This window comes from uncultured Porphyromonas sp. (assembly GCF_938039215.1).
Taxonomy (GTDB): Bacteria; Bacteroidota; Bacteroidia; order Bacteroidales; family Porphyromonadaceae; genus Porphyromonas.
The window spans coordinates 57,672-173,014 of the sequence record NZ_CALHVI010000056.1; the positions used below are offsets into that span (position 1 = coordinate 57,672).

A 115,343-nucleotide genomic window follows, 5' to 3' on the forward strand; every position below is an offset into this window, starting at 1 on the left:
TCCATCTTCCAGTCAAGGCCGAAGGCCGTGATAAGCTCTTGGGCGACTGCCTCATCATAGGTGGGGTAGAAAGGGGCAGAGATATCGAAGTAGCGACGGATCGTCATCTGAGGGACGTGTATCTCTTCGGGAAGCATATAGACCTGCTGCAGGAAGGCTACCTTACGTTCTCTGGGGGTAAAGCCAAGGACATTCACCTCCCCTTCCTTGGAGAAGAGCTGGCCATAGAGATTTTTTAGGAGCGTGGTCTTCCCTTCTCCATTACGTCCCAATAGCCCTACGATACTCCCCTTGGGGAGCGATAGCTCCAAGTTCTGGAAGACATACTTCCCAGACTTGTAGCCAAACGAAAGATGCTTTGTAGTAATCATATTATATCGGTTGGGTTTTGTGTATTACATATTGATTACACTGCAAATGTACTAAACTTTTCATACAATGAACACTTCTGCCAAAATTCATTTGTATTTACCTAGTGATCAATAGGATAGAAAAGAGTGATTACACACTATAGACTCCAAGAGACCTCTATATTCCCCCTGCCAAGGGTGTATCAGCTGTATTAGAGGGAGCATCTACATAGCCCTCCCAGCGTCCTACAGGAGGTCGCAGAAAAAACCTATAGTGGGTCGCAAGCACGACCCATTATAGGTGACGATGACGACCCATGATGGGTCGTCTTAGGGATGCATGAATGGGTGCTAGAGCAAGGGAGCGAAGAGGCGCATCACGGACTCCGAGAAGCGCACAAAGTGACCACGCTCTTCCCACTCCTCTCTGGTGAGTAGGTGGCAAGCGCTCTTGTCTTGATCAAAGAGGCTACGCAGACGCTTCGTGATCCCTGGATCATAGATAAAGCCCGAGATCTCGAAGTTATGCTCTAGGCTGCGGAAGTCCATGTTCGCCGACCCGATCGAGGCAATGCGGTCATCGACCATGAGGAGCTTAGAGTGCAGGAAGCCATCTCTGTACTGGTAGATCTTCACCCCAGCTTCGAGGAGCAGGGAGAGGTATGAATTGGCAGCGTAGGTCGTCAGACGTGAGTCGGTATGCTCTGGGAGCATGAGCTCCACTTCTACCCCAGCAAGGGCGGAAGTCACGATCGCATTATTGAGGTTCTCCGTGGGGAGGAAGTAAGGGGTCTGGATGCAGATACGCTCACTTGCTCGAGAGATCATATAGATGATGGCCTGCTCTAGGGTGCGCCAGTGGCTGATGGGACCACCCTGTACGAACTGCACCGAGGGGGAATACTCATTGGGCAAGACAGAAGGGTCGAAGTAGCGATCCATGTTCACGACCTTGCGGGAGACGGCATACCAGTCCACGAGGAAGGAGCCTTGCAAGCCAGCCACCGCTACCCCCGTCAAGCGGAAGTGGGTATCACGCCAGAGCCCGAGCTCTGTACCTGTGAGGTAGCGCTGAGCGAAGTTCATCCCCCCGACATAGCCCACAGAGCCATCGATGACGACGATCTTGCGGTGATTGCGGTAGTTCACCGTCGTAGAGAGAAGCGGGAAAGCTACCCGCATGAAGGCATAGACTTGTATCCCCGCCGAGCGCATACGCTTCCAGTAGGAGGCGGGGACATTGTAGGAGCCTAGGTGGTCGTAGATGATGCGTACCGTGACCCCTTCGTCGGCCTTGCGGATGAGGATCTCCGTCAGACGATCTAGGACTTCGTCAGCAGCGAAGATGTAGGCTTGTAGATGGATGTACTCCTCGGCTTGCTCTAGATCTTGGAAGAGCGCCTCATACATATCCTTCCCCCAAGCATAGATATCGAGGGTCTGGAGCTGTAGAAGGGGGCTCTCGGAATTATTTAGGAGGAGCTCGATGAGGCGTTGGTTCTCTTCGGTGGCTTGACGCTTCTTCTGCAGGTGCTTGGGCAGGGAGAGGAGTTGAGGCTTGCGCATCAGTCGCTGGTAGAAGCGCCTATTGATGCTATGCAAGCGCCTTTGATCCTGACCGAAGACGATATACACCATGATCCCAAAGACGGGGACAAGCCCGACGATGAGGATCCAAGCAGAGGCCTTGAGAGGATTGCGATTCTCACTAAGGACGGTCCCTATGACCCCTAGGACCGTGAGGACATAGGCTATGATAAGCCAAGAGGAGAATGCCATAGCAGGAGACCTTAGGAGGATGGAATGAAGGCAGGAGGGATGAGGGAAGAGAGTTGCTAGTTAGTGACTAGGAGCTTCGCCTGCCCCTTGAGTCGTACCGCTTGGTAGCGTCTAAGCGGACTGCGAGCGATACCCGAGGTAGGCCTACCCGTACCCGAGAGGATATCGAAGTGGCTAGCACACTTCGGACAGCGGAGCTCTAGCCCTGAAAGCTCTAGCCTGACCCAGGGATAGGGCTCCACGGGACAGGCTAGATCAAAGGCATAGTATTCCTCTCGCTCTAGGGCATGCACGAGGGCTAGACCTCGTACCCCAACACGCATCGCTTCGAACTCCGATCGTGGGATCAAGACGATCCCTCCTGGGCTCTGGAGCGGTCGGTACTGAGGGAGCTGAAGAGCTACCTCATAGTACACGGGAGCAGCGGGTATGGGTGTCTCCGTAGATGCTCCACAGGCCGAAAGCATGAGGAGCAAGAGGAGGCCCGAGAGAAGCCTTCGCATGAGCGACGAGGAGGACTAAGGGGTGAAGGGCTTCCTCAGCCTAGGCGAGGAGCCCCTAGTCGTTGTAGGGGATCATCGTAAGCATCTCTGCAAGCTTCTCAATGCCATCATTGAGCTTGCTCCCGATCATCTTACGCATGAAGAAGTTCAGATCCGCTCTTAGCGTCAAGCGAAGACGTGTATCACCATACGAAGGTTCAAGAAGCTGGATCCAAAGAGTGAGATCGATAGGCGACTGCTCCGTAGCTAGCTTGATCGTCCCCTCGGGCTCACGCTCGATGATGCGAAGGACGATACGTCCCGCACCTGGGATGACGAAGGCACAGCTATCTCGGTCAATAGGCTCGATCGTGATCTTCTCCCGAGCTTCTTCGGGGAGGCGCTCCTGCACGGAGGCTAGACCGCTGAGGTCAGAGAGACGGGTATAGACACGGGTACGAGGGGCGGCAATGGACTTGATCGAGCTGGTATAGTCACTCATTGAGTAGAAAAGGGATAAGAGAGGTGAAGGATGATGATCGGACGGCTTACTTCTTGCCCGTCCACGTAGCAGGAGACTTACGCCACTCCTTCAGCAGCGCTTCATCATCTGCAGAGATATAGCCCGTAGCGAGTGCCTGACGGATCACTGCATCGTAGTGGCTGAGGGTGACGAGACGAACCTGAGCCTCATCGAAGGCAGCCTCAGCTTGGGGGAACCCATGGGTATAGACTGCGACCATCCCGAGGACAGTGCATCCAGCTCGGCGGATCGCATCTACAGCCTTGAGACTGCTCCCCCCCGTAGAGATCAGATCTTCTACGACGAGGACACGACTTCCAGCAGGGAGCTCTCCTTCGATCTGGTTACCCATACCATGATCCTTAGCCACGGGACGGATGTAGACGAAGGGGAGACCAAGAAGATCTGCCACCAGTGCCCCCTGAGCAATAGCTCCAGTAGCGACTCCAGCGATGACATCGGGTGTGTCGAACTCACGACGGATAGCTTCCGCCAGCTCCGTCTTGATCAGAGTACGCACATCTGGATAAGAGAGCGTGACACGATTGTCACAATAGATGGGGGACTTCCATCCCGAAGCCCAAGTGAAGGGAGCTTCAGGCTGGAGCTTCACGGCCTTGACTTTAAGGAGGGCTTCAGCGACACGTTCTTGCGTGGAGATTGTGCTCATAGAGATGATTATTTAGTAGATGGGTGAGACTTAGAGATGTAGTGTGAAGGGATCGGCATCTACCCAGACGGGGAACTTCTCCCGAAGGTCATAGAGACTCTCGTAGTCTAGGGTAGCAGAGATCACCTCCTCGGCACCTTCGGCTGCTTCAGCTAGGGTCATCCCCCGAGCATTGACGATCGCCGAATCTCCCGTATAGACTAGGTGCTGGGGATCTTCTCCGACCCGATTGACCCCGATGGCATAGCTAAGGTTCTCCATAGCCCGAGCCCTGAGGAGGGTGCGGAAGACCTCCCTACGTGGGCGAGGCCAATTAGCTACAGCGATGAGGATATCGTACTCATTGGAGACATTGCGACACCAGACGGGGAAGCGCATGTCGTAGCAGATGACGGGTAGGATGCGCCAGCCTCTAAAGGTGAAGATACTGCGCAAACGAGCGGCGGACACAAACTCCTTCTCCCCTCCTGGAGCGAAGAGATGGCGCTTAGCTTGGAGCTGTACCCGACCATCGGGCTCGAAGAGGAAGAAGAGATTGTGCACCTCCTCACCTACCCGACTCAGATAGCTCCCAGATAGGGCTACCTTGTACTTCTCAGCTAGCCCCCGAAGGAAGTGATAGACCTCTCCCTGCTCTGTATCTGCTAGTAGAGCCGCCTCCGAAGAGAAGCCCGTAGTGATCGTCTCAGGGAAGATGATGAGATCGGCTTCTCTAGCGTGCGTCTGGACGATGTGCTCTATGCGCTGCATGTTCGTAGCGACATCATTCCATGCGATGCTACACTGCACGGCTCTGACACGTAGGGGCTCGGGATGGGTCATACTCATAGATCTTAGGGGGTGAACTTCTCAGGATACTTGGCCTGAGAGCTGTCGTAGCGACTACGGATGGTGGATAGATCCTGCTCCAGGTCTCCCGTAGGATGGAAGACCTCGAAGATCCCTAGCTCCTTCTTCTTGTAGTCGATGACGGCCAGCTCGATGGGAAGGCCTGCCGCCACGGCGATGTGATAGAAGCCGCTCTTCCACTTCTCCCCACGGGAGCGTGTTCCCTCAGGGGTGATAGCAATGTGCATCTGCCCCTTCTCGGTAAGCAGACGCTGGATGCGCTCTACGGTCTGACTACGCTCCTTACGATTGACGGGGATACCTCCCAGAGCTCGGAAGATCGAGCCGAGGGGGAAGAAGAACCACTCACTCTTCATCATGAAGCCCGAGTGAAAGCCCGAAGCCCACGAATAGAGTAGCCCGAGTGGGAAGTCATGATTGCTCGTATGTGGGGCGACACAGATGATGCTCCCCTGAGGCCGCTCTTCGGGACGAGGGATGATCTTCCAGCCCAAGAGACGAAGCAGGCACTGAGCTATTTTCCTACGCAATGCTTTACTTGATTAAATAGGTGAGATTAGAGATCCTCGACGAACTGGTCGAGACGCTCTGAGAAACTCATGAGGGCCGTAGCGATGTGGCTCCTCAGGCCTCGATAATAGGCCTTCACGAGCTTAGGATTGTCCTTGCCATCAGGGTGATCTACCCGACGCAGGGTGTCATCTGTGAAGACCATGAGGTCATCCATCAGATCCTCGATCTCCATCTCCATCGCTTCGCTACTGGAGACAGCACGAATGATCAAAGCTTCGTCGAAGAGGCGCATCACCTCTGCGATAATGATCTTCTTGAGATACCGTTGACTTGCCATACTTGATTATAAGTGAGGGATGAGACTCCCACAGGTATATACACAAAGATAATGGATTCGCTGTGACACTTACCTACCGCCCTTCTCTTCCTCACTTCGGAGGACGGACTGGGGGTTGAACGTAGGGAGCTGGATATGTAGGACGACAGCGAGCACTCGGGCGATAAAGACCGAGATGGCGGAGATGAACTGCACCCATTCGATGGCCATCCCTGTATAGCGTCCCAAGAGGACATAAACGACCGCCCCTAGGACACATGCCGAGGCATAGAAGTCGGTACGGAAGATCAGCGGAGTCTCATTGATCAGCACGTCACGAAGGAGCCCTCCGAAGGAGCCCGTGATCGTACCCATGATGATCGCTACCCACCAAGGGAAGTCCGCAGCATAGGATTTCGCCACCCCTACCACGACGAAGAGCCCGAGGCCGACGGCATCGAAGAAGAAGAGCGAGTGATTGAGCCGTACGACTTGACGGCGGAAGACGATCGTGAAGATCAGCCCCAGAGCCGTGATGATCAGATAGGAGGGCTGTACGAGCCAGAAGGGCTTGATGTCAAGGAGGATGTCACGGATCGTCCCTCCACCTACGGCGGTGACAAAGCCGATGACGTAGGCTCCGAACCAGTCGAAGCCCTTCCCCGCCGCTAGTCGGATACCACTGATCGCAAAGGCAAGGGTACCTAGGTAGTCACACCAGTTGACGAACTCACTGACGTTTACTATCTGTGAAAACTGCATGATGCTTGGCTCTCCTCGGATTAGTAGGATTCACTCTCTGAGGGGAAGCTACGCTCCTTCACGGCCGTAATGTAGTCACCGACGGCTCCCTTGATGAGGTCTCCTAGCTTGGCAAAGCGACGTAGGAACTTGGGAGAGAAGCTATCCTCCAGCCCGAGCATATCCTGCGAGACCAAGACCTGACCATCTACCCCACTGCCCGCTCCGATACCGATGACGGGGATATGAAGGGCTTGAGCTACACGAGCTGCCACCTCGGCAGGCACCTTCTCAAGGACGAGGGCACAGCAACCCGACTGCTCTAAGCCAAGGGCTTCTTCATAGAGTCGGTCAGCAGCCTCCCCTTCCTTAGCCTGCAGGCCGTAGCCTCCGAGCTGATGGACGGACTGAGGCGTTAGCCCCAGATGCCCCACTACGGGGATCCCAGAGGCTACGAGACGCTGGATGGTGGAGAAGAGGTGAGCTCCGCCTTCGAGCTTCACAGCATCAGCTCCCGTCTCCTTCATGATACGAACAGCCGAGGAGAGCGCTGTCTCCTCGCTGATCTGATAGCTCCCGAAGGGCATGTCGACGATGACGAAGGCTCTCTGGACACCACGCACGACACAGGAGCCGTGGTAGATCATCTGATCAAGGGTGATGGGGAGAGTCGTGGTGTGCCCTGCCATCACATTGGCGGCAGAGTCTCCGACGAGGAGGATATCTATACCTGCTGCGTCGAGTAGACGAGCCATCGTATAGTCATAGGCGGTAAGCATCGTGATCGGCTCACGCTGGGCCTTCATAGCTGCCAGACGAAGGGTCGTGACCTTCTTCGTCTCAGGCTGGTGTTGAGACACTTCTTTTAGTTATTGGTTGAGGATAAGCCACCACCTCGCACCCCGAGAGTGGGGCAGGAGGTGATGGCTTGGTGATGATTACTTACGGATAGTTGAGGCAGGTGATGTGTAGTCTTGGGTGCACAGAGAGCGACTTACTCCCATTCGATCGTGCTGGGTGGCTTGGAGGAGATATCGTAGACGACACGGTTCACCCCCTTGACCTTATTGATGATCTCGTTGGACACCTTCGCTAGGAACTCATAGGGGAGGTGTGCCCAGTCTGCACTCATCGCATCGGTGCTGGTGACAGCACGTAGGGCGATCGTATAGTCGTAGGTACGCTCATCGCCCATCACTCCGACAGAGCGAATAGGGAGGAGGATCGTACCTGCCTGCCATACATCGTCGTAGAGCCCCCATTCACGCATCATAGACATGTAGATATCATCGGCATTCTGGAGGATCTCGATCTTCTCAGCCGTGATCTCTCCGAGGATACGGATACCCAGACCTGGACCTGGGAAGGGCTGACGCTTGATGAGGTGGGGCTGCATACCCATCTCTAGACCTACACGGCGCACTTCGTCCTTGAAGAGCAGGCGCAGAGGCTCGACGAGACGGAGCTTCATACGCTCAGGTAGCCCACCTACATTGTGGTGGCTCTTAATGACCGTACCCGTGATGCTGAGCGACTCGATGACATCAGGGTAGATCGTACCCTGCCCGAGCCACTTGATATCGGTGAGCTTGTGTGCCTCCTCATCGAAGACTTCGATGAAGCCTCGACCGATGATCTTACGCTTCTCCTCAGGGTCAGTAATCCCCTTGAGTGCAGTGAGGAACTTCTCCCGAGCATTCACACCGATGACGTTGAGCCCTAGGTGCTCGTAGTCACGGAGGACATTCTCATACTCGTTCTTACGCAGTAGACCATGATCGACGAAGATACAAGTCAGGTTCTTACCGATCGCCTTGTGTAGGAGGACAGCCGTCACAGAGGAGTCTACCCCACCCGAGAGAGCGAGGATGACCTTGTCATCTCCTAGCTGCTCTCTGAGCTCAGCTACGGTACTCTCGACGAAGGAGGCAGGTGACCAATTGCCACGGATACCCGTCACCGTGAGGAAGTTGCCCAGGATCTTGAGCCCCTCCTCGGAATGATAAGCCTCGGGGTGGAACTGTACGCCCCACGTCTTCTCCCCATCGATACGGAAGGCAGCAGCCTCTACATCCTCCGTGCTAGCGACGATACGGAAGCCCTTGGGGAGCTCCGTAATCGTATCCCCATGCGACATCCATACCGTGCTACCGGTGCTAACCCCTTCCATCAGGGCATCATGCTCATGACGGATGGAGAGGTGAGCACGTCCATACTCCCGGCTATCGCTGGGCTCTACACGACCTCCCGCCTGATGAACTAGGCTCTGAGCTCCGTAGCAGATCCCCAGCAGAGGGAGCTTGCCTCTCAGGGAAGATAGATCGACCTTGAAGGCCTCCTGATCATAGACTGAGTACGGGCTACCCGAGAGGATCACCCCTGCCACACCCGAGAGATCCTCGGGGAGCTTGTTGTATGGGATGATCTCGCAGTAGGTATTTAGTTCGCGAAGTCGTCGCCCGATGAGCTGAGTCGTCTGCGAACCAAAGTCAAGGATGAGTATCTTCTCCTGCATAGTTATTTAGGACTTGTCATTATTTACGTAGTGGTTCAATCTGGGGCAAAGATACGAATAACCCTAGACTAAATACGGGTAGATACAGCATCACCTCCCCTTTCCTTGCTACGGAGTGAATCGGGGGAGGTGATGATCTCGAGTTACTTCTTCGGTGTATAGAGACGCATCCGCTTGATGATGACATTCTTCAGCGGACGATCATTATCGTCGGTCTCTACCCGCTGGATCTTGTCGATGGTGCCCCAGCCATCCAGAAGACGACCGAAGACCGTATAGCCCCCATCGAGGTGGGCAGCACCGCCCTTGAGCTTGTAGGCAGAGCGTTGCTCGGGGGTATAGCGCCAATCACGCCCCTGCTCCATCTGGTCGAGGTCCATATCTGTATAGTACTTCCCCGTGACGATATAGAATTGGCTGAAGGAAGAGCGCTTCTCGGGGTTTTCGTCATCCCCTTGACGGGCAGCACCGATGAAGCCTCGCTCGTGGATGAAGAGGCTCGGCATGGGCTCGGCCTGGAGCGTCTCTTCGTGAGCATCATCGGGGAGCTCTTGCTCCCGCTTGAGGTCCTTGGTCTGGAGGTTGCCCGTCTGGATCATGAAGTCCTTGATGACCCGATGGAACTGCACCCCGTCGAAGGCATGCTCACGGACGAGCTTCAGATAGCTATCTCGATGGATGGGTGTCTCATTGAAGAGCTCGATGATGAAATTCCCTTTCGTCGTCTCGACGAGGATCTGAGGGCGGTCGGTGCTCTGAGCCTGAGCAAAGGGAGCTAGTGCTACGAGGAGCAGGAGGGCAAAGAAATAGCGCTTCATAGGGCTAAGCTAGGTAAGAGGTGATTAGGGATGGATGGGCATGCTGTCGTTGGTCGCATCGGCCGTCGTGATGAAGGCCTTGGGGTCTACGTCTGTGACGAGCTTCTTGAGCGCCGCCGAGTGCTTACGTTCGATGATGATGAAGAGCACTTCACGCTGAGCACCCGAATACATACCTTGACCATGGAGGAAGGTACCACGCACTCCGATCTGCCCTACTAGGACAGCACGGAGCTCCTCCATCTTGTCCGAGATGATGAAGACAGACTTGTGAGGGTTCTGGGGCTGTAGGGCATCGACGACCTTGCTGTAGACGAAGATGGCGATCCAGGAGTAGAGAGGCACGCGCCAGTCTTGGAAGACCCAGAGCCCGAGGAGTACGATCAGCGAGTCGATGAGCATGATCAGCGTCCCTACCTTGGTATTGAAGGTACGGGAGAGCACCCGAGCCAGCGTGTCTGTCCCAGCACAAGTACTCTGAGCACTGAAGATCATCCAGACACTTACCCCGAGGAGTGCCCCACCGTAGAAGCTACAGAGGATAGCTTCTTCGACGAGGGGCTTCCCTCCCGACCAAGTCTCGATGAGGTCAGAGAAGAGGGCTACCAGAATGAAGGTGACGATCGTCTTGATCGCTGAGAGCTTCCCGAGCCCACGCACAGCGAGCAGGAAGAGCGGGATATTGAAGACGATGGCGATCGTCCCGAGCCCCAGCTCGAGGCCGAATAGCTGACGAGCCAGCTCCCGTATGACCAGAGCTAGCCCGTAGACACCCCCAGGGCTGATATGCGCTGGAGCTAAGAAGAGGCTATAGCCCGTAGCCAGAAGGAACGAGCCTAAGACGATGAGGAGGGCATCAAGGAAGAGTTGACGCCGTAGTTTGATGGTCGGCATAGCGTAGATGTAGAGATGTTTCTAGCACAAAGATAGCGTGTATTAGTCATCCCACAGCATGATCTCATGAAGAGTTTTTTCTCGTCATGAATACCCTCCCCTAGCTACCCATTCATGGGTCCCTCGACCGACCCATGAATGGGGTACCGAGACGACCCATGCATGGGTCACCCGAGGGAGGCATGTATGGGGGATGTCTGCTCCATCATACAGCGAGACTTCCCGCCCCGCTGTATCTCCTTAAGGCGAGTATCCCTACCCGCCCTCACCGCTGAGCCCTCCACGCCTTCAGGGGGAACAATGTACAACGAAGGTGAGGGCTAAAAGCCATCTCCCCATCACCTCTTGTCAAGTTGCGCTATACGGCTCAATAGCTCTTGAACCTTGGGATGCTCGGGGTATTTACCTAGGATCTCTTTCGCCTCCTCTAGATCCTCCTTCGGCTTACCCAACAAGTCAAAGCCCATCACTAGTATTTTAGCATAGTTGATTTCATAAGCTCTGGGATGACGACTAGCTAGGTCTTTGTAAATGTCGTGCGCCTCCTGGTAAGCCTTCTCGGCCTCCTCTATCTTCTTTAGCCCTACATAAAGGCTGACAAGGTTATTTAGGGTCGTTGCCACCTTGGGGTCGTATGCTTCTGGATTTTGATCTGCCAACTCTTTATATAATTTGAACGCAGTCATGTAGTAAGGTTGGGCTTGCTTGAGATCATTGGTCTGCTCGAGTAAGCGTCCTACGTTATTCAGGGTCATAGCCACATATGGCTTGTATGCCTCTGGATTTTTCTCCGACAACTCTCGATATATCTCTAGCGCCTCCTCGCAACAAGATTGGGCTTGCTTGAGATCGTTGGCGTCGCTGAGTAAGCATCCTAAGTTATTGAATGTTCCAGCTAGATATGGCTTGTATGCCTCTGGATGCTGATCTGACAAATCTTTATATAATTTGAGCGCATCCGTGTAGCAAGATTGGGCTTGCTTAAGATCCTTGGCGTCGCAGAGTAAGGTTCCTAAGTCATTCAGGGTCATTGCCACATCTGGCTTATACGCCTCTGGATTCTCCTCCGACAACTCTTTATATAATTTGAGCGCATCCGCATAGCAAGCTTGGGCTTGCTTGAGATCCTGGGTCTCCTGGCGTAAGCCCCCTAAGTTATTCAGAACCCCTGCTAAATATGGCTTGTATACCTCTGGATTCCGCTCGGACAACTCTCGATATAATGTGAGAGCATCCTCGTAGCAAGTTTCAGCTTGCTTGAGATCCTGAGTATTCTGACGTAAGCCTCCCAAGTTATTGAGAGCCCCAGCTAAATATGGCTTGTATCCCTCTGAATTATGCTCAGATAAGTCTCGGTATATTTTGAGCGCAGCCTCGTAGTAAGTTTGAGCATGCTTGAGATCTCTGGTTTTCACATGTAAATTTCCTAAGCCATTCAGGGTCATAGCCACATATGGCTTGTATGCCTCTGGATTCTCCTCCGACAACTCTTGACATAATTTGAGAGCATCCTCGTGGCAAGATTGGGCTTGCTTGAGATCGTTGGTTTTCTGGTGTAAGTCCCCTAAGTTATTCAAGACCATAGCCACATCTGGCTTGTATGCCTCTGGATTATGCTCGAACAACTTTCGGTAGATCTGTAGCGCCTCCTCGTAGCAAGATTGGGCTTGCTCTAGTTCATTGGTGTCTCTGAGTAGATTCCCTAAATTATTTAGGACTGCAGCTACATGTGGCTTGTATGACTCTGGATTCGTCTTTGACAGCTCTCGGAGTTCCTGTAGCACCTCCTCGTAGTGGCTTCTAGCTTTATCAAAGTCATTGAGGTCTTGGAGTAAGCATGCATACTTGAAATGATGGCCCATGGTTGGGGCGAGCTCAATCAGACGCTCATAGAAGTCTCGAGCCTCCCCAAAGGAGAACTTGATCTGGGCCGCCTCAATCAGCTCCTTAAGGACTCTAATTTCGTTCTGTCGGACCTGTTCCTGATACTTCTTGTGGACATCTGTTAGACTCTGCTCGCTCTCCCCTGTCAGTACTCTTTTGATCTCCTCCAAGGTCTCGGCAAGATAGCTATCTCCAGCCTCCCTTAGTAGCTTCGTTTCTTCGGAGATCTTGTCAGTATGCTCGAAGAGGAATCGTACAAATTCTAAGACGAGTCGCTTAGCACCTTCCGAGTGGATGCGTCCATTGGCTAGCATCTCCTCAAGTGCCACCTCTGTAGGCTCTAGTCCTTGCTTTAGCGGAAGCTCTTTGAGGAGTGCTCGGATATACTGAGGAGCCATATTGAGTTCCTCCATTCGACTCTTTAAGTCCAGCACAGACTCTTGAGTTCTGTGGTGCTCGAGCAGATTCTGTTCCTCGCTTATTGCCTGCATGTCTGATCGGAGCGTCATCAGGTAGCGGTGTGCGGCGGGTTGCTCACTCAGTCTTTTCTTAAAGCAGTCGATGAATGCTCGGGTATCCAGATCAAGAGCTTCGTAGCTCGTTGAGCTTTGGATATACCCCTCCAATGCCTTCGATAGGCGGAGTTTGTCGCTAGTGGTGGGGGTGTGCTTAGACCAATCAGCAAGAGCAAGTTGAAAGGCTTTATCAAGGCCATTATCGACCTCTGAGGTATAATGATTCTTGAGTCGGAGTATGACTTCTTTTAAGACTACTTTGAGAAGATCTTCTCCGAGTGTAGAGATATCCATAGTGTACTAGTACTATAGGGGTTAGATGACTCAAAGGTAATACGTTTAGCACCTAGTGAAGAGAAAGGGCAGTAAATCTGTCTCATGCACACTCTTGCCCCATCCTCCCTACCCTCCTTTATGTAGAGCGAGAAAGGATAGACAGCTCTGCCTAGTAGACGCATGGAGTAAGGGGAGCTGAGGGAGCTCCTTTGCGGAACTTTAGGGGACTACCTAGCCTCATCACTAGCCTCCGTCTAAGTGACAACCGCCGTAGCGATAAGGAGAAACGTTACCCCCTATCGACCTTGCTCCTCTTCCCCTTGGGTGCAAGCCTATCGAAGCTCGACTTTGGGTGTACCCTGCCGAGGATGATGATTCAGCACTGATAATAGCCTCAGCATGGCGCTCTTTGCGTATCTTTGTAGACAAATGAACCTATATATAAAGATCTATGGCTGAAGATAAGTGGCTCTTGGACTTCAAGGAGGTGCAGATAGCTCGCCACGAGCACATCCTCTTCGAGGAAGTAAACTTCAGGGTCGCCGCTGGTGAGTTTGTTTACCTCACGGGGCCCGTTGGCTCAGGGAAGAGTACCCTCCTGAAGACCATCTCCGCAGAAGTTCCCCTGACACAAGGCTCGGCGCACGTGCTGGGCTTCGATCTGACCCATATCAAAAGCAAAGACCTCCCGAAGCTCCGTCGCAGGCTGGGGATCGTCTTCCAGAACTTCCAGCTCCTACCCGACCTCACTGTCCAAGACAACCTAGATATCGTGCTCCGTGCCTTCGGTGTCAGCCGTAGCTCCGAGCGATCCAGCCGTATCGAAGAGGCACTACGTGATGTCGGGCTCGAGACCAAGAGCTACAAATATCCCCACGAACTCTCGGGCGGTGAGCAGCAGCGTGTAGCCATCGCACGAGCACTCATCGGTCAGCCCGAGCTCATCCTAGCCGACGAGCCCACGGGCAACCTTGATGCCGAGAACGGGCTCGCCATAGCCGAACTCCTACACCGCCTGACGAAGGAGCGAGGGACAGCCGTCATCATGGCTACCCACAATAGGCTCGTCCTCGAGCGCTACCCTGCACGGTGCGTCGAGATGACCGAGCTCTAAGCCCACCCGATCCTCTAGTCTTCACCTAGCTCCCCTACTCCATTGAAAGTAATGAAGTTTGGAGGCACCTCCGTAGCCTCCGCCGAACGCATCCGCCACGTCGCTGACCTCATCACCGCCACGGACGAGGTCAAGATCGTCGTCCTCTCTGCTATGGCAGGGACGACCAATGCCCTCGTAGAGATCGGGCACCAGCTCATGGCTCACCACCGCCATGAGGCCCTCACTATCCTCACCAAGCTCAAGAAGAAGTACGAGCAGGAGACCCTACTTCTCTTCCCCGACAAGCACAGCTACGACAAGGCTTGGACGCTGGTCAATGAGACCTTCTTCTTCCTAGAGCAGATCTGCTACGCTGAGAGCTTCACCCTCTTCGATGAGAAGAAGATCCTAGCCCGAGGCGAACTCCTGAGCACGGCGATGATGCTCCGTCATCTGGCCGACCGAGGGATCGAAGCCGTAGGCCTCCCCGCCCTCGAATACATGCGCACGGACAAGCAGGCAGAGCCCGACGAAGCCTATATCCAAGCCCATCTGAAGGAGCTCATCGACCGAGCTCCCGAGGGCACACGGCTCTTCATCACCGAGGGCTATATCTGTCGTAATGCCTTCGGCGACATCGACAACCTCCAGCGAGGCGGTAGCGACTATACCGCTACCCTCATCGGTGCTGCCCTCGAGGTCAATGAGATCCAGATCTGGACGGACATCGACGGCATGCACAACAATGACCCACGCTTCGTCGATGCCACATCGCCCGTGCGCCGTCTCCACTTCGAAGAAGCTTCGGAGCTAGCGTACTTCGGGGCGAAGATCCTTCACCCCACCTGCATCCAGCCAGCCAAGCGTAGACACATCCCCGTGCGCCTACTGAACACGATGGCTCCCGAAGCTCCAGGCACCTTGATCTCCCTCGATACGGACAAGGACATGATCAAGGCCGTGGCTGCCAAGGACAACATCACGATGATCCGCATCCGAAGCAATCACCAGCTCTCGCACTGGAGCTTCATGGGCAAGGTCTTCTCCCTCTTCGAGCACTACTGCATCCCTATAGATATGGTAGCTTCGACCGAAGCCTCCATCTCGCTGACCATCGAGCGAAGCACCCTCCCCGAAGATCTTAGGGCGAGCCTCCTCTCCCTAGGCTCCATCGACGTCGAGCACGATATGACGATCGTCTGCGTCGTAGGGGACATGGAGTGGGACAACGTAGGCTTCGAAGCGCAGATCCTCAATGCTCTGAGCGAGATCCCCGTGCACATGATCTCCTACGGGGGCAGTGACTACAACCTCACTGTCCTCGTCGAGGCCTCCGACAAGCGTCGCACGCTCCTTGCTCTGAGCGACCACCTCTTCTCCCGCACTAGCGGCAAGACGGCTAACTGATGGCACGCTCTTCCTCCCCCTCGCGGGCACAGCTATGGCTTGGCCTGACGCGTCCCCGCACTCTGCTCTCAGGGGTAAGTTCGGTCCTCGTAGCGCTCTTCTACGCCCTATCGCTGGGGAGCATTGATCCGCTGAAGACGGCACTCCTGCTTGTCGTAGCCATCAGTGCACAGATCGGGAGCAACATCGCCAACGACCTCATCGACTTCAAGAAAGGGGCGGACACCGACGAACGTACAGGCCCGCTCCGCCCCCTCTCCAAGGGGCTCCTCACCGAAGGCGAAGTGCGCCGAGCGCTCTACCTCTCCCTCGCCCTCTTCCTCGCAAGCGGGCTCACGCTCATCGCCCTCTCCTCATGGTGGCTACTCCTCGTGGGTCTAGCCGTTGGGCTGGGTATCTTCGCCTATTCGGGCGGGCCCTATCCGCTCTCCTACCACGGGCTCGGAGATGTAGCCGTGCTGGTCTTCTTCGGATGGGTACCGGTCGTGACGAGCTTCTTCATCCTCAGGGGGACGATCGCTGACCCCACGCTCTGGCAACTAGCCACCGCCATCGGGCTCTCCAGCGTGAATATCCTCGTCGTCAACAATTACCGAGACGCCGAGGAAGATCGCAAGGCAGGCAAGCGCACGCTCATCGTACGGATGGGTCGGGACTTTGCTCCTCGCTTCTACCTCACCTGCGGGCTGCTTTCGCTGGGATTGCTTTACCCGATCTACAGCTTCTGGGGGATGCTCCTGATGCTTCCCTACATCATCCTTTTCTCGGCTACGCACCGCCACCTCCAGTTCGCCGAAGGGGCGGAGCTGAATAAGACCCTCGGCAAGACGGCCCGCAATGTCTTCTTCCTCGCCCTCCTCATCGGGGCGATGCTCCTCCTCAAGGGATAGAACGAGCCTTTACCTCACCACAAACGACAAGCCCCAGAGAACGCTCGTTCTCTGGGGCTTCTTTATGTTTAAGCAAGGCCGAGGCGACTTACCTTCGATTGAGGCGGGCGACGTAGCGAAGGACAAAGGCCTTCGGAGCCAAGGGCGCAAGACAGAGCAAAAGTCGCTCCAGCCGAGGCACTCCAGCGATCAAGCTCCTTCGCCCTCGGAGCATGGCTTGGTATCCCCGCCCCGCCACCCGTCGGGCGCTGTGGGTAAGCTGACGTGCTAGAGCCGTTCCTTCGAGCTTCGCCGCTGCCTCGAAGCCCGTCTTCATGCCCCCGGGCAGCAGAACGGTCGCCGTCACGCCCGTTCCCCGCAGTTCCTCGCCGAGGGCAAGGCCGAGCGAGGTGACATAGGCCTTCGCTGCGAAGTAAGTCGCTTGATAAGGGCCAGGCACGAGCGAAGCGATGGATGAGATGAGGAGGATGCGTCCGCTTCCCCTCTGGACGAAGGTGGGGAGGAAGAGCTTCGTGAGCGTGGTCAAGGCAAGGAGGTCGACGGCAAGAAGTTGGCTGTCCGCTTCGAGGGATCGTTCGGCGAGCGTGCCCTGCCCTCCGAGCCCAGCATTGTTGATGAGGTAGTCCACGTTGAGGCCAAGGCGCTGCACTTCGTCGAAGACTTCCTTGGGTGCCGAAGGCTGGGCAAGGTCTTTGGCCAAGACGTACACCCGCACACCATGCCGAAGCTCCAGCTCTCCCTTCAGCGCCAAAAGCCGTTCCTCTCGGCGAGCCACCAAGATGAGGTCGCCACCGCCAGCGGCATGCAGGCGAGCAAATTCTTCTCCGAGGCCGCTCGAAGCGCCCGTGATGAGTGCGGTCTTTTTCTCTTCCATATCGATAGTCATTAGGTGCTCTTCCCTCCCCTTTCGGTAGGCAAGAGGCTTCTCCCTCGGCGAGCGATCTGGGAGAATGCTTCGTGAAGGTAGGCAGATTTCCCCGTCCACGAAAGCGTCCTTCTCCCCCTGTCGAAGGCCCTTGAGAAGGGGGCAAACTACCCCCTTCCTACGCCCCGCATTCCCAGCGGGTTTGGAAGGGGTCAAATTTCCGTATATAAGAAAATTTATTTCCGCATATACGGAAAAATATTTTCGCATATGCGGAAATTTATTTCTTTGCGGAAGGAAATTTTACGCCCTGCGGAAGGCGAAAAATTTCCGTGCGGAAAGCGCCTTTATTTCCTTCCGCAAGAAAATATTTTTTCTTCCGCAAGGAAATAAATTTTCTTGCGGAAGGAAATTTTCTTCTGTGCGGAAGGAAATTTCGTGCCTTCGGAAGAAGTAAAGCTTGCCTTGCTTGAGAGAGGGAACTTTCCCCCTAGAGAAAGGAAGAAGGGCCCCGACTGAAAGGATCAGTCGGGGCCCTTCTTTAAGGGAAAGCGTGGCGCTTACTTCGTGGCGGCACGCTCACGGCGACGCTTGGCGATCTGGTAAGCGATCGGCGTAGCGACGAAGAGCGTACAGTACGTACCGAAGACAACCCCCAAGAGGATCGCAAAGGTGAAGCTGCGCATCGTGGCCCCACCGAAGGCGAAGACGATGATCATCACAAGGAAGGTCGTGAAGGACGTATTCAGCGTACGCGAGAGCGTAGAGTTCAGAGCGCCGTTGATCACCTGGAAACGGTCGGCCTGAGGATGCTTGCCAATCTCTTCGCGGATACGGTCGAAGACGATCACCACGTCATTGATGGCGTAACCGATGATCGCCAGAAGCGCTGCGATGAAGTTCTGGTCTACTTCCATCGTGAAGGGCATGACCTTCCAGAGGAGGACATAGATCGCAATGATCATCAGCGTCGTCACCGTCACCGAAGCAAAGGCACCGATGGAGAAGGCGACGTTGCGGAAGCGGATCAAGATGTAGATCGCCATGAAGAGCAGCGAGAGACCGACGGCGATCAGAGCCTGCGTCTTGATGTCGTTGGACATGCTGGCGCTTACCTTCTGCGAGCTGACGATATAGCTGTCGAAGTCCGCCTTAGAAGGCTGCGTCTTGTAGAAGCTATTCAGACCCTGGTAGAGCTTATCCTTGAGCTGCTCTTCGACGCTTTCGCTGGAGTCGTCGATGAGGTAGTTCGTGGAGACGCGGATCTGATCCCCTTCCGTACCGATGGCGGTAAGGACGAGTTTATTGTCGAGGACAGGAGCGAGCTTCTCACGGATCTTCTGGTTGTCTACCTGCTGGTCGAACTTGATGATGTAGTTGCGACCGCCCGAGAACTCAATACCATTATTAAGGCCTACCGTGAAGAAGCCTACGAGGCCAGCTACGACGAGGGCAACGGGCAGAAGGTAACCCTTCACGCTTGCTCCGAGGAAGTTGTACGTAGGATTGACGAGGAGGTTCTTCGTCATAGCCGTCGTGTAGGTCACCTTGTCGAGCTTGTGGCGCTTGTCCAGAGCTTCGAAGACCATACGAGTGAGGAAGACAGCCGTGATGAACGAGGCAATAAGACCAATGATCAGCGTCGTAGCGAACCCACGGATAGGCCCTGCACCGAAGTAGAAGAGCACGATACCGGTGATGATCGTCGTCAGGTTCGAGTCGAAGATAGCGCTGAAGGCATTGCCATACCCGTCAGCGATAGCACGGGTCATGCCCTTGCCTTGGCGAAGCTCTTCCTTGATACGTTCGTTGATCAGGACGTTAGCGTCGACAGCCATACCCAGCGTCAGGACAAGCCCCGCAATACCCGACAGGGTAAGTACGGCATTGAACGAAGCTAGAATACCGAGCGTGAAGAAGCTATTGACGATGAGGGCGAGGTTAGCGATCATCCCTGGGATGAAGCCGTATGCCAGGCACATGTAGATCATCAGGAGGACCAAGGCGATGGCGAAGGAGATGATCCCAGCCTGAATAGATGCCTTCCCGAGGGTAGGCCCGACGACGTTCTCCTGTTCGATGACGACGCTCGTCTCCATCTTACCGGAGTTGAGGACGTTGGCAAGGTCGTTCGCTTCTTCGATGGTGAAGTTCCCCGTGATGGACGAATTACCGCCCGTGATCTCGTTGTTTACATTAGGAGCGGAGTAGACGACACCGTCGAGGACGATGGCGATAGAGCGGCCGATGCTCTCCTTGGTAAGACGTGCCCAGATCTGAGCGCCTTCCTGATTCATCGACATGGAGACCTGAGGCTCTGCGCTACCGATACGATTGTGATCGACATCGGCCTTAGCGGAGGTGACTACATCACCCGAGAGGTCAGGCTTCATGGAGCGGTTAGTACGGATAGCATAGAGCTCGTAGATGCTCGTGAGCTTACGTGTCTGAGGATCCTGGATGGGCTTAGCACCCCAGAGGAGGGTAAGGTCCTCGGGCAGGAGGTGGTACTCGACAGCTAGAGCAAGGAGGGAGTCGATCTTGTTGCGGTCACGGTCCTGAGCTAGCCCTACGGTAGCACCACCACGGCCTCCGAGCTGGAGGTACTTAGCGAGGGTGTCGATAGTAGCCAGCTGGTTCTGTGCAGGAGCTGCGACAGCGGGAGCGACGACGGAGTCCTTAGCAGCGCTATCCGTCTGAGCGGCTACTGAGTCGGTAGCGACAGGGATAGGACGAGCTTCGGGGGCACCGAGAGCGAGGATACGATCGCTCAGGCTCATCAGGTCGCCTGCTACTTCGTCGAAGGTATAGGTACGCCAGAACTGGAGGTTGGCGCTACGCTGCAAAAGCTCACGCACACGCTCGGGATCCTTCACACCAGGGAGCTCGACGAGGATACGTCCTTGCCCCTCGAGGCGCTGGAGGTTAGGAGCTACGACCCCGAAGCGGTCGATACGTGTACTCAGGACATTGAACGAAGCTTCGACGGCGCTGTTGTACTTCTCCTTGAGGAGTTCGATCACCTTTGCTTCCGAGGTGGAAGGATTGATCTGGTCGCGCAGGTCGCCCGAACCGAAGACCAGAGCAAGGTTAATGCCTGGCGAGAGCTTCTTGTACTCGGCGACAAACTGGTCAATGTAGTTTCCCTGAGAGGAACTCTTCGAAGCAGCCTGAATGGCCTTCTGGAAGTTAGGGTCTTGGGTATCACCAGCAAGTCCCTTGACGAGGTCACCGGCGTTGAGCTTGAGGATGACGTTCATCCCCCCCTTGAGGTCTAGACCAAGGCCGATCTGCTGCTTACGAGCCTCCTTGAGGGTGTATCCGAGGAACACCTTCTCGTTGGCCATGGAGTCGAGATAAGCCTTACCTGCAGCCTCGCCCATCTTCTCCGCCTTACTATCGTAGTGATTCGTAATGAGGGAGAAAGAGAGGTAAAACGCACAGATCAAAGCCAAACTCGCTGTGACGAAGGTCACAAATCCTTTGTTTTGCATCGTGTTGTATTACTTAATTGATTGTATCTTATTTCCTTCGTTGTAGGGTACAATGTGCCCACAAAAATAGCCGATTTTTCCTTAATATCCTTATCTACTCGGGCTTGCCCGCTATTTACTTACTATTAAGGTAGTTCTTACTTACTATTAAGGTAGTTCCCTCGACCCTCTAAGGCAAATCAGTTTCGAGCCCCAAGCCTCCCTTTTTCCTCGACACAGAAGGGCGATTGTGCAGGCATTAAGGTTTCCCCTCAAGCCTCTCGCTCAAAAGCCAACTAGTGGCACTACTGTAAACTTCTTGGAGGCACTACTGCAAAGTCGAGAGAGGTACCAGTAGCGCCTCTGGAGCCTCGACACTGAAAACCCTAAAGACAGCATACCAAAGCAACGAGAGCTTCTCCCCCAAGCCCGAATCCAAGAGCTAAATAAGCCCGCAAGTGCCCAAGCGGTGTGCCTTGATTTGGTTATCTTTGTATTTCACGATATAGAAGCAAACGACTATGAAGATCCAGCTCCGATATATCCTCCTCATCCTGCTCCTCGGCTGTGCCCTCGAGGGAGCACCTCTCGCCGCTCAATGGCGAGCCGATATCCTCTCAGGCTACAGCCAGCTGACCCTCCCGATGCAAGCAGACTATTCGGGGGAAGTGGTAGCTACGCTCGTTCGCCGAGACCGCACTACGCGCTCTGAGCGGGCTCTGCTCTACGTGCATGGCTACAATGATTACTTCTTCCAAGCAGCCCTCGGTGATAGCATCGTAGCCCATGGCATGGACTTCTATGCGCTGGACCTCCGCAAATACGGGCGCTCCATCCTGCCCCATCAAGACCCCTTCGAAGTCAAGGACCTCAAGGAGTACTATGAAGAGCTTGCGGCAGCAGTGAAGCAAATGCGCTCGGAGGGTGCTAAGGAGATCTATTTCATGGCCCACTCTACGGGAGGGCTGATCACGTCGCTCTATCTCGAGGACACCAAGAATAGCGACAGCATACGAGCCTTGATCCTCAATAGTCCTTTCTTCGACTTCAACCTCACCAAAGCTCAGGAGAAGATCCTCCTTCCCCTAGTGACAAGTGTCGCCGGGCTCTTCCCCCGCACCATCATCCTTCCCCCGCTCAAGAAGCCTCATGTCTACGACCAATCTCTACTGAAGCAATACCACGGCCTCTGGGAATATGATATGTCTTGGAAGAAAGCCTTAGGACACCCCGTCCGTCTTGGTTGGCTTCGTGCCATCCGTCGGGGACACAAGCGGGTGCAGAAGGGGCTACACCTTCAGATGCCAGTCTTACTTATGAGTTCGGATAAGAGCCTTCACTCGCATGGCGTCTGGAGTGAGCAGTGCGCCCAGGCCGACTTAGTACTAGATGTAGAGGACATCCAGCGCTACGGCCACAGACTAGGTAAGCGGGTCGAAGCCCATCGGATACCGCACGGCCTGCACGACCTCTTCCTCTCTAGCGACACGACGGCCTACCGTGAGGCTTACCGCACGCTCTTCTCGTTCATCAATTCCCTTTCGCCTTCACATCCCTAAGCTATGCCGAGTCTCGACTCCTTCGATATCCGTGATCAATCCAACTTCTCCCCCGAGGAGCAAGACATTGACCGTGCACTTCGCCCCCTCTCCTTCGAGAGCTTCCGAGGTCAAGACAAAGCGGTAGAGAATCTCAAGGTCTTTGTGCAGGCGGCGAAGATGCGCTCCGATGCCCTCGACCACGTCCTACTCTATGGTCCTCCAGGGCTGGGGAAGACGACGCTCTCTCATATCATCGCCTCCGAACTCGGAGTAGGTATCAAGGTCACCTCGGGGCCCGTACTAGACAAGCCTGGAGACCTCGCAGGTCTACTCACCTCCCTCGAGCCCAATGATGTCCTCTTCATCGATGAGATCCATCGTCTGAGCCCGATCGTAGAGGAATACCTCTACTCGGCTATGGAGGACTATCGCATCGACATCATGCTGGACAAGGGGCCTAGTGCTCGCTCCATACAGATCGACCTCAATCCCTTCACCCTCGTGGGAGCGACGACACGCAGTGGACTGCTCACTGCTCCCTTGAGAGCTCGCTTCGGGATCAATCTACACCTTGAGTACTACGACATCGAGACCCTCGCTGGGATCGTCCACCGCTCGGCAGACATCCTCAATACCCCCTGCGAGACTAGTGCCGCCGTCGAAGTAGCCTCACGCAGCCGAGGTACGCCACGTATCGCCAATGCCCTCTTGAGACGGGTACGAGACTTCGCTCAGGTCAAGGGCAATGGGAGTATCGACAAGGCGATCGCTTGCTATGCCCTAGAGGCGCTGAACATCGACCGCTACGGGCTCGACTACATCGACAATAAGCTCCTAGGAGTGATCATAGACAAGTTCGCAGGAGGCCCTGTAGGCTTGACGACCATCGCCACCGCCCTTGGGGAAGACCCTGGGACCGTGGAGGAAGTCTATGAGCCTTACCTCATCAAGGAGGGTTTCATCAAGCGTACCCCTCGAGGACGAGAGGCGACGGATCTAGCATACAGTCACCTCGGCCGATCACCTCGTGCTCGCCTCGCTGCGGGCTTCTTCGATGAAGAGAATTACTAATCCGATCCCCACTAGGACTGCGTATGAGTAGCACCCTTACCTCCCTCGTCAAGGACACAGCCGTCTACGGACTGAGTAGCATGTTCGGTCGATTCCTCAACTGGCTCTTGACCTTCGTATATGTACGTATCCTCATCCCCGAGGAGTTCGGGCAGATGACCAACCTCTATGCTTGGACTGCGATCCTGATGATCCTCTTGACCTATGGAATGGAGACGGCCTTCTTCCGCTTCGCCAACAAGCATGACCGCCCCGAGGATGTCTATTCGACGACTCTCTGGTCACTAGGGATGAGCTCCCTTGTCTTTGTGCTATTGGGTTGGCTTTTCCTTGAGCCTTTGGCCTCGGGACTACAGGTCACCCAGCATCAAGACCTACTCATCTACCTCCTGCTGATCGTCGCAAGTGATGCCTTCATGGCGATACCGCTGGGCTATCTGCGCTACGAGCAGCGTCCTTGGCGCTTCATGGCTGTGCGCATGAGCTTTGTCTTGACAACGATAGCTCTGACCCTCTTTGCCTTCTATGTCCTTCCCTATCTAGGAGAGCGAATACCTCTACTTGCGGAGCTCCACCCCAGAGAGCATGCCCTGCAGTATATCTTCGGGATCAATCTGGTGAGCAATGCCCTGCAGATGATCCTCCTTCTGCCCACACTTCGCAAGGCGACAGGACGCTTCGATGGGAAGCTGCTACGGGCTATGCTCGTCTATGCGCTACCGATGCTTCTGCTCGGGCTGGCGGGGAACTTCAACAACCAAGCAGATAAGATCCTCTTCCCGCTCCTTTTCGATGATCCTCACTATGCCCACGCACAGCTCGGGATCTACGGCGCTTGCTACAAGCTGGCCGTGGTGATGGTGCTCTTCACCCAAGCCTTCCGCTATGCCTATGACCCCTTCATCTTCGCCGAGAAGAAGAAGGGCGAAGAAGCTGCTCGCCGTGCCTACTCGTCGGCCATGACCTACTATGTGCTCTTCACCCTCTTCATCTTCCTAGGGGTGATGAGCTATCTCGATGTGCTCAAGCTCCTCATTGCCCCTGCCTACTACCCTGGGCTCTCGGTAGTGCCATGGATCATGGCAGGGCAACTAATGTTCGGAGTTTACTTCAATCTCTCGCTCTGGTACAAGGTAACCGACCGCACGCATTGGGGAGCGATCCTCTCCATCATCGGCTGTGTCTTCACCGTGGCTTTGATCGTAGGGCTTGCTCCTCGCTATGGGTTCATGGCTTGTGCTTGGGCTTCGGTCGTCGCCAACGGAGGGGTGATGCTCATCTCCTACTTCCTCGGGCAGCGCTACTATCCCGTGAGCTATGATCTCAAGCGACTAGGGCTGTATAGCCTCCTCACAGCAGGTATCTATGCCGTCCAGCTAGCAACAAGGGAAGTCCTTTCTGGACAGAGTGTCCTCCTCGTCCTTCTAGCCAATACCCTCCTGCTCCTCCTCTTCGTAGGCATTGTTTATCGCTACGAAGTGCCCGCTGGAGCAGTAGCCTCGCTACGTAAGAAGCTCCTTCGTCGCTAGAGAGATCCTAGGCATAAGACTAGCAACCAACTCGCACCAACAGAAGAGCTCCATCGGCATAAGGCTAACAACAAGGTCACACTAACCGAAGAGCCCCACCAGCATAAAAGGATAGCCCCCACACCCTCTAGTGAGAGGATGTGGGGGCTATCTGTATAACGTGGGTTGTACTCGCCTTGGAGCTTACTTCCCTCCCGTAGGCGTACCGACATCGAAGGTACGACGACGAAGCTGGAAGTCCTTCCCTAGATACTTCTCTCGGACGATCTCGTTCTCAGCAAGCTCCTCAGCCGTGCCCTCGAAGAGAACCTTCCCTTCAAAGAGCAAGTAAGCTCTATCGGTGATGCTGAGCGTCTCATAGACATTGTGGTCCGTGATCAGAATGCCGATATTCTTGTGGCGCAACTGGGCGACGATACTCTGAATATCCTGCACGGCGATCGGGTCTACCCCTGCGAAGGGTTCGTCCAGCATGATGAACTTCGGGTCGATCGCTAGGCATCGGGCGATCTCGGCACGACGGCGCTCACCTCCCGAGAGACGGTTCCCCGCATTGCGACGCACCTTCTCCAGGCGGAACTCTGCGATGAGTTCCTCGAGGCGCTCCTCCTGCTCTTGCTTCGTCCTATCCGTGAGCTCAAGCACCGAGAGGATATTGTCCTCGACGCTGAGTCTTCGGTAGATAGAAGCCTCCTGAGCTAGGTAGCCGATGCCCGCCTTCGCACGCTTGTAGACAGGGTACTTTGTGATGTCCTCCTCATCGAGGAAGATACGTCCCTCATTGGGGACGACCAGCCCTACTGTCATGTAGAACGTCGTGGTCTTCCCCGCCCCATTCGGGCCGAGCAGACCGACGATCTCCCCTTGTCCGACTTGGATCGAGACGTGGTTGACGACCGTGCGAGCACGATAGCGCTTGACGAGGTTCTCCGTACGAAGTATCATGAAGCTTGCTTAGTGAGGATGAGAGCGAGTACGGGTAGAGAGGATCGGACTCGTAGGGGATTACTTCTCCTGGCGAGCAGCACGACCCGCTGCGAAGGCTTCTACAGCTGCAGCGCTCATACCCATGGAGCTGAAGCCCCCGTCGTTGAAGAGGTTCTGCATCGTGATCTTACGGGTAAGATCGCTGAAGAGGGTGATGCAGTAGTCTGCGCAGTCGTTAGCGTCAGCGTTGCCCAGAGGAGCGAGGTCTTCGGCGAAGTCAAGGAGGTCGGTCATACCCTTGACACCGCTACCGGCCGTGGTGACCGTAGGAGACTGAGAGACGGTGTTGATACGGACACCCTTGTCACGGCCGTAGATATAGCCGAAGCTACGAGCGATCGATTCGAGTAGGCTCTTAGCATCTGCCATATCGCTGTAGCCTACGAAGGTACGCTGAGCAGCGATGTAAGTCAGAGCTACGACAGAGCCACCCTCTGCGATAGCGTCAAGCTTCTTAGCTACCTGGAGCATCTTGTGGAAGGAAACTGCAGACACGTCGAACGTCGTCTGGAGCATCTTGTAGTCAAGGTCATCGTAGCTACGGCCCTTGCGCACGTTGGGGCTCATCCCGATGGAGTGGAGGACGAAGTCCACCTTACCGAAGGTCTTAATGGCTTCCTGGAAGAGTACTTCGAGTTCTTCTTCCTTGGTAGCGTCAGCGAGGACGACCTTAGCACCTAGCTTTTCGCCGAGCTCATTGAGCTGACCCATACGGGCAGCCATGGCGGTGTTGGTCAGGATGATCTCTGCGCCTTCTTCGACGGCACGCTCAGCGACACGCCAAGCGATAGACTGTTCGTTGAGGGCACCGAAGATGATCCCCTTCTTACCTGCTAAGAGATTATAGCTCATAGTCGTGATACTTCTTTGTTAAATAAATGAATGATAGGTAGCACAAAGATACGCTTTTTGTGCAAAGCAAGTGCTAGAGGGCTGAGTTCACCCCTATCTGATGGTCTTTCTCGAGGGCAAGCGCAGCGCTACGGATCGAGACTGATGAGGGGGAAGAAATGAAGCTCCTTGGGAAGCTCCTTTTGCGACCTATGGTGGATCGCCTCTGCGACCTACTGTGGGTCGTCTCGACGACCTACCGTGGGTCGCCAAGACGACCTACAGTAGGTTTTTAAAGGGGGGCTCCAAAGCCCCGTTGTATAAAGGATTTTGGATGCCCCCTTTTCCTCAGCCTATGAGACCCTCTCGAAGCGCCCCAAAGAGGCTTTTTATTAACTTTGTGACAAGAATCACGGCTATACCCCAATGGGTAGGCCCTATATAAGTATTATGGCAGAAGAAGATCTCCTAGGATATGATGATGCCGCCTCCGTGGCCTTCATCCGCAACTATATCCCCCAAGAACTCAAAGAGCTCCTCAGTGACGATGATATCGTCTACTTTGTAGACCTCATCTATGACTACTATGAGAGCCGTGGCTACATCAGTGACGACGATGATCTCTCGGATGAGGAGCCTATCGAGGTCGATGAGGACGAACTCGTCGACTATGTCGTGCGCAATGCTAAGAAGGATGGCGTGGGTAAGTTCGACCCCGACCAGATCCGCTTCATCGTACAGGGTGAGCTGGAGTATTGCGAGAGCATCAACCTCTTCGACTAAGCTAGCCGGTGGGAAAGAATAAGCTGGCGAAGTTCGCCGAGATGGAGACCTTCCCCCATGTCTTCCAGTATCCCTTTGCTCGCCTCCAGCAAGAGTCCTTCCCTCTGAAGGGACGCTGGCGAGAGGAATTCTTCCACAATGATCATCCCATCGTCCTCGAGCTAGGGTGCGGTAAGGGCGAATACACGGTAGGTCTCGGAGAGCTCTACCCCGAGAAGAACTTCATCGGGGTAGATGTCAAGGGTGCCCGCATCTGGACGGGGGCTAAGGCCTCCCACGAAGCAGGGATGACCAACGTGGCCTTCCTACGTGGAGAGATCGAGTCGCTGACGAGCTTCTTCGCTCCAGGCGAGGTGGATGAGATATGGATCACCTTCCCCGATCCCCAGATGAAGAAGGTGACCAAGCGTCTGACCTCATCACGCTTCCTCCTTCGCTACCTCGAGGTACTACGCCCCGGAGGCTCTATCCATCTCAAGACAGATAGCCCCTTCCTCTACACCTATACGAAGGCCTTCGTCGAGCTGAACAAGCAGACCATCCTCGTCGACAAGGACGACCTCTACGACGGTGCCTTTGATGACAAGATCCTTGGCATCAAGACCTACTACGAGCGCCAGTGGCTGAGTCGTGGTCTGACGATCAAGTACCTGCACTTCATCCCCGAGGTGCCCGAGGGAGGCTATGTAGAACCAGATATCGAGATCGAGCCCGACAGCTACCGTAGCTTCAGCCGCTCTCGTCGAGTCCAATAGGCAAACTATGGCCATCACACTATATCCTAACCTCATCCTTGATGCCCTAAGGAAGGTGCGCTACCCTGGTACGGGTCAAGACCTCGTCACCGCAGGGATGGTCGAGGATGATATCCGTATCGAAGGCATGAAGGTCAGCTTCTCGTTGATCTTCGACAAGCCTAATTCACCCTTCATCAAGTCAGTCATCAAGGCTGCCGAAAAGGCTATATTGACCTACGTCAGCTCCGAGGTAGAGATCGAAGGGAATATCCGTGCTAAAGTCCCAGAAGTAATGCCCCAAGAAGCCCTTCCCCTCCTACCGAAGGTGAAGAATACGCTAGCGATCTTCTCGGGTAAGGGAGGTGTGGGCAAGAGCACCATCTCTGCCAATCTAGCCGTCGCTCTCGCACAAGAGGGATATAAGGTCGGGCTCCTAGATGCTGACATCTTCGGCCCTTCGCAGCCGAAGATGTTTGGCTGTGAGGATGCACGCCCCATCCTTGAGGATGTCGACGGGCGTGAGCTCATCGCTCCCGTAGAGCGCTTCGGTGTACGCATGCTCTCCATAGGCTTCTTCGTTAATAAGGAGAGCCCCGTGCTCTGGCGAGGAAGCATGGCAAGCAATGCCCTCAAGCAGCTCCTCACCGAGACTAATTGGGGCGAGCTGGATTACCTGCTCATCGACCTGCCTCCAGGGACGAGTGATATTCACCTGACCTTGGTGCAGACCCTTGGACTCACGGGGGCACTCATCGTCACGACCCCTCAGCAGGTAGCCCTAGCAGATGCCATCAAGGGCGTGGGGATGTTCCTCGACGAGCATGTCCAGGTACCCATCATTGGCCTTGTGGAGAACATGGCTTGGTTCACTCCTGCCGAACTTCCCCAGAATAGGTACTATATCTTCGGTCGTGATGGTGGCAAGGAACTTGCCGAGGAACTTGACATACCCCTTCTGGGGCAAATACCGCTCATCCAGAGCATCTGTGAGCGTGGTGACGGCGGAGAACCGATCGCCACAGACCGAGAGAGTCTGATGGGGATCTACTTCCGCACACTCGCACGCAACGTGGCCGAGCAGATCGAGCAGCGCAATGCTTCGCAGGCTCCCACCCAGCGTGTAGAGATCCATAAATAAGAGAAGAGTCTAGAGCAGTGGGGCGGTCTGTCGCGCCTCCTCCCCTCTAGGGAGCGAGGTGAGGAACGTCCGGGCAACATAGAGCACCATACTTCCTAACGGGAAGCTATCCGTGAGGGTAGGTAGATGTAACAGAGAATGACAGCCACAGGAGCGACAGCCCCCGTGGTGATGGTGAAAAGGTGAGGTAAGAGCTCACCGGAGTGTATAGCAATATATGCTGCCGTACATCCTATGGGTTGCAAGGTCATGTAAACCGACGCTACGAGGGTTGCTCGCCCCATGTCGGAGGGTAGACCGCACGAGGTAGTAGGCGACTACTATCCTAGATAAATGACAGACACTCCCTAGAGGGCGACCCTTAGGGAGCACAGAACTCGGCTTATAGCTCCACTGCTTCTAGTTCTCTTTCTCGTATCTTCCTTAGCCCCTAGAGACTATGTCCAGCATCCTACGACGTATAGAAGCTCGTACCCTCGGAGCGTGGCGCTTCGTGACACTCGATATGTGGCGACTCAGCAGAGATACCCTCTCTGCTCCGTACCGCATCCTAGTGGCTACCCTGCGCGTCCTCTATATGACGGTCACGGCCTATATCGATGAGGGGATAGGTACGCTGGCTAGCTCGCTTACCTATAGCACGGTACTCTCCCTTGTACCTATACTAGCTGTCATCATCGGTATTGCCAAGGGCTTTGGCCTGCAGGAGACCGTGCGTCAGGCTCTGACCAATGCCTTACCAGGACATGAGGTAGAGTTTGAGAAGACCTTTACCTACGTAGAGAACTACCTAGCACAGGTACAGGGTGGACTCTTCATCGGAGTGGGGCTCGTGGTGCTCTTCTACACGGTCTTGATGCTGATCTCCACAATCGAAGATGCCTTCAACCGACTCTGGCAAGCACCCTATCCTCGCTCTTGGTCCCGACGGATCATCAACTATCTGGGAGCATTCATCCTCTTCCCCCTTCTTCTGACGGTATCCAGTGGTACGACGATCTTCCTCTCGACCCTAAGCCATACCTACCTCGGTGAGCTGGGAGTCGTCTCGACCCTCACAACACAGATCCTCGAGCTCGTACCCTATGTGCTGATCATCCTCGCCTTCGCAGGACTGTACTTCGCCGTACCTAATGTACGGGTACACTTCATCCCAGCGCTGGTGGCAGGAGTGATCGCAGGGATCGCCTTCCAGATCTTCCAAGCCCTCTACATCAATGGGGTGCTCTGGATCTCCCGATACAATGCCATCTATGGGAGCTTCGCTGCCGTGCCGCTTGCCCTGCTCTGGATCCAGCTTTCTTGGATCATCGTCCTCCTAGGAGCGCAGATCTCCTACTCGATGCAGCATGTATGGCACTTCACCTCCCCGCCTACCTCTCGCCCCCTCTCTCGTCGCTATGCCGACACGATCTTCATCGCACTGGTAGCTCGCATCACTGCTCGCTATGCGTCGGAGGATGCTGAGCCCTATCGTGCAGAGACCTTGGCTGCCGTCTGCGACCTTCCTCTGAGACAGACGCAGGAAGCCCTTGGGCAACTGCTCCGCATGGGGATCATCATCGAGGTGAACTACGGTCGTGACGAAGTCGAAGGAGGCTATTACCACCCCAACATCGCCCCAGACCGACTCACCCTCGGCCTACTACTAGAGACCATCGACCACCACGGGAGCGAAGTCCTTCCCCTCAAGCTCACGGGTGCACATGCCGCTGCTTGGCAAGCTCGAGCACAAGCCTACTCGGGACTGCGGGAGCGCTCAGATCTTCTCCTTAGAGATCTCATCTAGCTAATAGAAGAGCATCAGCACCCAATCATACCGTACGCTTATGCAAACGCTCATTAAGATATTCTTCATTTTCTTCTTCTTCTGGCTCGGGGAGTTCATCTCGTACCTGCTCGGGGAATTCGTCCCAGGCAGTGTCATCGGGATGATCTTGCTTTTCCTCGCCCTCCAGATGAAGCTCATCAAAGAAGAGCACGTCGACACCCCTGCCAAGGCATTCACCGACAATATGGGACTCTTCTTCATCCCTGCAGGAGTGGGGCTCATGGCTCAGATGGATATCGTGCTCGCCAACTGGTGGGTCATCCTCGTAGCTGTCGTAGTCAGCTCCATCCTAGTCATCGCTTCGGTGGCCTATGTGCAGGAACAAATGGAAAGGAGGCGTAAAGGATGATCACTCATTTCTTCCAGAGCGAGGTCTTCACGATCATGTTCGTCATCGGCCTCTACCTCATCAATATCAAGATCTATCGACGGGTACGCTTCCCCTTGCTTCACCCCGTCCTCTTCACCATCATCGAGCTGATTGTAGTGTTGATGACGCTACATATCCCCTACACTACCTTCCAGCAGGGAAGCCGTATGATCCACTTCATGCTCGGGCCATCCGTCGTCTCCCTCGGCTACATCCTCTATCAGCAGGTAGCGCACCTGAAGAAGAATGCCATCTCCATCGTCTTGGCGATCACAGTCGGAGCGATCATAGGTATTGCCTCGATCGTCGGGATCGGACATCTCCTTGGAGTAAAGCAAGACCTCATCGCCTCCCTTGCCCCTAAGTCTGTGACTACACCTATTGCTATGGAGCTAGCGGGCAACAACGGGGGGATACCAGGGCTCACAGCGGTGATCGTCGTCTGTGCGGGGATCCTAGGGAGCATCATCGGCCCTCCGATCATGAAGCTGATGAAGATCAAGAGCCCCGTTGCTAAGGGGCTTGCCCTTGGAGCTTCTTCTCATGGTATCGGCACGGCAGCTGCCATCCAGATGGGAGCCATCGAAGGGGCACTCAGCGGGCTAGCCATCGGGATCATGGGGCTAATCACCTCGCTCCTCCTACCGCTCTTCTCTCGCTGGTTCGGTTAGCGGAGGGCTACCCCCTTCTCTAGGGAAGCCCACCAAGAAGCTCACGGATCGCCTCATCCAATCCACAAAGACATGCACTGGGAACAATTACTCTCCGACCGACGGCTCGGAGCTGATGCCACAGAGCGTCACAAGGCGCAGGGACTCGCACGAAGCGACTTCGAGCGGGACTATGACCGTCTGGTCTTCTCCCCTCCTTTTCGTCGCCTGCAGAATAAGACGCAGGTCTTCCCTCTACCAGGGAATATCTTCGTTCACAACCGTCTGACCCATAGCCTCGAGGTAAGTTGCCTCGGGCGCTCCCTCGGGAATATCGTCGGCGACAGCCTAGCGGGACGCTACCCCAAGGCACAAGAGATCCCTTTTCGCTCGGGTATCAGTGCGATCGTCAGTGCAGCCTGCCTTGCTCACGACATGGGCAATCCTCCCTTCGGACACAGCGGTGAGCGTGCCATCAGCGCCTACTTCAAGGAAGGCAATGGTCAGCGCTGGGAGGCGCTCGTCCGAGAAGAAGGCGGACGCTGGGAGGACTTCCTCTTCTTCGAGGGGAATGCCAATGCGTTCCGTCTGCTGACCCATCAGTTCAAGGGGCGGCGCTCTGGGGGCTTTGCTCTCACCTATAGCACCATCGCCAGCATCATCAAGTATCCTTATAGTAGTCTGTCGGCTCAAGGGAAGAGTAAGTTTGGCTTCTTCGCCACAGAAGAGGAGACGATACGCGAAGTCGCCACAGAGCTTGGCCTAAAGCAACTTGGGGATGACCCACTGCGCTACGCACGCCACCCGCTCGTCTACCTAGTAGAAGCGGCGGATGATATTTGCTACCAGATCATGGATATCGAGGATGCGTGCAAGCTCCACATCCTCAGCTACGACGAAGCACAAGGGTTGATCCAAGCCTTCTTCGCCGATGAAGAGCTCCGTGAGATCCAGCACGTAGCCAATACTATCGGTGATCCCAACGAACGGATGGGCTACCTGCGCTCCAAGGCGATTAACCTGCTGGTCGAGGAGGCTGCTTCGCTCTTCCTCGATGCCGAAGAAGCGATCCTGGCTGGCACGTTTGAGGGAAGCCTTATCCAGCATCTCTCGCCCCGATTGCTTTCTGCCTACCAAGCATGTAGCCGCACTGCCTATGCCAAGATCTATTCCGCTCGAGAAGTCGTCGATGTAGAGCTCGCAGGGCATCGGATCTTCTCGGCTCTGCTGGATCAGCTCATCGAAGCGCAGATGCATCCCGATCATCTATACAGCCGTACGCTTCTCAGCCGCGTAAGTAGCCAGTACGAGATGAATCATCCGACCGTCTACGGCCGGATCCAGTCTTCGCTAGACTACATCTCTGGGATGACGGACATCTATGCACTTGATCTCTACCGTCGGATCACGGGCATGAACCTGCCCGCTGTCTAGAGCATCCGCTCCTGAGGCGAAATAACTACCTTTGCGAAGAATTTAATTATCCATATAACTAAGCGTTAGCATGTCCATACAAAGCCTTTATCCGCTGACCTTCGAACCTCTTCTCAAGGAGGTCATCTGGGGCGGTCAAGCCATCCGTCCGTTCAAGGGTCTCGAGCCCGACGAGAAGAAGATCGGTGAAAGCTGGGAGATCTCCCATGTTGATGATAATTACTCCGTGGTTGCCGAAGGGGAGCTCGCAGGCAAGAGCCTTGACGAACTGATCCAGATCTATGGCGATCGGCTCGTAGGGAAGAGCGTCCTTGAGCGCTTCGGTCGTCGCTTCCCGCTCTTGATCAAGTTCATCGACGCACGTGATTACCTTTCGATCCAGGTGCATCCCGATGATGCTCTGGGCTTGGCACGACACAATTCCTTCGGGAAGACCGAGATGTGGTACGTGATCAGTGCGACCCCTGGGGCTAAGCTCTACAGTGGGTTCGCCGTCCAATCTTCTCCCGAAGACTACGTGCGCCGCATCGAAGAGGGTACGATCGTCGAAGCGCTTGCCGAGTACGAAGTTCGTCCTGGCGATGTCTTCTTCCTTCCTGCGGGTCGAGTGCATGCCATCGGGGCAGGCTGCTTCATCGCCGAGATCCAGCAGACCTCCAACATCACCTACCGCATCTACGACTACGATCGTACGGACGCAGAGGGCAACAAGCGCGAGCTCCACACCGAGCTTGCCAAGGACGCTATCGATTACCACCTCGAGCAGGATTACCGCACGGCTTATACGCCAGCCCTCGACCAGCCCGTCGAACTGGTCTCTTGCCGCTACTTCGAGACGAACCTGCTGGATCTGGATGCACCGCTCTCTCGTGACTGGTCGTCGCTGGATAGCTTCGTGATCTACATCTGCATGGAGGGCAAGGTCAGCCTACGTGATGCTTCGGGTCACGAAGTCAAGCTGCATCAGGGTCAAAGCGTGCTCGTCCCTGCGGAGAATCCTTCGCTCACGCTCGTGCCCGAGGGCAAGGTCAAGCTTCTGGAGACCTACATCCCCAGCGCGAAGTAGTCGAAGGCAGCCTTACCGCTATGGCACGTCGTCTCTTCCACCGCATCAAGGAGGTCGCCCACCAGCTCGGCGAACCCGTTTCGACCATCCGTTATTGGGAGAGTGTCTTTCCGCAGATCGATCCGCACACCACGCCCAAGGGGGTGCGCCAATACACGGAGAAGGACATCGAGACCTTCCGAGCCATCCGCTATCTTCTACGGGAGAAGGGGATGACGATCGAAGGGGCGATCAGCCAGCTCAACATCAAGCAGACGAGCCTTGAGCTACGCAGCGACACGCTGAATCAGCTTCGGCAGATCCGCCAGCAGCTCCAAGCGCTTCGCAAGGCTTTGGACTAAGCTCTTCGAGGAAGGGCATTCTCCTTCCTCTCTAAGCACGGGTAGCCCCCTCTTTCCGCTCAGGGAAAGAGGGGGCTACGTGTATCTAGCGACCAACGCCAGCGCCTTCTCTGCTGGCTCGATCGCCTGATCAGGGAGGCTAGGCTTTGAAGGAAAACGAGCTCCTTCCGCAAGGCTAAAAATCGCCCTGCGGAGAGAGCAAAATTTCCTTGCGGAAGAAAATAAATTTCCTTCCGCAAGAAAAAATATTTTCTTCCGCAAGGAAATAAATTTCTTTGCGGAAGGAAATTTACCGCCTTGCGGGAGCGCCAAATTTTTCATGCGCACGCAAGGAAATTTCTATGCGCACGAAAATTTATCGCTGTGCCCTCGCAAGCGACTTGGAGAGCGAAGAGGTGTGAGCGGGAAAGGGAAGAAGCGCCTTCGCCCTAGCGGGCAAAGAGACGCAGGCTGTGGATCTTGCGACGGATCGCAAAGGCATTGCAGAGGCTCGTCACTGCGAAGATCCCTAGGCCAATGAGGCCCGTGTAAAGCATCGTACCACCCACTTCGTCCGAGAGAAGTCGCTCCGCAGCCCCGACATAGTAGCCACGTGCGTACGTGACCAAAAGGAGCGAAAGGACGAGCACGAGCACTTCCATCAGGACCGTGAAGAAGACGTAAGGAGCGATCAGTTGGGCCCGTGTGTAGCCGAGCAGGAGGAGGTTCTCCAGCTGGCGGGTGTTCTTCTGAAGAAGCAAGTAGATCGAGAGAAGCAGAAGATAGATCGAAAGCACCGAGATCAGCGCACCCACAGCCAAGACCACCATCGAGAGCAGGCGGAGGAAGTACATCGATTCGCCCGAGGCAAGGCGCTCGCCTTCGCTCTCGTAGTGGTGCTCCTTGAGGTAAAGAGCGATGGCCGGATCCGACGGATTGGTCACCTCCACGATCAGACGCGTGGACGTGGGCTCTTCGCCTGGGGCAAGCCGGCGGTTCATCGCCTCAAGGAATGGAAGGGGAACGAGTAGCGTGTTGAGGCGGTTCGAGAAGCCCACGATCCTTCCCCGTAAATGAAGCTCCTCCATCGCCCCCGAGAGATCAAGGCTAAGTGGCAAGCTGCTCATCGTCGCTTCCGAGATCAGAGGAAGCCCTTGGCTCTGGGCAAAAGCAGAATTGTAGAGCCCAAGGTAATTGCGAGGGATGATGATCGGAACTTCGTCCGCCGAAGGATCATAGCGCCAGTCCTCCGCCTTCACATCGAGGAAGTCTTCGGGGACCGCCTCGAAGAACATGTAGGTAGAGACCCCTATACCCAGATTGAGGCCTGCGGAGACTTGGAACTTCGACGGCGTGAACCGTCCGACCTTCTTCACGAAGCTCTGCGCTTGGAGCGCTTCGATCTCGCGGGGAGTGAAGTTATTCGCCCCCTTCGAGCCGAGAAGCCCTCCCTGTACCTGCTTGGAGAGGATGACGTAATCCCCCTTCATGAAGCGGTCCTTCGCCCCAAGGACGCTCATGGCATCTTGGTAGAACTGGCACCCTACGAGGATGATCGTCACCCCAACAAGGTTAGCCACGAAGAACCCAAGGAATTGGAGCGGGCTGATATGCCTTCTCAGAAGACGGAGCACGAGCTTATTCATCATGGCTTGCTAGAGCTGATAGGTGGTACAATAGTCCAGCGGGAGATGCTTCCCTACCGAAGTCGTTAGGACGGAAGCCCCTTGCGCCTTGGCCTCCTCGGCGATGAGGCGGGCTAAGATCTCGGCATTCGCTTCGTCAAGATGGCTGATGGGCTCATCCAAAAGCAGGAAGTCGAAGGGCTGCGCAAGAGAGCGAATGGCTGCCACTCGCTGCTGCTGCCCCAGAGAAAGCAGTCGTGCAGGGCTGTGGAGCTTGTCCGCTATGCCAAGCGCTTCGAAGTAGCCTTCGAGCGTCTTCTTGTCCTTATGCCCGGTGAGCTGATTCTTCAGCCAGACATTCTCCCAGGCTGTTAGCTCGTCGAAGAGGCGCATCTCCTGAAAAAGGAAGCTCAAGGAGCGACACCGCAGTGCGCTCCATGCCTGAGGGCTTAGCCTGCGAATATCCTCGCCGTCAAAGGCAATGCGCCCCGAATAGTCGCCTCGCCAACCATAGACAAAGCTACAGAAGGAAGACTTACCAGCGCCAGAAGAAGCTTCGATAAGGTAGTGCTTGCCCCGCTCAAGGCTTAGCTCCTGGCACCAGACCTCAGAGATCAGGTCGGTGCGCTCACGGAAGACCTCGGGAAGGACTTGGGAGAGGGTGATCTGCTGCATAGGGGAAAGGGACTGTTTAGTCGCTTGTATTCGGGCTGAGGAATGCGGGTCCGTGCGGTCGCACTCCCGTGATTACCGGCGTGCAAGATATGGATTATCAACTTATGATGCAAGCACGGGCAAGAGGAGGGAGGCAAATAAACGACAGAGGCCCGAAGCATACGCTCCGAGCCTCTGTCGTGAAGTCTTTGTCCTTCCCCCTAGGAGCGGCGCAATAAGCGACTATAAACGAAGGTTGTGACGAGGAAGTAGATCAGCGCCTGCACCCATAGCGTGAAGTACTGAGGGAGGATATCGGGGAGCTGTGCCCCCATGCTACTTACAGCGACGAAGGCTTGTACTCCAGGTGTCGAGGGGATCAGATAACCCAGCGCACGCAGAGGCGCAGGCATCGCCGACAGAGGCCAAGAGAGTCCCGAGAGGAAGAGGAAGGGGACGGACGTGAAGACCCAGATGATCATAGCCTTCTCACGATGACGAGTAACCAAGCTCCAGAAGAAGGAGAAGAAGACCGAGGCCAAGAGCAGAGGCAGGAGCAGCAGCCCATAGGTAAGCGCATCCGTCAGCTGAGGTAGCCCAAAGATCCACGGAGCGATGACCAACACGAAGAGCGAAGAGAGCGTATAGATCAAGAGATAGCACAGCGCCTTCCCTAGAAGCATACGCATCACGCTGGCGTAGTGCCCGTCGATGAGAAGGAAAGGAGAAGCCAAGCCTCCTCGCTCCCGTTGCGTCCCCGAGGCCATCGAGATGCCGATGAGGAGCGTCTGCTGGATGATCAGCACCAAGACCCCTGGCAAGAGGAAGCCTTGGAAGCCCCCTTGAGGATTGTAGGGAGCGATCCATTCGCTTTCGATCGGGCGCACAGAGATACGTGTGGCTCGCTCCGAAGCTGCATGATGCCTTCTCCCTTCGATCTCACGGCCCATCGTCAGAGCCACTTCTGTCGCCGTCAAGACATAAGCCTTGTAATACATGGCTGCAGAGAAGGTCGTATGCAGATCGACATGAGCCTGCTGATCCCCATGGATCTGACGGCTAAAGTCCTCGGGGATCATCAAGATCCCATAGGCTCGTTCTTCGGCCACGAGGCGGTATGCCTCGGACTCATTCGCTACCCGAGCGACGACAGAGACATCTGGAGAAGCATCGATGCGACGGACATATTCCCGAGAGAGCTCTGAATGGCTTCTATCAATGACTACAAGCGGAGCTTCACGGACGACCTCATTCCCATAGAGCGCTGCGTAGAGGAAGGGATAAATAAAGGGGACGACGATGAAGAAGAGAATAGAACCGCTGTCGGCGAAGATGCTACGAAATTCCCAGACACAGACTTGCCACAGGTCTCCCAAGCGAAGACGGATAGATCGGAAGATATTCATAGGTTCATCAAGCGATATAGTCTACACTGAGGAGGTACTTCTTCAGCCGAGGGAGCGTCAAGGTCGGAAGGAAGCAGAAGGCCAAGAGGGCGATGTAGTACGGGACAGCCTCAGCAAAGGGAGCTCCTAGGAGGGCTTGGCTAATCCCGATCTGATAATAGTAGCGCAAGGGGAAGATATAAGCTAAAGCCTGCATCGGAGCGATCATTGAGTTCACCGGAATACTCATCCCCGAGATGGAGAAAGAGAGCATCCCGAGAAGACTCCCTAAGCTCATCCCCATTCTTAGGATCGGGATCAGCGCAATGAAGAAGATCCCCAAAGCCTGTGCTGCCAGTACCATGCAGAGCATACCAAGAGCCATGGGCATCCAGCCCGACTGGAGCGGATAGCCCATCCATCCATAGAGGATACCTTGAATCCCCCAGCCCACAAGTAGGAAGAGTATCGTCTGAGGAAGGAGCTTACCGATGAGTGCCTTCACCATCGATCCTTCAGCGACACGAAGCCAAGAGGTGGCCGTCCTACGCTTGATCTCGACCCCGATACTGTACGAAGTGAGGAGGAAGACCATCAGCTGCAGGATCCCAGGAAGGATGGTCGTCGTCAGATAAGCCGAGTAGTTCAGCCACGGATTGCTCATCACCTCGGTGCGCACGACGATGGGTTGCACGGTGGCCATGATCTCATCCTGAGTCTTGCCTTTCGCTTGCCCCGTCAGTAGCCCAACCTTTGCTGAGGCTAGTTCGGAGATCATCTTCATATCACGGAAGACAAAGCTCCCTGCCATCAGGTAGGCGCTATTCGTATAATAGTGGAGCTTGGGCTGACGTGCCGATCCTACCTCTGCTAGTAGCCCCTCGGGGATATGCAAGATCCCATACACCTGACCTCGGCGCATCGCCTGCAGAGCTTCGGGCATGCTCGTAGTCACGAGCGTGACCTCAGAGTTCTGGAAGACATCCAGGTTGCGAATGAGCGCACGGGATGCAGAGGTATGATCCTCATCCACGACAGCCACGGGCATATTCGTCGGCAGCCCACTGCCCATCATATAGAGGAGGAGGAAGGTCACTAGAAGAGGAGCCCCGATGATCGCAAAGAGGTAGATCGGACGGGTGAAGAGATAGCTCACCTCACGCCGCACGACTGCTCCTATTCCCTTCAGAGTCTCAAGCATACTAAAGTTGCCCCTTATCTAAGATGATCGTCATCCCAGCTAGCAGCCCTTCGACGGGCTTCACGGGCTGAGTCGTGACCTCGAAGGTACGCAGGTCATGCTGGTCGCGAGGCTTAGTAGCCTTCCACGTGGCATAGCTACCCATGTCCTTCATCTTGGTTACCGTTAGTTCGATGGGCTTATTGCCAAGGGCAGGGACAGTACCACGAAGCTTAGAGCCCTGACGAAGGCCTGCAAGCTTGTCCTCACGCACAGCGAAGAGCACACGCACAGCGCTGTAGTCGGCAATGCTCATGATCGGAGCACCCGTCCCGACGAGTTCACCTCGGTGCGGATAGATCTCTGCGATCAAGCCATCAATAGGAGCAACGAGCGCACCTTCCTTGAGATAAGCATCAACCTCTGAGATCGCACCTGAGGCTCGATCTACGAGGGCTTGGGCAGCCCACTTATCTTCTCGCTGAGCGCCATTCATCGCCATGTCGTACTGGCTACGAGCAGCACGCTCGGTAGCACGCATAGCACCCAGCTGAGCCGTCGCTTCGTCGAACTTCTGAGCGGGGAGGACACCCTCCTTGTAGAGGTGCTCAGCACGGGCGAAGGTCTTCTCGGCGACCTCTAGACCTGCCTTAGCCTTCTGCCAGAGCTCATAGGCCCCCTCCTTCTGTTCGGCACGAGCACCTGCCTGTGCCTTCTGGCTCTGAGCCTGAGCGGCAGACTTAGCTGCCTGAGCCTGCTCAAGCTTAGCAAGTACTTCGGGAGAATAGATACGCACGAGTGTATCGCCGGCGTGCACCTGCTGTCCTTCCTCGACGAGGAACTCTGTGATACGCCCAGGGACCTTCCCTGCGATTCGTATCTCATCTACCTCCACTTGGCCCGTGATGATGTCCTCCTTCTCTCCGAAGAAGACGAAGCCTGAGAGGGCAAGGAGCACCATCGCAAGGACGACGATACCAACACCAAGGATGATGCTTTTCTTAGCTGAGGGAGTAGACTCGGGGGCTTCTGTGGGGCGAGTCTGTTTGGTCTGTTCTGTACTCATTGTTTTATAGGGCGAGGATATTCTTCAGTTTACTTTCGGAGAGGAGGACGCGTATCTGTGCGTCGATGAGGCTGTCTTGGGCGCTCATCCAAGCGGTCTGCGCCATGGTGTAGTTGAGCAAGGGGATGACACCTTCCTTGTAGCCGACCTCGGCATAGCGCATGTTCTCCCGTGCCATCTCGACGGCCTTGAGGGCGGTGGCGTAAGCACGGCGGGCATCGGAGGCAGTGCGAAGAGCCTGCTTCATCTGCAGGGTGATCTTGGAGCGGGCTTCGGCGAGCTCAAGTTGCTTGACTCGGTGGTCGGCCTTAGCTTGTCGGCGCTTGAAGCTACCCGAGAAGAGGTCGGAGATAGGCACCTCGAGCATCAAGCCGAGGTAGTACTGCCCTGCGAACTCCTTCTTCGGGCCGTTGAAGCTATTCGGATTCGTCGTCGAATAGCTAGCGAAGCCATAGAGCTTGGGCAGAAGGTCGGCCGACTCAAGGCGAACACGCTTGCCGTAGATGCTATCGACGAGGCGCAGAGAGCGCACTTCACTTCGGCGCTCGACGGCGGAGGAGAGTTCGTCCTCACGGGGCAGGTCACCTGCGGGAGCGGGAAGGGCGAGCTCGAGCGCCCCTTCGTCGGTGAGGGTGAAGTCCGAAGTTTCTTCGAGCCCACAAAGGTCAGCGAGGAGCATCTTGGAGAGCTCAAGGCCATTCTGCGCCTGACTCAGCTTGACCTCGGCTTCGCTAAGCTTGGTGCGCACGGAGAGGCCGTCGGCCTTAGTGGACATCCCTGCGGCTATAGAAGCGTCGACATTCTTCACCGTCTGCTCCAGCAGGCTCACGAGCTGGTGAAGGAGGCGCACCTTGCTGTCGAGGGAGACGACCTGCCAATAGGTCTCATCGACCTTCGCTTCGATCTCGGTCTCGGTGGTATGGCGCAGTTCGCCTTGGAGCTTCTCGGCGAGTCCTGCCATTTGGTAGCCCGTGGTGATCTTCCCGCCGAGGAAGAGGGGCTGAATAGCGGTGACGTTGCCGACCCAGACGTTCTTGAGGTCAACGGTCCCGAGCGAACGCAGGCGGTCGGGGATAAGGAAGTTCAGCGATCCGAGGGGCTTATTCCAATCGATGAGGTGGAAGTCCTTCTGCATGTGCAGGTAGAGGCCACGGGCTGCGACCTGGGGGAAGAACTTCGTGAAGACTTCTTGGCGGCGGGCGTGAGCGCTTTCACGTTCGGCGTCCTTCTGCTGGAGGGCACGGCTATTGACCTTGGCGAGGTCTCGGCACTGCTGGAGCGAGAGGCGTTGCTGGGCCGCAAGAGGGATCGTGAAGGCGGTAAGCCCCACGAGCAAGAGGCTTGTCAGTCTCGAGCGTATCATAGGGAACGAATACATTAGGGCTAATGGTTAATTATTCTCAGGGGCATCACGCATGATCTGACAGGCGATGCGTCCGAGCGCTTGACGGATATTCTTCTTCGGGTGCATGATGATCTTGGCGGGCTGGAGGCTTGCCTCGGTGACTTCCTCGGGGGAATTCATCAGCTTTCCTTGGACAAAGGGCATCAAGGTGCCCATCTCGCCGAGGTCGACGCCGACACCTTGCTCGAAGCTCGTGCATACAACTTCGGCGAAGGCTCTTAGGGCGGCCTCCACGTCGATGGGAGAGAGGGAGCAAATTCCGCTGATCTGCTCGACCACCTGCTGTATATTGAGCTTCTCGCGCTTGGCGGGGTAAGCATAGTAGAGTGTCTTGCCAGCGCGCAGGCCTTGCTTAGAGACCTTGCTTTTGATCTCAAGGGTCATCATAGTTCTATATTCTTATTAAGGAAGGAGAAGCCTCTTTTTGATGGAAATTTTCGATTACCTATGTAAGGTAATTGCAACTACCTTACATAGGTGATTGCGCCGCAAAGATATTACTTACCTATCAAATTCTCCAAATCTGGGCAAAAAATCAGTGCTGAATGCCCTCCGAAAGAAGGCGCTTCAGCCAAGCCGAAGGGAGGTTATTCGCACGAAAAAGAAAAGGGATGCGAAGAAAAAAAGAACTTCTCGGGGCAAGAAGATTTATTTTCACAGGCAAGAAAATCTCGATTTATTTGAACAAAAATTCCCTTCCGCAGGTAAGAAAATTTCCTTGCATTCGAAGGAAAATTTCCTTGCGCACATACGCAGAAAAATTTCTGTACGTACACAAATAAATTTTCGTACGTAAGAAAATAAATTTCCGTACGTACGAAAATATTTTTTCTTACGTACGAAAATTTCACTACCTTCGAAGTACCGTAAAACGCATTAGTAACCAACTAATTATCTAATCATGATCAAGATCAAAGCTGTTGAGCGAAAAGCCACATTCGCCAAGGGAGCCAAAAAGACCCTCTGGTATCCCGCAATTCACCTCCATTCCGATGTCAAATTCGAGGAGTTCATCGAACTCGTATCCGACGAAACGACCGTCTCTTCCGCCGACGTTAAGGCCGTCTTCGACCGCTCCGCTAAGGTCCTTATCCGCTTGCTCCAAGACGGGAAAAGCGTCGACTGCGGAGACCTCGGCACCTTCCGACCCAGCATCACCGCTAAGACGGGAACCGGGGTCGATAAAGCCGAAAAGGTCGGTGTCGAACTCGTAGACAAAGCCAAGGTCATCTACACCCCTCGCGTTAAGGTCAAGACTGCGCTCAAGGGCGTTCGCCTCGAACGTGCCGAACAAGCGCTTGACGTGCCCTACAACTCTGCGAGCAAAAAGAAAAAGGGCTCGACCGAAAACGAAGGCTCTTCACCTGCCCCCGATAATGGCGGGCACGTAGGCATCTAAACCTCCTCCCCTAATCCCCTAACGAAGCGTCCCCGCTAAACTCTGACGAGCTTAGCGGGGACGCTTCGTTAGGTCGTAGGAAAGGCGAAGACAAGCCTACTTGCGGTAGTCCTGCTCGATGTAGTCGATGAAGGCCTTGTTCACAAGGTGAGAGCCCCCTGCCGTCGGATAGTCACCACTGAAGTACCAGTCGCCAGGATGATGGGGTATCGCCTGATGAAGCCCTTCGATACTCTGGAAAACGAGTTCCACCTCAGCCACCGTACCCACGGGACGAAGAAGCTCAACCATCTTGCGCGAAATCTCTTCGGGCGTGAAGGGTGCGTAGATCGCCTTGACCACATTCTCCACGTGCTGATCTCGGGGCACGGCTTGGAGCTCGAGCGCCTTCCGATACTGCTCCTCGAGGATCCCCCTAAGCCCACGCTCTTCGATCAATGCAATGGCGGCACGGAAGGCAATGAACTCCTTCATCTTGCTCATGTCGATGCCGTAGTAGTCGGGGTAACGCACCTGCGGACAGCTCGAGACGATGACGATCTTCTTCGGACCAAGGCGGTCGAGGATACCGATGATGCTCTGGCGAAGCGTCGTCCCTCGCACGATGCTGTCATCGATGACGACGAGGTTGTCCACGCCAGGCACGACTGTGCCATAGGTAATATCATAGACGTGGGCGGCGAGCTCATTGCGGCTCTTACCCTCGGAGATGAACGTGCGGAGCTTGATGTCCTTGATGGCGACCTTCTCAGTGCGTACGTGCGCCGAGAGGATCTCCCGCAGTTCGGCTTCCGAATGCTCGACCTTGGACTGAAGGCGACGAAGCTTCTCCTCCGTCAAGTGCTTATCCATCCCTTCGACCATGCCATAGTAAGCCACCTCGGCAGTGTTCGGGATGAAGGAGAAGACCGTGTGCTCGAGGTCGCCATCGACAGCTCGAAGAATGGCAGGCGTGAGCTGCTCCCCAAGTGCCTTGCGCTCCCGATAGATGTCTTCGTCACTGCCTCGAGAGAAGTAGATGCGCTCGAAGCTACAAGCCTCGTTCTTCTTCGCCTCGACGATCTGCTCGGTGCGCACCTCGGCAGCCCGATTGACTAAGAGCGCTTGTCCAGGAAGCAGTTCGGTGATCTGATCTGCGGGGACATTCATCACCGTCTGGATCACGGGACGCTCCGAGGCAAGCACGACGACTTCGTCATCTATATAATAGAAGGCAGGACGAATACCATGAGGATCACGCATCGCATAGCTCTCGCCACTACCCGTCTCCCCACACATGACGAAGCCTCCGTCCCAAAGCGGGGCACACTGACGCAAGACGTTCGATAGATCTATGCGCTCCTCGATGTAGTGGGTGATATCCATCCCCTTGAGACCTTGCTCACGGCTCTCGACGAAGAGACGCTCTACTTCACGGTCGAGGCGATGCCCGAGTTGCTCCAGAAGGATGTGCATGTCGGAGACGTGGCGGGGATGCTGTCCGACGGATGTGATGGCATCGAAGACGTTGGAGACGTTCGTCAGGTTGAAGTTCCCACAGATCGATAGGCACTTGGCTCGCCAGTTACTACGGCGGATCATCGGATGCACGAAGGTCAAGCCACTGCGCCCCGTGGTACTGTAGCGCAGGTGCCCCATGAGGCAAGAGCCAGCGAAGGGCAAGTAGCGCTCAGCATAAGCGGCATCAGCAAGCTTCTCTTGAGGCACGTCGGCGAAGGAAGCGTAGACTGAATTGAAGATCTCTTGGATCGCCGAAGCACCCTCAGCTCGCTCACGGAAGAGATATTCGTCGCCTGGTGCACTATGGAGCTTGACGACGGCTAGGCCAGCACCTTCCTGACCACGGTTGTGCTGCTTCTCCATGAGTAGGTAGAGCTTGTTGAGCCCGTACATCCAGGTGCCATACTTCTCTTGGTAGTAAGCGAGGGGCTTACGCAGGCGTATCATCGCTACGCCACATTCATGCTTGAGGGGTTCCATTTATTCTGAATAATAGAAAGAGCTAGAGAGGAAAAAGGAAAGATGCGCATCTTCTCATGAAAACATGCGCATCTTCCATTGTAGGGGTACGTGTTAGTTCGCTACGGATTGCTTCTAGCGACGACCTTACTTCTGAGCCTTACGCTGCTGCTCCTGCTGGAGGCGCTGAGCTTCCTCGAGGCGCTGCATCCACTTGGATTTCTTGCGGGGCTTCTGCTTATTCGCTTCAAGCTGTGAGAGGAGCTTGTCCTCGTTGAGCATCCAGCGGAAAGCCAGATACTGAATGATCGTGATCAGCGTAGATACGAAGTAGTAGTAGCTCAGACCTGAAGCATTCTGGTTGAACATGAAGAAGAACATGATCGCCATGATGTAAGGCATCATCTTCATCCCAGCCATGCCTTCACCCGAAGGAGTCTGATTCATCGTGTAGCGCGTGTAGATGATGTTCGTTACCGTCATCAGCACACAGAAGAGGCTAAGGTGATTGCCGAGGAAGGACGAGATCAAGGGGATATTGAAGTCCCAAGAGATGATGGCATCGTACGTAGAGAGGTCTTCTGCCCAGAGGAAGCCTTGACCACGAAGGAGGATCGAGGTCGGGAAGTACATATACAGGGCGATGAGGAAGGGCATCTGCAGGAGCATAGGCAGACAGCCACTCATGGGGCTGGCTCCAGCCGAGCGGTAGAGGTTCATCGTCTCCGTCTGGCGCTTCATCATCTGATCCTGCTCCTTGCCGGGGTACTTAGCGTTGATCGCCTCGATCTGAGGGCGAAGGACACGCATCTTAGCCTGCGACATGTAGCTCTTGTAGGTGAAGGGCCAGAGGAGCATCTTGATCGCTAGGGTCATCAGTAGGATGATGATCCCCCAGTTGGAGAGGAAGCCAGAGAGGAAGGTGACAATCGGGATGATGAGGTACTGGTTGATCCAGCGGAAAACACTCATCCCCAGATAGACGAGGTGGTCGAGGTGAAGGGCTTCTTCCTTGCTTACCCCTGCGTCATAGCCACGAAGGAGGTCGTAGTCGTTAGGGCCGAAGAAGAAGGTGAAGGGCAGGACGGTCTCCGTCTCCTTGAGGGAGATGGGGAAGGTACCCTTGAAGGAGCAGTCACGCACGTAGCCACTGCCTTCCTTCTCTGCCTTGATGCTGAGCTTATTGTCCTTGAAGCCCATCGTAGGAGCGATGAGCGCTGAGCTGAAGTACTTATCCTTGAAGGCTACCCAGCGGAGGGTCTCCTGAACATCCTCATTAGCTTCATCGGTCGTCTCTAGGCGGTCGACATCCCCCTGAGGGAAGTGGTAGTAGACACCGCTGTACTGACCCTCGAACTTCCAAGACTGCTCCTGCTGAGGGATGCGCTGCGTCCACTCGATATCCTGTAGCGTGATATTGACGGGAAGGAAGCGACGGAGCTCATGCCCACGGATCGTCAGGTCTACCCGATAGTCCGAAGGGCGTAGCTTGTAAGCGTAATCTAGATAAGCAACCTCGTCGATCTGCATACGAAGGACTGCCGTGGAGTCCGTAGACTCGACGACGGAGAAGTTGGCATCTGCCGTGCTGACAAGTCTATTCTCTAGAGTGCGCAGGGGCAGGTCAAGACGCGCATCTCCCTTGCGGAAGAGGTGCACGGGCTTCTTCGACTGATCGAGGTAATCAGCTAGGACAGCTTCCACAGGAGCACCGCCCTTAGTGGAGAGCTTCACAGAGAGCTTCTCGTTCTTAAGTTCGATGATGCGCTCTTCAGCTGACTGTAGGTAAGGAGGGAGGACGGGGGCTCCAGCACTATCCAGAGTAGCACTATCGGCCGAAGCGGCGGGAGCTACGGGAGCAGCAGCTTGGGTGACAAGCTGTGTCGTATCTGCGGGAGTAGAAGCTGGAGACTGCGTCGGATCAGGCTGGCTGAACCAAGTAAACCCAATAAGGACGGCACCTATGAGCAAGGCACCAATAAGCGTATTCTTATCCATTAATCTATGCTATACCTCTACATGCTGACACCGATCATGGGTGTCTGAGAGGCTACGTATAAGTAAATAACGGCTTTCTGTTAGTGGCGGTTCTCGCCGCCGTAAGAAATTGCCTCCTTCACGAAGGCCATGAAGAGAGGACTGGGATGAAGCACCGTACTGCGGTACTCGGGGTGATACTGGACACCCACATACCAGCGGTGATCTCGAAGCTCAACCGTCTCGACGAGCCCCGTATCTGGATTCTCTCCCGCACAGACCATACCTGCCTGCTCATAGTTCTCCCGATACTGGCTATTGAACTCAAAGCGGTGGCGATGGCGTTCGCGAATGAAGTCGGAGCCATAGGCAGCTGCGATCTTGGACCCTGGGCGAAGGATACAATCGTAGCCTCCGAGACGCATAGATCCTCCGAGATCGGAGATACTCTTCTGCTCTTCCATCAGATCCACGACCTTGTGTGTCGTCGTAGGATCGATCTCGGTCGTGTGGGCATCATGCCAGCCCAGTACATTGCGGGCGAACTCGATGACCATGCACTGCATCCCGAGGCAAATACCCAGCGTGGGGATCCCATGCTCACGGGTATAGCGGAGGGCGACGAACTTACCATCGATCCCTCGAGAGCCAAAGCCTGGAGCGACGACTACCCCATCGACACCAGCGAGGAGCTCAGCGACATTCTCATCATTCACCTTCTCGCTGTGGACAGAGATCAGGCGAAGCTTACGCCCATTGTAGGTAGCGGCCTGCAGAAGGGCTTCGTCGATGGACTTGTAGGCATCCTGCAGCTCGACATACTTACCGACCAGAGCGATCGTCACTTCTTCCTTAGCCTCTTCACGAAGGGCAAGGAAGTGCTTCCACTGCTTCAGCTCAGGTGCAGCCCCTGGAGTCAGTCCGCTCTTCTTGAGGACGATCTCATCGAGGTGCTGCTCGCCGAGAGCAAGGGGGACTTGATAAATCGTGGGGACATCGACACTCTGCACGACGGACTCTGCCGAGACATTACAGAAGAGCGCCACCTTCCGAAGGATATCAGCGCTAAGGCTGTGCTCCGTGCGAAGGACGAGGATATCGGGCTGGATACCGACCTCCTGTAGCTGCTTGACGGAGTGCTGGGTAGGCTTGGTCTTCACCTCACCTGCAGCAGCGATATAGGGGACATAAGTCAGATGGACGCAGAGGCAGTTCTGCCCCAGCTCCCACTTGAGCTGACGTACGCTCTCTAGGAAGGGAAGGGACTCAATATCCCCGACGGTACCACCGATCTCGGTGATGACGAAGTCATACTGCTTCTTCAGACCAAGGAGCTTGACATTGCGCTTGATCTCATCAGTGATATGGGGGATGACCTGCACGGTCTTGCCAAGGTAGTCGCCCTTGCGCTCCTTGCGGATGACATTCTGGTAGATGCGTCCCGTAGTGATGTTGTTAGCTCGGGAAGTAGCGATATCGAGGAAGCGCTCATAGTGGCCGAGGTCAAGGTCGGCTTCGTGACCATCATCCGTGACATAGCATTCGCCATGTTCGTAGGGGTTTAGCGTGCCTGGGTCGATGTTGATGTAGGGGTCGAACTTCTGAATCGTGACGCTGTAGCCACGTGCTTGGAGGAGTTTCCCAAGGGAGGCTGCCACGATCCCCTTTCCCAAGGAGGAGACTACGCCCCCTGTGACGAAGATGTACTTTGTTTCCACTATTCGCTTAATGTCTTATAGATCGGTAAAGGCTTGGTAGGATGGAGCATCCCTAAGGGGCAGACGCTGATAACGCTCAATACCCCACCCAAGTTACACGACAAAGATACATTTTTTGATCGCTACATTCGCCCTAGGGTCCACCCAGACAACCCCCAAGAAAAGTATAGGCGACCGAGCGAGGCTCTACAGCGGGCTAAATAAGCCTCCAGAATACCCCCTCAAAAAACCTACTGTAGGTCGTCTCAACGACCCACGGTAGGTCGCATCGACGACCTACTGTAGGTTTTTTCGGCGACCTACCGTGGGTCGCTCTGAGGGGCTATGAGAGACGGCTTGGGAGGGGGCTATTCAAATAGTCAAAGATTAGCTACCTTTACCTCGGTAATCTAGATGCAGGTAGCCTCAATCCACTCCCTACCCAGACTCCATAAACTAAGTGTACGAGCTCTACCCCATCTGGCCTTTTCATACATCACACACATAAGCACATTATGAAACGATTCCAACACTATCTCCTCAGCCTCCTGGCCCTGACGATCGGGCTCGCTAGCTGTAGCAAGGACAAGGAGTACCAACGTGTGATCCCCTCCGATGCTTCCTTCGTCGTCTCTGTCCAGCTTCAAGACCTGATCAAGAAGGCTGACTTTGACTCCAAGGCAAACAAAAATCTACGTGAGAAGCTCTACTCTAGCTTGGGCTCCACAGACGAGGAGGAGAAGTTCTACAAGGAAACTTTCGATTCACCCGACAAGACTGGGCTCGACCTATCCAGTCCTCTCTATGGCTTCTCTGCACCCGAAGTCAAGTGGGCCATGGTGGCCCGAGTCAAGGACGAAGGCGATGTCAAGACCTTCCTCACCAAGCTCCACAGCTTCGATGAGGAGTCTAAGCCCGAGATCAAGGAAGAAGATGGCATCTACTTCAGCGTCAGCCCCAACTCTACTGAAGCACATACTGAGCGCTATGAGCCAGATCCCGACCTTCCCGAGGAGCTCCAAGACACCACGACCTACGAAGTCCCTGCCGACATCAGCATCTGTGCTTTCAACAAAAAGGCCTTCATCGCCCTCTACACCGACGAAGGGAGCATCGCTGATGCCAAGAAGCACATCAAGGAGTATCTGACCCAGAGCGAAGAGAAGAGCTTCGTCCGTACGGCCTCCTTCAAGGAGCTTGAGGCTCAGAAGGGAGATATCCGGATCTTCTTCTCCCCCGCTCGCCTAGCACAGAACGACGGGGTCTCTACCCCTCCTCTCCTGCAAGCTCTAGGCAAGAACCTACGATTTGGCAAGATCGACATGGAGAAGATCAGCGCCATCGCTTCCATTTCCTTCGAGAAGGGCGAGATCGCTGGTAGAATGGTCTACACCTCCGAAGACAAGGATCAACTCAAGTACCTAAAGGAGCTCTCAGAGAAGGTCTCTCCAGATGTGATCTCAGGAGCGCTCACCAAGTACCTCCCCGCTCAAGCCTATCTGACAGCAGGAGCTAACATTGACCTACAAGCTGTACTCAACCACTACAGCTCCAACTCCGAATTCGCTAAGATCCTCGAAGAGATCAAGACCGAAGGGATCGACCTAGCAGCTATCGTCACGACCCTAGGTAGAGAGTCAGCCTGCTCCTTCTCCAAGGTTGATGTTGCAGGGGATGACTATGGATTTGTGGCCTACCTCCAGACGAAGGACGCTTCACTAGTAGACCTCGTCTTCCGCAAGATCAGCGAAGCCGTAAAGAAGGAAGAAGCTGCAGGTGGCGAACATTCTTCGACGAAGCTCGTAGACGAAGGCAACCACTGCTATGCTGTCTCTAGAACATTCTATCCACCCCTCTACTTCGGGTATCGTGATGGAGTGAGCTACTTCACGATCAGCGAGAAGACTAAGAAGGAAGTCCTCCAGCCTGTAAGCGAAGACTTCAGCAAGCACCGAGACTATGCTCAGCTCAAGGGGACGCATGCCTTCTTCCTCATAGACTTCAAGACGATCTTCAGCACCTCTCCTACTCAGGATATGATCCAGATGTTCGTCGGCGAAGATCGGATGAAGGAGCTCCGGAAGCTCCAGAGCCTCTCCTTCACGTCCAATGGTATTGATACCGAACTTCATCTCAAGATGGACACCAAGGACAATGCCCTCAAGGCCATCCTTGGTATCATGAGTGCTATTGACTAGCACCCACCTCACACCTCGGCTTCTCCAGCACGAGGGACTGACAGCCTCCACTATATCGCCTCGGCATAGTGGGGGCTGTCTGTCTTAGCCCCCGATGGTCGGAATAGTTTGTGTACCTTTGCGCCACTGTGCAAGGGATTTGTACAGCGCCTTCACTCAGATCCTTTTTACCCTCTATTCTACCACGCGATGCAAGCAACCTCTACCTACTCTCCTCGCGTCTGGGGCTGGTTTGGTCTAAGCCCGCTCCTTGTCTTCCTGCTGACTTACCTCGTGACCTCCATCGTGTCGGGGGACTTCTACCGCATGCCCATCACTGTTGCCTTTGCAGTAGCTTCGGCCTTCGCAATTGGGATCACCCGTGGTGTGAAGCTCGAGGATCGCATACGACAGTTCTCCCGTGGCGCAGCGGATCACAACATCCTCTTGATGATCTGGATCTTCATCCTAGCAGGAGCCTTCGCTACGGGTGCTAAGAGCATGGGTGCTATCGATGCTACGGTGAATGTGATCCTGAGTCTACTCCCTTCGAGCTTCTTGCTCCCAGGTCTCTTCATCGCTGCCTGCTTCATCTCACTCTCCATCGGGACAAGCGTCGGGACGGTAGTGGCTCTAGTACCCATTGCCCTAGGTATAGGAGAGAGTATCGGACTACCCGCAGCCTACATCACAGCGGTGATCACGGGGGGAGCCTTCTTCGGGGACAACCTTTCGTTCATATCAGATACTACCATAGCTGCTACCCGTACACAGGGTTGTAGCATGCGAGATAAGTTCAGAGTCAATATCCTCATCGTCCTGCCAGCTGCCCTCATCGCTCTGGGCATCTACCTTTATCAAGGGCTCAACTTACCGAGTGAGATCAACCATCAGACGGGTGACTTCCTCCTCATGCTCCCCTACCTACTGGTCATCATCTGCGCTATCGCTGGGATCAATGTGCTCCTCGTGCTTCTGATCGGCATCCTCTCCTGTGGCATCGTCGGTATCAGTACGGGGGTACTCCCCATATGGGACTGGGTGGGTTCACTTGGCTCGGGCATCACGGGAATGGGCGAACTGATCATCGTCACACTCCTAGCGGGCGGTATGCTGGAGCTCATCCGCTTCAACGGCGGGATCAACTATCTCCTTCGTCACCTCTCCCGAGGGATCAATGGTAAGCGTGGTGCCGAACTAACCATTGCAGCCCTCGTCTCCATCGCCAACCTCTGTACCGCCAATAACACCATCGCCATCCTCACCACGGGGAAGGTCTCTCGTGAGATCACCGAGAAGTACGGCCTTGATCCACGTAAGACCGCCTCGATACTCGATACCTTCTCCTGCTTCATTCAGGGACTCATCCCCTATGGGGCACAGCTCCTTCTAGCCTCGAAGCTGGCAGGAGTCTCTCCCATAGATATCATCCCGAACCTCTACTACCCCTTCATCATGGGCTCCTGTGCCCTACTCTCGATCTTCTTACGCTATCCTCGTCGCTATTCCCGCTGATCCGCCATGTCCTTCATCGAGCTATACCCCATACCTTGGGGGCAAGAGCCCCCAGCACATCTACGACAGATCTATGAGGATGCCTTCCCTCCCGAAGAGCGTCGTCCGTGGGCACAGCTCTTCGGTCTAGAGCGCTGCGAACATGTAGCTCAGCTCATCCTCGCCGACAGTGAGGTCGTGGGCTTCGTCGTAGGCTGGGAGCTACCTTCGTCACATTACTTCGAGTACCTTGTCATTGATCCCAAGCGAAGAGGACAAGGCCTCGGCACTAAAGTACTCCAGCATCTCGGGAAGCTCTACGATGATGAATACCCCATCGTCCTCGAAGCCGAACCTGCGGGCTATTCACCGATGGCGGAGCGGCGCTTAGGCTTCTATGCTCGCTTTGGACTCACCATACAACCCTTCGCCTACCGCCAGCCACCCTATGGAGGAGACCTCCCTTGGGTCGATCTACACTTACTGGCTAATCGTTCCCTGCAGGAAGTAGACTTCCTCCGCATCCAACAGGAGATCCACCGCCAAGTCTATCGTATCCCTTCAGACAAGTAAAGTCTATCAGACAAGTAAAGCCCTATGAACAACTTCACCTTCCATAATCCCACCAAGCTCGTCTTCGGTAAAGACAGCATCCTAGAGCTCCCCAAGCTCCTCCCCTCCGATGCTAAGATCCTCCTCACCTTCGGCGGAGGTAGCGTCAAGCGTAATGGAGTCTACGAAGCAGTCATCAGTCAGCTCAGTGGCTTCCAGACCGTAGAGTTCTGGGGCATCGAACCTAACCCCAAGGTAGAGACCCTCCGCAAGGCTATTGCCCTTGGGAAGCAGGAGGGGGTCACCTTCGTCCTCGCTGTGGGCGGTGGGAGTGTCCTCGATGCCAGCAAGCTTATCGTCAATGCCATTCCTTCGGAGCATGACGCTTGGGACCTCGTACTACAAGGGGCCGACCGAAGCGTCCAGACCCTACCTCTAGGCACGGTACTAACGATCCCTGCTACGGGCTCAGAGATGAACCGTGGAGCCGTGATCTCCTGCGAAGCGACGCATGAGAAGTTCGGCTTCTACAATGAATATCCACGCTTCTCGATCCTTGATCCGAGCTATACTTATTCCCTACCCGACTACCAGCTAGCGTGCGGTATCGCCGATAGCTTCGTCCACGTCGTAGAGCAGTACCTCACCCGTGTCGGGGAGAGTCCTCTGATGGATCGCTGGGCAGAAGGCATCCTACTCACCCTCATCGAAGAGGCAGACAAGATCAAGGCTCAGCCTGCAGACTATGACGCACGTGCCACCTTCATGCTCTCAGCTACGATGGCACTCAATGGCTTCATCGCTATGGGCGTAACACAAGACTGGGCAACTCATCGCATCGGTCATGAGATCACGGCTCTCACGGGGCTAACGCATGGTCATACACTGGTCATCGTCCTACCCGCCCTTCTCAGAGAGCAAGCTAATAAGGGGAAGCATTCCAAGCTCCTGCAGTACGCCTCTCGTATCTGGGGACTCACCGAAGGCAGTAAGGACGAACGTATCACTCAGGCCATCGACAAGACAGAAGCTTTCTTCCGTTCGCTTGGTCTAGAGACCCGCTTCTCTGAGCGTGGCTTCGGAGATGACCTACGTGAAGAGATCGTCCGTCGCTTCCGTGAGCGAGGCACCCTCCTCGGTGAAGATCTAGATATCGATCACGAAGCTGTGGCACGCATCCTTGCTCGCTGCTAACCCTCCCTTATCATACGACTAAACCTCCTCTATGACCCTTGCTATCCTTGCCGTCTCACCCCAAGGGATCCAGACGGCTAAGCCTATCCTATCCAACTATCCCGATGCTCGCCTCTTCTCCACTCATCCTGGGGAAGGGGTCGAGCACATCGATCATATCCAGTCGTTCGTAGCAGAGCAGTTCACCGCTTTCGATGGGTGGATCTTCATCGGTGCTATGGGTATCTGTGTACGTAGCATCGCTCCACTGATCGGGCACAAGTACACCGATCCAGCGGTGATCAACATTGACAGCACGGGGCGCTTCGTCGTCTCCGTCCTCTCGGGGCACGTGGGTGGAGCCAACGAACTCACCCGTGATCTCGCTAGCCTCCTTGGGGCAGAAGCCGTCATCAGCACACAGACCGACAATACTGGTCTCTGGGCTCTTGACCTCTTCTCCCGTCGCTATGGCTGGCATACAGAGACGAATGCCCCCAGCCTCAACCAACCCATCGCTCGCTATACGAATAAGGAGCGTACCGCCCTCCTCCTTGAGGTTAAGGACAAGGGTACCTTCGAGCTAGAGCGCACCAAGGCGGAGCATGTCGATGTCTTCTATTCTAGAGAAGAACTTACGGCTCGCCTTGGGAACTATGCTCTCGTGCTCGTCGTATCTCCCCGACGCTTTGATGCTGGAGAGACACCTACCATCCAGTTCGTGCCCCGTGTCCTTGCTCTAGGTCTTGGCTGTCGCTACCAATGCGAGCCTACCGATATCCTCGAACATATCTTCTCGGAGATCCGCCACCTTGGCTTCTATCCCGAAGCCATTGGCAAGCTTACCACGATTGATCTAAAGAAGGATGAGCCTCTGCTCCATGAGCTAGCTCAGCGACTCGTCCTCACTCCTCAGATCTACACAGCAGATGAACTGAAGGATGTAGAAGTCCTCAGTCCTTCGCAAAAGGTCTTTGAAGTCACGGGGGTCTGGGGTGTAGCTGAGAGCACCTCCCGCTATGCAGCTGGACTCGGATCCATTGTCCTCCCCAAGCAGAAGGGCATGGTGCACCAAGGGAATGACTTCACCTTCGCTCTGGCAATTGAGCGCAGTGCCGAGCGCCGTGGTCACATCGAGATCATCGGAGCTGGCCCAGGTGATCCCGACCTCATCTCCATCCGTGGACGAGCCTTCCTAGAAGTAGCTGACCTCATCCTCTATGCCGGTAGCCTCGTGCCCAAGGCGCTGACCCTATGTGCTAAGTCTGGGGCTACGGTACGAAGCTCAGCGGATATGAATCTGGAGGAGCAGTTTGAGCTGATGAAGGAATTCTACGACAAGGGGCTTCTGGTAGCTCGCCTGCATACGGGTGACCCCTGCATCTATGGGGCTATTCAGGAGCAGATGGCCTTCTTCGACGAATATGGGATGAGCTACCACATCACCCCGGGGATCTCCTCCTTCCAAGCTGCGGCAGCCGAACTTCGGTCACAGTTCACCATCCCCGAGAAGACCCAGACGATCATCCTCACCCGAGGGGAAGGACGCACAGCCATGCCCGAGAAGGAGAAGCTCCACCTGCTTGCTCGTTCGCAGAGCACCATGTGCATCTTCCTAAGTGCAGGTATCGTGGATGATGTCCAGCAGCAGCTCCTTGAGCATTACCCTCCCGAGACTCCCGTGGCTGCATGCTATCATCTCACTTGGCCTGACCAGCGCATCTACCGAGGAGAGCTACGAGATCTGGCGAAGATCGTCAAGGAGCACAAGCTCACCCTCACGACGATGATCGTCGTCGGTGAAGCCATCGACAATCGCAAGGGGCTCTCCCGCCTCTATGCCGACGAGTTCAAGCATCTCTTCCGCCACTAATCTCCGTAAATAGAAAAGCGCCACCCCAAGTCGTTGGGGTGGCGCTTTTTCATTTACCTCTCTGCCGTCAAGGCCTGAGGGGCAGAGACTTCGTATGCCGTCTAGAGACTAGCCACGACGCTTCAGCTCGTCGCGGATCTCACGAAGGAGTTCGATATCCTCAGGCGTTGGAGCGGGCTCAGCGGGCTTAGCTTCTTCCTTCTTACGGAAGGAGTTCATCCCCTTAATGAGCAGGAAGATACAGAAGGCAATGATGAAGAAGTCCACGGTGGTCTGAACGAAGTTCCCCCAGTTCAGCTCAATAGCTTCCTTGATCGTCTCTCCAGCAGCATCTACTTCAGCTGGACGCAGGACAAACTTAGCATCCGTGAAGCTGCTCCCCGTGATGAGGCCGATAGGAGGCATGATGATGTCGTTAACCAGCGAGGAGACGATCTTACCAAAAGCACCGCCGATGATGATACCGACAGCCATATCCATTACATTGCCCTTGAGCGCAAAGTCCTTAAACTCTTGAATGAATTTTCCCATTGTGATGATTATTGAGCTAGTTAAACAAATTTTCTAGGCAAAGATAGTTATTTAGGAGTTTTTCACACTCAGGACGGCTATTTAGCTCCAAAAACGCCCATCTCCCGAAGAGAGTACTACCCTCCTTCGGATTGACCAAGAAGGGCTCTTCTCGAGCCCGAGAATGAGTGCTTATCAAGCCCCCTCCAAGATGCAGCTAAGACGACCTACCGTAGGTCGCTCTAGAAACCCACTGTGGGTCGCATCGACGACCTACTGTGGGTCGTCGATGCGACCCACAGTAGGTTTTGAAGATGCCCCTCAGTAGGAGGCGCAGAAAGGGCTCGGAGAACTAGTCCAGACTCAGGTTAGGAGACCTCTTCGGAGATCCTCTTCCAAGCCGTCGATCCTAGTGGTACTTGATGCCTCGGAGAAGATAGGCAAGGCAAAAGGGCTTACTGAAATATTTAAGTTATTCCTCCTACTCATAACCCGACCTGATTGCACTCCAAAGCAAGGCTATCCACACACTTCATTCAAAAGAGCCCCACTCAAACAAACAACTAATTACCAATAAATTAAACAAGACTCACGCTCCTGCACTTCCTTGAGAGAAGAGCCCTATTTTGAGCTTCTTTTGAGATATATTGAGAAAACTAGGCTTATCTGGAGAGTATTGCTATCTTTGCTTCATAGACATACAAACTAAGCACAAGCTTCAAACAAGAGAGTACAACACTCAACTATATCATCCAAATAATAACATCGCAAAGAACTATGAACGACTCCGCTATCTTCACTCTGATTGAAGAGGAACGCCAACGACAACTCAAGGGGATTGAGCTCATTGCCTCTGAGAACTTTGTCAGTGAAGAAGTCATGAAGGCTATGGGTAGCTGCATGACCAATAAGTATGCTGAAGGCTATCCTGGCAAGCGCTACTATGGTGGCTGCGAAGTGGTAGATAAGTCCGAGCAACTAGCTATCGACCGCATCAAGCAGCTCTTCGGTGCTGAGTGGGCCAACGTACAGCCCCACTCTGGAGCCCAAGCAAACATGGCCGTGCTCCTAGCCTGCCTCAACCCAGGCGACACCTTCATGGGGCTGAACCTCGCTCACGGGGGACACCTCTCCCACGGCTCTGCTGTCAATAGCTCAGGGATCCTCTACCACGCTATCGACTACAATGTACGTGAGGATACGGGTCGTGTAGACTATGACCAGATGGAGCAGCGTGCTCTAGAGCACAAGCCCAAACTCATCATCGCTGGGGGCTCCGCTTACTCACGCGAATGGGACTACAAGCGCATTCGTGAGATCGCAGACAAGATCGGTGCTATCTTCCTCGTCGATATGGCTCACCCCGCTGGGCTGATCGCTGCTGGGCTCCTCGAGAACCCCGTGAAGTATGCACACATCGTCACCTCGACGACGCACAAGACGCTTCGTGGTCCTCGTGGGGGGATCATCCTCATGGGTAAGGACTTCGACAATCCTTGGGGTAAGACTACACCTAAGGGCGAGATCAAGAAGATGTCTGCCCTCCTCGACTCTGCTGTCTTCCCAGGGGTGCAGGGCGGTCCACTAGAGCACGTCATCGCTGCTAAGGCTGTTGCCTTCTACGAAGCTCTACAGCCTTCCTTCAAGGAATATGGTCTTCAGGTCAAGAAGAACGCTCAGGCTATGGCCGAAGCCTTCGTCCGCCGTGGCTATGGAGTCGTCTCTGGCGGTACGGACAACCACTGCATGCTCATCGACCTACGTGGTAAGTTCCCCGAACTGACTGGGAAGGTAGCAGAGAAGGCCCTTGTAGCTGCAGACATCACGGTCAATAAGAACATGGTGCCCTTCGATAGCCGCTCTGCTTTCCAGACCTCTGGTATTCGTGTCGGTACGCCTGCTATCACCACTCGTGGTGTCAAGGAAGACAAGATGGAGTACATCGTCTCCCTCATCGACCGTGTCCTCTCTGCCCCCGAAGACGAAGCAGTCATCGCTGCTGTCCGCAAGGAGGTCAACGAGATGATGGCTGGCTATCCTATCTTCGCTTGGTAGACCCTACTGATCCGGTTAGCTTAGTGCTGTCAGCACACTAATCTGAGTAAAATAAGTAGCCCGAGGCTCTTGCCCCGAAGCAGTATCGACTGCTGGGGCGAGCCTCGGGCTATCTGTTTTATCCATATATTTGTATTATGTGCTGTATCTGAGAGTTATTTACTCAGAACTCTACCAGCATCTGTCACATCAATCCAATAGACTTTATGAAGAAGTTATTTACACGAATGGCCTGTGCGCTAGCTCTCTGTATCGGAGGGGCTACAGCTCTGTCCGCTAGTGCTACCTTCAAGGTATCCACCTTCACCCCTTCATACAACGAGGGGATCAACATCATCCCTCGTCCTAAGCAGCTCAAACTGCGCAAGGAGACAGGCTTCGCTCTCGTGGCTACGACCCCCGTCATCGCCTCGGGAGATTCAGCTCTGACGATCGCCCGCTTCTTCACCGAGAAGATCAACCGCTCCACAGGCTTCACCCTCCGAGCCGTACAGGGGAGCAAGGCAGTGCAGAGAGGTATCTTCGTCCGCATCGATCCTAAGCTAGCCCTCGGCGACGAAGGATATACACTCCACTCCTCCAAGCTTGGTATCGAGATCGTCGGTCGCACAGCGAAGGCCCTCTTCTGGGGCTTCCAGAGCTTGATGCAGCTCCTCCCTGCCGAGGTAGAGGCTTCACACCAGATCCTCGGTGCCTGTCTATACGAAATCCCAGCCCTAAGCATTCAGGACGAGCCCGCCTTCGAGTACCGTGGGGTGATGGTCGACGTATGTCGCCACTTCCTCACCGTCGAGGAGATGAAGAAGCATATCGACATCATCTCCATGTTCAAGATCAACAAGCTCCACTGGCACCTCACCGAAGACCAAGGCTGGCGCATCGAGATCAAGAAGTACCCTCGCCTTACCGAGGTCGGGGCTTGGCGTACCGAAGGGGATGGCAGTCGCTATGGAGGCTTCTATACGCAGGATCAGGTTCGTGAGATCGTACGCTATGCTCAGGATCGCTTCGTGACGATCATCCCTGAGATCGAGATGCCAGGTCATGGTATGGGTGCTATCGCCTCTTACCCCGAACTCACTTGCTTCCCCGATCGCCGCAAGTACAGCGTGCGTAATATCTGGGGGGTCGAAGATGATGTCTATTGTGCAGGTAAGGAATCGACCTTCGAGTTCATCCAGAATGTGCTCAACGAAGTCGTCCCCCTCTTCCCTGGCGAATACTTCCACATCGGTGGGGACGAATGTCCCAAGGACCGCTGGAAGGAATGCCCCAACTGTCAGAAGCGCATCAAGGCCGAAGGGCTCAAGGATGAACACGAGCTCCAGAGCTACGTCATCCGTCGTGCGGAGAAGATGCTCGCAGCTCACGGCAAGAAGCTCATTGGCTGGGATGAAATCCTTGAGGGAGGTCTTGCTCCCACTGCTACGGTCATGAGTTGGCGTGGCGAAGATGGAGGTATCCAGTCGGCTAATATGGGACATGATGTGATCATGACCCCTGGTAGCGGAGGCCTATATATCGACCATTACCAAGGCGACCCCAAGATCGAGCCCGTAGCTATCTGCTGCTATGCTCCTCTGGAGAAGGTCTACAACTACAATCCCATCCCCGAGGCCATTGCCCCAGACAAGCGCCACCACATCAAGGGAGCACAGACCAACCTTTGGGCAGAATATCTCTACACTACAGAGATCATGCAGTACCGTGCCTTCCCTCGTGAGATCGCTCTAGCCGAAGCCGTCTGGTCACCCATCTCTCATCGTGACTTCAAGGACTTCACCCGTCGTCTAGACAATGCGTATGTGCGCCTAGACATGCATGGCGCTAACTACCACATTCCTCAGCCTGAGCAACCCCTACCTAACGTAGATCCCAAGGAAAGCTATGAGAAGACGGTAGCTTCGCTGAACTTCATCGCCTTCACCGACAGCACAGAGCTGGAGCTCACCTCCAGTCGTCCTATCCGCATCGTCTATACACGTGACGGTCGCCTCCCCAACCTCCACTCAGAGACGTACAAGAAGCCACTCAAGGTCACTAAGAGTGAAGTCATCCGTGTAGCTTCTATTCTCCCCTCGGGGAAGACAAGCCCAGTGCGTGATATCACCTTCGAGAAGCAGACCTTTGCCCCTGCCGTCGAGATAGCTAATCTGACTCCTGGCCTTCGCACTAAGACCTCTATTGGGAACTATTACCAAGCTTCGGATCTATTCGGTGTGATGAACTGGACCGAGGGTGTAGCTAAGCGTCCACAGGATCTTCGCCCCGATGTCGTCAAGAACCACATGGATGAGATCAAGCCCAAGGCCGTCATCGGTGAAGGGTATGTGAAGATCCCTGCTGATGGTGTCTACGTCTTCTCTACGGATCTAGACCAACTCTATATCGATGGTAAGCTCCTCGTGGATAATAGTGGTGAAGTGGCTAAGTTCAGCCGCCGTGACAAGAGCGTAGCACTCAAGGCTGGGTGGCACAAGATCCGCCTCATCTTCATCGGTGCTGTACGTGGTGGCTTCCCCACCTATTGGGATGGAGCTGCCGTTGCCTACCGCAATATCAAGGACAACAAGTTCACAAACATCACCGAAGAGATGCTCGCCCATTAAGGCATCTTCGGATAGGCTATCCTCCCCTGAGAGCAGAGCCCCTACTTGCCCGATTGCTATGCAACGGCAAGTAGGGGCTCTTATTATCTCTTCTCATTTGTTTTTTTCATCAATATTTATTACATACCTTCGTAAAAAGAAGTCAAGATCATCCCTAACACTAAGCTCACGATGAAGGCGCTTTACAGCAGTATTTCAAGGCAGGGAGTTCTGATCGTCACTGATGGCCGTGCCGACAGATACTCCTTAATCGGAGGGCTTCCTATGCCCCCTCCCTTGGGGGCGATGAGTGATCCTATTTTTGTCTAATCGAATTACGGTGATGCTGACTGGAGCCCTTTGTTCCATTCGGTGTCCTTTTTGTTTTACCTAGTTATCCCAATTTAAGTTTGAAGAGTATGAAGATTAAGAACACTATTCCTCTACTTATCACATCCCTATTATTAATCTCTTCCTGCAAAACGGATGATAAAGAGCCCGTCCGAAAGAATCCTAATGAGGAGACTTCCATCACGATAGACATCGAAGGCAAGGTAGAGGAACAAAACGAAGGGCGCTACATCCACCTGCAGAATGAAAGGGATGCAGATGGTCGTGTCTATCGTGTCAAAGCTAATTTCACCCCTGGTGAAGCAGTCCCAGCTGTCGCCTACATCTACAATGATAGGACTGGGGACTACATCGCCACAAACATCACACTAAGGACGGACCTGCGATCAGGGAAGCGACTCACTACGCATGGCCGCGTAAATGCAGCACCCGGCAAGACGTACAACAAACTATCCATCTACATTGGGCTCACGCTACCCTCGGGGAGCACACGAGCTGAAGATGCTACATTCACTTGTGGGAGCCATACCTACAGCCAGTCTGACCTAGAGCTGAATAAGGAAGTCATCCTAGTCAGCGAGGGGAATGATCTGAAGAAGCTCGCAGGTAGCAAGTCTGATGCCTCAGCTATGGACCTCAAGTTCACACTCGCTGGAGTCTTCTTCATGGCTAAGATCCAGAATAAGTCTGGAGCTAAGCAGAAAATAGGAGCGATCCAACTCCATGGGTTCGGAGCAGGTGGCGTAAAGGTTGCGCCCCCCACGTCTACCCAGAAAGCACCACGTCTTGTAGCCATCCAGACTCTAGCAGATCAGGATTACACGAACTATCAGCTACAGGATGCGATCGAACTCGAAAATGGAGCGACAGCCATGTACCGAGACCAAGTCGGTCCTTTCGTACGCAGATTTGCCATCTACGCTCCACTTACAGGTAAGGGATGGCTCGAAGCTCGAGCACAACAAGGCAACCAGTTCATGCCACTTGATGGTGTCCGTATGCAATACAACACCCCTAGGCCTCAGACCATGACTGCTGTCCTACGAGGAACAACGATCTGCCTCCTGAAAAGCAATTAGACATCCATCTAAATACACACGAACATGGAAGTGATCGATAAGCAGGAGCTATACCAAGCACCCGAAGTTGAATACTTGGAATTTCACCGCTCCAAGGATTTACTCATAAGCTTCTCTATCGAGGGTAATATCGTGAATCCTCAAGATGGAGGTAACTGGTAGGACCTCCAGTCACTTATCTGGGCGAAGCTAGTCGCTAGCGAAGCTCTCCATACGAAGGTAGCCCACCATGATCCGAGGATCATGGTGGGCTATTCATTATATAGTAAGTGACCTAGACCGATGTATCAGGAATGGAGAGGACTACCATAAGGAACAAGGAGTTAGTCCTCTAGTTATCCGAAAGACCTATTATAGGGCATAAGAATGACCCATGATGGGTAACAACAGCGACCCATGATGGGTAACAAGGGCGACCCATGATGGGTGACAACCATGACCCATAATGGGTCGCAAAAGGGACCTAACATAGGTTACTTTTTATTACTATGCTACAGCACACACCAAGCCATGGTGCATTCCTCCCACTTGGCTAAAAGCCTCTGGCTCGGATAGAATGTGCCTTCTCGGCACCACTCCATGATACCAGCTCTCCATCCCCCACAGGCGACAGCAGAAGTTCGCTCCGAAGAGGAAGTCTCCCCTTCCGACAGTCTTCGTCTTAGAAGCCCTCCCAACAATCTGCATCAGCTCTGATGTAAACTACCCGATTACGTCAAGGAATGGTTAACTTTGTACATACTAACAATCCAAGATTCTAATGGCTTTCATACAGACAGTACGAGGCATCGAGCCTCAGATCGGAGAGGACTGCTTCCTCGCCGTCAATGCAACCGTCGTCGGTGATGTCGTCCTAGGGAAGGGCTGCAGCGTGTGGTTCAACACCGTCCTCCGTGGAGATGTCAACTCCATCCGCATCGGCAATAATGTCAATATCCAGGACGGCTCTGTCCTGCACACCCTCTACCAGAAGTCGACCATCGAGATCGGGGACAATGTCTCCGTCGGGCACAATGTCACCCTCCACGGCTGCCATATCCGTGACTACGCCCTCATCGGCATGGGTTCGACCGTCATGGATGATGCTCTGGTAGGCGAAGGAGCTATCGTAGCCGCGGGATCGGTGGTCCTAGCCAAGACGGTCATCGAGCCCTATAGCCTATGGGCGGGGGTGCCTGCTAAGTTCATCAAGAAGGTATCCCCTGAGCAGAGCAAGGAGCTCAACGAACGTATTGCCAACAACTATCAGATGTACGCTTCTTGGTTCGACAAGGAGCAGAACCCATAATTCTCCTCACCTATCACCTACACGCTATGCGATCCATCCTAACGACCTCCTTAGCCCTCAGCCTCCTCTTCGGAGGGCTATCCTCGGGGCTCTACGCTCAGAGCTCGAAGGACGGGGCTATCACGCCTAAGTTCCTCGAAGAGCTTCGCCGCAGTGAACCTACCACTCCTACGGAGAAGGCCCTACACAACGCCATCGCCGTCCAGGGTATGCGTGACTTCTTCGTCAACAACCAGCGTCCTCAGACCATCGACGACACCTTCTCGGTAGAAGTCCAGAGCTCAGGGATCACCGACCAGAAGCAGAGTGGACGCTGCTGGCTCTTCACGGGACTCAATGTCCTTCGTGCTCAGCTGATGACTCGGGAGAAGTCAGGTACCTTCTTCTTCTCGCAGAACTATTCCTTCTTCTGGGACCAGCTAGAGAAGGCGAACCTCTTCCTCGAAGGGATCATCGAGACACGCAAGCTCGCTGTCGATGACAAGAAGGTAGTATGGCTCTTCCAGAATCCTATTGGTGACGGAGGTCAGTTCACCGGTATCTCGGACAACCTCATCAAGTATGGTGTCGTCCCCGCCGAAGTGATGCCCGAGACCCACTCGAGCAATGACACGAAGCTGATGGGCAAGATGATCGCGCGCACGCTACGCCAGTCGGGGATCAAGATCCGCAAGGCGGCTGCTAAGGGAGAGTCCCTCACCCAGCTCCGCAAGTACAAAGAGACTTGCCTCAAGCAGGTCTATCGTCTCCTGAGCCTCAACCTCGGCGTGCCCCCGACCTCCTTCTCCTACACCCTGAAGGATAAGGATGGCAAGGCGATCTCCACCGAGACCTATACGCCTCAGTCCTTCTACGAGCGCTTTGTCGGCGTAGACCTACGTGATCAGTTCGTCATGCTGATGAATGACCCCTCTCGTCCCTTCTACAAGGTCTATGAGATCGAGTACGACCGTCATGCTTACGATGGCAAGAACTGGACCTACGTCAATCTTCCCATGGACGAGATCAAGCAGATGGCTATCGCTTCGCTCAAGGACAATACGATGATGTACTACTCTTGCGACGTAGGTCGTGAGCTGAACAGCTCTAAGGGCATCGCAGCGCTGGACAACTATGACTACGCTTCGCTCCTCGGCTATCCCTTCGATATGGACAAGGCTGAGCGCATCCAGACCTTCGATAGTGGCTCGACGCACGCCATGACCCTCAAGGCTGTCGACCTCGATGCCTCGGGTAAGCCCGTGAAGTGGAAGGTAGAGAATAGCTGGGGTGAGAAGTCGGGGGTCAAGGGCCATATCATCATGACTGATGCGTGGTTCGATGCCTACACCTTCCGTCTCGTAGTGAATAAGAAGTACACTACGCAGAAGGTGCTTGACCTCTTGAAGACGAAGCCCGTACAGCTCCCCGCTTGGGACCCCATGTTCGCTCCTGATGCTCCCTAAGCCGAGCGACACAGAGCACAAATAACAAGAAGAGCGTGACCCCAGGCATCCTCGCTTAGGTCACGCTCTCTTCGCTTTCTTATCCTTTTTGATTCGTTTACCTCATCATTCTTTTATGGCCACCCTAGACCATGCACAGCTCCCCGCCACGGGACGCTTATCCCTTGACCGTCTAACCCCTCACTTCCCTTGGGCACGATTCTATCACAACCAAGGCTATACCATGTCTTACCCCGAGATCGTCTTCGCCGGCGAAGATGCCTATGCGCTCTATACGCAGGTGACGAGCATCCTGATGATGGAGTCTTGGGAGAAGGGGAACTACCTAGAATACACACTCTCAGCTGTCTCTCCCGAAGACCCCATCCACTTCCGCCTCGAGGTAGCATTGACCCTCGATGCTGTACACGAGGCTTGGGAGACGATTCGTGTCTCCGCAGAGAAGCTACGTGAGTACTACCTCATCGCTGCTCTAGCCTATGTTCGCAAGGAAGGGTTGCTAGGCAAGCACTTCACCTGTGAGCGTACCTCGCCTACGAGCTACAACCTGACGCTCCAGAGCGAAGGCTAGTTCTCCTCTACTATCAAGAAAGGGGTAAGCTCCTCCCAGTAGCGAGGGAAGCTCTTGCTCACAACCTCGGGATGCTCCAGGAGCACAGTCCCCGCAGGTATCGTGAGGACGGAGAGCGCCATCGCTATACGGTGGTCTCCATGGGTAGCGAGGATCGGAGGGCATTCCATCGGCCTTATCCGAGGGTGAGCATCCCATGAGATCGAGTCTTCCCCAAGGGTAAGCTCTACACCGAGCTTAGCTAGCTCTGCCCGCAGAGCCTCTAAGCGATCCGACTCCTTGATACGTAGATGTGCTACGCCCGTGAGGGTGAAGGGTCTTCCCTGCCCTACAAGAGCAGTGACCAGAGCTGGCACTAAGTCGGGGCACTCGTGCATGGAGGCAGTGAAGGGAACTGTAGGATCTACATTCTCGATCCGCTGGAGGAGTACGCCCCGTTCGTTAGGTAGGGTCTTCACCCCAAGTTCCTTGAAGAAGGACACGAGATAGCCTGCATCCCCTTGTAGCGAAGGATAGCACAAGCCTGGGAGCTCCATAGTCGAGCCCAGAGGAAGGAGCGAGAGCCAGGCATAGGCATAGGATGCTCCACTCCAGTCGGCTTCATAGCCTCGATCAAGGGTAGATGTGCCTTGGCTATCCTCCCCCCTCTTACCTCGGTAGCAGAAGAGACCACTAGGCTCTTCTTCCCACACAAAGCCTTGCTCTTGGAGCAGGGCTTTTGTCATTAGAGCATAGGGACGAGAGGCGAGGCCATAGCGCCGAGTATCGACCTCGAAGCCTACGGGGAGCAGGGGGGCAAGGAGAAGAAGAGCGCTCAGATACTGCGAACTGGCAGAGGCATCCAGCTCACAGCCCTGCCAAGACAAGGTACTGGGCTCGATAAGTAGCGGGGGATAGCCTGCATGGTCTAGATAGGTGATCTTAGCCCCTTGGCTCCATAGCGCCTCCACCAGCGGGGCTATGGGTCGCTCATGCTGGCGACCCGTACCGAAGAGCCTCACGGGGCGCTGGGTCGTGACAGAGAGGTAAGCACAGACGAAGCGCATCGCCGTACCCGACTCCGACACACAGACCTCCTCCGCCCCCCCTTGGCAGGCAAGGAGGGCGGCATGTAGCGCTAAGATATCTTGTGGGGTACCTTCGGCAAAGGCTAAGGGTGGGAGCTTACCTCGAAGAGCATCGAGGAGGAGGGCTCTTGCCCAGAGGCTCTTGGAGGGAGGGAGCGTCCAGCGAAGGTGGAGGGGTGCTGTTTGCTCTCGGTAGGAGAGTCTAAGGGATGAAGAGGTCCTCACTGCTTCATCTAGAGAATAGAGGCGCAAGGAGCTCGGCGATCTGCTCTAGCGCAGGGCGATCGACCTCCTCCGTGAAGTCCGAGAGCTGATCACTATCTATATCGAGGACACCCACGATCTCTCCCTCGGTATTCCTCAAGGGGACGACGATCTCCGAGCGAGAAGAGGAGGAACAAGCGATATGCCCTGGGAAGGCATCTACATCGGGGACGACAAGGGTCTTCCCCGTCTGCCAGCTCGTACCACATACCCCTCGTCCCCGAGCGATGCGTGTACAAGCGATATCACCTTGGAAAGGTCCTAGCACCAGCTCTTCTCCCTCCACAAGGTAGAAGCCTACCCAGAAGAAGCCAAAGGCTTGGCGGAGTGCTGCCGCTGTATTGGCAAGATTAGCGATGAGGTTGGTCTCTCGACTCGTGAGACTCTTTAGTTGGGGATAGAGCTCGCGGTAGCGCTCTACTCGGGAGGTCGCTTGGAGGTGCAGTTGCTCTGCCATAGTCTTCTCTTCGTGATGGATGGTATCGGGTATATAGGCTATTCAAACTCCCGCTTCAGTTCGATACGGAAGGTAGTCCCTACACCTACTTCAGAATGCTTGACATAGATACGCCCTCCGTGGTATTGCTCTACGATCCGTCGAGCCAGTGAGAGACCTAGTCCCCAGCCTCGCTGACGGGTAGTGACACCTGGGCGGAAGATAGCCTTTTGCTTCCCCTTAGGGATCCCCTTCCCCGTATCGGTGATATCGACATAGACCCACTGCTCCTTGAGCAAATAGGAGAAGGTGATCTCTCCCTTGCCCGACATGGCATCGACAGCATTCTTGATTAGGTTCTCAAAGACCCATGCCATCAGGGGTTCACTAAGTCGTACGACAATGGCTTCTTCTTGTATAGGAGGGAGGATAAGCTTGATCTGCTCCGATATGCGAGGTTGCATATAGCGAACGGCCTTATCAAGCACCCGCTGCAGATCTTTAGGTTTGAGGTTCGGAGCAGATCCGATCTTCTGGAAGCGGTCGGCGATGACCCCGAGTCGCTCAATATCCTTCTCCATCTCGCTGGTGATGAACTCCTCTGTACCCATACTCTCCAGATACTCCTTCCAAGCCATAAGCGAAGAGGTAGGAGTACCCAGCTGGTGCGCTGTCTCTCGTGCCAAGCCTTCCCATATACGGTTCTGGTCGGACTTCTTGAGACTCACCAGAGCCACGATAGCCACCCCGAGGAAGAGGAGGAAGACAAAGAGCTGGATGTAGGGGAAGAGATGGAGCTGACGCAGGACATGGCTATCGGAATAATAGAGGTACTGCGGTTCGGCTAAGCCCTCCATCACGATGGGAGGATAGCCGTTGCGGAAGGAGGCTAGCTTCTGATAGAGATAGGCTTCTGCATCCTTCTTCGGCAGGTCGATATTCCTAAAGCTGATGATGCGTCCCTCTTGGTCGGTGATGATGGTAGGGATGGAGGGGTTCGACTCGAGGATGCGTGAGAGATAGATGAGCGTCGTGGAGATATCATTGGTGCTGGTAGCCTGGGTAGCATTCGCCCAGATCTCCATGTTCACACGCTCCTCTTCAGCCATCTTATTGATGAGCCTATCGGAAGCGACGAGGGAGATGACAATGATGAGGATGGAGAGGATGATGAGCCCCATACGGAAGTTGCTGTGGCGATTGAGCCACACTCCCACCTCATGGAACCACTGCGCTATGATCTTGCCGATACGCATCGTAGGACGGGCAGAACTAATACTTCAGGTGGTTAGCCTTCAGCACCTCCTCAGCGTAGCGAGCGAAGGAAGCCAACCAATGGTCACCCCCGTAGTCTGAGCGGAAGATCTGACTCATCCCTTCGGCATACATCTCACTTGCCACACGTGCAAAGCGTGCCTTCAGGGGATGTCCCTTGGGGAGGTAACCCGAGATACGAGCCATGGACCAAGCACGGGTGAAGGATAGCCCCACCAGATGTACGATCGTGTAGTCGGTGAGGTCACTCACTACGGGCTTCTCACAGAGGCGAGTGATCCCAGCAGGTGTGAAGTAGGTGGCTAGCCAGCGTACATACTCTCGCTGAGGGAGTACTCGAGTCATGAGGTCTGCCACCATGAGCGTCGGAGAGAAGAAGTCTGTAGCATTGGGCTCCCATTCAGCAGGAGCTTTCTTATCTCCGAGGTGGAGCTGACGGGCTCTTTCGATAAGCGCTTGCTCCAGCTCTTGATCGCCACGAGCACGGGCATAGTCTAGGGCAAAGCCTAGAGCAAAGGCCGAATTGGAGTGCGTCCCGATGCGGTTGGGGTAGGTCATCTTGGGAAGGTAAGCCTTCCATTTCTCGACGATCTTATTCGAGAGGATATCTACGTGCTTGAGCCAAACCGAGGCCTTGCTACGAAGCTCTTGATCAGGGCTCTCGGTGGCGAGGAGGTGCAGCTGCTCGGAGAGTTTGAGGAGCCAAGCCCAGCCGTAGGTACGCTCATAGTTGCCCGAATGCTTCCTATCGAAGTAGGCCACTTCACCACGCATATTCTCCTCGGTGAAGTGCTGGTCGAAGGCCTGGATGATCGCCTCCCGAGAGGAGAGCTGAGGATAGGAGAAGAGCACCTCGGAGAGCATCCAATGGCTATGTACCGAGCTATGCCAGTCGTAGGAGCCATAGAAGGCGGGATGCAGCTCTCTGGGAGAGGAGTGTCGCACATCGAGGCTATCGAGGACGACGTGGCTCGTCTTATTGGGATACTCGACGAAGATATTCTTCAGGGGCATCTCGATGAGGCGAGAGAGCGTCTCACTCGTGACGGTCTGAGCGGAGGCTGTGACCGATGCGAAGAGTAGCCCCGAGAGGAATAGCCCTCTCTTGAGTACTTGGGAGTTCATCTGGGGAGATAGTTAAGCGGTGTGGTTGCGTTGGCCCTTAGGGAAGCCCTTGAAGCAGTGCCAATAGCGGAGCTTCATGACCCCAAGGAAGGCTTCTTTGAATATCGAAGTATTCATCTTCGACGTACCTAGGACTCGGTCTTCGAAGATGATGGGGATCTCCTTGATCTTGAAGCCAAGGCAATAGGCCGTGTACTTCATCTCGATCTGGAAGGCATAGCCCTTGAAGTGCACTTCAGACAAGACCATGCTCTCCAGCACACGGCGACGGTAGCAGACGAAGCCTGCTGTGGGGTCCATCACGGGCATGAAGGTGATGAGGCGTACGTAGAGCGAAGCCCCACGGCTCATCATGATGCGATCCATCGGCCAGTTCTTCACACCGCCCTCTCGGATATAGCGAGAGCCGATCGAGACATCTGCCCCATCCTTAGCACACGCCTTGTAGAGCTCAAGGAGCTTCATAGGTGGGTGGCTGAAGTCGCAGTCCATCTCGAAGATATACTCGTAGTCACGCTCGAGTGCCCACTGGAAGCCTGCGATGTAGGCCGTACCCAGTCCCTGTTTCCCCGAGCGCTCAAGTAGATGAACCTCCTCGGGATACTCTCGCTGCTTGTCTCGGACGATGGAGGCAGTCCCATCAGGAGAGCCGTCGTCGACGATCAGGAGGTGGAAGGGCTGAGGTAGCCCCATGACGGTATCGATCATCTGAGCGATGTTCTCACGCTCATTGTATGTCGGGATGATGACAATGCTATCGCTATTCATATGCTAATAAAGGCATCGGTGCTCTGCCATGCGAGAAACGCCCCCCAGATCAGGCACCTAAATGTAAGGCAAAGATACCAAGATTTGTCCACTACCCTAGGGAGAAAGTAGAGCTGATGTATAATAATTGAAAGAGCGTACCCTCAAGAGAGCGACCAGCGGTAGCGATGCTCCTGCTCAGGGTGAACTCCAGCCTGAGCCCCTGCGCATGAGGGCTGACTCTCGGAGCATGGGGTTTTCTTGCATCCATCCTAGGTCAAATAGAAGCCTTCTCCCACCTCTCTCTATGCGCCGTACGGAGGGGGCTAAAAACGACCTACGGTAGGTCGCCGAAAAAACCTACTGTGGGTCGTCTCGACGACCTACCGTGGGTCGGTACGCCGACCCACAGTAGGTTTCATTTGGATGCGTTCGGAGGGCCGTCGCAGGCAGTCAGAGCGAACGTATAGGAATGGGTGAGGCAGATTCAGATCGCTTCATCTATTTTTGCAGGTGAATATCCCTAGTCTTCCCTTGAGAAAAGGCAGGCTACTGGAGAAGTGTCATTCACCCCAATGAGCAAGCATCACACGAAATACAAAGGCCTCACAAGCACCGAAGTCGAAGAGAGCCGTAGGCAGTTCGGAGCCAATGAGCTCAGCCCTCGCCCTCGCCCCTCACGCTGGAAGCTCTTCCTCGAGAAGCTCTCCGACCCCATCATCGTGATCCTCATCATCGCTATGGGGCTCTCCCTCCTAGCTGCCTCCTACCAGTACTTCGTGACCCACGAAGACACGACGGGGGCAGGCTTCTTCGAGCCCATCGGTGTCTTCCTTGCGATCATACTCTCTACGGGCATTGCCTTCTACTTCGAGCTCAAGAGCGAACGGGAGTTTGCTCTCCTAAGCCAAGTCAGCGAAGAGACCCCCTACAAGGTACTGCGGGATGGAGACATCATCCGCATCCCTAAGCGGGAGCTCGTCGTCGGAGATATTCTCTTCCTCGAGACGGGCGAAGAGATCCCTGCTGATGCCCAGCTCCTCGAAGCCATAGCCCTCAGCGTGGACGAGTCGAGCTTGACGGGCGAACCGATGACTACCAAGAGCACCCGTAGCGAAGACCAAGACCCCGAAGCTACCTACCCTACTGACTATATCTGCCGAGGGACGACCATCCTCGAGGGACATGCAGTCTGCCGTATCGACCGCGTGGGCGATGCCACAGAGCAAGGGAAGATCTTCGAGGGAATACAGATAGATAGTTCGGTCGAGACTCCGCTGAATCGTCAGCTCGGGCGACTCTCACAGCTCATCACTCGGGTGAGCTATCTATTAGCCCTGCTCATTCTCCTTGGGAGCACGCTCGTCTATGCCCACGAAGGGGGCTTCTCCGGCTCTTGGGATGCGATCCTCTCCTTCTACCTCAGCAAGATCATGCTCGCCGTCACGGTCATCGTCGTAGCCGTACCCGAAGGCCTGCCGATGAGCGTCAGCCTGAGCCTAGCCTACAGCATGCGAAGTATGATGCGGAGTAATAACCTCGTTCGTCGCATGCACGCCTGTGAGACGATGGGGGCTGTCACCGTCATCTGCACCGACAAGACGGGGACGCTCACCGAGAATCGGATGCGTGTGGAGGACTTCTTCTCCGAGGAAGATGAGGACGGGGCTCTATCGCTCCTGCATGAAGCCATCGCCTCTAATACCACGGCCTTCATCAACGACCAAGACCCACAGCATCCCGAGGTGCTGGGCAATCCTACCGAGGGAGCTCTCCTGCTGTGGCTCACGGAGCGTGGGATTGACTACCTAGAGCACCGAGAGGCCGCCCCCATCCTCTCCCAACTTCCCTTTGCCACGGAGCGCAAGTACATGGCGACCGTAGTCGTCTCACGGGTACGATCGGGGAAGCAGATCCTCTACATCAAGGGTGCCCCCGAGATCCTCTTTGCTCATTGCTCCCTCTCCCCCGACAAGCTAGCTCGCTACGAGGCGCAATTCTCCACCTACCAGAGCCGAGCTATGCGCACCCTTGCCCTCGCCTATCGAGAGCTCGATGAGGGGAGTGACCTGAGCGACATCCCCACCCTATTAGAGGGAGGTCTCCAGCTCATCGGTATCTTCGGGATCATGGACCCCGTCCGCACGGAAGTACCCGAAGCCATCCGTCTCTGCCAGAGGGCAGGGATCACCGTCAAGATCATCACGGGAGACACCTCGGGCACAGCTAAGGAGATCGCTCGGCAGATCGGGCTGTGGGATACCAACACTTCGGATGAGGAGATCCTGACGGGAAGCCAATTCGCAGCCCTCTCCGACGAAGAGGCACTGGAGCGTATCTCTAGACTAAAGATCCTATCCCGAGCCCGTCCTATGGACAAGGAGCGTCTCGTTCGCTTGCTCCAGCAGCAGGGTGAGGTCGTAGCCGTGACGGGCGATGGGACGAACGATGCCCCCGCCCTTAGCCGTGCCCATGTCGGGCTCTCGATGGGTGATGGGACAGCCGTAGCGAAGGAGGCAAGCGACATCACCATCCTCGACAGCTCATTTGCTAGCATCGTGCGGGCCGTCCTCTGGGGGCGATCGCTGTACCTCAACATCCAGCGCTTCATCCTCTTCCAGATGACGATCAATGTCGTGGCCTGCCTGACGGTCCTCATCGGAGCCTTCCTCGGCAAGGAGTCGCCCCTCACAGTGACACAGATGCTCTGGGTCAATCTGATCATGGACACCTTCGCCTCTCTGGCGCTTGCCTCACTACCACCGAGCCCCCACCTCATGCAGGAGCCTCCACGGAAGCCCACAGCAGGGATCATCAGCCCCGCACTAGGGAGGCAGATCCTAGGCATCGGCCTACTCTTCGTCGTGGGACTCTTCGGACTGCTATCCTTCCTCCATAGCTATGACCTCGAGACGATGTGTTGGCTCTCTGGAGACGAACTCTCGGGTCGGGAGCTCTCGGTCTTCTTCACGAGCTTCGTCTTCCTCCAGCTGTGGAACATGGGCAATGCCAAAGCCTACCACTCAGGACGCAGTGCCTTCGCCTCCCTCGGGCGAGCGAAGAACTTCCTCATGATTTCGGGAGTCATACTCTTGGGGCAGATCGTTATCACTACCTTTGCTTACGATTTTTTCCAGATCGAGTCTCTCCCCCTTAGCTATTGGCTCATCCTACTCTTACTCACGAGTCCCGTACTCTGGATAGGTGAAGGGGTACGCCTCTTCTCCCGTCTGAGGAAGTCCTCAGCCCCAGAGCATCCTACAAGTTTATCGATCGAATGATACTTCGACCCTTAGCACGCTCGCTCAGCTCTATATTCATCCTCGCTAGTCTCCTCCTTGGCACAGCCTGCCGAGAGCAGGGAGGAGATCAAGGCGCTCTACCCCTGAGCACCACGATCGCTCCTGCGGCGAGCATGATCGCCTCCATAGGAGATAGCCTCGTCTCGGTGACGACCCTGCTCCCGCAGGGCAATAATCCCGAGAACTACGAGCCTACCCCACAGGCGATGCAGGCGCTTGCCTCAAGTCGTGCCTACTTCTATATGGGGGATCTAGGCTTCGAGCGTAGCTGGATCGAGCGTATCCAGAGCACACAGCCTCAGCTCCAGCTGGTACGCCTCGATCGGGGTCTGCCAGGTCATTCGCACAACCACGCCACGGTCTCCGAGGGCGAGGTTCATGATCCTCACTACTGGACGAGCCTCCGTGGTCTGAGAGGGATGAGCAAGGAGATCTACACTTCGCTGGCGAGACTAGACAGCACGCACTCGGCACACTATGCCCATCGCTATGGTCTCATGGAGCAGCGTCTCTCGGAGCTTGAAGGGAAGCTGAAGGAGCTACTTACCGACCTTCCCAGCCGAGCCTTCGTGATCTATCATCCCTCACTGAGCGAGTTCGCTGACGAGTGGGGGCTGGAGCAACTCGTCGTCGAGGAGGATGGCAAGGATCCGACACCCCAGCACATCGAGCGCATCATCCGCCGAGCTCAGGAGAGCGGTGTGCGTGTGGTCTTCATCCAGCAAGAGTTCGACTCCAAGCTCATCAAGAGCATTGCCTCGGAGCTCGGAGCAAAGACCGTCACCATCAACCCTCTGGATGGCGACTGGGAGAAGCAACTCCTCCTCATCGCTGAGGCTCTAAGAGGAGCTTCCCAAGCGCACTAGCACCACCCACTCCAAAACCATGCAGCAGATCATACAACTTCTGAATGCCACCATCGGCTACCCCGACAAGGTCGTCCTCGATCACCTCGACTGGGAGATCCACCGAGGAGAGCACTGGGCGATCACCGGACCTAATGGCTGTGGGAAGACGACGCTCATGCGCACGCTCCTCGGGCTCATCCCCCTACGCTCGGGCCAGCTCCGATGCTATGACACCCACGGCGAGCTAACTAATGAGCTCGTGACGAGCTACCTTCCACAGATCAACCAGATCGACCGTCATTTCCCTATCCACGTCTACGAAGTCATCGATTCGGGGCTACCTCATCAGCTCAAGGCTTCCACCGAGCGCAAGGAGAAGGTCCAGCATCTAGCCGAAGCTACGGGCATCGACCAGCTCCTGAGCCAGCCCATCGGGCGACTCAGCGGGGGCCAGCTACAGCGCACGCTACTGGCTCGTGCTCTAGCCTCAGACCCCGAACTACTGATCCTCGATGAGCCCCTAAGCTTCCTCGATAGATCCTACAAAGAGAGCTTCGAAGAGCTCCTAAGCACCGTCGTCCGCCCCGAGACTACGATCCTCATGGTCACCCATGATCTACAGCCCGGTGACCAAGAGCATTGGCAGGTACTCTCGCTTGGTCGTTTTTAAGCTCTCTGATGAAAGAACTCTTCACCCTTCTCCTCGGCCTGCTTCTCATCCTGCCCTCCGAACTGCTGGGGCAGACGAGTAGCGATACTCTCCCCGCACCCCAACCTCTCTCTCCTACGAAGCAAGCAAATAGGGCACTCACCCAAGGGCTCCTCGAAGCCTCGCCACTCATCGGGATAGGACTCCTTCAGAATCTACAGAACGAGACCATCAGAGAGCTCCGCTTTGGGTATGCTCCCCACTTCAGGAACCACTACGACGACTACCTTCAGTTCGCCCCTCTCGCCGTCCAGATCGGTATGCGCTTCGGGGGCATACAGGGTATCACCGAGTCCCCTTGGCAGATGCTTACGGCGGACGCAGTAGCCTCTGCCTCCGTGCTAGCGATCACCTCTGCGATCAAGTACACGGCACGCATCGAGCGACCCGATGGTTCGTCTCGCAACTCCTTCCCCTCGGGGCACACGACGATGGCCTTTGCCTCCGCTACGCTCCTCAACCTAGAGTATGCCGAGCGCTACCCATGGCTTCCAGCGGTAAGCTATGGAGCTGCCTCACTAGCGGGTGTAGGTCGTCTCCTCAACAATCGTCATTGGGTCGGTGATGTCGTCACGGGGGCAGGTCTTGGGATCCTCTGTGGTCATCTCGGCTACTGGGTATCCGATCGTCTCTTCGGGCGGACACAGCGCAAGACGCACTCCCATCTTGATGAAGCGCCACATGGCCTGCGTCTGTATGTACCGATCACCCTCAGCACAAGTCGTGTGCGGAGCAATGATGTGTGGCTCCTCCAAGGACGACACGCAGGGATCGGGCTCGAATATACCCCCGAGGGATGGCCTCTCCATCTGAAGGGTGCTCTAGCGCTCTCCCTCTACAAGGCGGAGCGAGCTGAGAAGCCCTCCCGCACGAGCCTAGACGAGCGTACCCTACAGCTAAGCCTCGGTGCTGGACGTGACTTCCAGCTCTGGCAGGGCTTCCACTTGAACGTCTCCGCTCATGGTGCACTACGCCTCGCTCTTGGGAAGGGCACCCAGAGCTCCTCTCCCGCCACGGAGGCCGAGCTAAGCCTCCCTCGCACCTCGCTGGGTCTAGGTCTAGAGGTCGCTCCCCACTGGCGTTTCACTCGTCGCATAGGTCTACGTCTCCCGCTGGGAGCCGATTATTTCCCTGCTCCGTCTCAGGTCACCGCCTTCGGAGCTCCTACCTCTAAGCTCAGTCCCATCTCGCTCCATGCAGGGACAGCACTAGAGATCTACTTATAGTCTTCCCACTATCTACTTTCACTCGTTCTAATCGTACAGCTTTATGTTTTGGTACTATCTCATGCCTGTGATCTTCGTGCTGGGCATACTCGGGATCGCCTTCGAGGAGCAGATCAAGATCAACAAGACCGCTACAGCCCTGCTGATGTGCGTACTGCTCTGGTCAATCCTGCTCATCGACACGAACCTCGCCTTAGTCACAGAGGGCTTCCAGACGTGGCTCAAAGCCGCCTCACAAGTCAGTCCCGACAATCTTGAGGCCTCGGACTATCTAGCCTTCAAGCTCAACCATCACCTCGGGGACGTATCCAGCACGCTCTTCTTCGTCCTCTGCTCGATGGTGCTCGTCAATACCATCGATAACTATGGGGGCTTCAAGTCCGTAGCAGAGATCGTAGTGACGGACAATAAGCGACAGCTCCTGTGGCGTGTTGCCCTGGCCTCGTTCTTCTTCTCGGCCTTCCTCGACAACCTTGCTGCCGCCATCGTCATCATCGCTGTCCTCCGCCGACTCGTACCAGACCAGACTGACCGAATGAAGTATGCCTGCCTCAGCATCATCGCTTGTAATGCTGGGGGCTCCTGGTCTCCTATCGGGGATGTCACGACCCTGCTCCTGTGGAACAGCAGTCGCATCACTCCCTACTACCAGATCTTCCACCTGGTCATCCCCGCCTTCTTCAATATGCTCGTGCCTACCCTGCTGGCACACTTCTTCCTCTTCAAGAAGGGCGCTAAGCTCCGTAAGCCTTCGGATGTCGAGGAGGACGAACTGACAAGCATCCTACCCTGGCATGCTCGCTTCATCGTCCTCGGGATGGGGATTGCTTCACTGATGCTCGTACCTATCTGGCAGACCTTCTTCGATGTCCCCGCCTTCATGGGGGTCATCTTCGGTCTGGTGATGGTCTGGATCTACACCGAACTGATGTTCTCTCAGCACAAGAAGCGCCTGCGTGAAGCCTCTAGCCTCAGGATGGCTGAGTTCCTCAACCACTCCGACCTGACGACGGTCTTCTACTTCCTCGGTATCTTGATGTCGGTAGCGGCACTTATCGAGGGCGGGCAGCTCCTAGTGGCAGCAGGTCATGTCTCCAAGCTCATACCCGACACGGGGATCCTAGCCCTACTCATCGGTGTCCTCTCCTCCATGCTGGACAACGTCGCCCTTGTAGCAGCCGTCCTCGGGATGTACCCCCTCGACACGACGGGAGCGATCACCCCCTTCATCGTCAATGGCTCCTTCTGGGTCTTCCTCGCCTACTGCGCCGTCACGGGCGGTAGCCTCTTGATCATCGGTTCGGCTACGGGGGTCACGGTGATGGGACTCGAAGGGATCAGCTTCGGCTATTATCTCAAGCGCTTCAGCCTACTTGCTCTCGCAGGCTACATCAGCGGAGCTATTATGTACCAGCTCCTCTCCTTCATCTTTTAGGATGAAGTGAAGCAAAGAGTTTGCTGAGCACTCCTACTCTTCACGGGGTCGGCTCCCGATAGAAGCCGACCCCGTAACTTTTGCACACCGAGTGGGCATGGATTTCTTCCCCGCTAGGTACCCATTCATGGCTCGCCAAGGTGACCCATTCATGGGGTACTCGAGCGACCCATGAATGGGTCACCTTGGCGAGGCATGTATGGGGCATCCTTTTCCCTACTCTTTTGCGTATCTTTGCGACACACTATTCCTAGGCGAGTAGCCCCACTGCAGGGCGCTTCTCGCCCCTCATCAACCATCCGTATGGCTTACTTAGAAGTAGACAACGTCACCAAGCGATACAGTGGTCACACCGCCCTCAACGGAGTATCACTGCAGGCTCATCAGGGACGTATCTTCGGGCTCTTAGGTCCCAACGGCGCAGGGAAAAGTTCCCTCATCCGCATCATCAACCGCATCACAGCTCCCGACTCGGGGGAAGTGCGTCTCGAGGGTCATCCGATCACCGAGAGCGACCTCAGTAGTATCGGCTATCTCCCCGAGGAGCGAGGGCTCTACCCCAAGATGATGGTAGGCGAGCAGGCCGTCTACCTTGCCCGCCTCAAGGGGCTTAGCAAGGCGGAGGCCGAGTGCCGTGTACGGCAGTGGTTCGAGCGTCTAGAGATCATGCCGTGGTGGAAGAAGCGTGTCGAGGAGCTCTCCAAGGGGATGCAGCAGAAGGTGCAGTTCATCACGACGGTACTCCACGAGCCCAAGCTCCTCATCTTCGACGAACCCTTCAGTGGCTTTGACCCCGTCAATGCCGAGCTCCTCAAGCGAGAGATCCTCGAGCTCAAAGCCCAAGGGACGACCCTCATCCTCTCGACACACAACATGCAGAGCGTCGAGGAGCTCTGTGACGACATCGCCCTCATCCATCACTCCGAGGTCGTACTATCGGGGCAGACCGAGGCGATCCGTCGTGCCCACGGAGCGCACACCGCCCGTCTCGTCTATGACGGGGCGATCGACCTCGACCTCCTCCATGGCCTCCAGATCCTAGAGCACTCCGAGACGGAGCATGGCGGCACCCTTCGCCTCCAGCTGAGCCCCGAGGAGACACTCTACTCGGTCATCCACCAGCTCCCCTCCTCGCTCCAGCTGCAGAGCATCGAGCAGGAATACCCATCGATGCACGACATTTTCCTCCATACTGTCCAAGATCCTTCGCTCCGCCATGAATAAGCTACCACTGGTCATCCAGCGCGAATTCCTCACGCGCATCCGCAAGCGCTCCTTCTGGGTAATGACCTTCGCCCTGCCCCTTCTGATGATCGGGATCTCGCTCCTGCCTATCTTCCTCTCCCAGATCGGAGAAGACAGGCAGCATGTAGCTATCCTTGACCACACGGGTCGCTATGCTGAGCTCTTCCACGACAGCGAAGGCTATAGCTTCGTGCGATCAACAGTCCCCCTTGACTCCCTCAAAAGTCAGGGCATCCAAGAGGAGATCACTGCCGTCCTGGAGATCCGAGATGATCTCAGCAAGGATCCCTCCGCCGTGAGCCTCTTCTCCTTCAAGCAGCTACCCAAGGGGCTTGAGGCGCATATCAATGAGGTGCTCTCTCGCTACCTCACCGAGGAGAAGATACGCTCCTACGACATCCCTCAGCTACAGGAGGCGATACAGCAGAGCCAAGTCCAGCTCCATGTGCCTACCTACAAGTGGAACGAGGACGGGGATCTCGACACCTCCTCCAGCGAGATCGCATCGCTCATCGGGATGGGCCTCACTTTCCTCAGCTATATATTCATCCTCACCTATGGGGGGTGGGTCCTACAGAGCGTGCAGGAGGAGAAAAAGAATCGTATCGTCGAGGTCATCGTCTCCTCCGTCCGTCCACGTGACTTGATGATGGGTAAGATCATCGGTATCGGTCTGGCGGGTCTCATCCAGATCACGATCTGGTTCGTACTCGTCCTCTCCGGACTACGCATAGCTGAGCAGTTCTTCCTCCCCGAGGGAGCTAGCGCCCAGCTTGCAGGAAGCCCCATGGGCGACCTCGGTATGATCCAGCTCATCTTCTCCACGCTCCACGGGGTCGACTTCGTAGAGATCCTCATCTTCTTCGTCCTCTTCTTCATCGGAGGCTACTTCTTCTTTGCTTCGATCCTAGCTGCGATGGGAGCTATGGCCTCGTCGGATGAGGAGATCCAGCAGATGATGCTCCCTCTAGTACTCCTGCTCGTCGTCGCTATGTATGCAGGTATCGGTAGTGCGAGCAATCCCGATGGGACACTTGCCTTCTGGGCTTCGGTCATCCCCTTGACCTCCCCCGTGGTGATGATGGTGCGCCTCCCCTTCGATGTCCCCCTCTGGCAGGAGCTTCTGAGCCTTGTCGTCCTCTATCTATCAGCCTTCGCCATGAGCGCCCTCGCTGGCAAGATTTACCGCACGGGGATCTTGATGTACGGCAAGAAGCCTTCCCTCAAGGAGCTCTGGCGATGGTTGAGCTACAAGTAACCCCTACAACCCTACCCTATGATCTACTTCGTATCCCTCGGCCCTGGTGATCCCGAGCTCATCACCCTCAAGGCACTACATACGCTCCAGAGAGCTGATCGCATCTATACCCCCGTCCCCACGACGAGCAAAGGCAGGCATACCTCCAAGGCCGCCGAGATGATGCGTTCACTCGGGATCCGTGAGGAGCAAATACAGCTCTATGACCTACCGATGAGCAAGGATCGGGACGGAGCACTCGAGGCTTATACTCTAGTAGCTGATGAGGTAGTCCGTCGCCAAGAGGCCGAACCCGAGGCCCTCTTGGTGATCGTCGCCGAAGGGGACTGTGGCTTCTACTCTTCCTCCGCCTACATAGGCGAGCACATCGAGGCACAAGGCTTCACGACCCATCAGCTCTGTGGTGTCCCTGCCTTCATCGCCTGCAATAGCCTGCTGGGAGGACAGCTCGTCCAGCTCGAGGAGCAGTGCACGGTCATCCCAGGCTCAGCCACCGAAGAGGAGTGGAGCCGAGCTTGGCAGAGTCCCCACACCATCGTCGTGATGAAGGGTTCGCTCTGTGAGGCGGAGATCAAAGAGGCCATCCAGCGATACCCCGAGCGAAGGTGGCACTACTTCGAGTTCGTCGGGATGCCGAAGGAATTTGTCACCTCCGACCCCAACGAGATCCAAGGACGAACCTTCCCCTACTTCTCGATCATCATCAGCAAGTGCCGATAGCACTTCCCTTCCATTACCCAAGCATCCCCTAGAGCCTCACTAAGAGCGCCTCTAGGGGATGCTTATTATATAGGAATACGAAGGAGGAAGGAGGTCTATAAGAGCCAATTGTACTATCTTTGTGGGCAGAAGCGTTTTCTGCTTGTAGGTCTTTACCTATAGGGAGCAGGGAGGATGATACGCCTGAGTGCACCATCCCACCCCGTCGCTCTAAGGTCCTTCCCACTCGGGGAAGATAGCCTGCCTAACCCCCAAAGAGACAGGATGAATAGACTCAAGAATTCCTACACTACACTCGCTGTAGTCGCCCTAGCTACCCTCATTAGCCTCCCACTCGACGCCACGAGACGAAGTACTACCGACTCAGAAGTCCTCGCCTCAGAGATACACACCGTAGCCCAAGACTTCACCTCCCTTGAAGTCGATCTCGCTGCCCCCGCACCAGCCCCCGCACCTAAGACATCTAAGCATAAGCGAGCTACGAGCCGAAAGAGCTCCAGCAAGCATCGCCGTGCGCACTCAAGACATACTTCCCGCCGTCGTAGCGGTGGCAATGGCTACACCTACGAGCGTATGGAAGTCGCAGAGTCCACCCCCTCCGTCATCAAGTCCGTCGTGGACCATGGACAGGAACTCCTTGGTCTGCGCTATCGCACCTCTGGAGTAGCAAAGTGGCCACTTGACTGCTCTGGCTTCGTCAGCTACATCTATTCCCTCGAAGGGATCAAGATCCCTCGCTCCTCTGGTGGGCTCTCTGTCTATGCCGACCGCATCAGTGATCCCCAACCAGGAGACCTGCTCTTCTTCAAGGGGCGCAATCGTAGCGCAAGCCGTGTCGGTCACGTAGCCCTAGTCATCAGCAACGAAGACGGCAATATCAAGATGATCCACAGTAGCAATAGCCGTGGGATCGTCATCGAAAGTCTCAAGGATAGCCAGTACTTCTCCTCTCGCTACCTCGGTGCAGGACGCTTGCCCGAAGTGAAGGAACATTGGCAGGACATCCCCACGACTCCTAGCTCCCTAGAATAGCCTCCCACTACATGCTCCAAGTAGATCAGCTCGCCAAGAGCTACGGGGATCGTCTGCTCTTCAGCGACATCACCTTTGGCATCGAGCGAGGACAGAAGATCGGACTCATCGCCCCCAATGGTTCGGGGAAGTCTACCCTACTCAAGATCCTCCTCAGCCAAGAAGAAGCCGATAGTGGTAGCGTCATCTATGAGCGAGATATTCGCCGAGCCTACCTCCCCCAGCTACCCGACCTTCCCGAAGAGGGGACCATCCTCGAAGCCTGCTTCAATCGCTTTGATCCCGTCGCTCAGCTTACCCTTCAGTGGGAGCAAGCTGTAGAGAAGGGAGATCACGAAGGCATGGAGCGTCTCCTCCCCGAGATGGAGGCACAGGGCGGATGGTCGTATGAGCAGCGTGCCAAGGAGATCCTCGGTGCTCTAGGCATCCAAGATCACCATCGTCCGATCACGCGCCTCTCTGGCGGTGAACGCAAGCGCATTGCTTTGGCGAGCACCTTGATCTCACAGCCTGATCTGCTCTTCCTCGATGAGCCTACCAACCATCTTGACCTCAAGAGTATCGAGTGGCTCGAGGGCTACCTTGCTCGCTCGACGATGGGGCTACTTCTCATCACCCATGACCGCTACTTCCTCGACCGAGTATGCAATGAGATCCTAGAGATCGACGGAGGGCAAGCCTACCGCTATCGGGGTAATTACGACTATTACCTCGCTAAGCGTCAAGAGCGCCACGAAGCAGAAGACCAAGCTCGTGAGCGTGCCCTCAACCTCTATCGCCGAGAACTCGAATGGATGCGCCGTCAGCCTCAAGCCCGTGGGACGAAAGCACAGTACCGCATTGATGCCTTCCACGAGCTAGAGAAGAAGACTGAGGCTCGCCAGCGCATCGAGCAGGTAGACCTCGGCGGAGCGAAAGGCGGCTACATCGGGAAGAAGATCTTCGAAGCAAAGCACGTCAGCAAGCGCTTTGGCGACAAGGTCATCCTCGAGGACTTCAACTATATCTTCGCCCGACATGACAAGGTCGGGATCATCGGAGAGAATGGGGTCGGGAAGACCACCTTCCTCCGCATGCTCCTCGGTGAAGTAGCTCCCGACAGTGGGAGCTTTGACATCGGCTCGACAGTACGCTTCGGCTACTACAGCCAGACAGCACCCGACTTCGACCCGAAGAAGCGTGTCATCGACATCGTCCAAGACATCGCAGACGACTTCGTCCTCCCTCAGGGCTCTAACGTCGAGCGTATCTCTGCCAGCCAGATCCTCACCCGCTTCCTCTTCCCTCCCGAGCGACAGTACACACCCGTGGAGAAGCTCAGCGGCGGTGAGCTCAGACGACTCTACCTCTGCACGATCTTAGTCACGAGTCCGAACTTCCTCATCCTCGACGAGCCTACCAACGATCTAGACATCCTCACCCTGCAAGCCCTTGAGGAATACCTCTCAGAGTTCGCAGGCTGTGTGCTGATCGTATCGCATGACCGCTTCTTCATGGACAAGGTCACGGAGCATCTCTTCTGCTTCGAGGGCGAGGGCAAGGTACGAGACTTCCCCGGTAGCTACACCCTCTATAGAGAAGTGCGTGAAGCCGAGGAACGGGAGCGTGCCGAGCAAGAGCAGGCTAAGCGCAAGGCCAGTGAGCCCGCACCTACCCCACGCTCCTCTGCAAGTCGTCCTGCACGCCTCTCCTATGCCGAGAAGAAGGAACTGGAGGGCATCCTCTCCCGCATCCCTGAGCTGGAGCGAGAGAAGGCAGAGCTCGAAGAGCAGCTTAGCACGGGTACGCTTGCCCATGATGCACTTATCCAAGCCTCCGAGCGTATCGGTCAGCTCATCGACGAGATGGACGAACTAACCCTTCGCCAATTAGAGCTCGAGGAGAAGGGTAGCTAAGCCCCCGTCCTCATCCCAATACCGACTATTATTTTCACCCACTCATATATCGTATATGATAACGACAGACCAGTTAGGTAGCCTACTGGAGCGCAAGTCTGCGCTGGGGAGGTACCTTTGACGTCGATAGCCGACGTATCCAACTAGAGGAAGAAGAGCTACGCACCGCTGATCCCGCCTTCTGGGAAGATCGCGAGCGGGCAGAGGCTCAGATGCGCAAGGTCAAGGATCTTCGTAAGTGGATCGCCTACTACGACGAAGCCGATCGCCTCACCGAAGAAGTTGCTCTTGCCCTAGAATACTTCAAGGAGGGGATCACCAGCGAAGAGGAAGTTGATGAGGCTTATGCCCGTGCCATCACCCTCTTTGAGGAAGTGGAGCTCAAGAACATGCTCCGTGCCGAAGAAGACTCCCTCGGTGCCGTCCTCAAGATCAATGCAGGTGCAGGCGGCACAGAGAGCCAAGACTGGGCCTCGATGCTTGCCCGCATGTACGCTCGCTATTGCGACAAGCAAGGCTACAAGACCACCATCACCAACTGGCAAGATGGTGAAGAAGCAGGGATCAAGACCATGACCATGCAGGTCGAGGGAGATCAAGCTTATGGCTTCCTCAAGAGTGAGACGGGCGTGCATCGCCTTGTGCGTATCTCGCCCTACAATGCGCAAGGGAAGCGCATGACGAGCTTTGCCTCTGTCTTCGTCGTACCACTCGTCGATGACACCATCGAGGTGGAGGTCAATCCTGCGAATATCAGTTGGGACACCTTCCGCTCCAGCGGTGCCGGTGGGCAGAACGTCAATAAGGTCGAGACGGGTGTTCGTCTTCGCTATAAGTACAAGGACCCTGAGACGGGTGTCGAGGAGGAGATCATCATCGAGAACACCGAGACACGCTCCCAGACCGACAATCGTGAGAATGCCATGCGACTACTTCGCTCCCAGCTCTACGACAAGGAGCTAGAGCGAAGACGGCGAGCACAAGCCGAAGTCGAAGCAGGCAAGAAGAAGATCGAATGGGGCGCACAGATACGAAGCTATGTCTTCGATGACCGTCGTGTGAAGGACCACCGCACGGGCTACCAGACCTCCAATGTCGGAGCTGTGATGGATGGGGACATCGATGACTTCATCAAGGCCTATCTGATGGAATTCGCCACCAAGGACGAAGAGTAATTCTTCAGCTCTCCTAGCGAAGAGAAAAAAGAACCCTACCGTAGGTCGCCGAAAAAACCTACTGTAGGTCGTCGAGCAAACCTACTGTGGGTCGCATGAGCGACCCACAGTAGGTTTTTTTGCGCCTTACCATAGGTCTCATCTAAGAGCTGGGAAGGCTCGTCATCAGAGTGCTTATACAGAGGGAGATCCGTCTCAGCCTATCTCCTCATCCGACGAATACTTAGCTGCTCCATCTCTCCTTCTGTCCCGCTCATAAGGCTCCTAGCCTAAGCCTTTACTCCAGCTGCTTACAGCTCGAGCACGAGTAGCTCGTTTAATTTAACTACCTTTGTGCCGATTTTAAAAGGACTTATCAATCAATTAAAGAAGAAATGCTACAGCCAATTAGCAAGACCATCACACTGCCCGATGGAAGAGAGATCGTCATCGAGACAGGCAAGCTTGCCAAGCAAGCCGACGGATCGGTAGAAGTACGCATGGGAAACACCGTCCTTCTGGCCACCGTCTGTGCCGCTAAGGATGCAAACCCTGGGGTAGACTTCATGCCCCTACAAGTAGAATACAAGGAGAAGTATGCCTCATTCGGGCGCTTCCCTGGTGGATTTACCCGCCGCGAAGGCAAGGCTTCGGACTATGAGATCCTGACCTGCCGCCTCGTAGACCGTGCTCTACGTCCCCTCTTCCCCGATGACTACCACGCAGAGGTCTTCGTCAACGTCCTGCTCTTCTCGACGGATGGTGTCGATATGCCCGATGCTCTAGCGGGTCTTGCTGCTTCGGCTGCTCTGGCTGTCTCAGATATCCCCTTCAACGGACCTATCAGCGAAGTGCGTGTAGCACGTGTTGATGGCGAGTTCGTCATCAACCCTACCTTCGAACAGCTCAAGAGAGCCGACATCGAACTGATGGTCGGCGCTACCCTCGACAACATCATGATGGTCGAAGGGGAAATGCAGGAAGTGCAGGAAGCTGAAATGCTAGAAGCCATCAAGGTAGCTCACGAAGCGATCAAGGTACAGTGCCAGGCTCAGCTCGAACTCTCTGAAGCTGTCGGTAAGCTCGTCAAGCGTACCTATTGCCACGAAGAGAACGACGAAGATCTTCGCAAGGATGTACACGAAGCCTGCTACGCTAAGGCTTATGCTGTAGCTACCTCCGGCACGGACAAGCACGCTCGTGCAGAAGCCTTCGAAGCGATCGTCGAAGAGTATAAGACGAAGTTCACCGAAGAAGAACTAGAGACCAAGGCTCCGCTGATCGCTCGCTACTACCACGATGTAGAGAAGGAAGCTATGCGCCGTGCTATCCTTGACGAAGGTAAGCGCCTCGACGGTCGTAAGACCACCGAGATCCGTCCTATCTGGATCGAAACGGATTACCTCCCAGGGCCTCACGGTTCGGCTGTCTTCACCCGTGGTGAGACTCAGTCTCTGACAACCGTCACCCTCGGTACGAAGAGCGATGAGAAGCTCGTCGACGATGTCCTGAACTATGGTAAGGAGCGTTTCCTCCTCCACTATAACTTCCCTCCTTTCTCCACCGGCGAAGCTCGTCCACAGCGTGGTGTCGGCCGTCGTGAGATCGGTCACGGGAACCTTGCCCACCGTGCCCTCAAGCGCATGCTCCCCGCAGACTACCCTTATGTCATCCGTGTCGTCTCTGACATCCTTGAGTCTAATGGCTCATCCTCGATGGCTACGGTCTGCGCTGGTACGCTCGCTCTGCGTGATGCTGGGGTGCCCATCCAGAAGCCTGTATCAGGTATCGCCATGGGTCTGATCTCCGAAAACAAGGGTACGAACTACGCTATCCTCTCCGACATCCTTGGTGACGAAGACCACCTCGGAGATATGGACTTCAAGGTCACGGGTACCGCTGACGGGATCACTGCTACACAGATGGACATCAAGGTAGATGGTCTTAGCTACGAGATCCTAGAGCGTGCACTTGCTCAGGCTCGTGAAGGTCGTCTCCACATCCTCGGTAAGATCCTCGAAGCTCAGCCCGAGACTCGTGATGACCTCAAGCCACACGCTCCACGTATCGTCACCCTACGTATCGGTAAGGAATTCATCGGTGCTGTCATCGGCCCTGGTGGTAAGATCATCCAAGGTATGCAGGAGAAGAGCGGTGCCTCTATCAGCATCGAAGAAGTCGATGGTATGGGTGTCGTCGAGATCAGCGCTTCGAACAAGGATGCTATCGACACCGCTGTCGGCCTGATCAAGGGCATCGTCGCTATGCCTGAGGTAGGTGAAGTCTATCTGGGTAAGATCTCTTCGGTCATGCCTTACGGTTGCTTCGTAGAATTCCTCCCAGGTAAGGATGGTCTCCTTCACATCTCTGAGATCGACTGGAAGCGCTACGAAAAGATCGAAGACACCGACCTGCAGGAAGGTCAGGAAGTCGAGATCAAGCTCATCGACATCGACCAGAAGACGGGTAAGTTCAAGCTCAGCCGTCGTGCCCTCCTCCCCAAGCCCGAAGGCTACAAGGAACCAGAGCGTCGTCCACGTCCAGAGCGTCGCCCTCGCTAACCAACCAAGAGAGAGAGGACTAACCTCCTCCTCAATACGCTAAGTCAATGAAAAGCTCCTGAAGTCTCCGCACTCATCTTCGGGGCATTCAGGAGCTTTTCTCGTAAGCGTTTCGTCATGTACGGAATTATTACGTACTTTGCACATAGAGAACATACACATAAACATAGTACTTAGAGACATTATGAAGCAGTATATCGGTGTCATCGTGATGCTTATCGGAGCTCTTCTTCAGCTCTTCACTTACTTTACTGATCAAGTTGAACAGGCTAATATCTACCTAGGCACAGGGCTTGCACTTGTGATCGTTGGCTACATCGCCCACATCTTCATCAGTAAGAAGAGCTAGATCTGCTCGACAGCATACAAGCAGCTAACGAGGGCTATCCAGTCATGACTGGGTAGCCCTCATCTTTTTTTTATACAGAGGCAAGCAACTAGATACACGGGCTAACAACGAAGAGATTATAGGCAATAGGCTAATTCTTCGTAGCTTTGCCCCGTCTAAATAGAGACCTTCAAGCAATGAAAAAAGACGAACTACGTATCATCTATATGGCGACGGCAGACTTCGCTCTCCCTTCGCTCCAGAGCCTCGTCGAAGGAGGCTATAATGTCGTCGCTGTAGTCACCATGCCCGACAAGCCCGCAGGACGTGGGCAGAAGCTCCAAGCAAGCAAGATCAAGACCTACGCTCTTAGCCAGGGGCTAGAGGTGCTTCAGCCCGAGCGACTCAAGGATGAAGCCTTCGTGCATCGCCTCGAAGAGCTACGCCCCGATCTCGGGATCGTCGTAGCCTTCCGCATGCTTCCCGAGGTCGTCTGGTCTCTGCCTCGCCTAGGGACGATCAACCTCCACGGCTCACTCCTTCCCCGCTATAGAGGGGCAGCTCCCATCCACTGGGCGATCATCCGAGGAGAGACCGAGACAGGTGTGACGACCTTCCGCCTGAAGCACGAGCTGGATACGGGAGACATACTCCTTCAGGCCCGACTTCCTATTGCACCCGAAGATAATGTAGGCAAGATCCACGACGAACTGATGCTACTTGGGGCTAAGACGCTCCTTGCTACCGTCGACCTCTTCCTCCAAGATGAGGAGCCCAAGGCTCAGCCTCAGACGAGCTACGACATCACTCCGACCTCTGCCCCCAAGCTCACCAAGGAGAATACCGAGCTCCATTGGGATCGTCCCGCACGTGAGCTCCACAACCAAGTACGTGGGCTCTCCCCCTACCCTGCTGCTTGGTGTACGCTCTCGTTTGAAGGGCAGGAGCCTATGACCTTCAAGATCCTAGAGACAGCTGTGCTCTCTGATAAACTGCCCTCTGTAGAGCATCCTCTTGGACAGATCATCGCAGGCAAGCATAGCCTAGAGATCCAGACCTCTGAAGGGCGACTAGAGATCAAGGTACTACAGCCAGCTGGGAAGAAGGCTATGCCTGCCTCTGCCTTCCTCAATGGTCTAAGAGCCAAGTAAGGGGGACAGCAGTCTAAGGCTAACCACACGAAGCCTCAGACTTCTACACAAAGGCACTGGGCCGACTACCTCACGATGGAGGTAGTCGGCCCAGTGCCTTCGTATATAGGGAGATTAGACTAGTGCATGCGGAGGAGCTGCGTGAAGTCTCTCATCCCACGTAGGCGAGCAAACTCGAGGTCATAGTCGATACGGGATGCGAGGCTTGGATCCTTCTGCAGAGCCTTCTGGAGTGAAGCGATAGCAAGCGAAGCATCACCCATACGAGCAGCGACGATAGCACGAAGATAGTCCGTCGTAGCATCGGGCTTAGCAATAGCTTCGAGGGTCTTCACAGCCTTGCTGTAGTTGCGGTTGAGGATCTGAGCTACAGCAGCATTGTTGGTCGTGACATCGCCATAAGCCGTCTCAGCCTTGGCATAGTCACCCTGACGCAGGTAGAGGTAGCCGAGTGCATCGCCGACACCTGGGAGAGCGCTCCCTTCAGCCATGAGCGAAGTAGCCTTCGACAGATCACCATCCTTGAGGGCAAGGAGACCAAGGTTTACCTTAGCTTCAGCATTGTCCTTCAGCTTGAGAGCACGATCGAACCACACATGAGCAGACTCATAGTCACCACGCTGTAGGCAGAGTGAACCGACATTGTTGAACGAGCGGTAGTCCTTAGGATACTTCTGCATCGTGAGCTTGTAGATGCTCTCCTTCTGCGCAGCATCATCCGTGAGAGTAGCAGCGTAGAGTAGCTCTTCGACGGTCAGTGCGCTGGGGTACTTGGCTAGCGTTTCCTGGATCTCAGCATCGCTCTTACCGATGATCTTCACGTTAGCGATGAGGCGAGAGCGACGGAGCTTAGGCAGGACTTCGTCAGCGAGCTTGCTGAAGACGGCAGAGATATTGCGGATCTCATGCTCACGCTGCTCGGGGTCTGGATACATGCTTAGGACACGAAGCACGAGATCCTTGTCTTGGAAGTTGCTCTGCTCGACGAGCTGCTTGAAGCCTTCCCAGTCCTGAGCAGTATAGTGAGCATCGATCTCGACATCCGACATCTTCTGCTTCTTGAAGTCGCTCTTGAGCTTAGCCGTGGTATTCTTCTCACGTGAAGCACTGAGCTTCTCATTCAGCTCCTTACCACCATCGGGAGAAGCATAAGCCTGCACTTCTACGGAGACTTCCTGATTAGGAGTTTCCTTAGCATTCTGCACGGTGTACTTCCACTCCTGGACTTCATCCTTGTTGAGCTCAGAGGTACGAACGTTGGACTGCTGGATGAGGAACATGATGTTAGCATCATAAGCCTCCTTGACGATACGCTGGAAGCCATCAGGAGCGATGACGGGCGACACACCTGCCAGCGTAGCAAGAGCTTCGGTAGCGATGACACCATCAGCGACCTTCAGTTCGGGGAGCTTGACCTCACGGCTACCCTGCTTTCCCTTGAAGTTGAGGTAGAGTTCACTCTTAGCCATCGCAGGGACATAGGGCAGGGAGAAGTTCACCGTAGCATTCGAGCCATTGGTATAGTAGACGATGCGGTCATTACCATAGACCTTCTCACCCTGGAAAGTCGTACCAGCAGCCCACTTCTCGCCACCTTGGTAGCGGAGGATGGGGACGACGGTGAGGACGGCATTCTTGGGGAACCACTTCGCTGGGAAGGTGAGGTGGACAGCCACGGGGACTTTCCCACCTACTACTTCGAGAGGCTGGGGCTCAGCCTTGACCAGGTCTGCCGTCATGGGACGAAGCTTCTGGCTACAGCTACTACCGGCCAGGAGGACAGCTGCCGAAGCGAGGGCAACTGCAATTACGTGCTTAGACATTTCTGATTGAGATATAATGAAGGATTAGTTATGTACTGGTTCGGATCCAGCGTCCTTCCTCCCTCGTCTCAGTAGAGGCAGGAGGGCGGAGGCCAGAAGGAGGAGGACGAGAAGTCCTGTACTGATCTTAGCGATGAGCTCGGTACGATGGATCGAAGCTGGATCGAAGGTCATAGTCAGCTCATGAGTTCCCTGAGGGATGTAGGCGGCTCGAAGGACATAGTTGGCTCGCACGATCGGGAGCTCCTGCTTGCCGTCGAGCATCAGATGCCAGCCGTGGGGATAATAGATCTCAGAGAAGACCAAGAGACGGGGTTCATCGGTCGAGACTTGGTACTTCGCCATGCTGGGGGTATAGGAGAGGAGCTTGATGGAAGCCTGCCCAGCGGGTGCAGAGAGACTATCTACTGCCGCTAGGGATCTAGAAGCAGCCTTGTAGCCCTGAAGTTCGGAGCTGAAGCGCTTATCAACAAGTGCAGTATGGCGAAGCGCTGTCGTATCAAGTGCAGCCATCTCTTCGTCTGCTGAAGCGACCCACTGAATGGTATCTACGAACCAAGCTGGACCGAAGGCATCGGCATTCTCTTGGTACATCAGTCCACGCTCCTTATCCAAGAAGATGAAGTAGCGTGTATCGAGCATGTTGTAGACCTCTGGATTATTCTGTGCAAGCTGACGCTCGATGAGGTCTTGGTAGCGACGAAGCTTAGCTGCGTGATAGCCCCCGACACTGCGGTGGTTAGCACTGGTCGTCGCATCATTGAAGCTATTGATCGCTAGGTTCATCACTCGATAGTGAGGATCGGTATCTTGGGCGATCGCCTTATCGACGGGAGTCACGGGGCGAGCCTGCGCCTCGACACTCTCTTTAGGGATGAAGAGGTCATCGTTGAGGTACCGCTTATCTACCAGCCAGAGGTCTGCCAGAGTGATGAGACCAAGCAGAGCGAAGAGCGGAGCCTTCTTGATCTTATCTTGGGCATAGAGATAGCAAGGGATGAGGGAGAGTAGGATGATCCCAGCAGAGCGAAGGGCATCTGCTGCGACGATCCCAGCACGCACTTCCTTCAGACTAGCCATGATCGCTGCGACGGGGAGCTGGCTGCGTCCCATCGCTTGGCGGAACATCTCCTGCTCCTGTCCACTCATCAGCGCAAGGATGGACTGAGGGAAGAGCCACAGCACCAGGCAAGGCAGGAGAGTCAGACCGAGACTAACGTAGAGAGCGACCTTATCCTGAAGGATCGTCTTGGGCTCTCGGACGAACTGCACCAGAGCTAAGACAGCAAGGGCAGGGATAGTGAACTCCGCCACGACGAGGATTGAGGAGACCGTGCGGAACTTATTATACAGCGGTACGTGGTCGATGAAGAGATCGGAGAGCCACATCATATTGTGTCCCCAAGCTAGGGCGATCGAGAAGATCGTCCCCCCAAGGAGCGCCCACTTCAGAGGGCCTTGGACCTTCATCACACCGAGAATGAAGAGGAAGAGCACAAAGGCACCCACGTAGACGGGTCCCGCTGTGAAAGGCTGATCGCCCCAATAGTGGTTCATACCACCGATGATCTCCTTGTACTCTGCGGGTACATCTTCGAGGACTTCGGGGTCATCAGCTAGGTACTCAGAGGCTCCCCCATAGAGGTTGGGCACGAGGAGCGTGAAGGTCTCGGCCTTGCCATAGCTCCAAGCCGTGATGTATTCCTTATCCAGCCCCTTGGCGTTAGCTTCGACCTGCTTCTGCCCATCGGCGGCTGGAAGAGGAGTCAGTTCACTCCCGCCACGAATAGTCTCCTGCCCGTACTCATAGGTATGGTAGAGATTGGAGCTATTGATCCCAAGAGCTATGAGCCCAGAGAAGAGTGTGACAGCTGAGGCGAGGAGGAAGGTGCGGAGCTTCTTCTCACGAAGGGCTTCGACGAAATATCCGAGGATAATGAAGACAATGAGGAAGGCGAAGTAATAGCTCATCTGCACGTGGTTCGACAGGATCTGCAGGGCCGCAAAGAGTGCTGTCAGTGCTCCCCCTAAGAGATAGCGACCACGATACGAATGGATGATCCCAGCGATGGTCGGAGGGATGAAGGCCAGCGTCATGAGCTTCCAGATATGCCCAGCCGTGATCAGGATGATGAAGTAGCTGGAGAACGTCCACATGATCGCCCCGAGGACCGAGGGAAGGCGGTCCACTCGGAGAGCTCGCATGAAGAGGTAGAAGCCCCCGAGCATCGCAAAGAGAAGCCAGCTATAGCCGGGCAAGAGGCAGAAGGGCCACTGAAGCGTCAGCACATCTTGGATCCCTCGGATAATCCCTACCGAAGGGTATGAGGGAGCGATCTGGTACATGGGCATTCCTCCGAAGAGGCTATTCGTCCAGTAGGAGAATTCCCCTGAGGACTCCATATACTTATAGACATCCGAAGCATTGCCACTAGCTCCAGCGACATCTTGCTGGAAGAGCTCTCGCCCCTCGAAGACCGCAGGGGCAAAATAAGCCAAGGCTAAGAAGACGAAGAGGATGATCACCCCGAAGATAGGGCCAGAGGTGCGCAGGTAGCGTGAAATAGAGGTGGAGACTTGACTTGCCACGTAGTTATCTTAATCTTATGTACGAGTCAGAATAGCAATTTGCACCCAAAGATACTAAAAACCACCCATCTAGCGAGGGCTGTGAACGGCTGGACTGACACATGATAATCAGGAGATAGATCCCTAAGAGGGAGACGATCGATGAAGGCTCTTTCTCGAGAGGGCATCCTTGCTTCTATTCTTTATAGTAAAGATTGATTATCAAGTAGTTTCCTCATCCCACATCAGCCGAAGGACAGCTGTACGTGCGAAGGCTATTTCACCCTTGGCAAATAAGCTCTGACAAGACCCTCCAAAACGACCTACGGTAGGTCGCATGAACGACCTACTGTGGATCGGTGAGACGACCTACCGTAGGTCGCAAAGGCGACCCACAGTAGGTTTTATTTTACCCCTACGCTGGGGCTCTATCTGAGCGTCTGGTTAGGGCTGAAACACAGCCATCTAAAACATCCATCCAAAAGGCAGACCTCCGAGCTGGCTTGACCGATACGCAGAAGCCCTATGACCATGCAGGAATCATTGTGTTCTCTTAGGGTAAAATCATTGCTTTTCTCTCGTTTTTTCTCTTACTTTGTGGTATACTTCTGTGGGTAGAGAGGTCTCTGCTCTTAGCACCCCTTCCCTGTGCCAGCGCCTACGGACTGACATTGTGGTGGGGAGAGCCTCACACCGGCAAGGAGATTATATCACTGCTCAACTAGCTCATTCAAACGGCTTACTACACACCTGAGGCTCCTCAGTCTGCAGATCCCACGATCCCTCTGAGTCCCCAATTAATGGACTTGCACAGGTCTACCCACACGGAGTATGTGCACACAGAAGCAACTTAAATCGATTATTACTTAAAGCTATGGCCAAGACAAGAGGGACTATAGTGGTCAACGTCGATCGGTGCAAGGGCTGCGATCTCTGCGTCGTCGCCTGCCCGACACACGTCATCGAGCTTCATCCAGAGGATGTCAATGACAAGGGCTACCACTATGCCCGCCTGAAGAACTTCACAGACTGTATCGGGTGTACAGCTTGTGGCACCGTCTGCCCCGATGGGTGCATCTCCGTCTATCGATGGAAAGACTAACTCTTATTCACCCCATCACTTAAACACGCAAACACCATCATGGCAGAAGAAATCAAACTACTCAAGGGCAACGAAGCCCTCGCTCTGTCCGCTATCCGCTCGGGTACGGATGGATACTTCGGCTACCCCATCACTCCCCAATCAGAAGTCTTAGAGACCCTCACCGCTGAGCATCCATGGGATACCACGGGGATGGTCGTCCTGCAGGCTGAGAGTGAGGTAGCTGCGATCAACATGGTCTACGGCGGCGCTGGCTGTGGCAAGCGCGTCATGACCTCCTCCTCCTCCCCCGGTATGAGCCTCAAGCAAGAAGGGATCAGCTACCTAGCTGGTGCAGAGCTCCCCTGTCTGCTGGTGAACGTCATGCGAGGTGGCCCTGGGCTTGGGACGATCCAGCCTAGCCAAGCAGACTACTTCCAGACCGTCAAGGGCGGAGGTCACGGAGACTACCGCCTCATCACCCTTGCTCCTAACTCCGTACAGGAGATGGCTGACTTCGTGCCTCTAGGCTTCGAGCTCGCCTTCAAGTACCGCAACCCTGCCATCATCCTCGCTGACGGGATCATCGGCCAGATGATGGAGAAGGTTCGCCTCCCAGAGTTCACACCTCGCCGTACCGACGACGAGATCCGTGAGCAGTGCCCTTGGGCTACCCTAGGCCGTAAGGGGAAGCGTGCTCCCAACATCATCACCTCCCTTGAGCTGGAGTCCTCGGTCATGGAGCACAACAACGAACGCTTCCAAGCCAAGTACAAGCTCATCGAAGAGAATGAGGTCCGTGTAGAGATGACCCAGACCGAAGATGCAGACTACGTGCTGGTGGCCTTCGGCTCGTCCTCTCGTATCTGTCAGAAGGCAGTAGAGCTTGCTCGTGAGGAAGGTCTTCGTGTCGGACTCCTTCGTCCGATCACGCTGTGGCCCTTCCCCAAGAAGGAGATCGATGCACTCTGCAGCCATGTCAAGGGCTTCCTCGTCCCCGAGCTCAACGCAGGACAGATGGTCGAGGACGTACGCCTCACCGTCAATGGCCGAGTACCCGTAGAGCACTACGGTCGTATGGGTGGGATGCTCTTCTCCCCCAATGAGATCCTCGACAACCTCAAGAAGCTCCTCATCAACAAGTAATATGGATCAGAATGCCCGTCGCCCCAAAGCAGACCGCATAGACTTTGCTCTGCAACTATGGTTCTTCGTCCTGGCTATTGCCTCGATCGTGACCTTCTTCCTCTGTCGGTCTACCTATCCCCTACTCTTCCAGAGCCTAGGTATAGCGGCGATAGTCATTCGCATCATCTACTACATCAAGCAGATGCTCTTCTCTCGTAAGAGCTAAGCTCCCAAGCGCTCTACTATAATGGACGAACAGATCAATATCCAAGATAAGATCACACCTGAGAACTTGGTCTATGCCAAGCCTCAGCTGATGAATGATGTGCAAATGCACTATTGCCCAGGCTGTAGCCACGGAGTCGTGCACAAGCTCGTCTCTGAGGTCATCGAAGAAATGGGCCTCGAGGAGTCGACCATCGGTGTAGCCCCTGTGGGCTGTGCGGTCTTCGCCTACAAGTTCATCGACATCGATTGGCAGGAAGCGGCCCATGGTCGTGCACCAGCTCTAGCCACCGCCATCAAGCGTCTGAACCCTGAGAAGATGGTCTTCACCTACCAAGGGGATGGTGACCTCGCTGCCATCGGTACAGCTGAGACCATCCACGCTTGTAACCGTGGAGAGAACATCGTCATCGTCTTCATCAACAACGGGATCTACGGCATGACTGGGGGACAGATGGCTCCCACCACGCTCCTCGGCATGAAGACAGCTACCTCTCCTCAGGGTCGTAATAGCGAACTCAATGGTTATCCCCTGAAGATCTCCAACCTCCTTGCACTCCTCGATGGTACATGCTATGTCACCCGACAAGCGGTACACACCATGGCGGCAGTGATGAAGGCGAAGAAGGCACTACGCAAGGCCTTCCAGAATTCGCTCGACCGCAAGGGGACCTCTGTCGTCGAGATCGTCTCCACCTGTAACACGGGATGGAAGCTAAGCCCCGACGCTGCTAATAAGTGGATGGCTGAGCACATGTTCGCAGAGTATCCACTCGGTGACATCAAGAATATCTAATCCTCATACACGACTAGAGATGACTTACGAACTAGTAATCGCAGGCTTCGGAGGGCAAGGTGTACTCTCCATGGGTAAGATCTTAGCCTACTCTGGGCTGATGGAGGACAAAGAAGTCAGCTGGATGCCATCCTACGGGCCTGAGCAGCGTGGTGGTACCTCCAATGTCACCGTGATCATCAGCGACACTGCTGTCAGCTCCCCCCTCGTGCAGAACTATGATGTCGTGATCGCTCTCAACCAGCCTTCGCTCGACAAGTTCTGCCCACGAGTCAAGCCCGGTGGCATCCTCCTCTTCGACACCAACGGGATCCACAGCATCCCTCGCAGAGACGATATCGAATACTACGAGATCCCAGCGATGGACGAAGCTATGGCCATGGGGAATGCTAAGGTGTTCAACATGCTCATCTTGGGGGCTCTCCTCAAGCTGCGCCCCATGATCGCCATCGATAGTATCCGCCGTGGACTAGAGAAGTCCCTTCCCCCTCGCCACCACAGCCTCATCCCGATGAACATCGAAGCTGTGGAACGTGGTGGAGCTATCGTCCGCCCACACGTCTTCAAGGATTAGTCCCCTCCCTCTACATGGCATAGGCCCTGGGGGCTTAGGTCCGGTAGACCAACTCCAAATAAACAAGCTCCCCCTCATCCTAGAGAGATGAGGGGGAGCTTATTTTGTATCTAAATAGGGGCACCTGACCGAGGTATCTGATCTCGAAGAACCTAGGGAAAGAAAGAGGGAGCAATGAGCTAATTCATTCCCTACCTGAGAATGGAAAGCCCTAGGTGAGAACAGTAAGCCCTAAGTGATAATGGCTAGCTACCTCTGAGGGGACGGCTAGTTAGCGTCGCTCGCTCCAGCCAGAGGCAAGGCAAAGGACAGGGAGGCTCAGACGGAAAGCTACGTGCGCTCGGGAGTTCGTCCAGTCACAGCCAGCAAACAGCCCAAAGCGAGCCATATCTCCCCAGCCTAGAGAATAACCTAGTTCGCTGAAGGCACGCCCATCCCTAGTGAGCAAATTACGAGCATGGATCGCTTCATCCATGCGGAAGAATTCACCAATACCCTTGGTACGAGAGAGGAGGAGGTTATTGGAGTTGAAGTGAAGCTCCTGAGTCGTCCAGCCATCTCCTCCGGTGAAGAAGGGCGATAGAGTTGCCCAACCATCTCGGAGGGGCACCCTCCCTAGGAGGGAGAGCGTAGGGAAGAACTTCTCATCGCTCTGAGAGAGCTTCTGCTGGCTGAGGAAGGTACCAGCAAGGAGCTTGATATCAAGCTTATTGTCTCGGTCGAAGAGGATCGTCCCACGCAGGAAGGCCTCTAGCTGCTGATAGCGACTATAGGGGATGCCCTCCGTACTCGAGGAGCGAGGATCAATCGCTTGCTTGTAGACAAGCCCAAGCTCACGACGGAAGCCTATGGGGATGGGAATACCTGACTCCGTAGCATTGAGGAAGGAGGGAGCCCAAAGGAGTTGCCCCGAAGCAATGAGTGCTCGGTGATGCTCTAGGGGCAGGGAAGCCTGTGGCTTACGATCCTCATAGAGGAGGGAGGTCGAGAGATCGATGCTTTGCCCTAAGCTGATCCGATTGCGTAGCAGGGCGAAGTCCTTGACATAGTCTCTTATGGGGCTATTAGCTCCTAGCAGCGAGCCGAAGTAGCCTCGATAGATCTCTTCGGGGGTCAGATGAGCCGTCTCTCGAGAGGTATGTCCAGCGGAGAGGAGGAAGAGGCCATTGAGCTGAGGAGCATAATAGAGGAGCAGGTGATTCTCCGTGTACCAATGGCGACTGCCAAGGGTATAGTTATTCGATGAGCGCCAGCGCACATTGCGTCCCGTCCCGAGATGACGAACGAACTGGACCTCATAGCCGAGCCACTGCCCGTCGATCGGATTGGACTCGGGGAGCATATAGATCAAGCCATCGACACCTATCTGCCACTTCCCTAGATCAAAGTCTTTCCCCACCGCTAGATACAGCAGTGTGGAAAGAGGTCCTCCTTGAGAGCCCTCTGAGGAAGCTCGGTTGCGTGCCCGACTCTCGGCTATTGCATGGAGGAAGTCGTAGCCTCGATTATTGTTGTAGGGATCTTGTGGCTCATAGCGGAAGAGGCGATCTATCTGGGGGATCCCATACTTGGGAAGTGCCTCATTAGCTCGCACCAACTCCTTCCGTAGCTGATCAAGAGAGTCTCGGCGTACCTCATCCCTCGGTGTCAAACCTTGAGCCCTTAGGGGGAGGGTGACGAAGAGCGCTAAGACGAGGGAGGTAAAGACTAGTGGCAGACGAGGCCGCATAGCTGTCAGGTGAAGGCTAAGGGTGTAGGATCAGTTCGCCGAAGAACTGTGGACGATGGAAGGCGGGCTTCTCCTCTTCGATCGGTGCCCAGCTGAGGAAGTGAGGGTGAGCCGTCTTGTCCCCACACTTGTAGAGATTTGCCCATAGCTTCTCGGGAAGCGATCCTTCGGGATAGCCCATCGTGGTCCAAGGGAGAGCGGCGGTGAGCACCCAGCTGTAGTGTCCCGTCTGCTCTAGCCCCTGCTCTCCGAGGTGCGTCGCCCATCGCTCAATGCTGGCAAACTCCTCTGCACTCAAGAGCGTACTCTCCGAGGGCGACTGATGGTGGGCAGCATAGCAGACTCCCGCCGCATTGAATTCAAAATTGATGTAGGACTCCCCTATTCCACGCTGCATGAAGAGCTCGACACAGCTATCCTCATGGACATAGTGGCCATCCCCTGAGGAGAGCGTACGGAGGTCCTCACCATCTACGACATAGGTGACATAGAGGGCATCCGCATCGTAGCCTAGATAGGCAGCGACAAGCGGGCGATGAGGGAAGTCCTTACGCCAGTTGAGCGTATCGATATAGAGAGGCTCACCCTGCTCTCTGAGTACAGAGGTGAAGGAGGAAAGGGGGTGTCCATTCCGCTCGATGCGGGGGATATATGCTTGCTTCATGAGCTAAGTCTGATGAATAAGGTAAGGGGTATAGATCTACTCGAAGATCGAAGAGTAGATGCCGACTAGGGCGAGGACGATGAGTACCAGAGCAACGGATCTATTGATCCACTCCAAGCTCTTCATCCCAAAGCGTGCAGAGAGCTTCTTGACGATGTAGGTCAAGATGGTCCACCAGAGCATGCAACCAATACCGATACCTGCCATGGCGACAAAGAACTCGATGAACTGAAGCTTCACAGCTCGCACGAACTCTAGTCGAGCATAGAGGGGGAGGAAGAGCAGGATGATGAAGGGATTGGAGAGGGTGAGAGCAAATGCTCCCGAGACCTTCTTCACACTGTAGGCGGACTTGAGTCGGTGCGAAGGAGCTGGCTCCTCGTCGTCTGCTGGCGAGACATGACGCGTCAGCAGGATGACACAGAAGCCAAGGATGAGGATACTTCCTCCTAGGCGAAGGGAGCTACTATACTGATCCAGCAGGTTCAGCACGATCCCCACGCCCCAGTAAGCGATGAGCCCGTAGACTAGGTCACTAAGCGTTGCCCCAAGCCCTACGAGCATGCCATCACGGCGTCTGCCACGTGTCGTCTCTCTCAGACAGAGTAGACCAGTAGGACCCATAGGAGCCGATACCAAGATCCCGATAAGTATTCCCTTGGCTAGGGTAAAGAATAGCTCTAGGAGTAACATAGGTAGGCAAAGATAGTCATTCTTAGCAACGTATAAGACCTCGGGGCAAGTACTTACCCTAGATCTCGGGGCGATGATGCTGGGAGGAGTCTGGCTTGAAGTGGCGAAGCAGTTCGCCTAGGTCTGTATCATTCTTAGCCACAGGGAGCGTAGAGAGAGCGTCACAGAGATAGTGCAGCAGGAAGTCGAGGGTCGCCTGCTGTCGCTCCGCCAGTGGGGCGGAGATCAGCTGAGCCGCCGTGTGCAGCTGGGGGAAGACCTTCATCAGCTCAGCACGTCCACTCGGCGTGATGGAGACGAGCACACTCCTTCGATCTCGTTCATCAGGACGCTCTTCGACCAACCCCTTAGCTACAAGCCTACGGATGACTTCTGCACCAGAGGTCTTCTCCATAGCGTTGAGGCTATTGAGTTCGGTCTTGGAATGGGGTTCTCCGCTGAATAGGCTAGCGAGATAGGAGTACTCTTCCTCGCTTTGCAGATGCTGCGAGGCGAAAAGTGCTCGCTTGATATAGCCCTTGGAGTAGCGATGTAGGAGGCTGAGGTGGCGGGCAATGGATACCTCCCGAGGACTACGCGAAGGACGTGGAGCAGCAGGAGCATCTGGGGAGGAAGATCTAAGCGCGTGCTCTCCCTCCTGCATGCTCTGGACGAAGACGAGGAAGCTCTTCAGACTGAGCTCCTCTTCATCAGGGAAGGACTGCTCAAAAAGCTCGATGTAATCAAGGAGTTCGTTTAGGAGTCGTTTGCTTTTCATAGATGTTCAGGTAAGAGGCCACCTTAGGTATGGTGGTATTCCTAAGGAGGACGGTTTTCTTCTGATCAAGTAAATAGAGTACACTGCCTCGGGAGAGGTCATAGCGACGCTGCACAGCGATGAGCCCTGCAGAGTCTGGGCCAAGGATAGCCCCAGCAAAGAGGCTACGCTGGAGGGAGTCGGGTCTCATCTGACCCGTATAGATCACCAGGGGCTGAAGAGTACGCTTCTGGATCAGTCCTTGGAGTGCCTTATCAGCTTTGAGTTCGGAAGCCCACGTACGCTCATGTCGATCCGAATCAACCTGTAGAAGCAGGAGCGTATAGGGAGCCTTGACCTCGGAGAGTCTCATGAGGCTCGTATCGTTCGTATAGAAGCGGAAGTCTTGAGCGGTAGAGCCTACCCGATTGTGCTGGAGCCGTACGAGAGCGAGCAGAGCCTCTACCCGTCGGGCAGAGTCGATCTTCATGGATTTCCGCTCCCAGTCGAGGATGAAGCTATAGAGACGCTCATCATAGAGCGGGCTCTCGGGGCGGAAGAGCTGATCTCGGTAGGTAGAGAGAGCAAGAGTTAAGCCTTCATCTCCGAAGGCTTCCAGAGAGCGTAGGAGGCTACGACGCACCTGAGCGGTAGGAGCTCCTTGGATCAGGCCACAGAAGTCCTTGACCTTGTGGGCAAGGAGGCTATCCGAGGTCGTAGGCTGAGCCTCCTCACGATCCCAATAGTGATCGATGAGGTAGCTCTGTCGCTCTCGAGCAGAGGTAAGATGATTAGGGATGACGACCTCCCCGAGGGATGTCGTCTGCACCTTCGGCCGGCAAGAGGCGAAGGCTACAAGAAGCACTAGGAAGAGGCTAAGGAGATGTATGGTGCGATCCGATCCCCTACTCATAGAAATTATCCTTGAAGGCGATGAACTCCCTTCTACGTAGCACGTACTTCCCCCACCAAGCTCTGAGGAAGCCTGAGCCATAGCCCCAGAGCTGGATGAAGCAGGCTACTGGAGCCAGCAGAGCTACACTGAGCGAGCGACCTGCTCGGTGGTAAGCATCGACAAAGAAGATGACTGCGAGCAAAAGCAAGCCTACATGTCCGATCCTAACAAGCAGGGCTACCACCGAAGCGATCGTGAAGAGAGCAGGTAGGAGATGTACTAGTCGGGTGCTCCCTGGGTGTCGTGTCTCGAGGTGGATACGAGCGATCCCTGAGTTGTGCACCTGCTTGAAGAACTTCTTGAAGTCTACCCTACGCTTGTGGTAGACGAAGGCCTCAGAGATGAGTGCTGTGCTATGGCCTTGCTCCAGAAGGCGCAGGCTGAAGTCTATATCCTCACCGAAGCGCATCCCTTCGTCGAAGCCCCCGAGCTGAAGGTAGACCGAGCGACGGCACCCGAGGTTGAAGCTACGGGGCTTGAACTTCTCCATCCCATCGGCACTACCCCCACGGATCCCGCCCGTAGTCAGGGGCGAAGTCATCGCATAGTTGATCGCCTTCTGCACGGGAGAGAAGTCATCCGAAGCGGCATCAGGTCCACCGAAGGCATCTACTGGATAGCGCTCCAGATACTTGTCTACAGCCGTCAGATAGCCCGAGGGAAGGACCACATCGGAGTCGAGGATGAGGAGATACTCCCCAGAAGCCTCTCGTGCTCCTAGGTTGCGTGCCTTCGATGGTCCTCCATTGGGTACGGCGATATAGCGCAGGGCCGGGAGCTGAGAGCGGAAGCTCTCCACTACCTGCTCGCTACTGATCTGAGAGCCATCCTCCACGATGACGACCTCATAGTCGAAGACCTCCTGCTGAGTGAGGCTCTCTAGGAGCTCTCTGATCTCATCAGGGCGGTTGTAGACAGGGATGATGAAGCTATAGCGCATAGGGCTCTAGGCTAGCGACCATTCGGTGCCCTCCTTCGTATCCTTGATCACGAAGCCGAGGGCGGTGAGTTCGTCTCGGATCTTGTCTGAGGTAGCCCAGTCCTTACGGCTCTTAGCCTCCTGACGGAGGGAGAGCAGGAGGTCAATAGCCCCCTTGAAGGCATCGCTCGAAGCTCCTTCGCTGAGGCGCTCGTCTCTGAGGCCCAGCAGGTCATGCAGGAAGAGACGGTAGCTCGTGCGTAGCTCCTCTAGATCTTCGGCCGTGATGGTGGCCTGCTTGTGATGGACAGAATTGATGATGCGGGTAGCATCGAAGAGCTCTGCGATGACGATCGGCGTATTTAGGTCGTCATTGAGGGCGGCATAGGCACGTTCCTTCAGTCCACGAGCCTCAGGGAGGCTGGTCTCGGACGAAGGCTGGAGGCCGTCGAGGAGGGCATCGGCATCGAGGAGACGCTGGAGCCCCTTCTCAGCTGCCTTCAGAGCCTCGTTGCTGAAGTCTACCGTACCACGGTAGTGAGCGCTGAGGATGAAGAAGCGGATGGTCATCGGGCTGTAAGCCTGATCCAGCTGCTTATTCTCACCCGTGAAGAATTCATCCAGCGTGATGAAGTTCCCCAGTGACTTACCCATCTTCTGCCCGTTGATGGTGATCATATTGTTGTGCATCCAGTAGTGCACCATCGCTTCACCCCCCTGCGAGGCCTTCGCTTGTGCGATCTCACACTCATGGTGGGGGAAGACGAGGTCCATGCCACCTCCGTGGATGTCGAACTGCTCCCCGAGGTACTTACGACCCATCGCCGTACATTCGGCATGCCAGCCAGGGAAGCCTTCGCCCCAAGGGCTAGGCCAGCGCATGATGTGCTCAGGCTGTGCCTTCTTCCAGAGAGCAAAGTCCAGCGGGCCTCGCTTCTCACTCTGCCCGTCGAGCTCTCGAGTATTGGAGAGCATGTCCTCGATACGACGGCCGCTGAGTTCGCCGTAGTTGAAGCTCTTGTCGTACTTCTCTACATCGAAGTAGACCGACCCACCACTCTCGTACGCTAGGCCTGCATCGAGGATCTGCTGGGTGAGCGCTATCTGCTCGATGATGTGCCCCGAGGCCATGGGCTCGATGCTCGGAGGTAGTACACCGAGCTTATCCATAGCTTGATGGTAGCGGGTGAGGTAGTACTGGACGACTTCCATCGGCTCCAGCTGCTCCAGACGGGCCTTCTTAGCGATCTTGTCTTCGCCTTCGTCGGCATCATGCTCGAGGTGACCTACATCGGTGATATTACGCACATAGCGCACCTTGTACCCCAAGTGCATGAGGTAGCGGAAGAGGATATCAAAGGTGATCGCTGGGCGGGCATGCCCTAGGTGTGCATCTCCATAGACCGTAGGGCCACAGACATAGAGTCCCACATGGGGGGCTTGGAGCGGGATGAACTGCTCCTTCTTGCGATGGAGCGTATTATAGATGGATAATGGGTGCTGCATCTGTCGTATATGATTACTTTCTACAAAGATAATGATATTGTCGGCTTGGCTGATGAGCCCGTTCCTCACGGAGTGGAGCTATCGAAGACGGGGGCTCAACGTGGTGAAGACGCTCCTACCCCATACATGGCTCCCTCGGGTGACCCATTCATGGGTCGCAGGAATACCCCATTCATGGGTTCCCGTCGCGACCCATGAATGGGTAGTAAAACTTCGGCTAAGCGAGGCGAGCAACGATCCGCCTGAAGCGTCCTCTCAAGAGGAGCCCTAGCACAAGCAGGCTGATCGGGAAGGCTGACCAGATCGCCGTGAGCTGGATCGCTCCACCATCCAGACCAAGGCCGAAGCCAAAGAGCGTACTCAGGCAAGGAGCTAGACCTAGGTGAACCATACAGGCATAGAGTGCCATGGGCTTCACATCCTCCATACCTCTCAAGGCATTGCTATAGATGACCTGCAGAGCATCGGCAGGCTGGTAGAGCGCCATCGGCACCACAGCAAGGGCCGTCATCAAGATGATCTCTGCATCGTCACTGAAGATATACCCTAGGGAGTCTCGGGTGAGGATGATCCCAAGGAGCACGACGAAGGCAGCGAGTTCGGCTAGAAGCAATCCACTTCGCACAACTCGGCGGATCTCCCCTTGGTCTCCCCGACTATGGGCGGCACTCACGAGGATCGTCGTCGCAGCTCCGATGCCATAGTAGACGAGGAAGCCCAGATTGGTGAGCGTGCAGACGATCTGATGGACAGCTAAGGGATATTCCCCGAGGGGTGTAACGATGATGACGGCGAAGGTCCATGCCCCAGCTTCTACCCCTGTCTGTATCCCGATCGGGAGACCTAGGCGGAAAAGACGACCGAAGTAAGCTGGCAGGAAGCGACGCTCCAGACAAGCTCGATAGACGGCACGTAGACTTCGGCTGGCATGGAGCACGACCCAGAGTGCCACGAGCATATAGATACGGGAGAGGAGCGTAGAGAGTCCCGCCCCGAAGAGTCCCAACTCGGGGCAGCCCCACTTCCCAAAGATCAGAAGGTAGTTCCCGAGGATATTGAGGAGATTAGAACTAAGGATGATCCACATGGGCACCATCGTTCGCCCTATCCCATCGAAGAACTGTTTCATCCCAGCCGAAGCCATGAAGATGACCAGCGAGGTAAGCTGTAGGAAGAAATAAGGCCGAATAAGGGGGACGAGCGACTCGGGCACACGGAAAAGATCCATCCCCGCATAGATCCCGAGGAGGGACAATAGGAGCCCAAGAGTGATCAGGAGATTGAGCTGAGTACTATGACGGAGTAGTCGCCCCAGACGGGTAGCATCTGAGCGGGCATGTGCCTTCGCTATGAGCGGAGTGAGGCCATAAGAGAAGCCCAGCCCGAGGATGAAGAAGAGTGCATAGATATTATTCACGAAGGAGGCTGCAGCAAGCGCATCCGTATGATACTTACCGATCATGATCGTATCGGCGAAGTTCACGAATATGATCCCCAGCTGGCCTAGGATAATGGGGGTACCTATGCGAAAGAGCTGTCCCAAGGTCGAGGACTGCTCCGAGAGGTAGGCTTGTAGAGAGTGGAGGTACTTCATCATAGTCTTTGGGGCACAAAGATACGACTCTTCCCTCGCCCCTATCGCTACATGGCTATGAAATCCCCCACCTCAGCAGAGCATACGAGAGGCTCTACTCTTTCCCCAAGAGGCAGACAGCCTACTACGAACGAGAGCTACCCTCATAAATAGAGCGTCGGTGGCTCCCTCTCTACAAGCTCACGAGAGGATACACCGACAGAGGTCAAGGACAAAAAGAAGAGGAGCATGGCAAACTGAATTGCCCTGCTCCTCTCGCAGTTGTATGATCCATCACCTGCGACTGCATAGCTGGCCCTGCCAGCGATTGGTGCTTAGGATGGTCTCGAGTTATTTACCCTTATCGACGGGGAGTAAGGGAAATCAGACAAGGCCAGCTCTTATAGTTATATGAAACACCATCAATCTTCCCCGTAGGAATACCCAGTTGCTCACGAGACGTTATAGGCTCGAAGTTGACCCCACGTCCATAGATAGAAGTAGGAGTTCCACTAACCCGAGCAGGAATCTCCGTAGAGTTCCAGATGAAGCCATAGTCACCAAACATTCTGACTGGACCAGAAGCATAATCCTTACGACCTAGCATACGGAAGGAGGCCTTGATATCCTCAGCATTGTTGTTATCCCAGTAGTTATCCGTAGCAATTTCACTAATCGCAGGGACAGCCTGATTACCTAGATAACGACACGTGATGGTGAGGTACTGACCAGAGAACTGATAGCGATAAGCACAGTGACGACCAGGGAGGTTCTCGAAGCGAGATGCATATATCGTATGAGTGCCATCTGCCTTGTAGGTAGCTGTTGCTCTTCTTGGCTTAGACTCGCCCACAAAGGTGAATTCCTCCGCTTCAACCTGCTTAACACCTGTATCCTTCAGAGAATATCGCCCAATGTGGATTCTGTCACTATCCTTAAGATTGTCACCAGGGAAGAGACTTGCTAGCTCGCCAGAGGTGAACATACGGTACTTACGACCATCAAGTAGGATCCCCTTATTCAGAGCATTGATAGCTTCGTCGAATGTATAATAGACGGGATCAGTAGCAGTAGTGGCGACAGGGTCGATCTGAGTAAGATTGGACGTAGGACCACTAACGATCTTCACACGATGATCAGGAGCACCAGTGGTGACAAGGTGCTCGATAGGCATCATCCAGCGATTGACATCGATACCCAAGTGATAAGCCTTAGCTGTAGCATAGCCCTGAGTACGAACCTTAGGAGCGTCAGCATTAGACCCTGCAGCGAAGATGTGGAAGTCACCGAGAGAGATCTCCGAGCGGAAACCTTCAGCAGGCTTAGCAGACTCAGGACGAGGCATACCCCACAGCAGGTAGTTCTGTGTAGCATCCACAGCTACAGATACAGAGCGGCTGATCGTCTCCTCTTCAGCTGCTTCATGGGTGAAGACCCACTTAGTTTCGCCAGTAGAATAGTCGTAGTAACCAGCGTTAGAGAGAGCGTTAGAGAAGACCTTTAGATCCGAATCGTCCACGTCAATGGCGTGTCTTGCCTGTCTCGTCTTGTTGCTTACCTTGATATTTAGAAGCGTACCCTGAGGCTTGAAGTCTACAGAGACCTTAGGAGCAGCTTCGCCTACTTCAGCAGCGACAGTGAAGGATACCTTATCGAAGGTGAAAGGCATACGTACCTGATAGGGCTTGAGATCCTTGTCAAGCGCTTCATCAGAAGAGAAGTCAACCTGCGTTCTGTCAGCATTGAGCTTACCACCACCGGTGATACCTGTGATCGTCCAACGCTCACCTGCGACAGGCTTGTTTTCTTCGGCTAGATCTTCGGATGCAGAGCCAATCGGCTTCAGAGTCAGCGTATGCCCCTGCATCTTGAGCTTGACCTTGCCGTCAACGATCGTAGCGTCCCAGTCGATCTCGGCATAAGCCTTCTTCGTACCAGCCTCATTGCTTAGGAAGCAGTGCGTCTTCCAGCTTGAGAGAGCATCATTCGTCGTGCGAGGAGCATCGTGGTTCGTGTCAAAGCTCACTGCACGCAGTGATTGAGCGCCCTCAGCAGAGCCTTCAAGTGAGAGCGAAATAGTTACGGGATCAGATTCCGAGTGAAGAGGTTCACGAGGCTCTACGGATTCCTTGCTACATCCGATCAGAGCGAATGCCCCAAACAAGGGCAACAGCATCTTCTTGAAATTCATTTTCTGAGTTTAATATTACTAATATGTTTCACTACTGACGCTCCCAGCTTAAGAGCCTTATAAGAGCCTTAGCCGAAGGAGCCACTAGTACAAAAATCTACGATACAAGAGCTACTGGCATTACCTCCGATAGCATACTATGAATAATGAGGCACAAGCATCTAGACCGATGCCATAGCCCGAGGGGAGTGTGTACACTTCTTCCTAATTCTATACAGAGTGTAAAAGGGAGACACTAATTGTGTCTCTTCCTAGGACAGCAACAAAGGGAAGAAGTTGTACTGCAACCTTATCTACGATAAAATTGGTACAAAGGAAAGAAAAATAACATTTATAAACAAACAAGCACACTGGTGATTAATCACCCTTCTAGGCGACAAAGACAATATAAACGCTTTTCACACTCAAACTCTGAAACTCCACCTTCCTTCTATCCTGAAAGCATGCCCACTAAAAGGCTTCCGAACTACCCAGAGAAGCAGATAAACAGAAGACCTCCCAATGAAAAGGAAGAGGAGCTAGGCAAACTGAATTGCCTTGCTCCTCTTCTCTTAGTCAGTCCAGTAGCTTTTGATAGCCTAGGGAGCGGTACACGTCTGCGTTGGTGCGGTGCACTGCTCCTTCTCAAGCGCAGTGATCACCTGATGTAGCTGACGACCGAGACCGATAGTGTACCCTTGGGAGTAGAAGACTACACGATTGAAGGTATCAGCGATGATGAAGACAGGGAGATTGCCTGCACGGAGCTTGAGCGAAGAGACAAGTTCGCTGAGGATCTTACCCGATTCATCACGACCGAAGACCGTCTTCGTAGGCAGCCCTACGAAGTCCTCGGGGCGATAGCGGCTCTGGCTCGTCTTATCCTTGAAGAGCAGGACAAGGCTACGATCCCAATGGTCGAAGGTCTCCCGCTCTGCGATGATATCCTTCAGAGCATGGTTCGTAGGCTCTTCGCCTGCACCAAGCACCCCGAGGATGTAGTAGCCACGCCCCGTAGTGGTGAGGACAGATTGCTCCTTCTCCTCGGGTGCGACGAACTGCTCTGCCTTAGTCAGGTCCTTCGCTTCACCAAGGTAAGCAAAGCGGTTCTCTGCATCGAAGCTACCGAGGACAGCTACAGCCGTCGTATCACGACGCATGACCAGCTCTTCGTCCGTCGTCTTACCTGAGCGGATATCGAAGGAGCGCATATTCACCAGCACACTACCACTGGCTAGACGCGAACCCGTGACAAGCATATAGTGTCCAGCGTCCATAGGTGCTCCGTCCTTGAAGGTCTTCGCCCATGAGGTACCTTGCTCCAGTCCATTATCCCCTTCGTCATAGGAGAGCTTCTGAAGCTGACCCTTCTTGTCGAACTTAGAGATAGTGAACTGATAGTAGTACTTAGGATTGTCGATGATACCATTGTCCTGATAACTTAGGCGAAGCGTACCCTGTGGAGCTGCAGCTGCGGGACGAGCTACATCAAGGAGAATATCCTGCCAGCGACCATCAAGATAAGCCTGCACCTTGCCCGTGACCCCATCGATACGAGCGGGCCAGCCCATAGCACGAGCCATCGAGACGAAGAAGATGCCACGTGAGTAGCTATCTGCCTTGCGTGCCTTCCACACACCGATGGGCTCAATGGGATAATCCAGCGGATTATAGTCCTTATCGAGGCTGATCTCCTTCTGACACCACTGACGAAGGGCTTCGAGTGAGGACTTGAAGCTACGCTGAAGGTCAGCGGGGACAGCCTCACGGAAATACTTCTTGTAGGGGACGAGGGGTTCGTTAGCTACACGAGGATTGAAGATATAGCGCATCGATAGCTCCTTATCCGAAGCGAACTGGGGCAGGGGCTCCGTATTGTCTAGATGATCACGGAGTACCTCTAGGGGCACATCACGGAGGTCCTTAGCAGAGATCGCACGGAGGAGAGACTTAGCAGCCTCCTGATCCTTGGACTCTTCGACGAAGGTACGGACGGCCTTCCAGTTGCCTCGTGCATCAAGATTCTCGAACTGCTTGTCGAGGAAGGTAGCCACGTAGCGCCCACGGATAGAGTCTTCGAGAGCCATACGGCGGTTATTCTCTGCACGCTGAGCATCGGTGACCTCGGGATACTTAGCATCCTCACGGGGAGGAGTGATGAGGAGGTCTTCGTTGATCTTGTCCGTCGGACGGTACTTCAGCTGAAGGCGTACCTTCTTATCCTTGCCAAAAGTCACCTTCTGGAAGCCAAAGCGATAAGCACCCTTAGCATCGGGCTTACTCGCATAGACGAGCATATCCCCCTGACCTGCGGTGAGGAAGGTACTGCCCTTAGAGTCGGTGGTCTTGGTCGCTACGGTATAGAATTCTCCATAGTTGTAGACCTTGAACTCGACAGGGACACCGACCAGAGGACGACCCGAAGCATCGACGACAGACACATCTACTCGACCCGTATGGGCGTAGTTGTCGATCACATTGATCTCCGTATAGGTAGGAGTACGATCGATGATCTCCTCGGGTCCATCATAGCGACCAAAGGCCTTCGTATGTACGAGCATCGCACGGGACACGGGGGCATTGAACCAAGCCAGATTGAGCACAGGCTCAGGCTCACAAGCTCCGAGGAATGCCCACTTACCATTGATCCAAGCTTCTACCCAAGCGTGATTGTCATCCGTATGAGCCCAGCGAGGAGTATAGACCTGACGGGCAGGGATGCCGACAGCACGGAGGGCAGCGACTAGGAGCGTAGACTCTTCGCCACAACGACCGTAAGCTGTACGCAGGGTAGCTAGAGGTGAAGAGGTACGGGAGTCACTTGGGGTATAGACCACGTGCTCGTGGCACCAGTGATTGACCTCGAGGACTGCTTGCTCAAGGGAGAGTCCCTTGACACGATCCTTCAGCGCATTGTAGAGGAAGGGGCGAGAAGCATCCAGCGCCTCATTATTGACACGGATCGGGAGGACGAAGTGGCGCCACTCACGATCGGGGACGATCTTACCCCAAGGCAGCTCTTGGCGAGCCTTCAAGGAGCTACGGACATTCTCTAGGAAGTAGGCTCCATCCCGATCAATGAGGTCATTGGTCGGCATGTAGGTATAGAGGAACGTCAGTGCATCACGCTCCTCGGCAGAGAGGGAGGAGTCGAAGATACGGAAGAGATCTCCCCGAGGGAAGGCCTTCTTCTTACGGAGGAAGTCTTGCTGAAGCTGGCTCTCGTGGATGGTCGTCTTAGCCACCTTGTGCTGAGCATAAGAGGCTGTCAGCGTCCCCGATGAGAGCGCTAGAGCCAGCGTGAGGATACGTAAAGTCATAGGATGTATAGTGTTGTTAGTGTTCGTCTAAGGAAGCTAGTGCTTCAAGGGCTCCAGAGATCTTGATAGGATCTGTGAAAAGGTAGGCATATTCGTCGATGGTCACCGTCCCGCCCATGGAGACCCCTTCATGACGGTAGCGCATGGGGCTGGGCTCGGGTACTCGGCCTGTGAAGTGGAATTCCTTCGCTCCAGTGATACGGGCAAGCTCAGCGATATTCTCGGGGGTCACACCTGCTCCAGGCATGATGATGATCCTATCTCCTGCCTGCTTGACCAGCTGAGCGATGACCTCTGCCCCTTCAAGCGCCGTAGCCTTGCCCCCAGAGGTAAGGACACGGGCACAGCCCGCCTTGATGATATCCTCAAGAGCTGCCGAAGGATCACGGCACACATCGATAGCTCTATGGAAAGTCACGGGGAGATCTCCCGAAGCCTCGACGAAGCGACGAAGGAGGGGCTTATCTACCTCACCGTCGGGAGTCAGACAGCCGACTACGATACCATCGACACCGAGCTGACGAGCCATCTTGATGTCCTCAAGCATGGCTTCAACCTCAATAGGTGTGTAGAGGAAGTCCCCTGCTCGGGGGCGGATGATCACATTGAGCTTGATATCGACAGCACGGCGTGCAGCGACGATCTCTCCGTATGAGGGGGTGGTACCTCCCTCGGGTAGTCCTGCGCAGAGCTCTATACGATAAGCCCCGCCGAGCTGAGCTCGACGGGCGCTTTCGGCACTACCTGCACAGTTCTCTATGCGGTATTCCATAGGTGATTACTTGAGCGTTACTTCGACGATGTAGTCAATAGCGTTGGCTTCCGAAGGAGCCTTATCGAAGGTCAGTGTCAGGCCTGCCTTGGTCTGGTGGAAGGGGATCGACTTACGAGACTCGAAGGCTACGACACTCTTGACCTTCTGTGTAAGCGGCAGGGAGAGCATGCGGCTCTTCCAAGAGAGGATGTGCAGGTAGAGCGTCTTGCCCTTCTGCGTCGTGACACCCCATTCCTGAGGAGGGATGCACCCTTCGCGTACCCCATCCTTGACCGTCACCCTGTTGGTCTTCATCCAGCGACCGATCTTCTCAAGGCGATCAATAGCTGTAGCAGGGAGGACACCCGAAGCCTCAGGGCCGATATTCAAGAGCAGGTTGGCATTGCGCCCTGCTGTCTCGACGAGCAGACGGATGAGGGTCGTATCGGACTTATAGTTCTGGTCAATGATCTTGTAGCCCCACATGCCGTTCATCGTCTGGCAAGTCTCGATGGGGAGCTTACTGATCGACTGCCCCGAGAGACCTGCGGTATTAGCACCAGGCACGTCGCGCTCGAACATCTGGAAGTCTTCACCCTCATGCACTTCGCCGTGGTGATTGTTCCCGATGAGGCAAGCAGGATTCAGGGCATGAATGCCTGCATACATCTTGTCATAGTGCCAGTCGAAGCCAGGATTCTCATCCTGGTCCCATTCGCCATCGAACCAGATAGCCTCAGCACCATAGTCCTGGACGAGTTCCTTGAGCTGAGCATTCATGAAGGCATCATAGGTCTTCCACTCGCCATGCGTAGTACGCCCTGTGCCACGGCCCGTACGTCCGATGGGATAGTAGTCATCACGCGTCCAGTCGAGGAGCGAATAGTAGATATGGAAACCTAAGCCCTGCTTGCGACATTCGTCACGGAGCTCGGCGAGGATATCACGCTTGAAGGGTGTAGCCTTCACGATATTGTAGTCACTATGCTTGGTGTCCCAGAGAGAGAAACCCTCGTGGTGACGGGAAGTGATCGTCAGATAGCCTGCACCCGAAGCCTTGATCGCTGATACCCACTTGGCCGCATCAAACTCTGCAGGATAGAAGGCAGCTGCAGATTTAGCATACTCTGCGTGGTTCAGGTTGGCATTGGTCATATACCATTCGCCCTGAGCGAACATGCTATAGAGCCCCCAGTGCAGGAAGATCCCGAAGCCACGATCACGGAAGGTCTTCCGAGCTTCTAGATTTTCTTTGGTTGGCTGGTAGCCAGGCTGAGCATGAGAGAGAAGAGGAGTAGATACGGCTAGGCCGAAGGCCAGAGCGGCCATCCGAGTAGTAGTTAGTACACTTTTCATTGTGGTGATGTTTGGCCCTCTCTTGAGGTTGATTACACGGCTCAAAGATAGTCAATTATTGAGGAGAAACCTTAAAAAATTAAGATAGCACACTCCGTCTTCTGTTAGGGTATTCTAGAGAAAGATCTTAGCTGAAAAAAGAAAGTACTCAAGGGGGTAAAAAACCACCCTACGGTAGGTCACTCCGAAAACCTATAGTGGGTCGTCCTTGCGACCTACTGTGGGTCGCTCCGACGACCTACCGTAGGTCGTTTTGGCGACCCACTATAGGTATCAGATCGAGCCTTCCTAGAACTAGGGTATTGAGGTAGTCAAAGACAGGGGGGAAGTCTACAGAAGAAGTGCTAA

At 54.9% G+C, this 115,343-nt stretch carries 94 protein-coding genes and 1 other RNA gene (1 of these 95 only partly in view); 47 read left to right on the top strand and 48 right to left on the bottom strand.

Translation table 11 applies throughout. The features are described 5' to 3' along the window. From Q0336_RS07810 to Q0336_RS07875, 14 genes are all read right to left on the bottom strand, one after another. Positions 1–371, bottom strand: partial view of an ABC transporter ATP-binding protein gene (locus Q0336_RS07810; RefSeq protein ID WP_298527446.1) — the 5' portion only. The gene continues 484 nt to the left of window position 1, outside the view; 371 of the gene's 855 nt are visible here — the first part of the coding sequence; its start codon is at positions 369–371; its stop codon lies beyond the left edge, outside the window. Positions 372–701: 330 nt separating this feature from the next. Next, complete coding sequence (gene cls, locus Q0336_RS07815) at positions 702–2,129, bottom strand: cardiolipin synthase (RefSeq protein ID WP_298527449.1); 1,428 nt, start codon at positions 2,127–2,129, stop codon at positions 702–704. Between the two features lie 56 nt (positions 2,130–2,185). Then, positions 2,186–2,632 carry a hypothetical protein gene (locus Q0336_RS07820; RefSeq protein ID WP_298527452.1) on the bottom strand — a complete coding sequence of 149 codons (447 nt, stop codon included), beginning with the start codon at positions 2,630–2,632 and terminating at the stop codon, positions 2,186–2,188. Between the two features lie 55 nt (positions 2,633–2,687). Continuing rightward, positions 2,688–3,113 (bottom strand): SRPBCC family protein, encoded by a 426-nt coding sequence (locus Q0336_RS07825; RefSeq protein ID WP_298527455.1) that lies wholly within the window; start codon positions 3,111–3,113, stop codon positions 2,688–2,690. Between the two features lie 46 nt (positions 3,114–3,159). After that, the gene (pyrE, locus tag Q0336_RS07830) at positions 3,160–3,804 is read right to left on the bottom strand and encodes an orotate phosphoribosyltransferase (protein ID WP_298527459.1); all 645 of its coding nucleotides are present in this window, start codon (positions 3,802–3,804) and stop codon (positions 3,160–3,162) included. 30 nt (positions 3,805–3,834) lie between these two features. Next, positions 3,835–4,632: a nitrilase-related carbon-nitrogen hydrolase gene (locus tag Q0336_RS07835; protein ID WP_298527461.1), complete on the bottom strand. Its 798-nt coding sequence runs from the start codon at positions 4,630–4,632 to the stop codon at positions 3,835–3,837. Positions 4,633–4,637: 5 nt separating this feature from the next. After that, the gene (locus Q0336_RS07840; protein ID WP_298527462.1) at positions 4,638–5,183 is read right to left on the bottom strand and encodes a 1-acyl-sn-glycerol-3-phosphate acyltransferase; all 546 of its coding nucleotides are present in this window, start codon (positions 5,181–5,183) and stop codon (positions 4,638–4,640) included. Between the two features lie 26 nt (positions 5,184–5,209). Beyond that, positions 5,210–5,503, bottom strand: a complete 294-nt coding sequence (locus Q0336_RS07845; protein WP_298527465.1) for a hypothetical protein — start codon at positions 5,501–5,503, stop codon at positions 5,210–5,212. A gap of 69 nt (positions 5,504–5,572) precedes the next feature. After that, a complete protein-coding gene (locus Q0336_RS07850; protein WP_298527468.1) occupies positions 5,573–6,244 on the bottom strand; it encodes a trimeric intracellular cation channel family protein in 672 nt (223 codons plus the stop codon). Between the two features lie 20 nt (positions 6,245–6,264). Next, positions 6,265–7,083, bottom strand: a complete 819-nt coding sequence (gene panB, locus Q0336_RS07855; RefSeq protein WP_298527471.1) for a 3-methyl-2-oxobutanoate hydroxymethyltransferase — start codon at positions 7,081–7,083, stop codon at positions 6,265–6,267. A 134-nt stretch (positions 7,084–7,217) separates the two neighbouring features. Next, on the bottom strand, positions 7,218–8,738 hold the full coding sequence (gene guaA, locus Q0336_RS07860; RefSeq protein ID WP_298527474.1) for a glutamine-hydrolyzing GMP synthase: 1,521 nt from the start codon (positions 8,736–8,738) through the stop codon (positions 7,218–7,220). A 143-nt stretch (positions 8,739–8,881) separates the two neighbouring features. Further along, positions 8,882–9,556 carry a peptidylprolyl isomerase gene (locus Q0336_RS07865; protein ID WP_298527478.1) on the bottom strand — a complete coding sequence of 225 codons (675 nt, stop codon included), beginning with the start codon at positions 9,554–9,556 and terminating at the stop codon, positions 8,882–8,884. Positions 9,557–9,580: 24 nt separating this feature from the next. Further along, on the bottom strand, positions 9,581–10,450 hold the full coding sequence (locus Q0336_RS07870; RefSeq protein WP_298527481.1) for a YitT family protein: 870 nt from the start codon (positions 10,448–10,450) through the stop codon (positions 9,581–9,583). Between the two features lie 338 nt (positions 10,451–10,788). Next, positions 10,789–13,143 (bottom strand): tetratricopeptide repeat protein, encoded by a 2,355-nt coding sequence (locus Q0336_RS07875; protein WP_298527483.1) that lies wholly within the window; start codon positions 13,141–13,143, stop codon positions 10,789–10,791. Positions 13,144–13,576: 433 nt separating this feature from the next. Here Q0336_RS07875 and Q0336_RS07880 point away from each other — a divergent pair, with 433 nt between their 5' ends. The 3 genes from Q0336_RS07880 to menA are packed head-to-tail and all read left to right on the top strand — an operon-like array spanning position 13,577 to position 16,518. Beyond that, positions 13,577–14,239 (top strand): ABC transporter ATP-binding protein, encoded by a 663-nt coding sequence (locus tag Q0336_RS07880; protein ID WP_298527486.1) that lies wholly within the window; start codon positions 13,577–13,579, stop codon positions 14,237–14,239. A 42-nt stretch (positions 14,240–14,281) separates the two neighbouring features. Then, positions 14,282–15,628, top strand: a complete 1,347-nt coding sequence (locus Q0336_RS07885) for an aspartate kinase (RefSeq protein WP_044125142.1) — start codon at positions 14,282–14,284, stop codon at positions 15,626–15,628. Further along, complete coding sequence (gene menA / locus Q0336_RS07890) at positions 15,628–16,518, top strand: 1,4-dihydroxy-2-naphthoate octaprenyltransferase (RefSeq protein WP_298527488.1); 891 nt, start codon at positions 15,628–15,630, stop codon at positions 16,516–16,518. Before Q0336_RS07885 ends, menA begins: the two co-directional genes overlap by 1 nt. Positions 16,519–16,606: 88 nt before the next feature. On the opposite strand, the gene Q0336_RS07895 is transcribed toward menA, so the two are convergent. Both Q0336_RS07895 and secDF read right to left on the bottom strand, forming a co-directional pair. After that, complete coding sequence (locus Q0336_RS07895; RefSeq protein ID WP_298527491.1) at positions 16,607–17,392, bottom strand: SDR family NAD(P)-dependent oxidoreductase; 786 nt, start codon at positions 17,390–17,392, stop codon at positions 16,607–16,609. Positions 17,393–17,943: 551 nt separating this feature from the next. Then, on the bottom strand, positions 17,944–20,877 hold the full coding sequence (gene secDF / locus Q0336_RS07900) for a protein translocase subunit SecDF (protein ID WP_298527494.1): 2,934 nt from the start codon (positions 20,875–20,877) through the stop codon (positions 17,944–17,946). 500 nt (positions 20,878–21,377) lie between these two features. Here secDF and Q0336_RS07905 point away from each other — a divergent pair, with 500 nt between their 5' ends. Genes Q0336_RS07905 through Q0336_RS07915 form a run of 3 tightly spaced genes read left to right on the top strand, consistent with a single transcriptional unit; the run spans position 21,378 to position 24,997 of the window. Continuing rightward, entirely contained in the window at positions 21,378–22,415 is a 1,038-nt protein-coding gene (locus tag Q0336_RS07905) for an alpha/beta hydrolase (RefSeq protein ID WP_298527496.1), read from the top strand. A gap of 3 nt (positions 22,416–22,418) precedes the next feature. Continuing rightward, positions 22,419–23,468, top strand: a complete 1,050-nt coding sequence (ruvB, locus tag Q0336_RS07910) for a Holliday junction branch migration DNA helicase RuvB (protein ID WP_021666704.1) — start codon at positions 22,419–22,421, stop codon at positions 23,466–23,468. A gap of 23 nt (positions 23,469–23,491) precedes the next feature. Continuing rightward, positions 23,492–24,997 (top strand): oligosaccharide flippase family protein, encoded by a 1,506-nt coding sequence (locus Q0336_RS07915; protein WP_298527499.1) that lies wholly within the window; start codon positions 23,492–23,494, stop codon positions 24,995–24,997. Positions 24,998–25,180: 183 nt separating this feature from the next. On the opposite strand, the gene lptB is transcribed toward Q0336_RS07915, so the two are convergent. Both lptB and Q0336_RS07925 read right to left on the bottom strand, forming a co-directional pair. Beyond that, positions 25,181–25,942, bottom strand: coding sequence for an LPS export ABC transporter ATP-binding protein (gene lptB, locus Q0336_RS07920; protein WP_296955453.1), 762 nt, complete (start codon positions 25,940–25,942; stop codon positions 25,181–25,183). 60 nt (positions 25,943–26,002) lie between these two features. Beyond that, entirely contained in the window at positions 26,003–26,836 is an 834-nt protein-coding gene (locus Q0336_RS07925; RefSeq protein ID WP_021666708.1) for an SDR family oxidoreductase, read from the bottom strand. A gap of 429 nt (positions 26,837–27,265) precedes the next feature. Here Q0336_RS07925 and Q0336_RS07930 point away from each other — a divergent pair, with 429 nt between their 5' ends. The 10 genes from Q0336_RS07930 (at position 27,266) to Q0336_RS07975 (ending at position 35,165) form a co-directional block, all read left to right on the top strand. After that, positions 27,266–27,598 (top strand): hypothetical protein, encoded by a 333-nt coding sequence (locus Q0336_RS07930; protein WP_021666709.1) that lies wholly within the window; start codon positions 27,266–27,268, stop codon positions 27,596–27,598. A gap of 8 nt (positions 27,599–27,606) precedes the next feature. After that, positions 27,607–28,353, top strand: coding sequence for a tRNA (guanosine(46)-N7)-methyltransferase TrmB (gene trmB, locus Q0336_RS07935; protein ID WP_298527502.1), 747 nt, complete (start codon positions 27,607–27,609; stop codon positions 28,351–28,353). Between the two features lie 7 nt (positions 28,354–28,360). Then, entirely contained in the window at positions 28,361–29,473 is a 1,113-nt protein-coding gene (locus tag Q0336_RS07940) for an Mrp/NBP35 family ATP-binding protein (protein ID WP_298527505.1), read from the top strand. Positions 29,474–29,487: 14 nt separating this feature from the next. After that, positions 29,488–29,874, top strand: an RNA gene (gene rnpB, locus Q0336_RS07945) — RNase P RNA component class A. A 38-nt stretch (positions 29,875–29,912) separates the two neighbouring features. Beyond that, the gene (locus Q0336_RS07950) at positions 29,913–31,262 is read left to right on the top strand and encodes a YihY/virulence factor BrkB family protein (protein WP_298527508.1); all 1,350 of its coding nucleotides are present in this window, start codon (positions 29,913–29,915) and stop codon (positions 31,260–31,262) included. 40 nt (positions 31,263–31,302) lie between these two features. After that, positions 31,303–31,653 (top strand): CidA/LrgA family protein, encoded by a 351-nt coding sequence (locus Q0336_RS07955; protein ID WP_298527510.1) that lies wholly within the window; start codon positions 31,303–31,305, stop codon positions 31,651–31,653. Next, complete coding sequence (locus Q0336_RS07960) at positions 31,650–32,345, top strand: LrgB family protein (protein ID WP_298527513.1); 696 nt, start codon at positions 31,650–31,652, stop codon at positions 32,343–32,345. The genes Q0336_RS07955 and Q0336_RS07960 overlap by 4 nt, the downstream gene beginning before the upstream one ends. 72 nt (positions 32,346–32,417) lie before the next feature. Then, positions 32,418–33,758, top strand: coding sequence for a dGTP triphosphohydrolase (gene dgt, locus Q0336_RS07965; protein WP_298527517.1), 1,341 nt, complete (start codon positions 32,418–32,420; stop codon positions 33,756–33,758). Between the two features lie 70 nt (positions 33,759–33,828). Beyond that, positions 33,829–34,824, top strand: coding sequence for a type I phosphomannose isomerase catalytic subunit (locus Q0336_RS07970; protein WP_298527519.1), 996 nt, complete (start codon positions 33,829–33,831; stop codon positions 34,822–34,824). Positions 34,825–34,844: 20 nt separating this feature from the next. Next, entirely contained in the window at positions 34,845–35,165 is a 321-nt protein-coding gene (locus tag Q0336_RS07975; RefSeq protein ID WP_298527522.1) for a MerR family transcriptional regulator, read from the top strand. Between the two features lie 428 nt (positions 35,166–35,593). On the opposite strand, the gene Q0336_RS07980 is transcribed toward Q0336_RS07975, so the two are convergent. The 7 genes from Q0336_RS07980 to Q0336_RS08010 all read right to left on the bottom strand — a co-directional run bounded on the left by Q0336_RS07980 (position 35,594) and on the right by Q0336_RS08010 (position 42,846). Then, on the bottom strand, positions 35,594–36,793 hold the full coding sequence (locus tag Q0336_RS07980; RefSeq protein ID WP_298527525.1) for an ABC transporter permease: 1,200 nt from the start codon (positions 36,791–36,793) through the stop codon (positions 35,594–35,596). 6 nt (positions 36,794–36,799) lie between these two features. Beyond that, entirely contained in the window at positions 36,800–37,444 is a 645-nt protein-coding gene (locus tag Q0336_RS07985; RefSeq protein WP_298527526.1) for an ATP-binding cassette domain-containing protein, read from the bottom strand. Between the two features lie 200 nt (positions 37,445–37,644). Then, positions 37,645–38,829: an ABC transporter permease gene (locus tag Q0336_RS07990; protein ID WP_298527529.1), complete on the bottom strand. Its 1,185-nt coding sequence runs from the start codon at positions 38,827–38,829 to the stop codon at positions 37,645–37,647. Positions 38,830–38,836: 7 nt separating this feature from the next. Continuing rightward, on the bottom strand, positions 38,837–40,009 hold the full coding sequence (locus tag Q0336_RS07995; RefSeq protein ID WP_298527532.1) for an ABC transporter permease: 1,173 nt from the start codon (positions 40,007–40,009) through the stop codon (positions 38,837–38,839). A 1-nt stretch (position 40,010) separates the two neighbouring features. After that, a complete protein-coding gene (locus Q0336_RS08000) occupies positions 40,011–41,054 on the bottom strand; it encodes an efflux RND transporter periplasmic adaptor subunit (RefSeq protein WP_298527535.1) in 1,044 nt (347 codons plus the stop codon). A 4-nt stretch (positions 41,055–41,058) separates the two neighbouring features. Continuing rightward, a complete protein-coding gene (locus Q0336_RS08005) occupies positions 41,059–42,417 on the bottom strand; it encodes a TolC family protein (RefSeq protein ID WP_298527538.1) in 1,359 nt (452 codons plus the stop codon). Between the two features lie 27 nt (positions 42,418–42,444). Next, positions 42,445–42,846, bottom strand: coding sequence for an HU family DNA-binding protein (locus Q0336_RS08010; RefSeq protein ID WP_298527541.1), 402 nt, complete (start codon positions 42,844–42,846; stop codon positions 42,445–42,447). Positions 42,847–43,360: 514 nt separating this feature from the next. Here Q0336_RS08010 and Q0336_RS08015 point away from each other — a divergent pair. Continuing rightward, positions 43,361–43,858: an HU family DNA-binding protein gene (locus tag Q0336_RS08015; RefSeq protein WP_298527543.1), complete on the top strand. Its 498-nt coding sequence runs from the start codon at positions 43,361–43,363 to the stop codon at positions 43,856–43,858. 96 nt (positions 43,859–43,954) lie between these two features. Here the strand turns inward: Q0336_RS08015 and Q0336_RS08020 are convergent, their stop codons facing one another. The 3 genes from Q0336_RS08020 to Q0336_RS08030 all read right to left on the bottom strand — a co-directional run bounded on the left by Q0336_RS08020 (position 43,955) and on the right by Q0336_RS08030 (position 49,515). After that, on the bottom strand, positions 43,955–45,838 hold the full coding sequence (locus tag Q0336_RS08020) for an amidophosphoribosyltransferase (protein ID WP_298527544.1): 1,884 nt from the start codon (positions 45,836–45,838) through the stop codon (positions 43,955–43,957). A gap of 126 nt (positions 45,839–45,964) precedes the next feature. After that, complete coding sequence (gene yidC / locus Q0336_RS08025) at positions 45,965–47,815, bottom strand: membrane protein insertase YidC (RefSeq protein WP_298527545.1); 1,851 nt, start codon at positions 47,813–47,815, stop codon at positions 45,965–45,967. Positions 47,816–47,895: 80 nt separating this feature from the next. Continuing rightward, complete coding sequence (locus Q0336_RS08030) at positions 47,896–49,515, bottom strand: CTP synthase (RefSeq protein WP_298527761.1); 1,620 nt, start codon at positions 49,513–49,515, stop codon at positions 47,896–47,898. 491 nt (positions 49,516–50,006) lie between these two features. On the opposite strand from Q0336_RS08030, the gene Q0336_RS08035 reads away from it, so the two are divergent. The 5 genes from Q0336_RS08035 to cobM all read left to right on the top strand — a co-directional run bounded on the left by Q0336_RS08035 (position 50,007) and on the right by cobM (position 56,760). Next, complete coding sequence (locus Q0336_RS08035; RefSeq protein ID WP_298527548.1) at positions 50,007–51,689, top strand: DUF4836 family protein; 1,683 nt, start codon at positions 50,007–50,009, stop codon at positions 51,687–51,689. 189 nt (positions 51,690–51,878) lie between these two features. Continuing rightward, complete coding sequence (locus Q0336_RS08040; protein ID WP_298527550.1) at positions 51,879–53,183, top strand: Na+/H+ antiporter NhaC family protein; 1,305 nt, start codon at positions 51,879–51,881, stop codon at positions 53,181–53,183. A 6-nt stretch (positions 53,184–53,189) separates the two neighbouring features. Next, on the top strand, positions 53,190–53,735 hold the full coding sequence (locus Q0336_RS08045) for a GNAT family N-acetyltransferase (protein WP_298527552.1): 546 nt from the start codon (positions 53,190–53,192) through the stop codon (positions 53,733–53,735). 24 nt (positions 53,736–53,759) lie between these two features. Further along, positions 53,760–54,908 (top strand): iron-containing alcohol dehydrogenase, encoded by a 1,149-nt coding sequence (locus tag Q0336_RS08050; RefSeq protein ID WP_298527553.1) that lies wholly within the window; start codon positions 53,760–53,762, stop codon positions 54,906–54,908. Between the two features lie 31 nt (positions 54,909–54,939). Continuing rightward, entirely contained in the window at positions 54,940–56,760 is a 1,821-nt protein-coding gene (gene cobM, locus Q0336_RS08055; RefSeq protein ID WP_298527555.1) for a precorrin-4 C(11)-methyltransferase, read from the top strand. A 108-nt stretch (positions 56,761–56,868) separates the two neighbouring features. Here cobM and mscL read toward each other — a convergent pair whose 3' ends face one another. Then, positions 56,869–57,291, bottom strand: coding sequence for a large-conductance mechanosensitive channel protein MscL (gene mscL, locus Q0336_RS08060; protein WP_298527557.1), 423 nt, complete (start codon positions 57,289–57,291; stop codon positions 56,869–56,871). A 756-nt stretch (positions 57,292–58,047) separates the two neighbouring features. On the opposite strand from mscL, the gene glyA reads away from it, so the two are divergent. The 6 genes from glyA (at position 58,048) to Q0336_RS08090 (ending at position 66,647) form a co-directional block, all read left to right on the top strand. Beyond that, the gene (gene glyA / locus Q0336_RS08065; protein WP_298527558.1) at positions 58,048–59,325 is read left to right on the top strand and encodes a serine hydroxymethyltransferase; all 1,278 of its coding nucleotides are present in this window, start codon (positions 58,048–58,050) and stop codon (positions 59,323–59,325) included. 206 nt (positions 59,326–59,531) lie between these two features. After that, a complete protein-coding gene (locus Q0336_RS08070; RefSeq protein ID WP_298527560.1) occupies positions 59,532–61,934 on the top strand; it encodes a family 20 glycosylhydrolase in 2,403 nt (800 codons plus the stop codon). A 398-nt stretch (positions 61,935–62,332) separates the two neighbouring features. After that, positions 62,333–63,343: a hypothetical protein gene (locus Q0336_RS08075; protein WP_298527563.1), complete on the top strand. Its 1,011-nt coding sequence runs from the start codon at positions 62,333–62,335 to the stop codon at positions 63,341–63,343. Positions 63,344–64,103: 760 nt separating this feature from the next. After that, positions 64,104–64,631, top strand: coding sequence for a gamma carbonic anhydrase family protein (locus tag Q0336_RS08080; RefSeq protein WP_298527565.1), 528 nt, complete (start codon positions 64,104–64,106; stop codon positions 64,629–64,631). A gap of 26 nt (positions 64,632–64,657) precedes the next feature. Next, complete coding sequence (locus Q0336_RS08085) at positions 64,658–66,076, top strand: C1 family peptidase (protein ID WP_298527568.1); 1,419 nt, start codon at positions 64,658–64,660, stop codon at positions 66,074–66,076. Positions 66,077–66,191: 115 nt separating this feature from the next. Further along, on the top strand, positions 66,192–66,647 hold the full coding sequence (locus Q0336_RS08090) for a hypothetical protein (protein WP_298527571.1): 456 nt from the start codon (positions 66,192–66,194) through the stop codon (positions 66,645–66,647). Here the strand turns inward: Q0336_RS08090 and Q0336_RS08095 are convergent. Genes Q0336_RS08095 through Q0336_RS08115 form a run of 5 tightly spaced genes read right to left on the bottom strand, consistent with a single transcriptional unit; the run spans position 66,644 to position 71,582 of the window. Continuing rightward, positions 66,644–67,939 carry a hypothetical protein gene (locus tag Q0336_RS08095; protein WP_298527574.1) on the bottom strand — a complete coding sequence of 432 codons (1,296 nt, stop codon included), beginning with the start codon at positions 67,937–67,939 and terminating at the stop codon, positions 66,644–66,646. The genes Q0336_RS08090 and Q0336_RS08095 overlap by 4 nt on opposite strands. A 4-nt stretch (positions 67,940–67,943) precedes the next feature. Next, positions 67,944–68,435 carry a GAF domain-containing protein gene (locus tag Q0336_RS08100; protein WP_298527577.1) on the bottom strand — a complete coding sequence of 164 codons (492 nt, stop codon included), beginning with the start codon at positions 68,433–68,435 and terminating at the stop codon, positions 67,944–67,946. A 38-nt stretch (positions 68,436–68,473) separates the two neighbouring features. Further along, positions 68,474–69,670, bottom strand: a complete 1,197-nt coding sequence (locus Q0336_RS08105) for an ATP-binding protein (RefSeq protein WP_298527580.1) — start codon at positions 69,668–69,670, stop codon at positions 68,474–68,476. Between the two features lie 16 nt (positions 69,671–69,686). Then, on the bottom strand, positions 69,687–70,814 hold the full coding sequence (locus Q0336_RS08110; protein WP_298527583.1) for a DUF2891 domain-containing protein: 1,128 nt from the start codon (positions 70,812–70,814) through the stop codon (positions 69,687–69,689). Positions 70,815–70,826: 12 nt separating this feature from the next. Next, positions 70,827–71,582 carry a polyprenol monophosphomannose synthase gene (locus Q0336_RS08115; RefSeq protein WP_298527585.1) on the bottom strand — a complete coding sequence of 252 codons (756 nt, stop codon included), beginning with the start codon at positions 71,580–71,582 and terminating at the stop codon, positions 70,827–70,829. A gap of 554 nt (positions 71,583–72,136) precedes the next feature. Here Q0336_RS08115 and Q0336_RS08120 point away from each other — a divergent pair. The 14 genes from Q0336_RS08120 to fmt all read left to right on the top strand — a co-directional run bounded on the left by Q0336_RS08120 (position 72,137) and on the right by fmt (position 90,425). Then, a complete protein-coding gene (locus tag Q0336_RS08120; protein ID WP_298527588.1) occupies positions 72,137–74,842 on the top strand; it encodes a calcium-translocating P-type ATPase, PMCA-type in 2,706 nt (901 codons plus the stop codon). After that, positions 74,839–75,729 (top strand): zinc ABC transporter substrate-binding protein, encoded by an 891-nt coding sequence (locus tag Q0336_RS08125; RefSeq protein ID WP_298527590.1) that lies wholly within the window; start codon positions 74,839–74,841, stop codon positions 75,727–75,729. The genes Q0336_RS08120 and Q0336_RS08125 overlap by 4 nt, the downstream gene beginning before the upstream one ends. 19 nt (positions 75,730–75,748) lie before the next feature. Then, complete coding sequence (locus tag Q0336_RS08130) at positions 75,749–76,381, top strand: ATP-binding cassette domain-containing protein (protein WP_298527593.1); 633 nt, start codon at positions 75,749–75,751, stop codon at positions 76,379–76,381. An 8-nt stretch (positions 76,382–76,389) separates the two neighbouring features. Continuing rightward, positions 76,390–77,646 carry a phosphatase PAP2 family protein gene (locus Q0336_RS08135; protein ID WP_298527595.1) on the top strand — a complete coding sequence of 419 codons (1,257 nt, stop codon included), beginning with the start codon at positions 76,390–76,392 and terminating at the stop codon, positions 77,644–77,646. Positions 77,647–77,689: 43 nt separating this feature from the next. Next, positions 77,690–79,081 carry a sodium:proton antiporter NhaD gene (gene nhaD, locus Q0336_RS08140; protein WP_298527597.1) on the top strand — a complete coding sequence of 464 codons (1,392 nt, stop codon included), beginning with the start codon at positions 77,690–77,692 and terminating at the stop codon, positions 79,079–79,081. A gap of 303 nt (positions 79,082–79,384) precedes the next feature. Next, positions 79,385–80,305 (top strand): ABC transporter ATP-binding protein, encoded by a 921-nt coding sequence (locus Q0336_RS08145; RefSeq protein ID WP_298527600.1) that lies wholly within the window; start codon positions 79,385–79,387, stop codon positions 80,303–80,305. Beyond that, complete coding sequence (locus tag Q0336_RS08150) at positions 80,298–81,584, top strand: ABC transporter permease (protein WP_298527603.1); 1,287 nt, start codon at positions 80,298–80,300, stop codon at positions 81,582–81,584. The genes Q0336_RS08145 and Q0336_RS08150 overlap by 8 nt, the downstream gene beginning before the upstream one ends. Before the next feature lie 18 nt (positions 81,585–81,602). Then, positions 81,603–82,304 carry a precorrin-2 C(20)-methyltransferase gene (locus Q0336_RS08155; RefSeq protein ID WP_298527606.1) on the top strand — a complete coding sequence of 234 codons (702 nt, stop codon included), beginning with the start codon at positions 81,603–81,605 and terminating at the stop codon, positions 82,302–82,304. Positions 82,305–82,568: 264 nt separating this feature from the next. After that, positions 82,569–83,336, top strand: a complete 768-nt coding sequence (locus Q0336_RS08160) for a C40 family peptidase (RefSeq protein ID WP_298527608.1) — start codon at positions 82,569–82,571, stop codon at positions 83,334–83,336. 11 nt (positions 83,337–83,347) lie between these two features. Further along, positions 83,348–85,231, top strand: a complete 1,884-nt coding sequence (locus tag Q0336_RS08165) for an ABC-F family ATP-binding cassette domain-containing protein (protein WP_298527611.1) — start codon at positions 83,348–83,350, stop codon at positions 85,229–85,231. Between the two features lie 55 nt (positions 85,232–85,286). Beyond that, a protein-coding gene (gene prfB / locus Q0336_RS08170; RefSeq protein WP_297191182.1) for a peptide chain release factor 2 occupies positions 85,287–86,406 on the top strand; the annotation gives its coding sequence in 2 pieces (ribosomal slippage) (positions 85,287–85,349 and positions 85,351–86,406; 1,119 coding nt in all). A gap of 374 nt (positions 86,407–86,780) precedes the next feature. Continuing rightward, positions 86,781–88,946, top strand: coding sequence for a polyribonucleotide nucleotidyltransferase (locus Q0336_RS08175; protein WP_298527614.1), 2,166 nt, complete (start codon positions 86,781–86,783; stop codon positions 88,944–88,946). 184 nt (positions 88,947–89,130) lie between these two features. Next, entirely contained in the window at positions 89,131–89,295 is a 165-nt protein-coding gene (locus Q0336_RS08180; RefSeq protein ID WP_298527616.1) for a hypothetical protein, read from the top strand. 176 nt (positions 89,296–89,471) lie between these two features. Next, the gene (fmt, locus tag Q0336_RS08185; RefSeq protein ID WP_298527618.1) at positions 89,472–90,425 is read left to right on the top strand and encodes a methionyl-tRNA formyltransferase; all 954 of its coding nucleotides are present in this window, start codon (positions 89,472–89,474) and stop codon (positions 90,423–90,425) included. A 119-nt stretch (positions 90,426–90,544) separates the two neighbouring features. On the opposite strand, the gene Q0336_RS08190 is transcribed toward fmt, so the two are convergent. Beyond that, a complete protein-coding gene (locus Q0336_RS08190) occupies positions 90,545–92,248 on the bottom strand; it encodes a hypothetical protein (RefSeq protein ID WP_298527620.1) in 1,704 nt (567 codons plus the stop codon). Positions 92,249–92,272: 24 nt separating this feature from the next. Continuing rightward, entirely contained in the window at positions 92,273–94,837 is a 2,565-nt protein-coding gene (locus Q0336_RS08195; protein ID WP_298527623.1) for a hypothetical protein, read from the bottom strand. Between the two features lie 853 nt (positions 94,838–95,690). On the opposite strand from Q0336_RS08195, the gene Q0336_RS08200 reads away from it, so the two are divergent. Genes Q0336_RS08200 through Q0336_RS08220 form a run of 5 tightly spaced genes read left to right on the top strand, consistent with a single transcriptional unit; the run spans position 95,691 to position 98,620 of the window. Continuing rightward, positions 95,691–95,918 (top strand): 4Fe-4S binding protein, encoded by a 228-nt coding sequence (locus Q0336_RS08200; protein ID WP_298527626.1) that lies wholly within the window; start codon positions 95,691–95,693, stop codon positions 95,916–95,918. 39 nt (positions 95,919–95,957) lie between these two features. Continuing rightward, positions 95,958–97,043 (top strand): 3-methyl-2-oxobutanoate dehydrogenase subunit VorB, encoded by a 1,086-nt coding sequence (locus tag Q0336_RS08205; RefSeq protein ID WP_298527628.1) that lies wholly within the window; start codon positions 95,958–95,960, stop codon positions 97,041–97,043. Between the two features lies 1 nt (position 97,044). Beyond that, positions 97,045–97,251: a hypothetical protein gene (locus Q0336_RS08210; protein WP_298527631.1), complete on the top strand. Its 207-nt coding sequence runs from the start codon at positions 97,045–97,047 to the stop codon at positions 97,249–97,251. Positions 97,252–97,284: 33 nt separating this feature from the next. Next, positions 97,285–98,046, top strand: a complete 762-nt coding sequence (locus Q0336_RS08215) for a thiamine pyrophosphate-dependent enzyme (protein ID WP_298527765.1) — start codon at positions 97,285–97,287, stop codon at positions 98,044–98,046. A 19-nt stretch (positions 98,047–98,065) separates the two neighbouring features. Next, positions 98,066–98,620, top strand: a complete 555-nt coding sequence (locus Q0336_RS08220; RefSeq protein ID WP_298527634.1) for a 2-oxoacid:acceptor oxidoreductase family protein — start codon at positions 98,066–98,068, stop codon at positions 98,618–98,620. Between the two features lie 271 nt (positions 98,621–98,891). On the opposite strand, the gene Q0336_RS08225 is transcribed toward Q0336_RS08220, so the two are convergent. From Q0336_RS08225 to Q0336_RS08280, 12 genes are all read right to left on the bottom strand, one after another. Further along, positions 98,892–100,349 carry a DUF5686 family protein gene (locus Q0336_RS08225; RefSeq protein ID WP_298527637.1) on the bottom strand — a complete coding sequence of 486 codons (1,458 nt, stop codon included), beginning with the start codon at positions 100,347–100,349 and terminating at the stop codon, positions 98,892–98,894. A 16-nt stretch (positions 100,350–100,365) separates the two neighbouring features. Further along, on the bottom strand, positions 100,366–101,013 hold the full coding sequence (locus tag Q0336_RS08230) for a carbohydrate-binding family 9-like protein (RefSeq protein ID WP_298527640.1): 648 nt from the start codon (positions 101,011–101,013) through the stop codon (positions 100,366–100,368). Between the two features lie 36 nt (positions 101,014–101,049). Then, the gene (locus Q0336_RS08235; protein ID WP_298527643.1) at positions 101,050–101,706 is read right to left on the bottom strand and encodes a LysE family transporter; all 657 of its coding nucleotides are present in this window, start codon (positions 101,704–101,706) and stop codon (positions 101,050–101,052) included. 58 nt (positions 101,707–101,764) lie between these two features. Then, complete coding sequence (locus tag Q0336_RS08240) at positions 101,765–102,463, bottom strand: winged helix DNA-binding protein (RefSeq protein ID WP_298527646.1); 699 nt, start codon at positions 102,461–102,463, stop codon at positions 101,765–101,767. After that, positions 102,429–103,355, bottom strand: a complete 927-nt coding sequence (locus Q0336_RS08245; protein WP_298527648.1) for a DUF5106 domain-containing protein — start codon at positions 103,353–103,355, stop codon at positions 102,429–102,431. The genes Q0336_RS08240 and Q0336_RS08245 overlap by 35 nt, the downstream gene beginning before the upstream one ends. Next, the gene (locus tag Q0336_RS08250) at positions 103,348–104,337 is read right to left on the bottom strand and encodes a glycosyltransferase (RefSeq protein ID WP_298527651.1); all 990 of its coding nucleotides are present in this window, start codon (positions 104,335–104,337) and stop codon (positions 103,348–103,350) included. The genes Q0336_RS08245 and Q0336_RS08250 overlap by 8 nt, the downstream gene beginning before the upstream one ends. 6 nt (positions 104,338–104,343) lie before the next feature. Next, positions 104,344–105,822, bottom strand: coding sequence for a cysteine--tRNA ligase (cysS, locus tag Q0336_RS08255; RefSeq protein ID WP_298527654.1), 1,479 nt, complete (start codon positions 105,820–105,822; stop codon positions 104,344–104,346). Positions 105,823–106,039: 217 nt separating this feature from the next. Beyond that, positions 106,040–107,419 (bottom strand): MATE family efflux transporter, encoded by a 1,380-nt coding sequence (locus Q0336_RS08260; RefSeq protein WP_298527657.1) that lies wholly within the window; start codon positions 107,417–107,419, stop codon positions 106,040–106,042. 337 nt (positions 107,420–107,756) lie between these two features. Beyond that, positions 107,757–109,586: a hypothetical protein gene (locus Q0336_RS08265; protein ID WP_298527660.1), complete on the bottom strand. Its 1,830-nt coding sequence runs from the start codon at positions 109,584–109,586 to the stop codon at positions 107,757–107,759. A 578-nt stretch (positions 109,587–110,164) separates the two neighbouring features. Then, a complete protein-coding gene (locus tag Q0336_RS08270; protein ID WP_298527663.1) occupies positions 110,165–112,885 on the bottom strand; it encodes a transglutaminase domain-containing protein in 2,721 nt (906 codons plus the stop codon). A 16-nt stretch (positions 112,886–112,901) separates the two neighbouring features. Further along, positions 112,902–113,657, bottom strand: coding sequence for a copper homeostasis protein CutC (locus Q0336_RS08275; protein ID WP_298527666.1), 756 nt, complete (start codon positions 113,655–113,657; stop codon positions 112,902–112,904). A 6-nt stretch (positions 113,658–113,663) separates the two neighbouring features. Beyond that, positions 113,664–114,995: an alpha-L-fucosidase gene (locus Q0336_RS08280; protein ID WP_298527669.1), complete on the bottom strand. Its 1,332-nt coding sequence runs from the start codon at positions 114,993–114,995 to the stop codon at positions 113,664–113,666. Positions 114,996–115,343 lie beyond the last annotated feature (348 nt).

Excerpts from the sequence above, each read along its gene's own strand:
- cls (WP_298527449.1), bottom strand. The coding sequence starts at position 2,129 with ATGGCATTCTCCTCTTGGCTTATCATAGCCTATGTCCTCACGGTCCTA.
- Q0336_RS07820 (WP_298527452.1), bottom strand. The coding sequence starts at position 2,632 with ATGCGAAGGCTTCTCTCGGGCCTCCTCTTGCTCCTCATGCTTTCGGCC.
- Q0336_RS07825 (WP_298527455.1), bottom strand. The coding sequence starts at position 3,113 with ATGAGTGACTATACCAGCTCGATCAAGTCCATTGCCGCCCCTCGTACC.
- pyrE (WP_298527459.1), bottom strand. The coding sequence starts at position 3,804 with ATGAGCACAATCTCCACGCAAGAACGTGTCGCTGAAGCCCTCCTTAAA.
- Q0336_RS07835 (WP_298527461.1), bottom strand. The coding sequence starts at position 4,632 with ATGAGTATGACCCATCCCGAGCCCCTACGTGTCAGAGCCGTGCAGTGT.
- Q0336_RS07845 (WP_298527465.1), bottom strand. The coding sequence starts at position 5,503 with ATGGCAAGTCAACGGTATCTCAAGAAGATCATTATCGCAGAGGTGATG.
- Q0336_RS07850 (WP_298527468.1), bottom strand. The coding sequence starts at position 6,244 with ATGCAGTTTTCACAGATAGTAAACGTCAGTGAGTTCGTCAACTGGTGT.
- guaA (WP_298527474.1), bottom strand. The coding sequence starts at position 8,738 with ATGCAGGAGAAGATACTCATCCTTGACTTTGGTTCGCAGACGACTCAG.
- Q0336_RS07865 (WP_298527478.1), bottom strand. The coding sequence starts at position 9,556 with ATGAAGCGCTATTTCTTTGCCCTCCTGCTCCTCGTAGCACTAGCTCCC.
- Q0336_RS07870 (WP_298527481.1), bottom strand. The coding sequence starts at position 10,450 with ATGCCGACCATCAAACTACGGCGTCAACTCTTCCTTGATGCCCTCCTC.
- Q0336_RS07875 (WP_298527483.1), bottom strand. The coding sequence starts at position 13,143 with ATGGATATCTCTACACTCGGAGAAGATCTTCTCAAAGTAGTCTTAAAA.
- Q0336_RS07880 (WP_298527486.1), top strand. The coding sequence starts at position 13,577 with ATGGCTGAAGATAAGTGGCTCTTGGACTTCAAGGAGGTGCAGATAGCT.
- menA (WP_298527488.1), top strand. The coding sequence starts at position 15,628 with ATGGCACGCTCTTCCTCCCCCTCGCGGGCACAGCTATGGCTTGGCCTG.
- Q0336_RS07895 (WP_298527491.1), bottom strand. The coding sequence starts at position 17,392 with ATGGAAGAGAAAAAGACCGCACTCATCACGGGCGCTTCGAGCGGCCTC.
- secDF (WP_298527494.1), bottom strand. The coding sequence starts at position 20,877 with ATGCAAAACAAAGGATTTGTGACCTTCGTCACAGCGAGTTTGGCTTTG.
- Q0336_RS07905 (WP_298527496.1), top strand. The coding sequence starts at position 21,378 with ATGAAGATCCAGCTCCGATATATCCTCCTCATCCTGCTCCTCGGCTGT.
- ruvB (WP_021666704.1), top strand. The coding sequence starts at position 22,419 with ATGCCGAGTCTCGACTCCTTCGATATCCGTGATCAATCCAACTTCTCC.
- Q0336_RS07915 (WP_298527499.1), top strand. The coding sequence starts at position 23,492 with ATGAGTAGCACCCTTACCTCCCTCGTCAAGGACACAGCCGTCTACGGA.
- lptB (WP_296955453.1), bottom strand. The coding sequence starts at position 25,942 with ATGATACTTCGTACGGAGAACCTCGTCAAGCGCTATCGTGCTCGCACG.
- Q0336_RS07925 (WP_021666708.1), bottom strand. The coding sequence starts at position 26,836 with ATGAGCTATAATCTCTTAGCAGGTAAGAAGGGGATCATCTTCGGTGCC.
- Q0336_RS07930 (WP_021666709.1), top strand. The coding sequence starts at position 27,266 with ATGGCAGAAGAAGATCTCCTAGGATATGATGATGCCGCCTCCGTGGCC.
- Q0336_RS07940 (WP_298527505.1), top strand. The coding sequence starts at position 28,361 with ATGGCCATCACACTATATCCTAACCTCATCCTTGATGCCCTAAGGAAG.
- Q0336_RS07950 (WP_298527508.1), top strand. The coding sequence starts at position 29,913 with ATGTCCAGCATCCTACGACGTATAGAAGCTCGTACCCTCGGAGCGTGG.
- Q0336_RS07955 (WP_298527510.1), top strand. The coding sequence starts at position 31,303 with ATGCAAACGCTCATTAAGATATTCTTCATTTTCTTCTTCTTCTGGCTC.
- Q0336_RS07960 (WP_298527513.1), top strand. The coding sequence starts at position 31,650 with ATGATCACTCATTTCTTCCAGAGCGAGGTCTTCACGATCATGTTCGTC.
- dgt (WP_298527517.1), top strand. The coding sequence starts at position 32,418 with ATGCACTGGGAACAATTACTCTCCGACCGACGGCTCGGAGCTGATGCC.
- Q0336_RS07970 (WP_298527519.1), top strand. The coding sequence starts at position 33,829 with ATGTCCATACAAAGCCTTTATCCGCTGACCTTCGAACCTCTTCTCAAG.
- Q0336_RS07975 (WP_298527522.1), top strand. The coding sequence starts at position 34,845 with ATGGCACGTCGTCTCTTCCACCGCATCAAGGAGGTCGCCCACCAGCTC.
- Q0336_RS07980 (WP_298527525.1), bottom strand. The coding sequence starts at position 36,793 with ATGATGAATAAGCTCGTGCTCCGTCTTCTGAGAAGGCATATCAGCCCG.
- Q0336_RS07985 (WP_298527526.1), bottom strand. The coding sequence starts at position 37,444 with ATGCAGCAGATCACCCTCTCCCAAGTCCTTCCCGAGGTCTTCCGTGAG.
- Q0336_RS07990 (WP_298527529.1), bottom strand. The coding sequence starts at position 38,829 with ATGAATATCTTCCGATCTATCCGTCTTCGCTTGGGAGACCTGTGGCAA.
- Q0336_RS07995 (WP_298527532.1), bottom strand. The coding sequence starts at position 40,009 with ATGCTTGAGACTCTGAAGGGAATAGGAGCAGTCGTGCGGCGTGAGGTG.
- Q0336_RS08000 (WP_298527535.1), bottom strand. The coding sequence starts at position 41,054 with ATGAGTACAGAACAGACCAAACAGACTCGCCCCACAGAAGCCCCCGAG.
- Q0336_RS08005 (WP_298527538.1), bottom strand. The coding sequence starts at position 42,417 with ATGATACGCTCGAGACTGACAAGCCTCTTGCTCGTGGGGCTTACCGCC.
- Q0336_RS08010 (WP_298527541.1), bottom strand. The coding sequence starts at position 42,846 with ATGATGACCCTTGAGATCAAAAGCAAGGTCTCTAAGCAAGGCCTGCGC.
- Q0336_RS08015 (WP_298527543.1), top strand. The coding sequence starts at position 43,361 with ATGATCAAGATCAAAGCTGTTGAGCGAAAAGCCACATTCGCCAAGGGA.
- Q0336_RS08020 (WP_298527544.1), bottom strand. The coding sequence starts at position 45,838 with ATGGAACCCCTCAAGCATGAATGTGGCGTAGCGATGATACGCCTGCGT.
- yidC (WP_298527545.1), bottom strand. The coding sequence starts at position 47,815 with ATGGATAAGAATACGCTTATTGGTGCCTTGCTCATAGGTGCCGTCCTT.
- Q0336_RS08035 (WP_298527548.1), top strand. The coding sequence starts at position 50,007 with ATGAAACGATTCCAACACTATCTCCTCAGCCTCCTGGCCCTGACGATC.
- Q0336_RS08040 (WP_298527550.1), top strand. The coding sequence starts at position 51,879 with ATGCAAGCAACCTCTACCTACTCTCCTCGCGTCTGGGGCTGGTTTGGT.
- Q0336_RS08045 (WP_298527552.1), top strand. The coding sequence starts at position 53,190 with ATGTCCTTCATCGAGCTATACCCCATACCTTGGGGGCAAGAGCCCCCA.
- Q0336_RS08050 (WP_298527553.1), top strand. The coding sequence starts at position 53,760 with ATGAACAACTTCACCTTCCATAATCCCACCAAGCTCGTCTTCGGTAAA.
- cobM (WP_298527555.1), top strand. The coding sequence starts at position 54,940 with ATGACCCTTGCTATCCTTGCCGTCTCACCCCAAGGGATCCAGACGGCT.
- mscL (WP_298527557.1), bottom strand. The coding sequence starts at position 57,291 with ATGGGAAAATTCATTCAAGAGTTTAAGGACTTTGCGCTCAAGGGCAAT.
- glyA (WP_298527558.1), top strand. The coding sequence starts at position 58,048 with ATGAACGACTCCGCTATCTTCACTCTGATTGAAGAGGAACGCCAACGA.
- Q0336_RS08070 (WP_298527560.1), top strand. The coding sequence starts at position 59,532 with ATGAAGAAGTTATTTACACGAATGGCCTGTGCGCTAGCTCTCTGTATC.
- Q0336_RS08075 (WP_298527563.1), top strand. The coding sequence starts at position 62,333 with ATGAAGATTAAGAACACTATTCCTCTACTTATCACATCCCTATTATTA.
- Q0336_RS08080 (WP_298527565.1), top strand. The coding sequence starts at position 64,104 with ATGGCTTTCATACAGACAGTACGAGGCATCGAGCCTCAGATCGGAGAG.
- Q0336_RS08085 (WP_298527568.1), top strand. The coding sequence starts at position 64,658 with ATGCGATCCATCCTAACGACCTCCTTAGCCCTCAGCCTCCTCTTCGGA.
- Q0336_RS08090 (WP_298527571.1), top strand. The coding sequence starts at position 66,192 with ATGGCCACCCTAGACCATGCACAGCTCCCCGCCACGGGACGCTTATCC.
- Q0336_RS08100 (WP_298527577.1), bottom strand. The coding sequence starts at position 68,435 with ATGGCAGAGCAACTGCACCTCCAAGCGACCTCCCGAGTAGAGCGCTAC.
- Q0336_RS08105 (WP_298527580.1), bottom strand. The coding sequence starts at position 69,670 with ATGCGTATCGGCAAGATCATAGCGCAGTGGTTCCATGAGGTGGGAGTG.
- Q0336_RS08110 (WP_298527583.1), bottom strand. The coding sequence starts at position 70,814 with ATGAACTCCCAAGTACTCAAGAGAGGGCTATTCCTCTCGGGGCTACTC.
- Q0336_RS08115 (WP_298527585.1), bottom strand. The coding sequence starts at position 71,582 with ATGAATAGCGATAGCATTGTCATCATCCCGACATACAATGAGCGTGAG.
- Q0336_RS08120 (WP_298527588.1), top strand. The coding sequence starts at position 72,137 with ATGAGCAAGCATCACACGAAATACAAAGGCCTCACAAGCACCGAAGTC.
- Q0336_RS08125 (WP_298527590.1), top strand. The coding sequence starts at position 74,839 with ATGATACTTCGACCCTTAGCACGCTCGCTCAGCTCTATATTCATCCTC.
- Q0336_RS08130 (WP_298527593.1), top strand. The coding sequence starts at position 75,749 with ATGCAGCAGATCATACAACTTCTGAATGCCACCATCGGCTACCCCGAC.
- Q0336_RS08135 (WP_298527595.1), top strand. The coding sequence starts at position 76,390 with ATGAAAGAACTCTTCACCCTTCTCCTCGGCCTGCTTCTCATCCTGCCC.
- nhaD (WP_298527597.1), top strand. The coding sequence starts at position 77,690 with ATGTTTTGGTACTATCTCATGCCTGTGATCTTCGTGCTGGGCATACTC.
- Q0336_RS08145 (WP_298527600.1), top strand. The coding sequence starts at position 79,385 with ATGGCTTACTTAGAAGTAGACAACGTCACCAAGCGATACAGTGGTCAC.
- Q0336_RS08150 (WP_298527603.1), top strand. The coding sequence starts at position 80,298 with ATGAATAAGCTACCACTGGTCATCCAGCGCGAATTCCTCACGCGCATC.
- Q0336_RS08155 (WP_298527606.1), top strand. The coding sequence starts at position 81,603 with ATGATCTACTTCGTATCCCTCGGCCCTGGTGATCCCGAGCTCATCACC.
- Q0336_RS08160 (WP_298527608.1), top strand. The coding sequence starts at position 82,569 with ATGAATAGACTCAAGAATTCCTACACTACACTCGCTGTAGTCGCCCTA.
- Q0336_RS08165 (WP_298527611.1), top strand. The coding sequence starts at position 83,348 with ATGCTCCAAGTAGATCAGCTCGCCAAGAGCTACGGGGATCGTCTGCTC.
- Q0336_RS08175 (WP_298527614.1), top strand. The coding sequence starts at position 86,781 with ATGCTACAGCCAATTAGCAAGACCATCACACTGCCCGATGGAAGAGAG.
- Q0336_RS08180 (WP_298527616.1), top strand. The coding sequence starts at position 89,131 with ATGAAGCAGTATATCGGTGTCATCGTGATGCTTATCGGAGCTCTTCTT.
- fmt (WP_298527618.1), top strand. The coding sequence starts at position 89,472 with ATGAAAAAAGACGAACTACGTATCATCTATATGGCGACGGCAGACTTC.
- Q0336_RS08190 (WP_298527620.1), bottom strand. The coding sequence starts at position 92,248 with ATGTCTAAGCACGTAATTGCAGTTGCCCTCGCTTCGGCAGCTGTCCTC.
- Q0336_RS08200 (WP_298527626.1), top strand. The coding sequence starts at position 95,691 with ATGGCCAAGACAAGAGGGACTATAGTGGTCAACGTCGATCGGTGCAAG.
- Q0336_RS08205 (WP_298527628.1), top strand. The coding sequence starts at position 95,958 with ATGGCAGAAGAAATCAAACTACTCAAGGGCAACGAAGCCCTCGCTCTG.
- Q0336_RS08210 (WP_298527631.1), top strand. The coding sequence starts at position 97,045 with ATGGATCAGAATGCCCGTCGCCCCAAAGCAGACCGCATAGACTTTGCT.
- Q0336_RS08220 (WP_298527634.1), top strand. The coding sequence starts at position 98,066 with ATGACTTACGAACTAGTAATCGCAGGCTTCGGAGGGCAAGGTGTACTC.
- Q0336_RS08225 (WP_298527637.1), bottom strand. The coding sequence starts at position 100,349 with ATGCGGCCTCGTCTGCCACTAGTCTTTACCTCCCTCGTCTTAGCGCTC.
- Q0336_RS08230 (WP_298527640.1), bottom strand. The coding sequence starts at position 101,013 with ATGAAGCAAGCATATATCCCCCGCATCGAGCGGAATGGACACCCCCTT.
- Q0336_RS08235 (WP_298527643.1), bottom strand. The coding sequence starts at position 101,706 with ATGTTACTCCTAGAGCTATTCTTTACCCTAGCCAAGGGAATACTTATC.
- Q0336_RS08240 (WP_298527646.1), bottom strand. The coding sequence starts at position 102,463 with ATGAAAAGCAAACGACTCCTAAACGAACTCCTTGATTACATCGAGCTT.
- Q0336_RS08245 (WP_298527648.1), bottom strand. The coding sequence starts at position 103,355 with ATGAGTAGGGGATCGGATCGCACCATACATCTCCTTAGCCTCTTCCTA.
- Q0336_RS08250 (WP_298527651.1), bottom strand. The coding sequence starts at position 104,337 with ATGCGCTATAGCTTCATCATCCCTGTCTACAACCGCCCTGATGAGATC.
- cysS (WP_298527654.1), bottom strand. The coding sequence starts at position 105,822 with ATGCAGCACCCATTATCCATCTATAATACGCTCCATCGCAAGAAGGAG.
- Q0336_RS08260 (WP_298527657.1), bottom strand. The coding sequence starts at position 107,419 with ATGATGAAGTACCTCCACTCTCTACAAGCCTACCTCTCGGAGCAGTCC.
- Q0336_RS08265 (WP_298527660.1), bottom strand. The coding sequence starts at position 109,586 with ATGAATTTCAAGAAGATGCTGTTGCCCTTGTTTGGGGCATTCGCTCTG.
- Q0336_RS08270 (WP_298527663.1), bottom strand. The coding sequence starts at position 112,885 with ATGACTTTACGTATCCTCACGCTGGCTCTAGCGCTCTCATCGGGGACG.
- Q0336_RS08275 (WP_298527666.1), bottom strand. The coding sequence starts at position 113,657 with ATGGAATACCGCATAGAGAACTGTGCAGGTAGTGCCGAAAGCGCCCGT.
- Q0336_RS08280 (WP_298527669.1), bottom strand. The coding sequence starts at position 114,995 with ATGAAAAGTGTACTAACTACTACTCGGATGGCCGCTCTGGCCTTCGGC.